This window comes from Rhizobium freirei PRF 81, from assembly GCF_000359745.1.
Taxonomy (GTDB): domain Bacteria; phylum Pseudomonadota; class Alphaproteobacteria; order Rhizobiales; family Rhizobiaceae; genus Rhizobium; species Rhizobium freirei.
Genome location: NZ_AQHN01000011.1, coordinates 1 through 112627, shown reverse-complemented (window position 1 = coordinate 112627; position 112627 = coordinate 1). Strand labels below are relative to the sequence as shown.

Sequence of the window (112627 nt, the reverse complement as noted above, 5' to 3'; positions counted from 1 at the left end):
CGCCGCAAGGCCATGCTGGAAGATATCGCCATCCTGACGGGCGGCACTGTCATCTCCGAAGACCTCGGCATCAAGCTCGAGTCGGTTACGCTCGACATGCTCGGCCGTTCCAAGAAGGTTTCGATCTCCAAGGAAAACACCACGATCGTCGACGGCGCTGGCGCCAAGTCCGACATCGAAGGCCGCGTTGCCCAGATCAAGGCTCAGATCGAAGAAACCACTTCCGACTACGACCGCGAAAAGCTGCAGGAACGTCTTGCCAAGCTCGCTGGCGGCGTTGCCGTTATCCGCGTTGGCGGCTCGACGGAAATCGAAGTGAAGGAAAAGAAGGACCGCATCGACGACGCTCTCAACGCGACGCGCGCTGCCGTTCAGGAAGGCATCGTACCGGGCGGCGGTACCGCTCTGCTGCGCTCCTCCACGAAGATCTCGGCCAAGGGTGAAAACGACGATCAGGAAGCCGGCATCAACATCGTTCGCCGCGCTCTGCAGGCTCCTTGCCGCCAGATCGCTGAAAACGCTGGTGACGAAGCCTCCATCGTTGTCGGCAAGATCCTCGACAAGAACGAAGACAACTTCGGCTACAACGCTCAGACGGGCGTCTACGGCGACATGATCGCCATGGGCATCGTCGACCCGGTCAAGGTCGTTCGCACGGCTCTGCAGGACGCAGCTTCGGTTGCTTCGCTGCTGATCACCACCGAAGCCATGATCGCCGAGCTGCCGAAGAAGGACGCTCCGGCTATGCCTGGCGGCATGGGCGGCATGGGCGGCATGGACATGATGTGATAGGCCAACGGCCTAATCACAGGAATGTTCATAAAGCTTCGCCCATGCACTTTTAGTGCTTCAGGCCGCCAAGCGGCCTGAAGTGGCGGCATGGACATGATGTGATAGGCCTACGGCCTAATCACAGGAATGTTCATAAAGCTTCACCCATGCACTTTTAGTGCTTCAGGCCGCCAAGCGGCCTGAAGTGGCGGCATGGACATGATGTGATAGGGTTTTAGCCTTATTACGACTGTTCAATCCGGCATCCGGAATTGACGAAGGGCGGCTCTCGGGCCGCCCTTTTTTGTTGTGCCAAAACGGCCCTTGCGCAAGTCTGGCAAGTTTCTCTGGCAGTGCAAATTTATGCAACCTCCCCATTGCCGTTTTAAGAAAAGCCCCTATAACTCGCAGCGCAGCGATTTTGGAGAGTTGGCTGCAATGCACGCAAATTTTATTGCTTTTGGATAGGATTAACCTACGGCTTGGCTCGGCCATGACCTTGACGGGTTGGAATCGTCCGGATTTATTACTTGAAATGACTTCGCAGGCCGGATCACCATCCGAAAACATTGTTGAGAAATGACAACAACAGAGAGGCGGCTCTGTTTTCTTCATGACGGTGCGGCGGGCAAACAGACCTTCCACCCGGTTCATCTGAAATTCAAACGGGACGCGCAAGGGCCGATGCGCCCAAGTGGTGGGGATCAGCTTGTTCAAGATTGCCAAAGCAAATTTTGCCGCACCGTTTGCGCCTGGTTCGCTGTCGTTCGATAGCCATGATCCCGACCTCCTCGCGCAATTCTGCGTTTCCGAAGGCTGGACCGGCGACCTGTCGAGCGGCCTTATCAAGCTCGGGCAGTGGAGCACCATGCTGCATGGGCTAAACTCTTCGGAGTGCGGCCTCCTGAGCCTGATGCATTGTTATGACGCGACGGATCGCGCGCGCATCCTCGATCTTTTTGAACGGGCGTCGACCGCCGCATCCAGCTTCTGCTATTCCACCACGACCCTTGGTGCCAACGGCCATCGCCAACCGATCTTCTGCGTCGGCGAATCCGTCGCGGCGGATAATCACCATGCCGGCAGCATGGTCGGCGTCTTCCTGTTTCCGCGCTTCAAGCTGGAGCCGGGGAGCCAGCTGGCGGCCCGGCAGTAGATGATTGTCAGGTGAGTTCGTCATCGTCGCACTTGTGCGCTTGTCCCCCTCACCCCAGCCCTCTCCCCGCTTGCGGCGAGAGGGAGTCCCCTCTTCCAAAATCGACACCTTCGTTGCTGAAGGCAAACCTGCCAAGAAAGCCAACCGGCCCCCTCGCCCCGTTTACGGGGAGAGGGCTGAGGTGAGGGGCCAGGCACATAGACGCCGATCGAGAAGGACCCGCCTGACCTGCCGAGCCCCGAAGAACCAATCAATCCCGCTTCGGAATGTTCAGGCCAACCTGGCTTGCGGGGCGCGCAAGGGCGCGTTCCAGCCAGGCCATGACTACCGGGAAGCTCTCGAGTTCAAGAATCTCGCGGCCGCCATAGAAGACGTCGACACCGCGAACCCAGGGAAATGTCGCGATGTCGGCGATTGTATAGTCGTCTCCCATGATCCACTGGCGCCCTTTCAGGCGCTCTTCCAGCACACCGAGGAGGCGCTTGGCCTCATCGCGATAGCGCTCGACCGGATAGGAATTGTTGGCGACCTTGTCGGCGGCAAATTTGAAGAAATGGCCGAACTGACCGAACATGGGGCCGACGCCTGCCATCTGGAAGAAGACCCATTCCAGCGTCCCGTAGCGCTTGGCGGCGTCCTGAGGCATGAGCTTGCCGGTCTTCTCGGCGAGATAGACGAGGATCGCACCGGATTCGAACAGGCCGATCGGTTTGCCGTCCGGGCCATTCGGGTCGATGATCGCTGGGATGCGGCCGTTCGGGTTCAGCGAAACGAATTCCGGCGACTTCTGATCATTGGTGCTGAATGAGACCAGATGCGGCTCATAGGGCAGACCGAGCTCCTCCAGCGCGATCGAGACCTTCACGCCATTCGGCGTCGGCAATGAATAGAGCTGGATGACGTCCGGATTGCTGGCAGGCCAGCGCTTGGTGATCGGAAATGACGAGAGATCGGCCATAGGATTCGCTCCTTAAGAGTATGATTTGGCGATGAATTGCCGCCACCATAACCGATATGCCGCCGATGGAAAGAGGGGTCGCAACCTCACCATTGTTCAATGATTGTGAACTAATTGTACGCAGTTGTTTATCTTTTCAACCTCCGAAAAATCACGAATATCTGTCTCCAGAAATTGTCGCCACTCAGTCCAAACCCAATTCACTGGAGACCGTCATGTCCAATAGCAACAACATCATCATTCTCGTGGCGCGCATCCTGCTCGCCTTCATGTTCATCTTCGCCGGCTTCGGCAAGCTGACCGATCCGGCAGGCACGGCCGGCATGATCGCCGGCGCCGGAATGCCGGCAGCGACGCTGCTCACCTATCTTGCCGGCGCGTTTGAATTCGTCACCGGCGTCTGCGTGCTGATCGGCTTCCAGATCCGCATCGTCGGCTGGCTGCTCGCCGCTTTCTGTGTCTTCACCGGTATCGTCTTCCATCTGGGAACGGTCAATGTTCCGGACTTCCCGGCTGCCGCCAACGGCTGGATCAACGGCCTGAACTTCGTCAACTTCCTGAAGAACATCACGCTCGCCGGCGCATACGTCATGCTCGCTACCAACGGCGCAGGCGTCTACTCGGTCGATGCACGCCGCGGTGCCTACGCAGCCGCCTGATTGCCGCATACTTCCCAAGACAAAAGGCCCGCCGGAATTCCGGCGGGCCTTTTTTTGCGTGAACAGGAAACTGGAAAGTCAGAGCGCGCCGCGCACCGCCGAAATGATGCGCTGAACCATCGGATCGCCTTCGTGGCCCTCCTTGCGCGCGCGCACCAGGCAAGCCTCCGAGCGCAGGATGATTCCGTCCGACAGGACCTTCAGATGGTTCGCCCGAAGGGTCGAGCCGGTCGAGGTGATGTCGACGATGATGTCGGCAGAGCCGGCAGCGGGTGCCCCCTCCGTCGCGCCGAGGCTTTCGACAATGCGGTAGAGCTGGATGCCGTGCTGGCTGGAGAAGAACTGCTGCGTCAGGCGCCAGTATTTCGTCGCAACCGTCAGCCTGTGGCCATGACGGGCGCGGAAATCAGCGGCGACGTCGCCGAGATCGGCCATCGTATCGACATCGAGCCAGATTTCCGGCACGGCGACGACGACATCGGCGTGACCGAAGCCAAGCCTTGCGCAGAATTCGACGCGGCGGTCGGCCTCGGCCATGCCTTCGCGCACGAGATCCTCGCCGGTAATGCCGAAATCGACGCTGCCATTGCCGATCTCACGGGAGATTTCCGAGGCCGACAGGAAGGCGATTTCAACGCCTTCTAAGCCTTCGACGCGGCCACGATAGGAGCGATCATTGCCGACGGCGACGATGGGCATGCCGGCACGCTCGAAAACAGCCGAACAATCGTCCTTCATCCGACCCTTGGAGGGAAGCGCAATGGTGATGGTCATCAGGCGGCCCTCGCATTTTCGATACGATCGAGCCAGAGCGCGAAGCCGACGGCCGGGATATGGTCCTTGGCGCCGAGCAGGGTCATCAGCCGGTCGAAACGGCCACCGCCGGCAAGCACCGCGCTCGATCCTTCCACCGTCACTTCGAAGACGAGGCCGGTATAATAATCAAGGGGACGGCCGAAGGCGGCGCGGTAGTCTATCTGCGAGGCATCGACACCGGCCTTGGCCAATGCGGCGACGCGGGCATCGAAGCTTTCCAATGCCTTGCCCAGCTTCAGGCCTGCCGCATCGGCAAAACCGGCCAGTGCTGCGGAGGCGTCCGCCAGGGGCACGCTCAAGGACAGGAATTCTTCCAATACGAGGAAAGCGGCATCATCAAGCCGCGTTTCCGACAGCACCAGCTTCTCGCGAAGGCGGCGGGCGATTTCCTGCGGCGAGCGGCTGGCATTGGCGGAATAGCCGGTTGCATGCATGGTGGCGTCGATATGCTTGACGAGCCCCTGCTCGTCGCCGCGATTGAGGAAATCGAGCACATGCGCGTCGAGCCCGGTAACAGGCTGCGGGCTTGCAAGTCGTGTCAGCAGGGTTTCGAGCTGCATCATGTTGCCGAAAGCGTGGATCAACCGCTTCTGCCAGCCGGACGGCAGCCCGAGCGCCTGGACCACAGCCTCGAACACGGCCTGATCGCCAAGCGTCACCGAAAGCGACTTGCCGGGCACGAGCCGGTTCAGGATACCGATGGCATCGCCGATGGCGCGCGCATCGGCGCTGGCCGTATCGCCGTCACCCAGATCCTCGATGCCGGCCTGATAGAACTCATGACCGCCTTCGCGGCGCTGGCGAAAGATCTCGCCGAGATAGGAATAACGCTTCGGCGTGCCGGTCGCGGTTTCGATATGGCGCAGGCAGACCGGAATGGTGAACTCCGGACGCAGGCAAAGGCTGGCGCCGGTTTCGCTTTCGGTCATGAAGATGCGGCGGCGAAGATCTTCGCCCGCCATGTCTAGAAAGGGTTCGGCCGGCTGGATGATGGGCGTATCCACCCTCTCCGTCCCGCGAACGGTGAATTCGTCCAGCAGATCGCCGGCAAAACCCGGAAGGTTGATCAGGGGCATGGGGTAAGAACTCCACTAAAACCCCTCATCCGGCCTGTCGGCCACCTTCTCCCCGTTTGGACGGGGAGAAGGAGATGGGCGCGCCTTCTATCTCCCCTCACTTCTGTGGGAGCCGATGGACCGCAACAAAAAAGGTCGTCCCCTCTCCCCGTCAACGGGGAGAGGGCTAGGGTGAGGGGCAAAGCCACACGCTCAGACATTGCCGAGCGCCCTCTTCCGGTCTTCCGCGTGCGCCGCCAATATTTCCTGCACCTTGGCGATAAGCTCGGCTTCCGGCACGGTTTCCTGTGCCACGCGGGCCTCGCGCCAGCTGGCATTGTCCTCGATCTCGCCGGAAAGGCGCTTGCCCTCGATCAGATCCTTGATCTGGACGACGCCCTGGGCGCGCTCGTCGCCGCCCTGAATGATGGCGATCGGGCAGCCGCGGCGATCGGCATATTTCAGCTGGTTGCCGAACTTCTTCCAGTTGCCCTGGAACATCTCGGCGCGGATACCGGCGGCGCGCAGCTGCTGCGTGAAGCGCTGGTAGCGCCCCATGGCATCGACATCGCCATCCATGACAGTGACAAGCACGGGCTCGATCACCTCTTCCGTGCCGAGCTTGCCGAGGTTCTTCAGCGCCGTCATCAGGCGCGACACGCCGATGGAGAAGCCGGTGGCCGGCACTGGCTGGCCCATGAAGCGCGAGACGAGCCCGTCATAACGGCCGCCGCCGCCAACCGAACCGAAGATGACCTTTTCACCTTTCTCGTTGGTGACGTCGAACAGCAGCTCGGCCTCGTAAACCGGACCGGTATAATATTCGAGGCCGCGCACGACGGACGGATCGATCTTGATGCGATCGTCCTGATAGCCGGCGCTGGTAACGAGGCTGCCGATGAAATTCAGCTCGTCGACGCCCTCCACGCCGTTGGACGTGCCGGCAACCAGTTCGGCAAGACGAACGGCGCTTTTGGCGTAATCCTTGATGCCGACGAAGAAGAGCACCTTCTCGATCTGATCGGCGTTAAGACCGGCGCCCTTGGTGAAGTCACCGGATTCGTCCTTGCGGCCGGCGCCGAGCAGCAGCGCCACACCTTCCGGGCCGAATTTGTCAAGCTTGTCGATGGCGCGCAGCACGTTCAACCGCTGAGCAGCCTTGTCATCGCCGCCAAGACCGATCGCTTCCAAGACACCGTCGAGAACCTTGCGGTTGTTGACGCGGATCACATAGTCGCCGCGCTTGATGCCCAAAGCTTCCAGCGTGTCGGCCATCATCATGCACATCTCGGCATCCGCCTGCACGCCCGGCGCGCCGACGGTATCTGCATCGAACTGCATGAACTGGCGGAAGCGGCCCGGGCCTGGCTTTTCGTTGCGGAAAACATAGCCGGCGCGATAGGTGCGGTAAGGAAGCTGTATCTCGTTGAAATTCTCGGCGACATGACGGGCCAACGGCGCCGTCAGGTCGTAACGCAGCGACATCCACTGCTCGTCGTCATCCTGAAGCGAGAACACGCCTTCGTTCGGCCGGTCGCTGTCGGGCAGGAATTTGCCGAGCGCATCGGTGTATTCGAACAGCGGCGTTTCGACAGGATCGAAACCATAATGCTCGTAAACCGCCCGGATCTTGGAGGTCATCTCGTTGACGGCGCGAATGTCGCTGGCCGAACGATCGACAAAGCCACGCGGCAGGCGGGCCTTGAGCTTCTGCGGTTTCTTCTGTTTGTCGCTCATATCTTGGGTAATCCGGTACGGGAACAGTCGCGGTTAACTAGCGGATTGGGCTGAGTGCGGCAAGGATTGTTCTATGCTAACGACGGACAAACGGACAAAAAGCCAGACGAGGCGAGATAGATACCATGCCACATGCGATCGTTCTGAAATGCGCCAACGACAGCGCCGCCCCGGTTTGGGATCTCTGGCGCGAGGCGAGCCGGTTCGAAACCGCGCCGTCGATGGAGGCGCTGAACTATTCGCCGCATCTCACCCTTGCCGTCTATGCTGATATCGCTCCCCCCTCGCTTTTCGCTGCTGTTCAAAAAGTCTTCAGCCAGATGTCATCCCTGTCGATCGAGTTCTCCGGCATCGACCATTTCGCAAATGAGATGCTGGTGCTTTGGGCGCGCCCCAAAGACGATCGAATCTTAAGGAAAATACACGCCGCCATTCACGACGAGATCGATCCCGCCCTTTGCCATGAGCATTCCCGTCCGGATCGCTGGCAGCCGCATTGCACCATTGCGATGAAGATCCCCGCAAGCATGGCGGAACAGGCGCTGAAATGGGCCGCGGGAACGCCCGCCCGATTTACGCTTACCTTCGATACGGTGGATTGCATAAGCTTTCCGCCGGTCGAGATTCTGAATGAGGTCAAGCTGCTGCCTTGATCGCCTCGCAGTGTCCCAAGTTGCAATTTGCGCTTGCCTTGCCGGCCGGCGCAGCTCGGTTCCGGTTCATGCGCCTGCTTACGATCCTGACGATGTTGATTGCCTGGCTGAAGAAGCTCGGCAAGTAATTCATCCGATCATGGGAGCCGGCACTTAAGCGTCGCCTCTCTTCCCGCTCAGTCCATGATGCCAGGCAGGCGCGCTGCCAGCAGGTCGATGATCGAGCGCATCTTCATCGGGAGCTGGGGTGTCTGTGGCCAGACGGCATAGACATTGACGGGCCGGCTGGAAACGTTTTTCAGCGCCTGCGCGAGCGTGCCGGCATAAACGTAGTCGCGCACTAGCCAGCAGGGAAGCCAAGCGATCCCCATCCCCGATACTACGGCGCCTGCAATGACTTCCAGATCGTCAAGGCGTAGCCGAGTTTGCGGAAAATAGTCGACGGCCGTGCCGTCATCCTGCAGGAAGGTCCATTTCTTCGCTTCGCCGGATCTGGCGTAGACGACCAGATCATGGTCTCCAAGATCGGCAATGGTCTGTGGCTCGCCTCTTGCGGCAAGATAATCCGGCGATGCGCACAGCGTCATGCGATGGAAGGCGATCTTGCGCGCGGCAAGGCCGGCTTCGTCCCGCAGGATACCGTTGCGAATGGCAAGATCGAACCCCTCGTCGAAGAGATCGACGACGCGATCGCTGAAGGAGAGATCCAGTTCGAGCTTGGGATGCATGCGGGCGAGTTCCAAAAGCAGCGGCGCTAAGCAACGGCGCCCGAAGAGTACGGGCATGGAGATGCGCAGGCGGCCCGTGACCTCACGCTTGCCCGATTCCAGCATGGCCTCGCCCGATTGGATCTCGTCCAGAGCCCGGCGGCAGCGCTCGTAAAAGGCCTGGCCTTCGTCGGTCAGGCTTTGCATGCGGGTGGTGCGATGAAACAGGCGCGTGTTCAGGCGCCTCTCCAGCTTCGCGATGGTCTTGCCGATCGCCGAGCGCGACAGGTTCATGCGCACCGCCGCCGCCGAAAAGCCGCCGGCCTCGACCGCCTCCACGAATTCCGGAATGCCGTTGAGCATGTCATTCATGATGATTGCTTCCTAGAGGGAACCAGTTAGCGGAAATAATATCGCCACTGGCGACACAAAGGCAACGATATAGTGCGTCCATTGCTTTCAATCCCTCTCAGGAGATCATGATGACGAAGACCATGAAGCGCTGGACCCTCGAGACGATCGCCGTCGGCGCCCCCTTGAACCTCACCGAAACGGCAGTTCCCGCGCCTGCGCGCGGCGAAGTGCTCGTGCGGATCAAAGCCGTCTCACTGAATTATCGCGACAAGCTCGTGCGCGAGACCGGCATGGGGCTGCCGATCCAATTTCCCTTCGTGCCGGCCTCGGATATGGCGGGCGTCATCGAAGCGGTGGGCGAGGACGTGACGAGATTCTCTGTCGGCGACCGGGTCATTTCCACCTTCCATCCCGGCTGGATCGACGGCAAGCCGCTCGGCGATGCCCGTACTCCTCCCTATAAGACGCTTGGCGGTTTCTATGCCGGCGTGCTTTCCGAATATATCGCCGTGCCGCAGGACTGGCTCGCATCGGCGCCAAAGAGCCTCGATTATGCCGAGGCAAGCACCTTGCCCTGCGCTGGACTGACGGCCTGGTTTGCCCTGGTGGAACGCGGCAAGATAAAGCCCGGTGACAGCGTGCTGGTGCAGGGAACGGGCGGCGTGGCGCTGTTCGGCCTGCAGATCGCCGCCGCACAGGGAGCCGAGGTGTTCGTGACCTCCTCGGGGCGGGAGAAGCTTGCCCGGGCAAAGGCGCTCGGAGCCCATCACGGCATCGATCGCAACACGAGCGATTGGGTGGAGGAAGTCTATCGCCTCACCAACGATCGCGGTATCGACCATATCATTGAAATCGCCGGCGGACCGAATTTCGCCCAATCGTTGAAGGCGGTGGCGCCGCATGGCCGGATTTCCGTCATCGGCGTTCTGGAAGGCTTCGACATCACCGGCCCGGCGGCACCGCTGCTGTTGAAGTCTCCGGTCGTACAGGGCATCGGCGTCGGCCATCGCCGCGCGCTCGAAGACTTCGTGCGCGCAGTCGACAGCATCGGCCTGAAGCCGGTCATCGACCATCGCTACGGCCTCGGTGAGGTTCCGGCAGCCTTCGATCATCTCGATCGCGGTGCCTTTGGCAAGATCGTTATCGAACTTTAATCGTCGCCGGGCCGCCACGAGAAATGGCGGCCCGGCTTGCCCACGATATCAGGCCTTCGGTTCGAAGGGCTGCGGCACGCGCTGAGCGCCTTGGCGGGCGAGCATCCAGCCGGGATATTCGGGCGCAAGCGCACTGACGTCATCGAGCTTGGCCATATCGTCGGCATCGAGCTTCAGCTTGACGGCGGCGAGATTCTGATCGAGCTGATCGAGACGCTTGGCGCCGATGATGATGCTGGTGACGAAAGGCTTCGCCAGGATCCAGGCAAGCGCCACGGTTGCAACGCTGGAGCCATGCTTTTCCGCAACTTCGCGCATGGCGGCGACGCAGGCCCAGGCGCGATCCTTGTCGACCGGCGGGAAATCGAAGCTTGCACGCCGCCCCTCGCCGTTGCCGGGAGCGCCCGGACCATACTTCCCGGACAGCAGGCCACCGGCAAGCGGCGACCAGACCATCAGTCCGAGCTTTTCTTCCGCCATCAGCGGCACGATCTCGCGTTCCAGATCGCGGCCGGCGATGGAGTAATAGGCCTGCACCGTCTCAAAACGGGCAAAGCCGCGGCGTTCGGAAAGGCCGAGCGCCTTGGCGATGCGCCAGGCCTGCCAGTTGGACACGCCGACATAGCGAACGAGGCCGCGCGAAACGAGATCGTCCAGCGCGCGCAGCGTCTCCTCAATGGGAGTGACCGAATCCGTGGCGTGGATCTGATAGAGGTCGATGTGATCGGTCTGCAGGCGGTCGAGGCTCGCCTGGACCGAATCCATGATATGACCGCGCGAGGCGCCACGGTCGTTCGGCTTGTCGCCCATGACGCCGTAGACCTTGGTGGCGATGACGACATCCTTGCGGGGAACGCCGAGATTCTTCAGGGCCTGGCCGAGCAGCTTCTCGGAGTTGCCGAAGGAGTAGACATCGGCCGTATCGATGAAATTGATGCCGGCTGCCAGCGAGCTTTCGACGATCTTGTCGGCCAGCGCCTGGTCGACATCGGCGATCGCACCCCAGAGGCTGTTGTTGGGGCTGGCTTCGCCGAAGGTCATCGTGCCCAGGCAAAGTTCGGAGACGAACATGCCGGTATTACCGAGCTGATTGTAACGCATAGGAGAGAATTCCCTTGTAGCCGGCTGGAAGAGGCTTCCGGCCGATGAGTTCTTATCTCTTGGCTATAATTTGGCCTCGGCACGGCGGCGGCTTGTCCGCGCCGCCTTGGAGAGGTCAGAAGACAGTCGTCGAAGCCCGGCTCTGCAGCCGGCACGATCGCGACAGCATCGACATAATGCACCGGAATCCGATTTCAACGCGAGACCTCCGATCGATCACGATGCGGTTACCAGCACTTACTCTTGCGTCCCAGGCGGCGGAGGATAGACTCCGGAGTTGATCCCTTAAGCGGAACGGAAACACGATGACGCAACGCCCGCTCACCACGATCGGCTTCGATGCCGACGACACGCTCTGGCAGAACGAACGGTTCTACCGGCTCACGGAACTGCAATTCACCGATCTGCTCATCGATCATGCCGACAGCGACCATATTTCGGCGCGGCTGCTCGAAGCCGAGAAGCGCAATCTGCGCCACTACGGATTCGGCATCAAGGGCTTCACGCTGTCGATGATCGAAACGGCCATCGAGATCACGGAGGGCGAGGTGCCGGCGACCGTCATCGCCCAGATCCTCGATATCGGCCGCGATCTGCTCGCTCACCCCGTCGAAACGCTGCCGCATGTGCGCCAGACGCTGGAGGCCCTGTCCGGCAACTATCTGCTGGTGCTGATCACAAAGGGCGACCTGTTCGACCAGGAGCGCAAGCTTGCCCAATCCGGCCTCGGCGATCTTTTCGATGCGATCGAGATCGTCTCGGACAAGAACGCCTCCACCTATCGTCGCATCTTTTCCAAGGTGGGAGACGGGCCTGAGCGAGCGATGATGATCGGCAACTCGCTGAAATCGGACATCGTGCCGGCGCTCGCAGCAGGCAGCTACGGCGTCTTCGTGCCGCACGAGCTTACATGGTCCTTCGAACATGTCGAAGAGCCGACCGAAGCGCCGCGCTTCCGCAAGATCGGTCATCTCGGCGAGTTGTACCGCGTGATCGAGGCCCTGTCGTAGACGTCATTGCCCCTGCTTGGAGCGCGACGGGAAAAGCGTCGGCCCCTGATCCTTCTGCTGATCGGCAGGCTGCTGCGTGGCCGGCGGGTTGGGATCGATGAGGATCTCGTAAGGAGCGCCGAGACCGCGACGGCGGGTGACGCGAGAATAATAAGGCTTGATCAGCCAGGTGGTATCTTCGTTGAGGGTGACGTCGGCCGTATCGCCATCCTCGTCCGTGCCGAAAAAGGACTCATCGTCGTTCGACGACAGATCGAAAATCGCCATGAAGGTGTATTTGCTTTTCGAGCTGAAGGTGATGCGTACGTGCTGGCCCTTCTTGAGCGGCAGCGTATAGACCTTGCCCTTGCCGAACTTCGTCCAGCCCGTCAATTTTTCGAGGACGGCCGGGAAACCGAGTTTCTCGATCTTCTCGCCGCGATCGAGCTGTGGCAGCCTTTGTTGGGCGGCATCCTCGGCGCTGGCGGCTGCGGGGCCGACCAGAGTGAGCATCGCTACCGAAAGGCCGAGCAACATACCTCTCATGGCCGCACCAATGCACAGCGCATCGCCTCCACCTCTTTCCGGCAATAGCAGCCTTCGATGTGATCGTTGACAAGGCCCATGGCCTGCATGAAGGCATAAACTGTGGTCGGGCCGACAAAGGTCCAGCCGCGCTTTTTCAGATCCTTCGAAATCCGCACGGAGGCCGGTGTCGTCGGGTTGGCACGAAGATGCGCGAAGTCGAAGACCTTCGGACGTTCGGCTGCACCGGGCTCATGGCTCCAGAAGTAACGGGAGAGCGATCCGAATTCGTCACGCAGCTCGATGGCGCGGCGGGCATTGTTGATGGTGGAGACGATCTTGCCGCGATGGCGAATGATGCCGGCGTCGGCGACGCAGCGCTCGATATCGGCCTCGTCGAACCTGGCGACCTTCTCGAAATCGAAGCCTGCAAAGGCGGCGCGAAAATTCTCGCGCTTGCGCAGGATCGTCAGCCAGGACAGGCCGGATTGAAAGCCCTCGAGGCAGATCTTCTCGAACAGCCTGATATCGTTGACGACGGGGCGCCCCCATTCCTCGTCATGATAGCGCTGATATTCCGGCAGGTTGCCATGCCAGAAGCAGCGATCCCTGCCATCCTCGCCGGTAATGATGCCCGTTTCAGCCATTTTAGCGATTCGTCTCCCATTTCAGCGCGCACCGCCGGAAACCGGCAAGCAACTATCGGATAAAAACAGATCAATCAAACGTTTAAAATCATAGGCTGATTTCAACGAGCGCGCATTCCGATTTCTGATTTACCATTTGCAAACCACATTTCCAAACCAGGCGGTAACCCTGATAAAGCTTTATCGGCTTCTCGGCATTTTGATGAACAGATGTTTACCATTCGCTCGCGCGCAGGTGGCACCATAGTTTCGACCGGGTGCTGCCGCGCCCATCCTCGGCCCATGTGTAGAGAGTTTGTCCGATGATGAAACATGCCGTTCTGTGCGCCGCCGGCGCCCTGAGCCTGCTTGCCTCCACCGCCTTTGCCAGCGATCGCTACCAGTCGCGTCCGCCCGTCATCGTCAGTCCCGATCTGACCGCCCCCTGGGTGACGCAGCTCGGTGGCGGCGTGCAGCCGGTCGTCTACCCCCGCCCGATGGCGCGCCGCGCCGCCGATCCCAGAATGGAGCAGCAGGCCAATCCGCAGGTGCGCCAGGTCGTGCAGCCGCGCGGGCTGTTCTCGCGCCCCGTCGTGCAGCAGGTTGCCATGACCCGTCCGCAATATCCGGCAGTCCGCGGTCAGGTCGATCCGCAATTCCTACCGCAGATCGTCGACTACCAGACGAAGGAAAGGCCCGGCAGCATCGTCATCGACACCAACAACCGCTTCCTCTATTTGGTGATGGAAGGCGGCAAGGCACGCCGCTACGGCGTCGGCGTCGGCAAGCCCGGCTTCGAATGGGCCGGCGCTCATACCATCACGCGCAAGCAGGAATGGCCGGACTGGACGCCGCCATCCGAGATGGTGGCACGAGAGGCAGTGAAGGGACATTATCTGCCGGCTCATATGGAAGGCGGCGAAGCCAATCCGCTCGGCGCGCGCGCCATGTATCTCGGCTCCACACTCTATCGCATCCATGGCACCAACGCGCCCTGGACGATCGGCAGCGCCGTTTCCTCCGGCTGCATTCGCCTGCGCAACGAAGACGTCACCGACCTCTACAACCGCGTGAAAATCGGAACGCGCGTCATCGTGATGTGATCGGCCTGCCGTCGGAGAACCGCGCGGTGAGCAGGGCCGATGGAGGCCTCGAAGCTCCCCGCGCCGATCTCACCTCTGCCTACACTATTGATGCAGCTATTCCTCAATCATTGATAGAAGAATGGCCTGTTTTTCCCGGCCAATCTTTGCAACCGACATTTTGATCTTGATCCCCTCGTAGGTTTCGGTAGTTTCTTGCCGAAATCAGCGAGGGAAATGCCATATGAGAACAGGTCTATCCGTTGTGGCGGCAGGTGCCGTCGCGACACTTCTTCTTGCGGCCTCGAACGCCGCAGCCTTTACCGCTTCCGCTCCTTCCGCAGCGCCAACCACACGCAGTGACGTGGTTCGGGTTGCGGTGGAACCGCAGGGCCAGGTCAAGCCGCAATTCCAGCGCCGGATGGTCAGGCTCTCGACCAATGAAGCGCCCGGCACAATCATCATCGATACCAACAACAAGTATCTCTATCTCATCGAAGGCGACAACCGCGCGAGACGATACGGCATCGGCGTCGGTCGCGAAGGTTTCGGATGGTCGGGCGTGGTCAAGGTCGGCCGCAAGGCGGAATGGCCGGGCTGGACGCCGCCGCCGGAAATGCGCGTGCGCGAAGCCAAGAAGGGCCACAAGCTGCCGGCCTTCCAGGAAGGCGGCGAAGACAATCCGCTCGGCGCGCGCGCCATGTATCTCTATCACAACGGCAGCGACACCGCCTTCCGCATTCACGGCACGAATCAGCCCTGGAGCATCGGCCTGAACATGTCGTCCGGCTGCATCCGCATGATGAACAAGGATGTCGTGGATCTCTACGACCGCGTTCCGATCGGCACCAAGGTGATCGTCGTCGGCCCCGGCAACAAGCAGGGTGAAGTCAGCTATCAGGATCGCGGCATCGACCTGCTGAGGACCTTGTTCGGCGGCTAATAAAGCCGGCCGATCCGCCAATTCCCGGCAGATCCGACCACTAAAGAGCGCCCCGAGCAATGACACGGCAGCGGCCGGCAGGCTCGGGGCGCTCGCGAGCTCGCACAAATACCGCGTGTCCTCCGCCACTACACGCACTGTTGCGCCATTGTTACAGCCGCGAACCTATCGCACTACCCTACCAATAAGGGTCATTTACATTCAGTTTCATGTCAGCTCTTCTACCTAAGCCGTCGCTGCTTGCCAGCGACTGCGAGGGACGCGTGACTGAAGCGTGCTTAGCTAGCGGCACTCTGCCATTCGGGGAATTTACATGCATCGCGCATTTCGTTTCAAACAGCCGGCCGTGTCCGCCCTTGCGATTTCGGCCTTCTTGTTCGCTGCCGGCTCTGCTTCGGCGGAAATGCAGTTCTCGGCCTATGGTGGCTTTCAAGGCGCGACCGGCGGCAATGTGAAAACCTCGGACGGCGCCGATTTCGATCCAGACTGGTCCGGCAAATCCTTCAAGATGCCGCCCTATTTCGGCTTCCGCGGCATCTGGTGGCTTGACGATTTCGGCAAGTCGAACTGGGGCGTATCGCTCGACTACAGCCATGCGAAGGTTTACGGCAATCTTGGCAACACGCCCGGCTGGTCGCATTTCGAGTTCACCGACGGCTTGAACATGCTAACGTTGAATGCGCTCTACCGCTTCCAGGATCCGAGCCGCAACTGGACGCCCTATCTCGGCCTCGGCGCCGGCATCAACGTGCCGCATGTCGAAGTCACCCGCGCTTCAGGCACGACCTTCGACTACCAGTTCGGCGGCGCGTCGCTACAGGCGCAGGCCGGTGTCAGCTACCAGTTCGCCCAGCACTGGTCGACCTTCGTCGAATACAAGGGCAACTACAATTTCGTGAACAACGTCTCGATCGATAGCGGCGCTACGCTCAAGACCAACGTCTTCACTCACGCCATCAACTTCGGCGTCTCGTACAACTTCTAAAAATCGCGCCTGTCGAGGGCATAATCGATCCCCCAAACCGGTTCAGGCCTGGGGGATTTTATGCTATTATTGGCCTATGAGCCTTTCCTATTATCGATGTGACTGGATCCATCCGGAAAACGAGGATCCCGTCGTCGTTTATTACGAGGTCGATGTCGCCGGTGACGTTCCGCGGCTTATCGACGTGTTTGCTGATGGCCACCGGCAATGCATGTCGGTCGTCGATCTTGCCTTGTTCGGGCGCGACGGACGACGCATCCCCAGCCTCATCGAAGGCTCGTTCTATGACGGTATCGCGGGTTTGGTGGATGGCTTTTTCTTCGAGGAGGGCCAGGAGCGCATCGCCATGACGCGCATCGCCGCCGATAAATTCGAGATGGAATGGCAGGCCTATCGCGTAACCAAATCCAAAAAGCTGCATTAGGGCGCTGCAGAGCCGTCGAAGGCTGCTGTGTCAGCCTCCCGGCCTCCCTCAGGCGGCAGTCGGCTCCAGCCCCTTAAGCTTAGCCGGCATGTCGCCGCCATAGGCCCAGTCCAGCAATTCGACGGTATGCAGAATGGGGATGCCCGTTGCCGTGGCGATCTGCGTGATGCAACCGATATTGCCTGTGGCGATGATATCGGCCTTCGTCGCTGCGAGGTTCCTGACCTTGCGGGCCTTCAGCTCGGCCGAGATTTCCGGCTGCATGATGTTGTAGGTCCCGGCCGAACCGCAGCAGAGATGCCCTTCCGCCGGGTCGCGCACGGTAAAGCCGGCGGCCTTGAGCAGGAGCTTCGGCGCCATTGTGATCTTCTGCCCATGCTGCATGGAACAGGCGGAATGATAGGCGACGGCGATGCCGCGCGGCATATGCGAGGGCAGCTCGAGGCCAGTCAGATATTCGGTGATATCCTTGGCGAGCGCGGAAACCCTTGCCGCCTTTTCGGCATAGGCCGGATCGAGGCGCAGCATGTGCCCGTAATCCTTGATCGTCGTGCCGCAGCCGGATGCGGTGATGATGATCGCGTCGAGCCCGCCAGCGTCGATCTCGCGCGTCCATACCTCGATATTGGCGCGGGCGGCGGCAAGCGCCCGCTCTTCGCGCCCCATGTGGTGGACCAGCGAGCCGCAGCAGACTTCTCCCTCCGGCGCCACGACCTCGATGCCGAGGCGCGTCAGCAAGCGGATGGTCGCTTCGTTGATGCCGGGATCGAGCACCGGCTGGGCGCAGCCGGTCAGGATCGCCACGCGGCCGCGCCGTTCTGCCTGCGGCTCATGCCGGCCGGGCCTGGCAAAGGGGGGCGGTGCCGGCACCCTGCGCGGCGCAAGATCGAGCATGGCGGCAAATGCCTTCAGCGCGGGAATACGCTTCAACAGACCCTTGAATGGTCTGCCGAGGCGCGCAAGCCGCAGAGCCAACCGGAAGCGGCCGGGATACGGCAGGACCGCGGCCAGCACGTTGCGCGTAAACCGGTCCATCAGCGGCCGCTTATACGTGTTCTCGATATGCGCGCGGGCGTGATCGATCAGGTGCATATAGTCGACGCCCGAGGGACAGGTCGTCGTGCAGGCAAGGCAGGAAAGGCAGCGGTCTATATGCGTCGTCACCTGGGCATCGGCGGGCCTGCCGTTTTCCAGCATGTCCTTGATGAGATAGATACGGCCGCGCGGGCTGTCGAGTTCGTTGCCGAGCGTCACATAGGTGGGACAGGTGGCGGTGCAGAAGCCGCAATGCACGCATTTGCGCAGGATCGCCTCGGACTCGGCCACATGCGGATCGGCAAGCTGTTCGGGAGTGAAATTGGTTTGCATCTATGCACGTCCCCGTTCGAGCAAGGTCCAGCCCCTCATCCGGCCTATCGGCCACCTTCTCCCCGCTTTAACGGGGAGAAGGAGATTGACGCACCCTCCGTCGTCCCTCAACCTTTCTCGACCCGAAAAAGCGTTGCAGACGAGGTTGTTCCCTCTCCTCGCCTGCGGGGAGAGGGTTAGGGTGAGGGGCTGCCACAGATAAGAAGTCATCCGCATCACGCCATCTTGCCCGGGTTGAAAATCCCGGCCGGATCGAACTTTTCCTTCACGCGCGCCGAAAGCAGCGCCACAGCCTCGGGCTGCAGCTGGAAGGCCGGTGTCGTCGCCCGGTGGGCCGGCGTGGCGCGCAGCAGGGTCGCGTGTCCGCCACCCAGGGCGTGAATGTAGCGGCGCAGCACATCGCCCTCCGGCTCGGATTCCATTCGCATCCAGACGAGGCCGCCCTGCCAATCATAATAGGCATCGACCCCCGCTTCGAGGCGAAGGGCGGCGACAAGCTGGTGGCCGGTGCCGGGTGCCACCGACACGCGCCAGATGGGGCGCATCGTGCCATCGCAATACGGTTTCACGTCGCGGATTTCCCGCCAAAGCCTGCGGCTGTCATCCTCCGCGAGATGCGTCACCGAGCCAAGGCGGCTCATGGCGGCGGCCAGCTTCTTGGCTCTCACCGAAACGGAGCCGGCAAGCCCCTCGATACGCAGGACCGTCGCCTCCCCTCTCGGCAGCTTGCCGTCGAGGAAGGACCAGCCGACGGTAAGCGGCAGATGGGCTGCCCCCGATACTTCCAGCGGCAATGCCATGGCGGCGGCCATCGCTCGCGCTGCCTCGGCATCATTAAGGCCGGTAACGACGATCGTCTCCTCGGTTTTCGGCCGAGGCGGCACGCGAAAGGTCACCTCGGTCAGAAGGCCGAGCGTTCCGTGCGAGCCGGCCATCAGCTTGGCGAGGTCGAGGCCGGTGACGTTCTTCATCACCCGCCCGCCGGCTTTGACGATTTCGCCCCTGCCATTGACGAAGCGAACGCCGAGCAGGCTGTCGCGCGCGGCACCGCTGACGAAACGGCGCGGACCGGAGACATTCGCCGCAAACACCCCGCCGATCGTCGGCTCGCCCTCGGTCGCCATCAGCGCGCGATGATCCATGGGCTCGAATGTCATCATCTGGCCGCCTTCGGCCAGCGCCGCTTCGATCTCGGCAACCGGCGTGCCGGCACGCGCGGTCATGACCATCTCACCTGGATTATAGGCAACGATGCCGGCAAGGCCGCGGGATGACAGCACCGCCTCGGCAGCAACCGCATTGCCGAAGCCGGATCGCGTGTTGCCGCCGACGACCGCAAGAGCCGCGCCGCGGGCCGCATGATCGCTGATGATGGAGGCGGCTTCCGCCTCGGCCGTGGGATGAAACTCACTCATGCGGCGTCGCGCCCATCCAGCGGAAACACCTTGGAAGGATTGAGGATCCAGCCGGGATCGAAGGCGGCCCGAACCGCCATCATCTGGTCGAGATCGACCTTGGCATATTGATGCCGCATCAGGTCGCGCTTCTCGATGCCGACGCCGTGCTCGCCGGTGAGGCAGCCGCCGGCATCGACGCAGAGCCGCAGGATGTCGTTGCCGGCCGCCTCGGCCTTGGCGGCATCCTCGGGATCGTTGGCATTGAACAGGATGAGCGGGTGCATATTGCCGTCGCCGGCATGAAAGACATTGGCGACGCGCAGGCCGTAGCCGTGGACGATTTCCGCCGTCTTCTTCAGCACATAGGACAGCTGGCTGAGCGGCACGGTGCCGTCCATGCAGATATAATCGGCGATGCGGCCGGTGGCGCCGAAGGCGGATTTCCGGCCCTTCCAGATCAAGGCCGCTTCCGTCGCCGATTGGCATTCCCGCACCGTCTTGACGCTATGGCTGCGGGCGATCTCGACGATGCTAGCAAGCATATCATCCATTTCCGCCTCCGAGCCTTCGACCTCGACGATCAGCAGCGCGCCGACATCGAGGGGATAGCCCGCCTTTGCAAAAGCCTCGCAGATCTCGATTGCCGGCTTGTCCATGAATTCGATGGCGACCGGGATGATGCCGGCCGCAATGACATCGGCAACGCAGGCGCCCGCTTCTTCCGAGGTATCGAAGCCGAACAGCACCGGCCGGGCGCCTTCCGGCTTGGCGATCAGCCGCACCGTCGCTTCGGTGACGATCCCGAGTTGGCCTTCGGAACCGCAAACGAGGCCGAGCAGATCGTATCCGGCTGAATCCAGCGCCTTGCCGCCGAGATCGATGATCGTGCCATCGGTCAGGACGAGCTTCACGCCGAGCAGATTGTTTGTCGTGACGCCGTATTTCAGACAGTGCGCGCCGCCGGAATTCATGCCGATATTGCCGCCGATGGTGCAGGCAAGCTGCGAGCTCGGGTCGGGCGCATAGAAGAAGCCATCGGCCGACACGCTTTCGGAAACGTTCAGGTTCGTGACACCTGCCTGCACCGTCGCCGTGCGATTGGCATAATCGATATCAAGGATGCGGTTCATCTTGGAAAGCCCGAGAACGACGGCGTCCTCCTGCGGGATGGCGCCGCCGGAAAGCGAGGTGCCGGCCCCGCGCGGCACGATGGGAATGCCGTAGCGATGGCAATATTTCATGACGGCAGCCACTTCGGCCGTCGTGCGCGGCAATGCGACCGCAAGCGGCACGCGGCGATAGGATACGAAGGCATCCGTTTCGAAAGGGACGAGCTCGCGCGCCTCGTGAATCAGGCATTCGGGCGCGAGGAGATCAGAGAGATCGGCAACGATCGTGCTGCGGCGGGCAAGTACATCCGCGCGCGGCTCCATGAATGAAATAGCCTCGGCCATGCCGTCCTCCTCCTGCCTCCGATTTGAGGCGTCGCCTCCTATTAACGCATGTCGCGCAAAAGTGTTGAGCGGTTTTGCGATAACGACATAAGTAAAATCAAAGACCTAAAGCGCAAGACGCGAATCTGAAAATTCGCGATGCGCTTTAGCACATTACAGGCTTAGCGCTTTCCCAAATTGGGCGCAAATGATAGGCATTTATTCCAAAACGGGAAATAATCGTGCATGACCAATCTTGGGGATCTCGAAATCTTCGCCAGCGTCGTTGCCACAGGCAGCATGTCGCTGGCCGGCCGCGCGCTCGGCTTTTCTCCGGCCGTCATTTCCAAGCGCATCAAGCGCCTGGAAGACAGGCTCGGCACGCGGCTCTTGCAACGCACGACACGGCAGATTTCGCTAACGGAGGCCGGCCAGGGCTTCTACGACCGGGTGCTTGCCATCCTGGCGGGACTGGAAGAGGCGGAAGCCTATATTGCCGGCCGCTCGGCGCAGATGCAGGGTACGCTGAAGATCTCCGCGCCCACCTCCTTCGGCCGGCTGCACATCGCCCCGCACCTGAAATCCTTCATGCAGGCACATCCGGACCTGGCGATCAATCTGGTGCTCAGCGACGAGTTCGTCGACATCGTCGGCGGTGGCTTCGATCTTGCCATCCGTATTGCCGAGCTTACCGATTCCAGCCTTGTCGCCCGACGGTTGGCGCCCGTGCGCCGGGTGCTCTGCGCCGCACCCTCCTATATTGAAACCCACGGCATGCCCGGAGACATCGAGGATCTGCGCCGGCATGTCTGCCTGCCGGCGCACAATCACGATCCCTGGCGGCTGGACGGCCCCAACGGAAGCCTCACCTTCCGCCCGGAGGGTAAGCTCATCACCAATTCCAGCGAAGTGATCCGCGAAGCGGTCATTGCCGGTTTCGGCATTGCGCTGCGCTCCACCTGGGACATCGGTCCGGAGCTGCGCGACGGCCGTCTCGTCCAGGTGCTGCCGGCCTATGAAGGATCGCATAACGTGACGCTTTCCGCCGTCTATCCGACCAGGCAGTTCCTGCCGGCGAAGGTTCGCGTGTTTATCGACTTCCTGACGGAACTTTATGGCCCTGTGCCCTATTGGGAGCGATAGGAGAGGTCTTCGAAAATCGAGGAGATCAGCATGTCCGCGCTTGAAACCATTCGCTCCGATCTCTCAGGTACGACCGGGACACGCTTCACCGTCGTTCTCGGCGACATTACCAGGCTTTCCGTCGATGCCATCGTCAATGCCGCCAACAGCAGCCTTCTCGGCGGAGGCGGCGTCGATGGCGCGATCCACCGAGCCGCGGGGCCGGACCTTGTCGCCGAATGCCGGATGCTGAAGGGGTGTAAGATCGGGCAAGCGAAGATCACCAAGGGATATCGCCTGCCGGCGAGGCATGTCATCCACACGGTCGGCCCCCTCTGGAACGGCGGCGCCAATGGCGAGGACGAGCTGCTGGCGGGCTGCTATAGCAACAGCTTAGGCCTTGCCCGCGAACATGGCCTCAGAACCATCGCCTTCCCTGCCATCTCCACGGGCATCTATCGCTTTCCAGCTACGCCAGCAGCAGGGATCGCCACGCGCATCGCCGTTGCCGAAAGCGCCGATGGCGCTTTCGGCGAGATCATTTTCTGCTGCTTCGGCGATGAGATGGCCGGGCTTTACGATCGATTACTGCCGGAGGCGCTGGCCGGGGCCTGACCGCTCTTTTTTGCTAGCGCGCCAGATCCAGATAGGCGGAGGCGACCACGGCGTCGATATCGGCGGGGACCGGGATGACGCAAGCCTCGCTGCCAAGCCCGCCCTTGGCGACTCGCTCGAGGCAGCGAGCCTGCAGGGTGAAGCCAAGGTCCATGGATTCGACCGTATTGCCGAGCGGGCGCGGGCCGGCGAGATTGGCCATATGGCCGCCGCCGAGAATGTGGAAGGCGCGGCCGTCGCGCATACGCACGGTCTCGATATGTTCAGCCTCGTAACGATCGATGCCGGCGACCTCGAGGCTGCTGCGGAATGCCTCGACGTCGATCTCATGCGGGAAGTGGCCGCCATTCATCAGGATCGCGCCATCTCTGATCAAAGGCAGATCAGCCACCGTGATGATATTCGGATAGCCGGTAACTGTTACGAGAATATCGGCGGAACGGATCGCCGCTTCGCGCAGCGGCGTCGTGAAGCCATCGAGATGCGCTTCGAGCGTCGTGACCGGATCGATATCGACGACGCTGACAGCGGAAAAGGCGTTGCGGAAGCACGCTGCCGTTCCCTTACCGCAGGCGCCATAACCGAAGACGGTGACGCGCTTGCCGTTGGTGGAGCGATTGGTGAAGCGCAGATAGCTCTCGAATAGGCTCTGTCCGACGGCATGCCGGTTTTCGGCGAATTGCTTGATCGGGCTGTCGTTGATGACGAGGATCGGCATGTTGAGCCTATCGCGCATCGGCAGCAGCCGGGTGCGGCCGGAGGTGGTTTCCTCCGTGCCGCCAAGCAGGCTGGGATAGGGCTTGTCGGCGGCACGGGCAAAGAGATCGCCGCCATTGTCGAGCAGTAGATCCGGCTTTTCCGCCAGGATCACATCGAGGCTTGCGCCATGCTCATCGGCATCGCGGGTCTGTGTGGCAAAGACCTTGATGCCCCGCGCCCGCAGATAATCCACCGTTTCCGGCTGGGTGCTGTTGAGATTGCCGGTGCAGACGAGGCTCGCACCGCCGGCGCGTAGCGTCATCAGCAACGCGACCGTCTTCGGCTCCAGATGAATGCCGGTGCCGATCGTCAAGCCGGCAAAGGGTTTCGTCCCGCGAAACTCCGCGGCAGTTGCAACCAGCAGCCGGCAGCTTTGGGCAACCCAATCGATACGGGACAGAGAAGAGGATTGATCCATGATGTGCTCCTGGCTGCTGCTTCGATGTGGCGATCTGGCACGACGGGCAGCAACCTGTCGATGAACATTGGAATGCGTCATATGGCAGAAAATCTGCCATTCCCATCAACCCTCTGACTCGGGACTGATGCATTGCCAGAAAAAGTTATCCAGCCCCTGCCCCGCTCAACCAATCCGCCAGCCGGACGAGCGCGGGATCCTTCGTGTCGCTGCTGCGAATGCTGAGGCTATACCCGGCTGGCCGCCGAATGAAACCATAAGGCGCGATCAGCGTGCCACGTCCGAGATCGTCGCCAACGGCCGTACGCGGGGCAATGGCAACGCCGAGGCCCGAGCGGGCGGCACCGATCGCGAGCAGCAGATCCTCGAATTCTCGTTTGGCCGCGAAGCGAACAGGTGCGTGGCCGCTTTCCGCGAACCAGTCATCCCAGAGGCTCGGTGCGGAACGGCTGCCCAGCGCCATCGCGCCGGCCAAGGCCGCAACGCCGGTGCCAAGGACGAGGCGTGCCGCGACATCCGGCGCGGCGACGGGACCGAACTCATCCTCCATGAAGCGTATGGCGGTGATATCGCGCGTTGGCCTGTATTCTCCACCCATGATCACTGCTTCGAGATCGGCGCGTCTGGCCAGAGGCTCGACGGTCGCCATCGGCACGATGTCTATATCGATGCCTTCAAGGGCGGCCTGCAGATCGGCAACACGCGGCATCAGCCACCAGACGGCAAAGGCAGAGGGAACGCCGAGACGGAGGACGCGCCGGCCTCCCTCAGATAGCTCCGCGGCAGCGCGCGCAAGAATGCCGAAAGCGATACCGACGGAATCGGCAAACGCCCCGCCCTTGGCCGTCAATACGAGCCGACCGTTCTCCCGCTCGAACAGAGGTACGCCGAAATAGGCTTCGAGCAGATTCAATTGCTGCCGGACAGCGCCGCGCACGACGCCGAGTTCATCCGCCGCCTTCAAAATGCTGCCGCGCCGCGCCACGGCGTCAAAGGACCGCAATGCATTCAGAGGTGGCAGGCGTCCAGGCATATTGCGTTCAGACATGGCAAGTTTTTATCTTTCTTTCCAGTGCAATAGCAGGCTCGGCCCAAGCAACTGCGCCATCTGCGGCATGAAAATGCTGTTGAATGTCGCTTTCAACACAATCACTGGCGAATATCAGTGAGCAAACCCATTTATTTTTATCTATTCACCACTCAATAAATTTGTGGGGAAATACCATATATTAGCATATAGAGCGCAAATTTTTTCCACACCATGTTACGATTGAATCGTAACAGCGTTTTGAATCCCTGAAGGTGACCCGACAATTGGCCTTTCTCAGCCGTGTAGCAAATGATGTGCAACTCATGTTTCGGCGCCCGCCGCGACAGCAATATGCTGCGCTCTGTTATCGACTGAAGAAGAAGACCGGCGATCTGGAAGTGTTGCTGCTGACCAGCCGCGACACCGGCCGCTGGGTGATCCCCAAGGGATGGCCGATGCCGGGCAAGCTCTCCCACGAGGTCGCGGCGCGCGAAGCCTATGAAGAAGCCGGCGTGCGCGGCGCTGTTGAGATGGAGCCGCTCGGCACATTCGGCTACGACAAGGTGCTGAAGGACGGCATTCAGGTGCCATGCCGCGTACAGGTCTACGCACTCGAAGTCGGCGAACTCGCCAAGACCTTCAAGGAGAAGGGCGAGCGCTCGATGGAATGGGTTTCCTGCGAGGAGGCCGCCGGGCGCGTGCGGGAACCTGAGCTGCGCGATCTCATTCTCGCCTTCGCACAGCGGATTGCGGCTGCTCCCGCCGCAATCCAGGCCAAGTAAGCCACATTACTCACAAAAAACTGTGCCAGGATATGTGGCTGACGTTGCGCGCCTCATCGGCCAGCGCAATACGAGAGATTTGATCCAGAGAATTGCATGCCCGACCGACCGGCTACACCAGTAAAGAGGACGCTCGATAAGGATCTCGACAAGTTCACCTATGTCGAGGATGCGACCCATCACGTTGCGAGGCGCCTGGTGGCGCCGGGCATCGGGCTTGTCTTTCTCGGCCTGGCCATGGTCTTTGCCGGCATCTATGTCTTCGACCAGCCGCGGGCCACGCTGATCTTCGCAGCCGTCGCGCTTGCCGGCTACATGGCCATGAACATCGGCGCCAAGGATGTCGCCAACAACGTCGGCGCCGCCGTCGGCGCGCGCGCGATCACCATGACCCAGGCGCTGGTCATGGCGGCCATTTTCGAGGTCCTCGGCGCGGCGATCGCCGGCGGCCCGGTCATCAGCACCATATCGAGCCAGATCGTCGATACCAACCGCATCGTGAGTATCGGCAAGCTTGCCTGGCTGATGATGGCCGCACTGCTGGCCGCAGCGCTCTGGATCAATTTCGCCACCTGGCTGAAAGCGCCGGTCTCGACGACGCATACGATTGTCGGGGCGGTCGTCGGCGCGGGTGCGGCCGCGGTCGGCCCGCAACTCGTGAACTGGCATGTGCTGGCGGCAATCTCGGCGGGATGGGTGATAACGCCCTTCCTTGGTGGCACCATCGCCGCCAGCATCCTTTATTTCATCGAGACCTTCATCGTCTATCGCGACGACAAGATCGCCGCCGCCAGATACTGGATCCCGATCCTGATCGGGCTTATGGCCGGCGCCTTCACGGGCTATCTCGTCGTTCAGCTGGAGCCCAAAGGCACGGTCCCCAATATCGTGAACCTCGCGATCGGTATCGGCGTCGGCGTCATCGCCTGGTTTGGCGCTCGTCCCTTTGTGGCGGCGCAATCCGTTGGGCTCGAAAACAAGAACAGCGCGCTGCGCAAGCTCTTCCGCCTGCCATTGATCTGTTCTGCGGCTTTGATGTCGTTCGCGCACGGCGCCAACGACGTCGCCAACGCCATCGGCCCACTCGCGGCAATCGTCCGCGATATCGGCCTCGGCGGCTCGCTCAACGTACTGACCGAAACAACGACGCATAAGGCTCCCTTCTGGGTGGTCATGATCGGCGGCTGCGGCATCTCAGTGGGCGTGCTGCTTTATGGACCGCGCCTGATCCGCCTCCTCGGCGAACAGATCACCAAGCTCAATCCGATGCGGGCTTATTGCGTCGCCGTATCTGCGGCGCTCACCGTTATTGTCGCCGCATGGTTCGGCTTTCCGGTGAGCTCGACCCATATTGCCGTCGGAGCGGTTTTCGGGGTCGGCTTCTTCCGCGAATGGTCGACCGTCCGTTCAAAACGGCGCTTCGCCTATATGCGCAAGAGAGCCGAAGCCGCCGGCATCCCCTGGACCGAGCCGGAAACTGCCGACGAGCGCAATCCCGACGAAATCCATCGCCGCCGCCTGGTGCGCCGCTCGCACTTCATGACCATCATCGCCGCCTGGGCGATCACCGTTCCGGTCGCAGCCCTGCTTGCCGCCGGCGTATATTGGGTTATGGTCGCGCTCTTCATTTAGAACGGTTCGGCTTCTCACCGCATATTCGAACTGCTTCATCTTTTTGTATTTACGCAATTCCGGACGGAAAACCGCTGCGCACTTTTCCTGGAACTGCTTTAGGGGGTAATTCATGCGCGCCAATTTCCGCATGCAGCGGCTGTTCGTGACGTCAGATATCAAGGCAAACCTGGCCATCGAGGCCGAGCAGGATCAGTTCAACTACCTCGCCAATGTGCTGCGCATGGAAGACGGCGCCGAGCTGCTGATCTTCAATGGCCGCGACGGCGAATGGAAGGCCGGCGTTTCCTTCCCCTCCCGCAAGCGCATCCTGCTGACGCCTGTCGAAGAAACGCGGCCGCAGCCAGCCCCCTCCGACCTGCACTATCTCTTCGCGCCGCTGAAGGTGGGGCGGCTCGACTATCTCGTGCAGAAGGCCGTCGAAATGGGTGCCGGCCTGCTGCAGCCGGTCATGACGCAGCATGTGCAGGGCAAGATCACCAATCTGGACAAGGTCAAAGCCAATGTCATCGAGGCGGCGGAACAATGCGGCATTCTCGGCATTCCCGATGTCGCCGAACCGGTGAAGCTGACCGACCTGCTCGCCGGCTGGCCGCACGAGCGGCGCATCATCTATTGCGACGAAGGCGATGCCGGCCAGAATCCGCTGCCGCTGTTGAAGCAGGTGAAGGAGAAGCATCTGGCGCTGCTGGTCGGCCCCGAAGGCGGTTTCTCCGAAGAGGAGCGCGCTTTGCTCCGCAGCCTCGATTTCGTCACCGCCATTCCGCTCGGACCGCGCATCCTGCGTGCCGACACGGCAGCCGTTGCCGCCATGGCGGTGATCCAGGCAGCGATCGGCGACTGGAACTGAGTCTTCACTCCAGGACTGCAACCATGGTTGCAGCGATCAGCAGGATCGCCAGCGAAATGTTGACGATCCGCGAAATCGTCGGATGCTGCAGGAAGCGTGAGAGCGACGCGCCGACAAGAAGCCAAATCAAGTGAATGGCGACAATCATTCCCGTCAGCAGTGCGATCTTGACCGTGGCGTCGAGTAGTCTCTGGTCCTGAAACAGGTTGACGTCGGCAAAGACGGCGGCAATCGCCAGATAGGCCTTGGGATTGGCCACCGCCAGCAGAAAGCCGCCTGAAAAGGCCGGTGCTGCCGCCTGATCATTGCGGCGCGACAGCGGCGGCGCGGTGGCGATCTTGAAGGCGAGATAGAGGATATAGATGGCCGAGACCACCGTCAGCAGGAAGGCGCCATGCGGCACCGACAAAAGGATCGCAACGATGCCGGCTGCGACAGCCAGCAAGACCGCCACCGTGCCTGCGATAAGGCCGGAAACGTAGCCGAGCGACCGCCGGAAGCCATAGGCCGCGCCCATCGCCGTGGCGCTGATCGTCGAGGGGCCAGGGCTTCCCATGATCACCAGCGAGGCCACAAGCAGCGTCAACATAGGATAGTAAAGGCCGTCTGGACCGTTCATCGATATGCTCCGCTTGCCGTCAGTCGAAGCGAATTATCGGTGCTAATAGCGAGACGTCTTGAACGCTTGTGCAAATATGCCGGTCGCTGTCACGACTGTGATGCACTTGCGAGACATAAAATCCTATTTTTTTGAACGACCCTTGAAAGAAATTCACTTGCACCGTACCTCAATCCGCGTCAATCACCCTCCAATTGACCTGCGACTGGCGCGGGTTATCCTCCGAGATCTAAGGTAATACCATGGCGCGCGACACTACCGACCAGACTCCGCTCTCCTCGGTCTCGGAAATGACGGCCTATCTGGCCGCCGGCAACAAGCCGAAGGAAAAATTCCGCATCGGCACGGAGCATGAGAAATTCGTATTCTTCCGCGCCGACAACAGCCCCGTGCCCTATTTCGGCGATGCCAGCATTTCCGCGCTCCTCAAGGGGCTGCAGGCAAAGAGCGGCTGGGAGCCGATCATGGATGGCGAGAACATTATCGGGCTCGGCGAACCCACCGGCATGGGTGCGATCTCGATCGAGCCCGGCGGCCAGTTCGAACTCTCCGGCGCGCCGCTCGAAACCATCCACGAGACATGCAAGGAATCGAACGCCCATCTGGCGACGGTGCGCGAGATCGCAGAGCCTATGGGCATTCGCTTCCTCGGCGTCGGCGGCAGCCCGAAATGGACCTTGGCCGAAACGCCGCGCATGCCGAAATCGCGATACGAGATCATGACCCACTACATGCCGAAGGTCGGCACCAAGGGTCTCGACATGATGTATCGCACCTGTACGATCCAGGTGAATCTCGATTTCTCCTCGGAAGCGGACATGCGCCGCAAGATGCGCGTCTCGATGAAGCTGCAGTCGCTGGCAACGGCGCTCTTCGCCTCCTCCCCCTTCACGGAAGGCAAGCCGAACGGGCTGTCCTCCTGGCGCGGCGACATCTGGCGCGATACCGACAACCGCCGCAGCGGCCTGCTCGACTTCACCTTCCGCGACGATTTCGGCTTTGAAGACTATGTGAAGTGGGCGCTTGATGTTCCCATGTATTTCGTCGTCCGCGACGGGCACTACCACGACTGTACCCATGTTACCTTCCGCCAGTTCATGGACGGTGCGCTGAAGGGCGAGATCGCCGACTGGGAGCCGACGATGGGCGACTGGACGAACCATCTTTCGACGCTGTTCCCGGACGTGCGTCTCAAGCGCTTCCTGGAAATGCGCGGCGCAGACGGCGGCCCCTGGCGTCGCATCTGTGCGCTGCCGGCCTTCTGGGTCGGTCTGCTCTATGACGACGAGGCGCTGACGGCAGCCGACGAGCTGACCAAGAACTGGAGCTTCGACGAGGTCAACGCGCTGCGCGACGTCGTGCCGGTAGAGGGCCTGAAAGCTTCGATCAACGGCCACAGCCTCATGGATGTGGCGCGCGAAGTCGTCGGCATTTCCCGCCTCGGCCTGAAGAACCGCGGCCGCGTGAATGGCGACGGGCAGGACGAAACGGTCTTCCTCGCACCGCTCGACGAAGTGCTTGCAAAGAAGGGCACGCTCGCCGACGATCTCTTGATGCTCTACAACGGCCGTTGGAACCAGTCGGTCGAGCCGATCTTCGAGGAATATCAATACTGATCGTTGGATCGTCTGCCTTCATAGCCTGGATAGCATGAGGGCAGAAACCGGTATGCGCCCTCTTTTTTCCCGCTATACTACCGGAATCAAGCGCCGCCTGATTCCGACGCGGCCTCATTGCGGGGAAAGGGACTTCGATGCTGCCACTCTTCGACATGATGATGCAGGCACAGAACGGCGCCGCCACGGAGGCCATGGCCAAGCAGTTCAATCTCGCGCAGGAACAGGCGACCAAGGCGATGGCCGCGCTGATGCCGGCCTTCTCGACCGGCTTCAAACGCAGTGCCACCGACCCCTACAACTTTATGGGCGTGATGCAGGACATCTCGTCGGGCAGCTACGCCAAGTATTTCGAGGACATGAGCAAGGCCTTCACGCCTGAAGGCGTCGCTGACGGCAACAGCGTCCTGGCGCGGCTGTTCGGCTCCAAGGATGTTTCCCGCGCGATCGCGGCACAAGCCGCACAGATGACCGGTATCGGTCAGGAAATCTACAAGCGCATGCTGCCTGCCATGGCCGATACGCTGATGGGCGGCCTCTTCAAGGAGACAAGCGGCCAGATCCCGCCAATGGTCAATCCCTTCCTCAACACGGCCATGGGCGAGATGATGCAGGGCTGGCTGCAGACCATCGGTTTTGCGCCGAAGCAGAAGCCCACGCCACAGGCGAGCATCTTCGACAATCCCTTCACGCAGGCGATGGAACTGATGTTCGGCGCCGATAGCGTCAAGCATGATAAGCCGGCGCAGACCAATCCGTTCCTCGACAATCCCTTTGCCAAGGCCTTCCAGGACATGATGAAGAACTTCCCGATGGCGGCCGAGCCGCCGAAGGAAGAGCCGAAGCCAAAACCTGCCGGCGTCGACATGGCCGCATATACCGAGATGTTCAACGCGATGTTCGACAGCGGTCTGGAAGTGCAGAAGAGCTATCAGAAGAACATGGAATCGATCTTCGACAGCTACATGCAAAACAGCAGCCCGGCCAAGACGCCCGAAAGCAAGTCTTAGCCGCGCTGTCCGTGTCAGGAATGGAGCAGCCAGCTGCGGATGCACAGGCGGCTCGCGTGCCCCTATCCTGCGAGCGTTGGATAATCGATGTAGCCTTCGGCTCCGGGGGTATAGAAGGTCGAACGATCCGGTTCATTTAGAGGCGCGTTGCGGCGGAAGCGCTCCACCAGGTCCGGATTGGCAAGAAACGCGCTGCCGAAAACCACAGCGTCGGCTTTGTCTTCCTTCAAGAGGTCATCAGCGCTTGTCCGCGTGAGCCCACCGCCGATGATATAAGCTCCGGCAAAACGCGGACGCAGCAGCTCATGATAATTCACCGTCGCTCCGAACAATGCGACATGGAGATAGGCCATGTCCGAAGCCGGAAGATGCTCAACCAGATAGGAATAGGTCTCCTTCGGATCGGCGTCCGATATATCATTGAAATTCATCTCCGGCGAAATCTTCAGACCGACCCGGCCGGCCCCGGCCTCTTCGATCATCGCTGCCAGGACTTCGAGCATGAAACGGGCGCGGTTAGCGACAGAGCCACCATATTCATCCGTGCGCTGGTTGCTGCCTGACGAAAGGAACTGCTCTGGAAGATAACCCGTTGCGCCATGGAGTTCGACGCCGTCAAAGCCGACGGCAAGTGCATTTTGTGTTGCGACGCGATAACCTCCGACAATCTCCCTGATCTCGGCGAGCGAGAGCTCGCGGGGCGTGACAAAATCCTTTTGACCCTCATTGGTCCAGGTCTGCCCGTTCGGACGGATGGCCGAAGGAGCGACCGGCAGTTCGCCGGCAGGCAGCAATAGGGGATGGGAGATTCTGCCCGTATGCATCAGCTGCAGGAAAATGTGCCCACCCGCAGCGTGAACGGCATCGACCACGGCTTTCCATGCCTTGAGTTGTGCCTCGGTTTGGATACCGGGCGTACGCACATAACCCTTGCCGCCAGATGTGGGGAAGACGCCCTCGGTGATAACCAGGCCCGCACTTGCGCGTTGCGCATAGTAGGTAGCGACCAAGTCTCCCGGCACGGCATCGTCATCATCGGCGCGAGAACGGGTCATCGGCGCCATGACAAGGCGATTGGCAATCTCGATGCGGCCGAGGCGAGTGGATGTGAAAATCTTGCTCATGGAACGTCCTTTCTGTCTGTTCGGACAAGACATGGGACTTTTCCGTGATGGCATAAACGGGCTATTGTGGAAATGATTATTCCAATGATGGCGCAATCTTTATGGAATACCTGAATGACATGGCTCTTTTCGTTGAGGTGGTGAAAGCCCGAAGCTTTCGCCGTGCAGCGGAGACGCTTGGCATGCCGAACTCCACGCTTTCCCGCAGGATCAGCTTTCTCGAGAAGTCGATCGGATTGCGTCTTCTGCATCGCACGACGCGTCGGATCGAACTTACCGAAGCAGGGCAGCTCTACTATGAGCGCAGCAAACGCATCGTCGAAGAGGCGAGGATAGCTCATGAACAGTTGGGGGAGATGGTTGCGCGACCAAGCGGCGTGCTCAGAGTTTCCTTGCCCGTGGACTTCGCGACGACATATCTGGCGCCGCTGCTGCCGGAGTTCGCCGCGCTTTACCCGGGTATGGACTTCGATTTCGACTTGACGCCCCGCAACGTCGATCTCGTTGCCGAACCTTTTGATCTGGCAATCCGCATGGCAGCCCCTCAAGCGTCAAACCTGATCGCACGGGTCATCGCCCGGCTTACGCCCCGGCTCTATGCTGCGCCCGGCTATCTTGAACAAAACGGCGAACCGCACCATCCGTCTGAGCTGAAGCAGCATCAATGTCTGACGATGCAGAATATCGGCAGCTGGGTCCTCCATCGCGAAGCGGAAAGCGTTGAGACCACGGTGGGCAGTCGCTTTCGCGGCAATAGCGTCGCCATGATCCGACGGCTCGCGGTGTTGGAGATGGGCATTAGCGCCCTTCCAGAGAGAGTCGTCATGGAAGAGCTGGCGAGCGGACAACTGCGGCGTATCTTGCCGGAATGGCAATTGGCTGCCACTTCGGTCTATGCAGTCACCGAAACACGCCTGCTCCCCGCCAAGACACAACGCTTTATCGAGTTCCTGCGGGAACGGCTTCGCGAAGTATGATCGCATGCTTCATCCCGCTGTTAGCGGGGTACGTGAGCAGGTCGCTCGGACAGGTTCAACCGGCTCGACATCACGATGACCTGTAGAAGTATCGCGTCATGGCTGAGGTGCATTGTTCGCCGTATCGCACAGCCCGTGCACATTGCGCTCAGTTATCTTACACTAAAATACAGCCTATTTGTGCTTTCATCTTGAAAGGAGACAGGCATGTCCAAAATCGATCAATCCGGCAGCTTTACCCTCGGTGACCTCAAGGTCAAACGGCTCGGCTATGGCGCCATGCAGCTCGCAGGCCCCGGCGTCTTCGGCCCGCCGAAAAACCATGAGACGGCGCTTGCGGTTCTGCGAGAAGCCATCGACTCGGGTGTCAACCACATGGACACCAGCGATTTCTACGGTCCGCATGTGACCAACCGACTGATTCGAGAAGCGCTCCATCCCTATCGCGACGATCTCGTCATCGTCACCAAGATCGGCGCACGGCGCGGTGCGGACGCCTCCTGGCTGCCGGCTTTCTCGCCCGACGAGCTGAAGCAGGCGGTGCACGACAATCTGCGCAATCTGGGACTGGACGTGCTCGATGTCGTCAACCTGCGCATCATGCTCGATGTGCATGGCCCCGCTGAAGGATCCATCGAAGCGCCGCTGACAATTCTGGCTGGTCTCCAGCAAGAGGGCCTCGTGCGTCACATCGGGCTCAGCAACGTCACCGCCAACCAGATTGCCGAGGGTCGCAGGATCACAGAGATCGTCTGCGTACAAAACCAATATAATCTCGCCCATCGTGCGGACGACGCGCTGATCGACTCGCTTGCCCGTGATGGCGTCGCCTATGTGCCCTTCTTCCCGCTCGGCGGGTTCACGCCGCTGCAATCCTCGGCGCTCTCCGACGTCGCCGCCCGGCTGAAGGCGACGCCGATGCAGGTGGCGCTCGCCTGGCTGCTGCATCGAGCGCCGAACATCCTGCTCATTCCGGGCACCTCGTCGCTTGCCCACCTTAGGCAGAATATCGCGGCCGCCGAGCTGGAGCTGCCGGAAGATGCGATCGCCGAACTCGATCGTATCGCCGGCCCAAGCCACGCCTGACACTATCGGTCAGAAGATGAAACGGCTCGTGCGGCCAGCTCGAGCCGTCTCTCTGTGCCGATATTGTCGAGAAACACTTCATCATGGCTGACGACCAGAAGCGCCCCGTCATAGGCGCGCAGCCCGGCTTCGACCGCCGCAATGGAATCGATATCCAGATGGTTGGTCGGCTCATCGAGGATGAGCAGAGACGGCGGCAACGAGCCACCGAGCACGCAGGCAAGCCCCGCGCGCAAAAGCTGCCCGCCGCTTAAGCTGGAAGCGATCTGCAGCGCGGCATCGGCTCTGAACATGAAACGCGCCAAGGCGGCCCGGCAGGCATTCTCGTCCGCGTCCGAATTGATCCTGCGGAAATTGTCGCGGATCGAAAGCGACGGGTCGAGAAAACTCACCCTCTGGTCCAATAGAGCGGATGAGACGACGCGCACCGTCCCTTTCCAGGGTTCCAGTGCGCCGGAAATCAGCGCCAGCAGCGTTGTCTTGCCTGAGCCGTTCGGCCCTGTGATTGCGACGCGCTCCGGCCCGGTCATGACGAAATCGAAGTCGTGGAAGATCGGCCGTTCCCGGTCATAGCCGGCGCTGACGCCCTCCATCTTCAGGACGATCCGGTTCGCAGGCAATCCCGATGCCGGAACCTTGACTGTCAGGGGCTGCAGGATCTCGATCCTTTCCCGAGCGGCGGCAGCATCTTGAAGGGCCTGGCCGCGACGCCGTTCGGCGAGCAGCTTGTTCTCGCCGCCCGTCATCTCGCTTTGCTCTTTCATCCCTCCGAGCACGATGCGCGGTATGCCGCCCTTGGCCGCTAGTTTACGGCCGATCTTATCACGCCTTGCCTGGCGCTCGACGGCTGCCTGCGCGTTTCTTTCGACTTCGGCGACGCGCTTCTCCGCCTCGGCGAAATCATGTTCGGCTGCTGAAAGCTCCAGCGCCTTGCGTTCTTGATACCGGCTCCAGTTGCCGCCATAGCGCGACGCGCCGAGCGACGTCAGCTCGACGATCGCATCCATCGTATCGAGCAGTTCCCGGTCATGGCTGATGGCGATAGCCCCTGCCCGCCAGCCCGAGAGGAGATCGATCACAGCCTTGCGACCGTCGCGATCCAGATTGTTGGTGGGTTCGTCGAGGATCAGGAAATCGGGGTCATCGACGATGAGGGCGGCGAGACCGCAGCGCGTGCGCTGTCCACCCGACAGGGTCACGAGACGCGTTTCCGGCGAAACGTCGAGCCCGACGCGGTCAAGCGCCAAAGCGATGCGCTGCTCGAGCGTCCAATCTGCCGAGGCGAGTTCCTCATTCGTCGCCTCGCCGGCCTCCGCCCGTTTCAGTATGGCAAGTGCGTCGCTCGCGCCGAAGAGATCGGCGACGGTTTCATCGGTCTGCACCTGAACGCTCTGGCGCAGGATACCGAGCCTGCCGTTGAAGGAGACGCTGCCGGATTGCGGCTGCAACTCTCCGGAGACAAGCTTGATCAGCGTCGTCTTGCCAACGCCATTGCGGCCGACAAGGCCGGTGCGCTCGGCGCCGAAACTCAGATCGAGATGGGAAAGGAGCGGCCGGCCGTCAGGCGTGGACCACGAAAGATTGGATAGAACGATGGATATGGGCATGAATACGGATTTCCTCGATGGCAAGGCTGAACGGCATTGCGGTCGAGGTGAAATCCATTGCTGCACACATCCTGTTGGTATCAACGATGCCTATAAACTAAGCGACAAGTTGCGCCGTTTCAAGTCGGGATCGCTTAAGTTCGGGTGTCGATTGCATCCAGGAAGCCGATAACGCGCTTCCAGGTGAGGTCGGCTGCCTTGGCATCGTAGTCGGGCAGGCTGGCATCGGTATAGAGATGGCCGCCGCCGGGATATCTGAAGATCTCCGCAGCGGTGCCGGATCGTGCAGTGGCTTGCCGCCACGTAGCGACGTCTTCCTCTGGCTCGAACGGGTCGGGATCGGCAAGATGAAGCTGCAGCGGCAGACCCTTGCGGGCATTGTCTGCGATGGCCGCAATGCCATGCAGGAACAGCACGCCGGCGGTCTTCTCCCGCTTCGGCCAGAGACTTGCCGCAACGGCGGCGCCCATCGAAAATCCGGCAAGCACGGTGGCGGCCGGCAACCCCGCCAGCGCCCATTCCGCGCGTTCGCAAATCGTCGGCCAGCCGATCTCGTCCTTGAATTCGAAGCCCTCTTCGATCGATCGGGCGATCAGCCCGTCGTAGAGATCCGGGGCGAAAGCCTTGTGCCCTGCCGCCTGCACGCGCTCGACTGCCTCATGCTCGAGCGAACGCAAACCGTAGACGGAGTGAAAGAAGATCACCGTGGCCATCGTGGCATCCTGCTGTTTCGATCGGCTTTAAGATAAGGCAGTTGTTGTCGGAAGCAACTTCTCCGCGCATGGTCTGCTGCGGAACGGCATCTCCAGAAAGAAAAAACCCGGTGCTGGCCCTTGGGCCGAACACCGGGAAAGAAGCAGGGCTTATTGGCTATCACCCTGCGGGGAAACGAGTGTCCGCGCTCAGCTGCGCATGCTGCCGAAGGCGGAGGGTCGCGCGCAGCGGCGCGCGGACTGGGTCAGATGAGCGGACGGATCCTCGAAGAAGGTCGACGTGGTCAGCGCGGCATTGAGGTCCTGGCGGGTCAGGCCGAGGTCCCGCAGCTGGCTGTCGTCCAGCTCATTCAGGTAATTGATCTCGCGTCGATTGCGGAGAGCGCGCCAGACGAATGCCACTTTGCGGAAAGCAAGCATCATACGCGCCGTCAAAGACAGCGATGGCGTTGCAAGGCCGAGGTCAAGGGTCTGATCTGTCGTGCGCATTTCCGTAGTCCTTTCCTTGAGGCACACGTCAGCCAAGCCCCTTCCCAGAGATCTGGGAAGGGGCACAGGCCGGGAGGAGTTCGACAGGAATATCTGTTCGATTGGTATGCTGAATTGCATTCAGAAGATGCCAAAGCCCTATTGATCAGTCCAACGAATGTTTCTAATGATAACTATCAAACTCCTTTATAGGTGAGCCCATGTCCGCGCCGCTTGATATCGATCAGTTGCAGACCTTCATCGCAATCGTGGATTCCGGCAGCTTTACCAAGGCGGCCGACCGGGTGTTCAAGACGCAATCTGCCGTTTCCATGCAGATGCGCCGGCTGGAAGAGCGTGTCGGCAAGCAGCTTTTCATCAAGGACGGCCGCGGTAACCGCCTGACGGCCGAGGGCGAAAAGCTCCTGAACTATGCTCGCCGCATCATTCGCCTCAACAATGAAGCCATCGCCGCCTTCGACGACAATCGGCTGGAAGGTACGCTGCGCATCGGCACGCCGGACGACTATGCCGATCGCTACATGCCTGAGATCATCGGCCGCTTCGCCAAGACGCATCCGAATGTCGAGCTCTATATCGTCTGCGAGCCTTCGGTGGATCTCGCCGAGCGTATGCATCGCGGCGAGCTCGATATCGCGCTCGTCACTCACAATCCGCGCGAACGGATGTCGGATGTGGTGCGGACGGAACCGCTCTGCTGGGTCGGCTCTGCCAACCATCCGCTGCGCGACGACGCGCCCATTCCGCTTGCCGTCGGGCGGCGAGACTGCCAGTGGCGCCAGCTTGCCTGCTCGGCGCTCGATGCGGGCGGCCGCGACTATCAGATCCTGTTCACCAGCTGGTCCTGCACCGTCGTCGCTGCGGCCGTCTTGGCTGGGATGGCGGTTTCGGTCATGCCGGAATCGGCGTTGCGCACCGGCATGAAGGTGCTGACGCAGGCCGACGGCTTCCCGCCTCTGCCGCCAGTGCAGATCGGTATCATGAAGAGGCCCGGACTTTCGGTGTCGCTGATGAACGCCATCACGGCCCATATCTCCGCCTGCCTGGACAATATCACGCCGGCAGCCGTGGATGACGATCTCGATGGCGATGTGAAGACCTACGCGCGCATCTATCCGCGGCAGCGCGCCGGCCAAATTCTGCCGGGTTGGTGAACCGACTGCCCACCAACCGATCTTCTTCGGCCGCCGTTACGATATCGGCTCCGCCAGCAGGGTGACGCGGATCACCTGTTTCCATTCGTTCAACGCGCGCAAGGCCATGTCATCGTCGCTCATGATGGCAAAGCGGATCGATGCACCGATCAGATGGCTGAAGAGTTGGGTGCGCGCCTCTAGGTCGATCCGGCTTTCAGCCGGCAGGAAGGGCCGAATGCTCTCCCGGAATATGCCGGCGACGCGATTGCTGTGCAATATGTTGAGCTGCAGGATGTCCCTGTCGATATCCGTGCCAAGCCATACGCCGAGATAGGCGGGATCGCCGCGAAATTCGCGATAGTACCAATCGATCATGCCGCAGACGAGTTCGATGGCGTGATCGCGCGACTTGACGCCGGCGAAAGCCTCCTCGACCTTCTGCTGAATGAGATCGGCATGGCGGTCGAGCAGCGCCCGGACAATCGCCGCCTTGTCGGGGAAATATTGATAGACGGAACCGATTGGGATTCCGGCCACCACAGCCAGTTCCGTCATCTTCATGCCGCTGACCCCCTTCTCGGCGATCAGCGCGGCCGCCGCCGACAGGATAGCATCGACACGTTGAATGCTCCGCTCCTGCTGTGGCTTCTTTCGAAACGTGATGCGGTCGGGGTTATTCGAATTCATTCTTTGCCCGTTTCATTATCATACTGAACGACGCCTAGGCGCGGCAGACGCTATGACATCCGACACGTTCAATGCGCGTAAACGGGAAAAGTCCAATTTTAATCATTAGTTAGGAACCGTGGCAAAGCCCCGGAACCGCGGCCGAAACATGGTTTCGACCCGGTAATCAACCTGTGGACGGCAGGCCGATATCGACGATTCGTCTCGTTCTAGGACAGGTATTTTTTCAAGAACTCAACCGTCCTGCCCCAGGCCAGATCAGCCGCCTTCTTGTCGTAGCGGGCAGCCGACGTGTCGTTGTTGAAGGCATGATTGACGCCGTCATAGACGAAGATCTCGAAGGTCTTGCCGCCCGCCTGCAGCTCCTTGCGATAGGCGTCGATGCCGGCATTGATGCGATCGTCCAGGCCGGCGTAGTGCAGCAGCAAGGCAGCCTTGATCTTCGGCACATCGCCTGCCGGCGGCTGCGCGCCGTAATAGGCGACCCCCGCCTTCAATTCTGGCGAGATCGTCGCAAAACGGTTAACGACGCCGCCACCCCAGCAAAAGCCGATCGCACCGACCTTGCCGTTGCTCCCGTCAAGCTTGGAAAGGTAAGTCAGGCTCGCCTCGGCATTGGCTGCCGTCAGCGCCGGATCGAGATTGGTGAACAGGTCGCGTGCCTTGTCCTCATCCTCGGGCGTGCCGCCGAGCGGGGAAAGGAAATCCGGTGCAAGCGCCACGAAGCCTTCCAGCGCCATGCGGCGCGCGACATCGCGGATATGCGGATTGAGGCCGCGATTTTCATGGATGACGATGATGCTGCCGAGCTTGCCGGCCGCGTCCTTGGGCCGAACGAGATAGCCCTTCATCTCGCCCCTGCTGCCGGCGAAGGTCACATCCTTCGCCTCCAGCCTGGTGTCGCCAGCGGCAATGACCTCAGCGCTCGCCTTATTGGCGGCGAGTAGCGGCGCGATGGCGGCCGCCGCGCCGGCAGACCCTGCAAGCTTGGTCAGCTTTTCCATGAAGCCGCGACGATCGAGCGTCAGATGCGTGTACTCGTCATAGGCGTTGATCATCGCCTGCGTCACGACGGGCTTTTCCGTGCTCATGATCCTATTCTCCCTATTCTTCCGCGCGGCAGGCGCAAACAGCCAGCCATCCGCTGACAAGATAGGTCAGCGGATGGCGACGTAGCGGTAAAGGAAAAACACAAAGACGTGACCGTCGGCTGCGCCCGCGGTCACGCATGCGACTCAGGAGAAGGCGAGCCAGATGCCGAGCCAGACCCACATGCCGACCAGCGCCACGAAGCCGAGAGCGAAGAGCGGGCTGCGGTAGCTAAGGTTATTGCTGGTCACATGCACGAAAGCATGGGCGTAGCGCGTGACGACGAATATCCAGGCGAGGATCACCGAAGGCAGATTATCCGCCTGCGTCGTATAAAGCAGGATGCAGCAGACGTGGAAGAGCAAAGGAAGCTCGAACTGATTGGCGAGGCTGTTTCGTACCACCAAGCTTCCGGCCGGTTCGTTTGCGGCGTGGTTCTCGCGAAAGCTTGCGGGCTGAATAAGGCCCGCTTTCACCAGAACGCGGCGACGCCACCCCAGGAGCGCATAGAGGATGAAGACCAGCACCGCATGCGCCACCATGGGCCAGAATATTTCATAGCCTGTCACGTCGCCAACTCCTTTGGAATGCCAGAATGCCGATAGGGTCGATCAGGACGGCCGCGAGCCGTCCGGCGAGAGGTAGCGAAAAATGGCAAACCGGGCCAGTAGAATAACGGTGACCACCAGCGTCAGGAACTTCAGCCTGACGACGATAGGCAACAGGCTCGCCAGCAGCGACACCGTGGCATCGGAGGGCGTTGCCGGCGGGTAAAGTATCAGGCCGGCGATATTCTCGGCATAGTCGACAATCGTATAGAAGATCGGCAGGCAAAAAATAACTGCAGTCGCGCCGGGCGGGATCGGCCGGCCGAAGAAAAAGCCGCCCGGACCGATCAGGCGCATCAGGCAAAACAGCAGCCCGCCCAACACAAGCGGGAAGATCAGCTCCGGCCCGAGATACATGGAATGCAGGATCGCGGCCGGATCGGGATGATCCTTGAGGTAGAGCAGCATGGCGACGACATCGTCGCGCTCATAGCCGCCAATGCGCGCATCGAGCATCTGCTGGCCGGCCGCGGCATCGCTGAACGCGCGGACGAAGCCGGCATAGATCCAGGCAAATAGTGCCAGCGAAAGCACTGCGAGGATCGCCGTCAGGCCCCCTAGGGACCTGACGTTGCCAGAAGCGCGATCCGCCATCGATCAGCCGCCTGCGCCCGGATAGTTCGGGCTTTCACGGGTGATCGTGACGTCATGGGCATGGCTTTCGCGCAAGCCGGCGCCGGAGATGCGGACGAAGGTCGCACGCTCCTGGAACTGCTTGAGATCGGCGCCGCCGACATAGCCCATGGCAGCCTTGAGGCCGCCTGCGAGCTGATGCAGCACACCGGCGACAGGGCCTTTGTAGGGAACCTGGCCTTCGATGCCTTCCGGAACGAGTTTCAGCGTGTCGCGGACCTCGGCCTGGAAATAGCGGTCGGCCGAGCCGCGCGCCATGGCGCCGACGGAGCCCATGCCGCGATAGGCCTTGAAGGAGCGGCCCTGATAGAGATAGACCTCGCCCGGGCTTTCGTCCGTGCCGGCCAGCAGCGAGCCGATCATGGCGGCGGATGCGCCGGCGGCGATCGCCTTTGCCAGGTCGCCGGAGAACTTGATGCCGCCATCGGCGATGATCGGGATGTTCTGGTCCTGCGCGGCCTGCACAGCCGACATGATGGCAGCAAGCTGCGGCACGCCGACGCCGGCGACGATACGCGTCGTGCAGATGGAGCCGGGGCCGATACCGACCTTGACTGCATCAGCGCCGGCATCGATCAGCGCCCGCGTACCGTCATAGGTGGCAACGTTGCCGGCCATGATACGCACCGAGTTGGAAAGCTTCTTGACGCGGGCGACGGCATCGAGAACGCGCTGCGAGTGACCGTGAGCGGTATCGACGACCAGAAGGTCGACGCCGGCCTCGATCAGGCGTTCGGCGCGTTCGAAGCCGTCATCGCCGACGCTGATGGCCGCAGCGGCGCGCAGACGACCTTGCGCGTCCTTCGAAGCATTCGGGTTGAGCTGCGACTTCTCGATATCCTTGACCGTGATCAAGCCGACGAGGCGGCCGTCGCCATCGACGACGAGCAGCTTTTCGATGCGATGCGTGTGCAGCAGGCGCTTGGCTTCATGCTGCTGCACGCCGTCCGTGACCGTCACGAGATTTTCGCGGGTCATCAGCTCATGGATCTTCTGCTGAGGATCGGAGGCGAAGCGGACGTCGCGGTTGGTGAGGATGCCGACGAGGCGATGCGACTTTTCGACGACCGGAATGCCGGAAATACCGTGCGCCCTCATCAGGGCGAGCGCTTCGGCAAGCGTCGCGTCCGGGCCGATGGTGACCGGATTGACCACCATGCCGCTTTCGAACTTCTTGACCTGGCGGACCTCTTCAGCCTGCTGCACCGGTGTCAGATTGCGGTGGATAACGCCCATGCCGCCGGCCTGGGCCATGGCGATCGCGAGGCGGCTTTCCGTCACCGTGTCCATGGCGGCGGAGAGGATCGGCAGATTGAGCTCGATGTCCTGGGCGATGCGGGTGGCGATATTCGTCTGGCCCGGCATGACCTCGGAGTGCCCCGGCTGCAGGAGCACGTCGTCGAATGTGAGAGCATCCAACCCGGTTGACGTTTCAATGATGCGTGCCATGGCCAATTCCTTCGTCTGTGAAAAACAGGAAAGCCCGGAACGAATCGTCTACCGGGCGATCTTGCAAGTGTTGCTTGGAAGTTGGCGAGGGCTGGTAACACGTCTATGACAGGAAGGGAATAGCAAAAAGCGCTGGGCAGATATGCTAACTTTAAGCCTTCAATTGCTGCGCCGAGATTGAAGCTGCGAACTTCGTCCCGTCGTACGCATTCCAGCGCCAAGGATAGTTTTCACGCGGAATGCTGCTTAGCACGATCGCCGGGACAGCCTGACTTCGCAATGGTGCAAAAATCAAAAGCCAAACTGTTGCTTTGATCGGGAATTTTGCGACAAAGGATTTTTGAAGCGGAGACGGTGTCAGTCAGAAAGCTTCTTTCAGAGAGAGATGACCGGATGCCACTCATCCCGCTTTCCTTTGTCGTCGCCATTCTGCTCCTCATCTTGTTCGTCACGATGTCGAACGACAATGACGGACCAGCATCGATTGGGAGAGCGCGTAACTCCCCTTTTCTCCTATTGATCCTGCTCAGCGCGTTCCAAGCGTTTTTTTCAGGGTTGCGGTGGGGGTACAGCATCGAGGCTGTGACGTATATCTCTCCGGTGGGCGCAGCTCTCGTGCCACCGCTGGCCTATTGCGGTGCGGCCAAACTGGTTCAGAAGCGTCGCATCTTCGCCGTTGCTCGTCTCAGCCTGCATGCGCTCCCCGCCGCACTTATCATTCTGCTGATAGTTGTGCGGCGAAACGCAATCGACGTCGTCCTTCCTGCAATCTTCACTGGGTACGCCGCAGCGATCCTGCATTTGATGCAGCCGGGCCCAGACGCTCTAAGGCGAACTCCATTCGAGAGTGCGCCATCAGTCTATCGCGCGCTGATTTTCGCTGCCGCGACGCTGTTTCTATCGGCAGCACTCGACCTCCTCGTAGCCCTGGACTTTTCCTGGACCCACGGCAAGCACGCGGCAGCCATGGTGGCGGTCGGCAACCTCCTCGCGCTGATCATATTATCGATCGCTAGCGCAATGGCCGTTCGCGGCCGGGCGACCGCCGAGACTGATGAAGTGATCCCCTCAATCGCCGAGCAGACGGACAAAGAAACGCTCGGCACAATTCGGTCGCTTATGGAGACAAAGCGGTTCTACCGTGACCCAGATCTCAATCTCGATCGCCTGGCGCGCAAAGCTGTCCTTCCAACCCGGCAGATTTCGACGGCAATCAATCGTGCCACCGGCAAGAATGTCTCCCAGTTCGTCAATGACTTCCGTATCGCCGATGCATGTCGGTTACTTACCGAAACAGACAAATCCGTAACCGAGGTCATGCTTGAAGTCGGTTTCCAGACCAAATCCAATTTCAATCGCGAATTCCGCCGTGTGACAGATATGACGCCGGTGCAATGGCGACAGATGCGACCAAGCCCAACCTTAAGCCGGCCTTCCTGACGTACGAAATCGCGATTCAGTACGATCAAAAACATGTTCGAGGTCGAGTTTAGGCCTGATCCGCCGATGCTAGCGGCATGAACGTGCTCATGGAACACGACCGCAGACTCATCGAGGCGAGCGCTTCGCTGGCGGAAGCTGCGCGGCAAACGAGCCTGCACGTTGCCCCATGTTGCTGGATAGGAGATTCCGATGAAAGTCCGAGCCATGTTTTGCGTCGCCGTAACCCCCATGCTGATGATGCAATACCCAGCCGGCGCTAACGAGAGCGTTGGCGTGCATCAAATCGTGGTGCCGTCAAAAGAGCGCGGCAATAATCTCGATGTCACGGTGTGGTATCCGGCAAAATCAGGTGGTACGGCAGCAGTACTAGGCGAGAGCATGTTCTTTGTAGGCACGCCAGCCATGCGCGACGCGCCAATCTCCGACGGAAAATTTCCGCTGATCCTGCTTTCGCACGGTGCTGGTCTGGCTGGAAACCCAGAAGCTATGAGTTGGATCGCAACACCCCTTGCTCAGCAGGGATTCGTAGTAGCAAGTCCAACGCATCCGGGAAATTCGGGAAAGAACAGGTCAGCAGCTGAAACGATGAAGGTCTGGTTGCGACCTGACGATCTCACTGAAACCTTGAATGCAATGGAGACGGAAGCTCTTTTCAAAACCAACCTCAGCCAGGGCAAAATCGGTGCTCTTGGTCTATCCATGGGTGGCAGTACGGCTTTGGCAATAGCGGGCGCCCGCATGGAGCCAAAGCTCCTGGCGAGCTATTGTGATACGGACAAGCTCAATCCTTCCCTTTGCGGGTGGATCAGGCAAAGCGGCGTTGATCTTCACGCCATGAATTTACAGCTCGCCGGACGGGACAACGAAGATAAGCGCATTCGTTTTGCCATGGCAATCGATCCCGCCCCGATCGACATATTCGACTTCAAGAGTTTTTCCGACATTTCGATTCCGGTCGATATTGTAAACCTTGGTCAGCCTGGAAAAATTCCGCTGACGGCAGACGCTTCCAAGGTAGCAAAAGCAATTCCGACGGCGCGCTATACGACGATCGAGGATGCGAGCCATTACAGCATGTTCGCTGACTGCAAACCCGGTGCGTCGGCGATCGTCTTATCTGAAAAGATCGGTGATCCAATCTGCACGGACGGCGGAGGCCGGCCGCGGAAAGAGATTCACGCGCAGCTGATTAGCATGACCATCGCTGCCTTCAGCCGCGCGCTAAAGACAGGTCCGTAAGTCTCGCATAGGGAAATCGGCAACGGCACAAAAATACGCTCCGCTTGGCATGCAGCTCTGAAGAGATTTATCGCTATCCCCCATACCTGCAGAGGCCACTACCCTCATCGCGCGAATCCCAAATCCCGCGAAAATTATCGGTGATTGGGGACAGGAGACAACTCCCTTCGCGTCACAGCTCAAACTGATAGGCTTTCGGAATGTAGCGGAAGCCTTCAGCCTGCTTCTCGACAAAGCCGACGGCGGGGAACGGCATGTGGAAGCCGAGGAAGGGGATGCGGTCGGCGGCGATCATGTCGAAGATGCGCCTGCGAGTCTTGGCGGCCTGGGCCTTATCTGTATCGAAGCGGACTTCCCAATCTGGGCGGCCGAGCGAGAGGATATAGTGATTGGCGGTATCGCCGGTCATGACGAGTTGCTTGCCATCCGATTCGAGATGGAAGACGAGATGGCCGGGCGTGTGGCCAGGCGCCAGCATGGCGGTCATGCCGCTGACGATCTGGCCACCGTCCTTCAAAAAAGTCATCTTCCCGGCGAAGGGCACGACATTGGCGAGAACGGTCCTGTGACCGCCTTCAGCCGGCGTTCCCTCGCGTGCCTTGTCCGTCCAGAATGCATACTCAATTTCGCCGGTGACGTAACGGGCGTTCGGAAAGGCAGGCGCACCCTCCTCCATCAAGCCGCCGATGTGATCGCCATGCAGATGCGTCAGCGCGACGACGGTCACCTGCTCCGGCGTGTAACCAGCAGCCTTCAATCCCTCGCGAAAACGGCCGAGGCCGCGAACCCTGCCGGCTGCGCCAAAACCGGTATCGACGACGATCACGTCGGAGCCGGTATCGATGATGGCCGGAGCATAGCTGTTCACCAGCTTTTCCGTCGGCAGGAAATTCTGCTCCAAAAGCTTGCGGACGGTATCGGGCGCCTGATTCGAGCCGAAGGTTTCCCAAGGGTTGTCCATGACGCTGGCACCGTCCCTGACGACGGTGATGGTGCAGGATCCCAGTTTGAACCGATGCATGTCCGGGGGCAGAACAGCAGTCATGGTCTCACTCCTTATGCTTGCCGCAGCGTGAGCCGCGCCTGTCATCGCCACCGTGAGAACGATCCGGAAGGTGATCTTGCCTGACCGGCGATTTGGCCATGACAACCCTTTGCGAATCCGCTAATAAGCCGACGACGTTTTATGCGCTTAGCATTTCCATGCTCTTAGCATATGTCAAATCTTGCTTTCGCGCCTTGCGGCAGCGGACATCACGAAGACGTGATCCTCAAGCCGTCATGACGCAAAATCCGGGATTGGCAGCAGCCTCGCATAGGACTACAGAGCGGCGACCGCGCTCAAGCGGCAGCCTTCCCGAAGACAGACCATCAAGGCAGATGCCTATGAATCGCATCGTTCCATTGATCCTCGCAGTCGCTCTCTTCATGGAACAGATGGATTCCACCGTTATCGCGACAGCGCTGCCGGCCATCGCCAACGACCTCCATGTCGGCCCGATCACGCTCAAGCTGGCGCTGACGTCCTACATGGTGTCGCTCGCGGTCTTCATCCCGATCAGCGGCTGGATGGCGGATCGCTTCGGGGCGAAGAACATCTTCCGTATCGCCATCTGCGTCTTCGTCATCGGCTCGATCATGTGCGCCTTTTCCGGCGGCCTGCCGGAATTCGTCTTCGCCCGCTTCCTGCAGGGCGTCGGCGGCTCGATGATGACGCCGGTCGGGCGGTTGGTGCTGGTGCGCACCACCCAGAAGAGCGACCTGGTTTCGGCGATGGCGCTGCTTTCCATTCCGGCGCTCGTCGGCCCGCTTGCCGGCCCGCCGCTCGGCGGCTTCATCACCACCTATGCCTCCTGGCACTGGATCTTCCTGATCAACGTTCCCGTCGGCGTTCTCGGCGTCATCCTGTCGACGATCTATCTGCCCGATGTGGAAGCGACCATGCCGCCGAAGCTCGATGTGACAGGCTTTCTGCTGACCTCATTCGCAGCCTCCGGCGTCGTCTTCGGCATGTCCGTGATCAGCCTGCCGGCCCTGCCGCCGGTCGTCGGCATCTCGGCCGTCGTCATCGGCCTCGCCTGCGGTTTCCTGTATATCGGCCATGCGCGCCATCATGCGGCTCCGATCCTCGATCTGTCGCTGCTGAGGAACGCGACCTTCCGCGCCTCGGTGACCGGCGGCACGCTCTTCCGCATCTGCATCGGCGCGATGCCATTCCTGACGCCGCTGATGCTGCAGCTCGGCTTCGGCCTCAATCCGTTCCAGTCGGGCCTCATCACCTTTGCCGGTGCGATCGGTGCGATCACCACCAAGTTCATCGCTCGCCGGGTCTTTACCGCCGTCGGCTTCAAGACGGCATTGCTTTCGGCGGCGGCCATCACGACAATCACCACGATCTGCACCGGCTTCTTCCAGCCCTGGACGCCGCATCTCATCATCGTCGGCATCCTGCTGATCGGCGGCTTCTCGCGCTCGTTCTTCTTCACCGGCATCAATGCGCTCGCCTTCGCCGATATCAGCGATAGGCAGGCCAGCCAGGCGACGTCGATGAGCTCGGTCATGCAGCAAATCAGCCTCGCGCTCGGCGTCGCGGTCGCCGCCATGATCCTGGAAACCTCGACCTTCTTCAGTGGCACGGAACTGCAAGTTCACGATTTCCACATCGCCTTCTTCTGCATCTCGGTGCTGACCGTGCTCGCCACCATCCCCTTCATCCGGATGGATCGCAGCGCCGGTGCCATGGTCTCTGGTCACAAGGCCGGCCTCAAGCGCGTCGCCGCCCTGGAGCCGCAGGTGGAGCAGCGGGTTGCAAAATGATGCCGTCTCGATTGCGCTCCGGCGCAATCGGGATCGCGAGCCTTTCCGCTTTTCTTCGAATCGCGAAAACGCTCAATCGTCTTGTTTCTTGCCGCATTCCGGACGGAAAACCGCTGCGCACTTTCCTGGAAATGCTCTATTCCGGCCTTTCGCAGACGGCGCTCAGCTTGTTGCCGTCAGGATCGCGGACATAGGCCGCGTAGAAATTGGCATGGAAGGAGCGCAGGCCCGGCTTGCCCTCATCCGTGCCGCCATGGGCGAGAGCCGCGGCGTAGAAGGTATCGACATCAGCACGGCTTTCCGCGTGCAAAGCGACCATGGAGCCGTTTCCGATGGTTGCCGCCTTTTGATTATAAGGCCTCACCACCCAGAACCTGCAACGGGTGTCGCCATCGGCGGCGTAGCCGATTTCCTCGTCCGATTCGCGCTGACGCCGATAGCCGAGCACGGGCAGAACCGCGTCGTAGAAGTCTTGCGAGCGAGGGATGTCGTTGGAACCGAGCGTTATGTAGAGAAGCATGATTGTGTCTTGATCGTCCGTGATGCCTTGGGAAGCGGCATCATCGAACGAAAAAGACTGTCAGATCAAGCCTCTGCTATTTCCTCATCTGCCTTGCGTCCCTTAAAGCCCTTCGCCAGCAGGAACATTTCGACCGATTCGGCTCTGGATGCCCCCGGCTTCACATGGATGACCTGGCGGAAATTCTGCTTGAGGAAGGTCAAGAGATCGCGCTCCGTGCCACCCTGGAATGTCTTGGCAAGGAAATGCCCGCCTTCCGCCAGCACCTCGACGGCGAAATGGGCTGCGACTTCGCAAAGATGCATGGTCCGCAGGTGATCGGTGCGGTGATGGCCGGTCGTCGGCGCCGCCATATCGGAAATGACAAGATCCGGCGTGCCGCCGACCGCATCGATCAGCCGCTGCGGCGCCTCCGGATCAAGGAAATCAAGCTGCAGGATCGTTACGCCGGGGATCGGCGCCATTTCCAGGAAGTCGATGGCCGCGACGCGGATATCCTCTTCGGTCGAATCGGTCACCTTGGCGGCAATCTGCGACCAGCTGCCCGGAGCTGCCCCCAGGTCGATGATGCGGCGCGCGCCCTTCAGGATCTGATGCTTCTCGTCGATCTCCAGCAACTTGAAGGCGGCACGGGCGCGGTAGCCTTCGAGCTGGGCGCGCTGCACATAGGGATCGTTGATGTGCCGCTGCAGCCATTGCCGCGACGAGGCCTTCAGCTTCTTTTTCTTGACGCGCTGGCCGAGCTTTCGGCCCGTCCGGTTGCCGGCGATGGTTGGCTTGGTCACGTCTGCGGCCCCTTCATATCCCTCGGTCGATGACCCCGGCGCGAGCGGCCTCGCCGCCACACACCGTCGTCCGCCATCATGTCAGTCAGCAACCCTTCGCGCAGGCCGCGATCGGCAACGCGCATGCGTGGGCTCGGCCAGCGGCGGCGGATCGCCTCCAGAATGGCGCAGCCCGCCAGAACCAGGTCGGCGCGATCCGGACCGATGCAGGGATTGGCGGCGCGGCCGGCGAAATCCCAGGACAGCAGCTTGGCCTGCATCGCGCTCACTTCGTCGTCCGACAGCCAGACACCGTCCACCCGGCGCCGATCGTAGCGCGGCAGATCGAGATGAACGCCGGCAAGCGTCGTCACCGTACCGGACGTACCGATCAGATGGAAGTCGGCGCTGTCGCGCGCCGCTCCCTGCACGGGCGGGCAATCGAAACGCTCGAGCATGCGCTGAACTTCGCACACCATCGTCTCGAACAGCTCCGGCGTCACATCGCGCCCGCCGTGCCGTTCCGAGAGCGTCACGACGCCAACGGGCAGCGAGGTCCAATGGGTGATGTGATTGGCAAGCCGGCTGGAGCGATTCTCGCCGATGCGGATAACGGCGATCTCGGAAGAGCCGCCGCCGATATCGAACAGCACGACGGAGCGCGCCTCCGGTCCCACCAGCGAGGAACAGCCGGAAACGGCAAGCCGAGCCTCGGTCTCGCGATCGATGATCTCAAGCTGCAGTCCAGTCTCGGTGGTGACGCGCTCAAGGAAGGCCTCGCCGTTGTCCGCCGCCCGGCAGGCCTCGGTCGCGATCAGCCGCATACGGCGGATTTCCCGTGTCTTCAGCTTGGCGGCGCAGATCCGCAAGGCCTCGACAGCCCGATCCATGGCGTCGCCCGAGAGGCGCCCGCTGGCGCCAAGTCCTTCGCCGAGACGCACGATGCGGGAAAAGGCATCGACAACCCGGAACTGCCCGGGGCGGGTCGGCTGCGCGATCAGCAGGCGGCAATTGTTGGTGCCGAGATCGAGGGCGGCATAGAGGTCGAGCGGGCGGGAATCGGCCTCGGCATAGTGATGCTGCCCCTGGCCTTCACGTCGCGGCTGCGATTGCCTGACCTGGCGGTGATCGTCGTGAGCCGGCGCTTGCGTGTTCGCTGACGTGCTTGTGGGAGCTACGAATTGCGCGGTTTTTTCATGCGCCAGCGGCCGGCCCTGCAGGCCGCGCTTGCTGCGATGCTTGCGCCTATTCTTGCCGCTCTTGTGCGATGACCGATGGCCATGATCCGCCGCTGCGCGATGCTCGGCCGTTGATGCAGGTTGCTGTGTCTGGGAGGAAGATTGCGCATCACCTTGTGCTCCACCGCGAGCACGGCGTCGGCGCTTACGCTTTTTGGCCGGAGAACCGGCCTCATCTTCCACTGGGCGCATCGCCGCCTGGCTGGACTTGCCTGCCTGGCTGGCCTCCGCAGAATGAGCGTTCGGGCGGCCATGGCCGCGCTTACGCTTCGCGCGCCGGGAGGATTTACCCTTCCTGCGCTCTGCTGCCGACGCCCCGTCTGCCTGCAGCGCTTGGCCGCTATCGGGGTCACTCACGTATCTTTTCCACCGCGCCGCGCAAGGCCCTGAGGCATGCTGCTGGCACTCGTTCGATTTTCGTTGGGCAAAGAATACCAGCAGGATGGGTTTTCGCCAAATTCTTTTTGAATCACGCCAGTTTGGGTGTATCCGGAGCAGCCGTCAGGCGACCAGGCGCGCCCTTACCTCATCCGCAAGTTGCTGAATCCGATCGATCGGAGCGTGGCCGATCAGCATGAAGGCGTGGGTGGCGCTCGACCAGTAGACGATATTCATGCCACGACGGCTTTCCATGTCCGGCGCAGTTGCACCCCTTGCCGATTGGACGATGCAAAGAGCCAGCGGGCCGCTTTCCGGATCGAGATAAGCGATCTGAGCCAGAGGCCTGCTGTCGTAATTCAGGATCTGGGCGCGCTTGAATTCAACGCCCGGCATGGCGATGGCTTCCGGCGCCAGCGCCAAGCCGAGCTTCGTCCCGACTTCGCCCAGTTGCGCAACCTGCTGGGCATGATCGCCGGACGGGCCGCTCAAGGTGTCGGCCGTATAGAGGGAAAGATATTCGGCAACCGCGGCACGCCATTCGCCGTCTTCATCCGGCTTCGAAAGCCCATGGCCGAGGCCGATCACGGCGCGGTCGATGGCAATGGCGGCGACGAAGCTTGCGGCAACAGCCGCTAGGAAGCCCCGGCGGCCGATGCCAGCGGCGCGAGCCTCTGGTTTCTCCATTGCAGCGATAGCAGCAAGCATGGCTTCCAGCTTCGCAGCAGGCGCCTCGGCAAGCATCGGATCGAATGCCTCCCTGAATGGCAGGGTGCCGCGCGCCAGGAAATCGAAACGCTCCGCCACGCGCGCGTCGCCGGCGATCAATCGTTCGATCCATTCCCGGTCGGCGGCATCCAACTCGCCATCGATGAAGGCGGTGAGCTGCTCGTCCGTGGGCATGTGTCCTTTGTTCAATTCACTCATTTCCATTCCCCAGTCGCCCACCTCCAGAAGGTGTTCCGTCGCTCGCCACCCCCATGCCATCGGCGAGTTTCGCCCGCGCCGCCGCCAGCCGGCTCATGACGGTGCCGATCGGCACACTCAGGACTTCCGCCACCTCGCGATAGGAAAGCCCCTCGACATAGGCCAGAAACACGGCCGTGCGCTGCGCCTCGGGCAGCGCCTGAACCCGCTGCAGCACCTGTCCCGCCAGGATGTGCGTTTCGGTCTCGCGGGCACCGTCGAAAACCAGCGTCTCATCGGCATCGACGAAGCCATGTCCCATGCGTACCCGGCGCGAACGAACTTCGTTCAGCCATATCGAATGGAGGATGGCGAAGAGCCAGCGATCCAGTCGCGTGCCCGATGTAAATTGCGCCGCCCGCTCCAGCGCCCTGACGCAGGTCGCCTGCACGAGATCGTCGGCCACGTCGCGCTGGCGCGACAGCACCACACCATAGCGCCACAGCCGCGTCAGATGCTGGGACAGGCCCGTCCTGATATCCTCTTCGCTCGCTATGGCATCCTCCACGGCATTCGCGCATCCGGGAGCCGCCGCACTTTTCGGCGGCTCCGTTGCAGCCCGACTATAAGCAGAAATCGCGCCACGAGCGACCGGCATCACTCCCATATCTCTCGCAAAGCTCCCTGCTGGTGATAGTCATGGCTGCGCCGATCCCAAACCTCAAAGGCTCGATGGATTGAGGATCGCAGCGTGAAGGTCGCGATATTCCTCGCAAGTCGTGTTGCCGCAGAGCGTCTTGATCGTGCTCAGCTGGTCATTGGCGAGATCCATCTGACCCTTGATGACATAGGCTTCACCGAGATATTCGCGAACAAGCGTATATTTCGGGTCCATGGCAACCGACTTCTGGTAGTAGGAAATGCCTTCATCCGTGCGGCCGAGCTTGCGGGTCGCATAGCCGCGATAGTTCAGCGCCTCCGCCGTGTTCGGGTTCGTCATCGTATCCAGAACCGCCAAGGCTTCCTGATAGCGATGATCCTTCTTGGCCAGAGAATAGGCGTAGTCGGCACGGTTTTCGTCCGTGATGTTGGCGCCTTGCTGCTTGACGCACTTCTTCGCCTTCTGATCGTAGATCTCGCCCTTCTTGCAGGTCGGCGTCGTGCTCGAATCGTTGCCGGCAGCCAAGACAGGAAGGGCGAAAGCGCCGAGGGTCAGGCTTGCGCCGAGCGCGATGGAAGCCAGGCGAAATACTTTGGTCGTCATGGAATGTCTCCTTGGCAAAATGAACGTTGCGAGGGGAGAACACACCGTCTGCAGCATTTATTCGGGTCGCTTCAGAATATTTTTCGCACGGCCGATCTGTGAATGTCGTCACTGTTTCGTGACCGCTCCAGCATCGAATAGACTGTCGCTATCGCGTGTTTTCGTCTCACGGCCCCTCAAGGGCAGCAGGAGAAACCCGTGACCGCAACAGTCAAACTTGTAAGCCTCGCCGTCGCCGTGCCCGATAACATCATCCTCCAAACGGACGCAGCAGAGACGGCAAGCCGCCTGTTCTCGGATCGATTTCAAGACTTCAAATATCTTGCCCGCGTGTTCGAAAGCACCGGCATTCGCAAACGCCATGTGGCGCGGCCGCTTTCCTGGTTCGAAGAGCCGCATGGCTGGGAGGACCGCATGACGGCTTATACCGAGGTCGCAACCGAGCTCTTTCAGCGAGCCGCGACAAAGGCGCTGCAACGCGCCGGCGTTGAGGCTCATCAGGTGGATTGCATCGTCACAGTTTCCTCGACCGGGTTAGCGACCCCAAGCCTCGAGGCACGGCTGGCGGGAAAGATGGGCTTCCGCCGCGATATCGAGCGCGTGCCGATCTTCGGGCTCGGCTGCGCGGCGGGCGTTTCCGGTCTCGCCATCGCGACGAAGTTGGCGAAAAGCCGGCCCGGCGCCATCGTGCTTTTCGTCGCGATCGAGCTTTGCTCGCTCGCCTTCCGCCTGGACGAACTGACGAGACCCAACATCATCGCCACGGCCCTGTTCGGCGATGGCGGGGCGGCCTGCGTCTTGCGAGCCGGTGAGAGTGGCATCGTCGAAATCGAATCGACCGGAGAACATCTCTTCCCTGACAGCCTCGGCATCATGGGCTGGAAGATCGACGATACGGGCTTCGGCATCATCCTGGAACAATCGCTGCCGGTCTTTGCCGAGGCGCATCTCAGGAGCGCAGTCGCCGGCATTCTCGACCGCGCCGGGCTTTCGCTTTCGGATATAGACCGCTTCATCTGCCATCCCGGCGGCGCCAAAGTGCTTGCGGCGCTGGAGAGTGCACTCCATCTCGACGAGGGCTCGCTCGATATCGAGCGGGAGGTGATCGGCGACTACGGCAACATGTCCTCCCCCACGGTGCTGTTCGTGCTGGAGCGGGCGATCGCAGCGGGACTGCCGCAACGTTCGGCCCTGCTTGCCTTGGGTCCCGGCTTCTCGGCAAGCTGCATCACGTTGAAGAGGGTCGCATGATGCTATGGCCCTCGATCGCCCTTCTGACATTTGTGACGCTGCAGCGTCTGGCCGAACTGATCTATGCCAGGCGCAACACCGCCGCCCTTCTCGCCCGCGGCGGCAGGGAACATGCGCCCGAACACTACCCCTTCATGGTGGCGATGCATGCCGCCTGGCTGGCAGGTCTTTGGCTGCTCGCCATTGGCAGGCCGGTCGTCCTCGCCTGGTTCCTGCTGTTCATGGTGCTGCAGGGATTGCGCCTCTGGGTCTTGGCGACGCTGAAGGAACGATGGACGACGCGGATCATTACGCTGCCCAATGCCCCTCTTGTGACGGGAGGTCCCTATCGTTTCCTGCGTCATCCGAATTATGCGATCGTCGTCGGCGAGATCGCCGTCCTGCCGCTTTCCTTCGGCATGCCGCTCTATGCGGCGATCTTCTCGCTGCTGAACGGCATCATTCTTACGGTCCGCATCCGCGCCGAGAACGCCTGTCTGAAACAGACTGCGACCTGACTGCATTTTTCATTTGCACCGCCGAAATTTGGCAGGCATTTTCGGTGCTTAGAGCGCAACTCACGCAGATGGTAACCATCTCCATGCGAATTCGCGCGAAATGCAATGAACACGCGGATAGCAGGATAAAATGACAAAGGACGCAATCGTTCTCGGCGCCGGCATCGTCGGCGTTTCGACGGCAATCCATCTGCAGCGACGCGGGCGCCAGGTCGTTCTCGTCGACAGGAGGGAGCCCGGCCGGGAAACGTCCTTCGGCAATGCCGGCCTCATCCAGCGCGAGGGCGTGGTGCCCTATGGCTTTCCGCAGCAATTCGGCCTGCTGCTGCGCTACGCCCTCAACAATCGCGTCGATGCGCATTATCACCTGCGCGCCCTGCCTTCGCAGATCGCCTTCCTTGCCCGCTACTGGTGGAACTCGAACACGAAGCGCCATCAGATGATCTCGCGCGCCTACGCGCCGCTGATCGAGCACTCCGTCAGCGAGCACAACGACCTGATCGAAGCCTCGCATGCCGAGGAACTCATTCGCAAGAACGGCTGGCTGGAGCTGTACCGCTCGAACGAGAAGCGCGACGCGGAATTTGCCGAGGCCGAGCGCCTCAACCGGGAATTCGGGATCGGCTACGAAGCGTTGAGCAGCGCGGAGATCGCGGCGGCGGAACCGCATCTGAGGGGCGGCTTTTCAGGCGCCCTGCGCTGGCTCGATCCCTGGTCGGTGCTCGACCCGCATGGGCTGATATCAGCCTATCGCCGCTATTTCGAGAGCATCGGCGGTCGCGTGACGACGGGCGACGCCGTATCGCTCGGCCTGTCCGGATCGGCCTGGAGAATGGTGACGGCGGAAGGATCCATCGAGGCGGAAGACGTCGTCGTGGCGCTCGGCCCCTGGGCCGATCTGGTGACGAAACGCTTCGGCTATGCCTTCCCGCTCGGCGTCAAGCGCGGCTATCACATGCACTATGCCGTCGAAGGCAATGCGGTCCTGAACAACTGGGCGGCGGACGCCGAACGCGGCTATCTGCTGGCGCCGATGAGCCGCGGCATTCGGCTGACGACTGGTGCGGAATTTGCGCGGCGCGATGCGCCGAAAACGCCGGTGCAGCTCGATCGCGCCGAGGCGCTTGCCCGCGCCGCCTTCCCGCTCGGCGAACGGTTGGATCCAGAGCCCTGGATGGGCGCCCGCCCCTGCACGCCGGATATGATGCCGATCATCGGCAAGGCGCCGCGGCACAACGGCCTGTGGTTTGCCTTCGGCCATGCGCATCACGGACTGACGCTCGGCCCGGTGACCGGCCGCGTGCTTGCCGAACTCATCACCGGCGAGAAGCCGTTCATCGATATTTCGGCCTATGGCCCGGGCCGGTTTGCGCCCTAAGCTATTGATCTAGAGGATAGCCTTGAGGCTCTTCACGGCGGCATCGACGATCGCCTCGATCGTATCGTCGATGTCGACCGTTACGACGCCGGGTTCGCCGGTCGGGACTTCCAGCGTCTGCAACTGGCTTTCCAAGAGCGACGCCGGCATGAAATGCCCCTTGCGCTCGCCCATGCGCTTCATCAGCAGCTCCTTCGAGCCGTGAAGATAAACGAAATAGAGATGGCCGCCGGCAGATGTCCGCAGGCGCTCGCGATAGGTCCGCTTCAGAGCTGAGCAGGAAACGGCGATGCCCTCGCCCTTGGCAAGGCTTGCCGTGATCTCCTGACCGATCTTTTCGAGCCAGGGCCAGCGATCCTCATCCGTCAGCGGAATGCCCTTGCTCATCTTCTCGACATTGGCGGCCGGATGCAGCGCGTCGCCTTCGATGAAGTGAATGCCAAACTCAGCCGCAATCCCTTCGCCAATCGAGGACTTGCCGCTGCCGCTTACACCCATGACGATGATGGCAAGGGGCGTCTTGGATAGTTCACTCATATTGTTTCTCGCCCCTGATCATGGCCGATAGTGACTGTCAGATGGTTTTGCCGTTGACGCATCCGATTGCCTGGCCCCTCACCCTAGCCCTCTCCCGGTGAACGGCGCGAGGGAACGACGGAGCAAGCCAATCGGCGGTAGTGACCTGGCCAGAGCCGGTTCTCGCAAGATCAGCCCGCTCTCCCCGCATGCGGGGAGAGAGTTGGCGTAAGGGACCAGGCAGAAAGGCTCGGAAAGCCGGCACTGCCCGATTCCCAACTTGGATCAATCCAGCGGAAAGAAACAGGAGAATTTATGCGTTCCCTCGCCCGCCAGTTCCGGCGCGACCTGCCGGCACTTGTCCTGGGCGCGCCAGCAGCGCGGATTGAAATGGCAGCCGGTCGGCGGGTTGAGCGGCGACGGCAGCTCGCCCTGCAGGCGGATGCGGTTCTTCTCGCGGTCCGGATCTGCAATCGGCGTCGCCGACAGAAGTGCCGCCGTATAGGGATGCCGCGGACGGTTGAAGACCTCTTCGGCCGTGCCGGTTTCGACCGGGCGTCCGAGATACATCACCATCACGTCGTCGGCGATATGACGAACGACGGAAAGGCCGTGCGAGATGAAGAGATAGGCAAGCCCCATCTCCTTCTGCAGGTCCATCAGCAGGTTGAGAACCTGCGCCTGGATCGACAGATCGAGTGCGGAAACCGGCTCGTCGAGCACCAGCACCTTCGGCCGCAGCATCAGGGCACGGGCAATGGCGATACGCTGGCGCTGGCCGCCGGAGAACATATGCGGATAACGATCGTAATGTTCCGGGCGCAGGCCGACACGCGCCATCATCTCCTCGGCCTTGCGGCGGCGGGTGGCGGCATCGTCATCGGTATTGATCTTCAGCGGCTCCTCAAGAATGGAGCCAACCTTCTGACGCGGGTTGAGCGAGCCATAAGGGTTCTGAAAGACGATCTGCACGGCGCTGCGCAGGCTGCGGTCGCCAAGCCGTGCCGGCTTGCCGTCGATCAGCAATTCGCCCGATGTCGGGTTTTCAATCATCGTCACCAGACGGGCAAGGGTCGACTTGCCGCAGCCGGATTCGCCGACGACGGCGAGCGTGCGGCCCGACTGCAGGCTGAAGCTGACGCCGTTCAGCGCCTTGACGGTCGCCTCCGGTTTGAAGCTGCCGCGCTTGATGGTGTAGAAACGGGCGAGATCGCGCCCTTCGAGAACAGCGCCGGTCATGCGGCACCTCCTGCTGCTTGCGTAGCGGCAATGCCGGGGTGACCGAGCGGCTTGCCATGTTCCAGCGGATAGTTGCAAAGGGTCAGGCCAAGTTCAGCGCCCTGGCGCTTGACGCCCTTGTCGCATTCCGGCGTGGCGAAGGAACAACGGGGCGCAAACAGACAGCCCGTCGGTCGGTCGTGCTGGCCGGGGACGACGCCGGCGATCGACGGCAGGCGCTCGCCGACTTCGGCGCGCTCGGGCAAAGCCGAGAGGAGTGCCGCCGTATAGGGATGATGCGGATCGCGGAACAGTTCCTTGACCGGCTGCTCCTCGACCTTCTGGCCGGCATATTGCACCTGCACGCGCTCCGCCGTTTCGGCAACGACGCCCATGTCGTGAGTGATGAGCACGAGCGCCATGCCCTGCTCCCGCTGCAGACGCACGAGCAGATCGAGGATCTGCGCCTGGATGGTCACGTCGAGCGCGGTGGTCGGCTCGTCGGCGATCAGGAGCTTCGGATTGCAGGCGAGCGCCATGGCGATCATGACGCGCTGGCTCATGCCGCCCGACATCTGGTGCGGGAAGTTCGACAGGCGATCTTCCGGCGCGGGAATGCCGACGAGATTGAGCAATTCGATGGAGCGCTCACGGCGCGCCTTGCGGTCGAGGCCCATATGGATGCGCAGGGTCTCGCCGAGCTGGAAGCCGACCGTGAAGCACGGATTGAGGCTCGACATCGGCTCCTGGAAGATCATCGCCATGTCCTTGCCGATGATCTTGCGGCGCTGACGGGCGGAGATGCCGCGCAGGTCCTTGCCGTCGAACATCATGCGGTCGGCGGTGATCTTGGCCGTCCACGGCAGAAGTCCCATCATGGCAAGCATGGAGACCGATTTGCCGGAACCGGATTCACCGACGATCGAGAGGATTTCTCCCTTGTCGCATGTCAGCGAGACGCCATCCACCGCCCGGAAAAGGCCGGACGAGGTCTGGAATTCAACGGATAGGTTTTCAATATCGAGGAGTGCCATTACGACCTCTTCAGCTTCGGGTCGAACGCATCGCGCAGGCCGTCGCCCATCAGATTGATGGCGAGAACCGTGATCAGGATGCAGAGACCAGGGAAAGTAACGAGCCAAGGGTTGCTCTGGAAGAATTCACGCGAGTCCGCGAGCATGGTGCCCCATTCCGGCGTCGGCGGCTGGGCGCCCTGGCCAAGGAAGCCGAGTGCCGCGGCATCGAGAATGGCGGCCGAGAAGGCAAGCGTGCCCTGCACGATCAGCGGCCCAAGGCAATTCGGCAGGATCGTCTTGAACATCAGCCGCAACGAACCGGCGCCCGCAACGCGCGAGGCAATGACATATTCCTTGTCGCGCTCGGTCATGACCGAAGCGCGTGTCAGGCGGACGAAATGCGGCTGGTTGACGATGGAGATCGCAATCATGGCGTTCGTCAGGCCAGGTCCGAGGATTGCCACCAGTACCAGGGCGAGCAGCAGCGACGGGACGGCAAGGATGATATCCATGATACGCATGATGATCGTATCGGTGCGGCCACGAACGTAACCGGCGACAAGGCCGATCAGGATGCCGGCAAGCGCCGAAAGCGAGGCGACCACGAGACCGATGAACAGCGAGAACCGCGTGCCGTAGATGAGGCGCGACAGCAGATCGCGGCCGTTGGCATCGGTGCCGAGCAGGAAGCTGTTGTTGCTGCCCTGGACCCATGCCGGCGGCAGGCGCTGCATGTCGCTGCCATAGGCGACATCGGGATTGTGAGGCGCCACGACGCTGGCGAAGATCGCCAGAAACAGAACGAAGAGGAAGATCACAAGGCCGATGACGGCGCCCTTGTTGCGAGAGAAGTAATACCAGAACTCCGCAAGAGCGGAAGGACGGCCGGATTTGACGCTAACCGTTTTGATGCTAACCGTGCTCATGGGCCGCTCCTAGTGACGAATACGTGGATTGACGAAGCCGTAGAGCAGGTCGACAGCGAGATTGACGAGCATGACGATGCCGGCGATCAGCAACAGGCCACCCTGTACCACCGGATAATCGCGCTTGAAGACGGCGTCGATCATCCATTTGCCGATGCCCGGCCAGGAGAAGATGCTTTCCGTCAGGATGGCGCCGCCGAGCAGCACGCCGACCTGCAAGCCGATCGTGGTGACCACCGGGATCATCGCATTGCGCAGTGCATGCACGGAAACGACGCGCAGCGGCGACAGGCCCTTGGAGCGGGCCGTGCGCACATAGTCCTCGCCGAGCACTTCCAGCATCGCCGAGCGTGTCTGGCGGGCGATGACGGCAAGCGGGATGGTGCCGAGAACGACGGTCGGCAGGATCAGTGAATTGAGAGCGGACCAGAAGGCGCCCTTTTGACCGGACAGCAGGCTGTCGATCAGCATGAAGCCGGTGATCGGCTTGAAGAAATAGATGAGACCGATGCGGCCTGAAACCGGCGTCCAGTGCAGGTAGCCGTTGAAGACGATGATCAGCAGCAGGCCCCACCAGAAGATCGGCATGGAATAGCCGACGAGGGCCACACCCATGACGCTCTGGTCGAACCAAGTCCCTCGCTTGACGGCGGCGAAAACGCCGGCCGGAATGCCGAGACAGACCGCGAGGATCATGGCACAGATCGACAGCTCGAGCGTTGCCGGGAAGAAAGTGAGGAAGTCGGTCAGCACGTCACGCTTGGTGGTGATCGAGGTGCCGAGGTCGCCGTGCAAGGCGTTCCAGACGTATTTGCCGTACTGAACGATCATCGGCTGGTCATAGCCGAGATCGTGCGAGATCTGCGCATGGCGTTCCGGCGACATGACACGTTCGCCCGACAGCAGCATGACAGGATCGCCGGGAAGCAGGCGGATGAAGGAGAAGGCGACGATCGATACGCCGAGAAATGTCGGGATCAGCACCGCAAGCCGGCTCAGAAGAAATCGCAACATGGCAGATGTCCAAATTTTTCCGGCGGTCAGACAGCTGTCTGACCGCCGGGTCGCCCGGTCCTAGCCGGGCATTCTCACAGATTTTTCGTTATTCGGCGATATCGACGCCGTCGAAGCGGTGAACGCCGAGCGGATCCTGGAAGTAGCCGGAGACATTCTTCGTCATCGGCATGAAGACTTCGGAGTGATCGATCGTCATCCATGGTGCTTCGCGCTTAAAGATGACCTGTGCCTGTTCATAGAGCTTGGTGCGCTCCTTGACGTCGGCCGTCTGCTTGGCCTTCTTCACCAGATCGTCGAATTCCTTGTTGCACCACTGCGCACGGTTGTTGCCACCGACGGCATCGCAGCCGAGCAGCGTGTCAAGGAAGTTGTCCGGATCGCCGTTGTCGCCGGTCCAGCCGAGGATGGCCGCACCGTCGCGGTCCTTGGCGGAGGAGAGCTTCAGGTACTGGGCCCAGTCATAGGTGATGATCTCGACCTTGACGCCGATCTTGGCCAGATCTGCCTGCATCAGCTCGGCAGCGCGGCGCGCGTTCAGCATGTACGGACGCGAAACCGGCATAGCCCAGATCTTCATGCTGAGACCCTTGACGCCAGCCTTTTCAAGCAGCTTCTTGGCTTCTTCCGGGTTGTAGGCGTCGTCCTTCACTTCCTTGTTGTAGGACCACATGGTCGGCGGGATCGGGTTGGTTGCAACCTTACCCGAACCCTGGAAGACGGCGTCGACGATGGCCTGCTTGTTGACGGCCATGTTGATCGCCTTGCGCACTTCGACCTTGTCGAACGGTGCGACCAGCGTGTTGTAAGCGAGGTAGGAAACGTTCAGACCGGCCTGCTCAAGAACCTTGAGGTTCTTGTCGGCCTTGAGGTCCTTGATGTCAGCAGCGTTCGGGTACGGCATGATGTTGCATTCGCCGGACTTCAGCTTCTGCGCGCGGACGGATGCGTCCGGCGTGATCGCAAAGACGAGATCGTCGATCTTTTCCTTGCCCTTGAAGTAGGTTTCGTTTGCCTTGTAGCGGATAACGGCATCCGGCTGGTAGGCAACGAAGGTGAACGGGCCGGTGCCCAGCGGCTGCTGGTTCATCTGCTCCATCTTCTTGTCGGCCTGCAGCTTGTCTGCATATTCCTTCGACAGGATCGAGCCGAAGTCCATGGCCAGATCGGCGAGGAAAGGCGCTTCCGGGCGGTTCAGCACGAACTTCACGGTCAGGTCATCGACCTTCTCGATCGACTTGATCAGCTTGGGGAAGCCCATGCCGTCGGCGTATTCATAAGAACCGCCGGCGACATACTTGGCCCAGGGGCTGTCTGCGCTGATCTGGCGCCCGATGGCGAAGATGACGTCATCGGCGTTCAGGTCGCGCGTCGGCGTAAAGAAATCGGTGGTCTGGAACTTCACGCCCTTGCGGAGCTTGAACGTATATTCCTTGCCATCGGGGGAAACGGTCCAGCTTTCGGCAAGGCCCGGCTCGATCTCGGTGCCACCGTGCTTGAATTCGACGAGACGGCTGTAGACCGCACGCGATGAAGCATCGAAGGTATTGCCTCCGGTGTAGATCCCCGGATCGAAGCCTTCAGGCGAGCTTTCCGAGCAATAGACAAGTGTCTTTGACCAGGCGGACGTTGCCATGACCGAAGCCAAGGCTGTCACTGCCAGCAGGGCAGAAATCTTTTTCATGATATCGTTTCCCAGATTTGTTATTCTTTTGAAGCCGTGGACACCCTGGAGGTTGCCATTCGGATCGCGCCGATGGAACTTTATTTTAAGTTTGAAAGCAACAAGCCTTGCCTAAATTTTTTCCGATTTGTCGAGTTTGGAAATTTTTGGACGAAAAAACCTCTGAATTAGTAATAATCTGCCGTAATTTGACGCGGTTTTGTCAGATTCTGGACGATTTAGCGCTTTCTTCTTGCGATCTGTTCACCCTCCGCGGCCCAAATACCGGGCACTAAAAACAAAAATCCGCGGCTGCCAGCAGCAACCGCGGATGGAAAACCGATGCAACTCGGGGCAGAAGATCAGGCCGCGGGAGCGGTGAGCGACGGCTTCTTGGCAATCGCCCGGTGATCCTGATCAGTCAGGCCGAGCAAGAAGTTGATCTGCGGGCGCGCCTTGACGAGATCGTCGATGGAATATTGCGTCAGGACGTCGAAGAAGGCGTTCAGCGCCTTACGCAGAGCCGAGTTGAGACCACAGCTGTCGACCAACGGACACTCTACCACGCCGTCTTCGAAGCATTCCGCCATGGCGAAGCTGTCTTCAGTCACACGAACAACGTCGAAGAGGCTGATATCGGTCGCGGGCTTGCCGAGGCGAACGCCACCATTGCGGCCGCGCACGGTTTCAACGAGGCCTGCCTTGGTCAGAGGCTGAAGGATCTTGAAGAGAAACAGTTCGGAGACGCTGTAGGCCCTGGCGATTTCCGGGATGCGGCTCAGATGGCCGTCATTGGCGGCGCAATACATCAACATGCGCACTGCGTAATTGGTCTGTTTGGTCAGGCGCATGCCGATCTCCTGGAATCGAGGCTGCTTAGGGGCTGGACCTGTATATAGTGGCTTTCTTAGTTTTGAACAATTCCAAAATATGAAATTCACATTCAGCTTATTCCGAAAGCCACAAGCTCCTCACCCGTTCGGCTGCTCCCCCCCTTCCCTTCAGCTCTCTGATGTAGTCGAGGATCGCCTGCTTGCGTTCGGGCGTGCCGGGATGGGTCGAGAGCATGCTGGTGTTGCCATGATCGTGCAGCTTCGTCTCCAGCAGGTCGAAGAAGCGCGACAATGCCGCCGGGTCCTTGCCGGCCGCCATCATCAGCTCCACCGAACGGCGATCGGCCTGCGCCTCGGCTTGCCGGGAGTAGGAAAGCGCGAGGAGACCGCCGCCTTGCGTCAGTATGTCCTGGATGCCGGAGCCGACATCGCCGGCAATCAAAAGCACAAGACCGGCAACACCCGCGGCGCTGTAGAGCTGGCGCAGACTGTGCTTGTATTCGACGTGGCCGATCTCGTGGCCGAGCACGGCGGTGATCATCTCCTTGTCGCCGCCGGCCAGTTCGACAAGCTGATCGGTAAGAACGAGATTGCCGTCCGGAAGCGCGAAGGCGTTGGGACCGATGAGGCCGCCATCGCGGAAATTCAGATGATAGCGGCTCGCGCCGCCCTTGGCATTAGCGGCTATCCTGGCGAAATCGGCGCGGATTTCGGTCTGCTCTGTCTCCGGCAGCTTGCTCGGGCCAAAGGTCACTCGATCCAGCGTCTTCAGCGTTCCGGCCGACATCATCTCCGGCACCACCGGCGGCGTCACGAGCACGGCAACTTCCACCAGGCCCGGCAAGGCATAGCGATAGATGATCGAAGCAAGGACGAATACCGCTAAGGCAAAGGCAATCAGCCGGGGGCGAACGATCTCCAACCCATGAACGAAGCCGCTGCGCCCTTCGCCGCGGCTGCTCAGATAGGCATCGACGGCATCGTTGTCGCGCGTCTCAAACACCGATTCATTTCCGAACACGATGCGACGCGGGATCGAACCGACGCGCGGGCTGATCTCGATATCGGAGCGGATGCCCGAGGTGAGCCGCCTGCTCTCGTCTCCCTCTTCGTCCGAGACCACAATGAGCGACCCGCCGATATCCTGCAGCCGGGCGGGAACCTCCCGGCTGGAATGCGGCGGATGCCAGATACCCGCCGCTATTGTCTGCCCATCAGAAGCCAAAGTCGAAACCGTCGACATCGAGATATTCCGCACTGATCGCATTGCCGGTCGAGCGGATCTGGTCGAAAACGACGCCGATCTCGCCGTCGACATGGACGGCGGTATGCTCGGTGAGAAAACGTTGCATGCGCACCGCCGCCCAAGGGCGCATCAATCCGAGAGTCACCAAGCTGACGATCACGTTCGAAACCGCAATCCAGGCAAAGCGTCGGCGACCGAGGTCGCTTCTGAGCTCATGGCGATGATCGACCGTTGCCGCCGACCAGATGATGTTGCGCACCGTCGCGCGATAGTAGAGGCCGGCGAATATGTAAATCGGGAAGATGAGCACGATAATCCAATGCCACGGGCTGATGCCACCCATTCCCCGACTCATCGAGTTGCCGCTGAAACCAATCGCGAAAGTGCCGATAACTCCCAAGATCACGATGGCTACGATCATGATCGCAATTACGGTTATGAACGCCTCGTAGAGCGCGCCCAATCGCGGCTCCGTGGAGAACGGCCGATCACCATAGCGCAGATTGTCGAAGACATATTTATAGAACCAGCGGCTTGCGATCGGAGACAGCAGCCCGACGGACACCACCGTTACAAGGGTGCCCAGGAAAATGGCCTTGAATGCGCCGCCATAAGTCCCGACGAAATCAAAGCGGACATTGCGGTAGCTCGTGACCCGCGCATTGAATCGAAGGCCGCGCATAAGGAACCATGGGAATACCACCAGCAGGACAGGCCAAATCGCCAGAACCGCCAGCGGCGCAACATGCGAAAGTATATTCAACACGAAGAAAAAGCCGAACACGATCAGCCGGCCGATCAATATCTGCTTGCCCTTGGCATGATATTCGAAACTGTGGTCCAAAAGGACCGTATTCCCGTAGAAATATCGGTTACGGCGTACCTTCGCCCAGGCCGAATAAATGCCCAAGGTAACGATCGTCAGCAGGATATTGACGATCCAGATACCGAAATATTCGGAGGCGTTGCCCGTGAAGGAAGCCCTCTGGAAATACCGGCTTCCACCGATCGGATAGCTTTGTTCGACAGCTGCCATATTTGTGTTCCCCCTACTCCACAAGAGGACGAGCTTTCCGCTGGAGGCATCCCGCACGCACCCGGGCCGCCGCGAGATGCGCTGCGCAACACATCGCTCGCCTTACCGTTGTATTTGAGAGCAGGAAAATAAAACCCGATCAATGAAAAAATGCCGGAATACCATTCTTGGTCGATAGCGGCACTGACGCTGCGCCATTGTGGCCCGATGTCATTTTCGACCTGGGCACTCAGGGTGTGGCAACCCATACCGCCATTTCGCAGCCGCCCGGTTCGCGGAAATGGAAGCGACGACCGCCGGGAAAATCGAAGGCGGGCCGTGTTATGACACCGCCGGCAAATTCGACGGCGCGCTGGGCAGCCTCGAGATCCGAGGTTCGCACGACGGGTAGAGGCGCTCCGGCAGCGTCGCCGGCATCGCCATCAATGCCGGCATCGATGCCGGCAGCTTCGATCACATGATAAGTCGGCCCATAGCTGACAAAACTCCAGTCGAAGGCCTCCTCAAAGAAGCGGCGGGTCTTCAGGCCGTCTTTCGACGGAAATTCGAGATAGTCGATCTGATAGGTCGCGGACATCTTGGTCCTCCCGTTGTTCTCTTTTTGTTCTAGTCGAAAACGACGGCTTAGACAAGATGACTCTATCGAAAACAAACGCAACAAAAAACCGCCGCCCGAGAAGTCCCGGACGGCGGTCGACAATGGCAAAGGCGCTACAGCATCGGCCCGAAAATCGGAACCGATTTTCGGGCCGATGCGTAGATTCAAAGAGTTAAAGCGCCGTGCTTCCGAAAGGAAGCACGGCGCTTTAAGGCTTACTTCATCGTCGGCATGACGAATTCGGCACCATCCTTGATGCCGGACGGCCAGCGGGCGGTGATCGTCTTCGTGCGCGTCCAGAACTTGATCGAGTCCGTGCCGTGCTGGTTGAGATCGCCGAAGCTGGAAGCCTTCCAGCCGCCGAAGGAATGGTAGGCGAGCGGAACCGGGATCGGAACGTTGACGCCGATCATACCGATGTTGATGCGCGAGGCGAAATCGCGGGCCGCATCGCCGTCGCGGGTGTAGATGGCAACGCCGTTGCCATATTCGTGCTTCATCGGCAATTCGAGCGCTTCTTCGTAGTTCTTGGCGCGAACGACGGAGAGAACAGGTCCGAAGATCTCGGTCTTGTAGATGTCCATGTCAGGCTTGACGTGGTCGAACAGCGTGCCGCCGACGAAATAGCCTTCTTCATAGCCCTGCAGCTTGAAGCCCCGGCCGTCGACGACCAGCTTAGCGCCTTCTTCGACACCGCGATCGATCAGGCCGTTGACGCGGTTATAGGCCTCCTTGGTGACGAGCGGGCCCATGTCGGCCTTGTCGTCGGTATAGGGGCCGATGCGCAGCGATTCGATCTTCGGCACCAGCTTTTCGACGAGACGGTTGGCCGTGTCTTCGCCGACCGGGACTGCGACCGATACGGCCATGCAGCGCTCGCCAGCCGAGCCGTAACCGGCGCCCATCAGGGCGTTGACGGCCTGGTCCATATCGGCGTCGGGCATGATGATCATGTGGTTCTTGGCGCCGCCGAAGCACTGGGCGCGCTTGCCGTTCATGGCGGCCGTGCCGTAGACGTAGCGGGCGATCGGCGTGGAGCCGACGAAGGAGACGGCAGCGATATCCGGATCCGTCAGGATGGCGTCGACGGCAGTCTTGTCACCGTTGACGACGTTGAGGATGCCTGCCGGCAGACCGGCTTCGATCATGAGCTCGGCAAGGCGGATCGGCAGGGACGGATCGCGCTCGGACGGCTTCAGGATGAAGGCGTTGCCGCAAGCGATCGCAGGCGCAAACATCCACATCGGGATCATGCCCGGGAAGTTGAACGGCGTGATGCCAGCGCCGACACCGACCGGCTGACGGATAGAGTACATGTCGATCGCCGGGCCGGCGCCTTCGGTGAACTCGCCCTTCTGCAGATGCGGAATGCCGCAGACGAATTCGCAGACTTCCAGGCCGCGGATGATATCGCCCTTGGAATCTTCGACCGTCTTGCCGTGCTCCGAGGAGAGCAGGGTCGCCAGCTCGTCCATATTCTGGTTCAGCAGTTCGACGAACCTGAAGAAAACGCGGGCGCGGCGCTGCGGATTGGTGGCCCCCCATTTCGGCTGCGCGGCCTTGGCGTTTGCGACGGCTGCTCGCAGCTCATCGACGCTGGCGAGCGCTACCGTTGCCTGCACTTCGCCGGTTGCCGGATTGTAGACGTTGCTGGTGCGTCCGCTCGTGCCGGCGACGCGCTTGCCGCCGATGAAATGACCGATCTCACGCATGAATGTGCCTCCTCGTTTTCTTTGATGATGACAGGATGGCACTTCAATTTGCACAAATCAATGAGCTGTTATAAGCAACCGTTGTGCAAAAATTAAAGCCCTGGATGTGCATATGGATTGGGACGATGTCCGCATGTTTCTGGCCGTGGCCCGCACGGGACAGATTCTCGCCGCCTCCAAACGGCTCGGCGTCAACCACGCCACCCTCTCCCGCCGCGTGACGACGCTCGAGGAGCGCCTGAAGACGCGGTTGCTCGTGCGCCGCACCAATGGCTGCGACCTGACAGCGGAAGGCGAGATCTTCCTGCATGCCGCAGAGCGCATGGAAACCGAAATGCTGCGCGCGCAGGCAAGCGTCGGCCATCTCGACAGCGCCATCACAGGCACGGTGCGTATCGGCGCGCCCGACGGGTTTGGCGTCTCCTTTCTTGCCCCAAGGCTGGGGCGGCTGATCGCCCGCTATCCCGAGCTGCGCATCCAGCTCGTGCCCGTTCCCCGCTCCTTCTCGCTGTCGCAGCGCGAGGCCGATATTGCGATTACGCTGGAGCGCCCAGAACAAGGGCGCTTGGTCTCATCGAAGCTGACGGATTACACGCTCGGGCTCTATGCCTCGAAAGCCTATCTGGAGCAGGCCGGCCTACCCGACAGCGTCGAGGCGCTGAAGCTGCATCCCCGCGTCGGCTATGTCGAAGATCTCATCTTCACGGCCTCGCTGAATTTTTCCGGCGAGATCATGCGCAGCTGGGACGCCTCGTTCGAGATCTCCACCTCCATCGGCCAGACGGAAGCCGTCCGCTCCGGCGCCGGCATCGGCATCCTGCACGACTATATTGCCAGGCAATTTCCGGAGCTGACCCGCATCCTGCCCGATGTCTCCATCAAGCGGGCCTACTGGACGACTTATCACGAGAGCGCCCGCGATCTCGTGCGCGTGCGCACTGTCGCCGACTTTCTGCAGGAGCTCGTCAGCGAAGAACGGCGGATGTTTTTATAGGCATTTTTGCCCATGCCATCCGTTTCGGCGGCTCGTCGTTTTCATCCAAGTTGGGAACGGTAAACTCATCCGGCAGCCCATCCGGCTGCGGTTCTTCGATCGGCGGTTACGGCATGCGGGCAAACCTGGCCGTCATTCGCCGCTTACGCGCCCAGCCATTCGCCCCCTAAGCTGGACAAAGGGCGAGCGACTCCCAATATTTCAAACAGAGATCAGGGAGCCAGGACGATGAGCGACAAGAAGCAGCAGAAGCTCAACGAAAAAGAGCGCAAGGAACAGGACGACTATCTGGAGGAAGCGCTGGAGGAGACCTTTCCAGCCAGCGATCCGATCTCGCCCGGTCACGTGTCGAAGAAGCCTCTAGACAAGAAATAGGGTTCGACGCCAAGGACGTCAGCGGCAGCAGGGCGATAACGTCCTGCTGCATATCCAAGCAGTGTTGGGCCTTGGCGCAAAGAATTAAAGCTCGCCATGCTTGTCAAAGACCGGCATGTAGCATAATGGTTGCACATCAAACAAGCGAGGGAGGTGCACAGATGTTCGAAACGTATGAATCAGCCGCACACTCCGGCAGCAGGCTAAGCCTCAAGCGCTAGGCCCTTCCGGACCAAGGCACATCGGAACCACATAGCAACTCCGTTTTTTAACGTGCGGCTAAAGTCTGCGCGATGGTTGCTGCATGTCTTCCGACCCAACCTTCCTCTCGAATATGGGGGCGCTGTTCGAGCGCCATTGGAAAAATGTATCCAAAACAGAACCCGCAGCTTCACGCTGCAGATCTTGCCGCCGTTACCCTTGAGCGCGTTACACGCGAAGACTACCAGCCGGTGCTCTCATTGCGTCCGCATGACCACCAGACATCCTATGTGGCCAGCAATGAGGAGTCGCTGGAGGAAGCGGAGGAGAACCCCGCTTGCGTTCCACTGATCATTCGAGTCGAGGGCGAACCGGTGGGATTCGCCATGTACGCGCTCGACGAGGATGACGGGAACTACTGGATCTATCGCCTCATGATCGACGGCCGTTTTCAGGGTCGCGGATATGGGCGGGCCGCGCTGATCCAGATCGTCTCGCTGCTAGCGGAAATCCCCGAATGCCTCCGTGTCGTGCTCGGTGTGCATCCCGAGAACGAAAAGGCTCGGCGGCTTTATGAGCATGTCGGGTTTCGCCTGACCGACGATGTTATCAATGGCGAGCTCGTCATGAGATACGACTTCCAAAAGTAAACTGAGATGGCCGGGGGCTCAACGGTGCGGTTCCCGGCCATTTTCACCCGTATTCCGTCAGGCGGCCTTGGGTTCGCCGCGATGCGTATTCTGGGCGGTATAGGTATCAATGGAGGGAAGTTTGCGGATCTGCCGAGCGTGAAGGCTGCTCACCGCCAAAAGCCGGACGCAACGATGCACGCGGCTTCTTTGCCTGAAGCAAAGTCAATAATCGGATTTCAGTGGGAATTGAATGGTACGGTTGGGGGGTCTCGAACCTCCGACCTCAGGTGCCACAAACCTGCGCTCTAACCAACTGAGCTACAACCGCACATGCTCGCGTCGCCGCGAACGGGGGTGACATACGAGGACTTTGAAATTATTTCAAGTCCTATCTCCCCGCAATATAAAAAAGCTTTGCAGATATCCAAATGAAGATGCGCCGGCGGATGCGGATCAAAGCACGCACATCCCACGCCCGGAACGAAAAGTCCCGCCCCCAGGCTCTAAGCTGGAGGCGGGACATTCGTATCTTGGGAGGCTTATGGAAAGCAATTAGGCCTTGAAGGAGGACATTGCCTTTTCAGCGGCGTCCTTGGCCGGCTTTGCCAGCTTTTCGGCAACCTTCTTGGTGGTTTCCTGAATGGACTTGGCCTGCTCTACGGTGACTTCGGCCTGCTTGCGGATGAAAGCGGTCTGAAGTTCAAAGAGTTCGGCAACCGACTTGACGCGAAGCAGAGCTTCCATGTGCGCCAGCGAGCTTTCGGCGTTGGTGCGCAGAACGTCGATGGCCTTGAGGCCGATTTCGACAGAGCCGGCCTGTGCGGTCTGCACGGTTGCTTCAACCGTCTTGCCGGCTTCCTCGGTCGCGGTCTTCAGCTTGGCGAAGGCTTCCTTGGACTGGGCCGCGCCCTTTTCCGCGAAGTCGCGGAAGGATTCGGAGAACTTGGACGGATCGAATGCAGCCGTTGAAAAAACGTCGTCTTTCTTTACAGTAGCCATGATTACGCTCCTATGCGGGCCCTCTCTGAGGCGCCCTTCGTGAACCTGTGTGAGGCTTATATAATATAAAGATTTGTGCAGTGCAACATATTTTTTGCATCGCACAACACGTTAACCTTTCCGGCCGAAAGATCGGGCCTTTGCTGGACCCGAAAGCGGGTCGCGGTTATTAATAAACCGTTAAAACACGAGAGGCGGTCACGCCCGCAAAACAGGTTGGAATATGCCCGCAATTCAATATCCGTTCATTGACATTGCCGTGCATCCGCGCGTTCGGGAGCGCTTTGCCCGCGGCGAGGCCATGGTCATGTTTTCGACCGGGATGGATCGCGTATTGTGGGCCAATGGCGCCGGCGCCAATCTCTTCGGTTACGACGTCATCTATGATTTCCTCGACCAGGGCCCGAAGCCCGGCGACGTTTCGTTCCGCCAGATCGAGGCGACGGCGCGCGGCCTTGGCACTGTTGGCGATCAGCGCACCTTCCTCATCCGCATGGCCTCCGGCTTTCAGCGTTCGGTGGTAAACGTAGCCGTCGAGCTCATCCGCATCCAGGCGGGCGAAGAAGCGATCCTGTTCTCCTCACCGGTCTCGTCCAAGCCGATGACCACCTCCGAATGCGCCAAGCGCATGATCGACGGTTTCGACGATCCCGACACCCATATGGCCGTCATCGGCCGCGATGGCGAAATTGTCGCAGCCTCCGATCGTTTCCGCACGCTCGATATCACGCCGCAGACGGCACGGATGCTGACGACCATGGCCGGTGCACAGTCGGACCGGCTGATCAAGCGGCCGATCCCCACCGGTCGCGGCTATCTGCCCGCCGCCATCGGCAAGCTGTCGGAAATACCGGCGCTGCATCTGCTGTTCGTCGTCGAAACGGTCCTTGGCCATCTCGATCCGACCGAAAACCTTGCCGATGAAGCAAGACCTGCCGCGATCGAACCGCAGACGGAAGAAACCCGTGCGGAACTCGAGGCGGCGACACCCGACGAAGCGCCACAGCCTGCACCATCCGCACCCTTCGGCGATGTCATCGATGCCGTCGCTCACATCGAGGAGCTGGATGAGACGACGGAATATAGCCCGGATGAAGAGCCGGATACGACGCCGATTACCCATGAAGCAAGCGAGCATGTGCCCGCGCCGACGGTGACTGATGCCCACAAAGAGGCCCCGGTTGAGGAAACTGCGCCCGCGGAAGAAGCGCAGGCAGAGACCGCAGTGGTTGCTGACGAGCACATAGCCGAAGCCCCTATGGAAGCTTCCGCGGAAGCAAGCCCGGAGCCGGCCCAGCCTGAAGTCGCTTCGGCCGATGGCGAGGATGCCGAGGGTTTTGTCTTCAAGCGCAACGGCCGGGCTACCCGCTTCGTATGGAAGATCGACTCGGCGGGCCAGTTCAGTGAGGTTTCGCGCGAATTCGCCGAGGCGGTCGGCCCGCATGCCGCGAAAATCGCGGGCCTTGCCTTCACCGATGTCGCCGCACGCTTCAATCTCGATCCGGACGGCAAGATCGCGGAGCTGCTGGCACGGCGCGACACCTGGTCGGGCAGGACGATCTACTGGCCGGTGGAGGGCACGGGCCTGATGGTGCCGGTCGACCTGGCCGCCTTGCCGACCTACACCCGCAGCCGCGAATTCGACGGCTTCAGAGGCTTCGGCGTCGTCCGACTGGCGGATGCAATCGAAGATCCGATGAAGCGCGGCATGGCGCTGGATGCGCCGGAAAGCCGCAATACCGAAGCCACAACCAGCGACCAGGCGGACGAAGCGGCCGCGGGCGAGCAGCATGCCTCCAAACCGGAGGATTCCGGCACGGCAGAAGGCAAAGAGCAGGCAACCGCCGAAGACGCTCCCATCGCAGGCGCGGAACCGCCCGCCCTGCGCATGGTCGAGACGCCGAACCGCCGGCAGACGGACAAGATCATCCGCCTGCACGAGCATCGGACTTTAGCGCAAGCGAGCCTTTCGCTCAGCGAGCAAGCGGCTTTCCGCGAAATCGCCCGGCAGCTCGAACCTTTTGGCAAGCGCGCGGAACCGCCTGTCGAGCAGCCCTCCGCAGAACCGGCCGAAAAACATCTCGACATCGCCCCGCCAGCGAACGCAGCCGACGAAATTCTTTCCGATACGAGCGAAACGGCAACCGACAACGACGCCGCGGAGAGCGGGCAGGAAAAAGCGGCATCGAATACCGAGGCCTTTCCATCGGAGCCTGTTGCCGAGCTTTCCCAAGCGCAGGAAGCCAGCGGCGAAGCAGTCGCCGATGCCGTTTCTCCTCCTGAGACGACAGTCACCTCGGCTGAGCCCGAGGAGGATTTCGATCCTATCGATGTGCTCAACACCGCCATTCCACCGCGCGTGAAGATGCGCATGGGGCTGTCGTCCGATATCGTCGATCAGCTGCCGCTTGCCATCCTCGTGCATGCCGGCGACAGGCTGATCCACGGCAATCCGGAATTCCTGCGGCTCACCGGCTATGAGAACCTGACGGATCTCGAGCAGGTCGGCGGGCTGGACGCTCTGCTGCAGCGCAACGATCTGGAAGGCAAGACCGAACAGCCGGGCACGATGATGGTGGTGCGCGCCGACGATGCGCTGGTGCCGGTCACCGCGCGGCTGCAATCGATCCGCTGGGAAGATGGCACCGCCCTGATGCTGGCGCTGATGCCCGTGGAAAAGAGCGAGCCGCCACCGCCGCAACCTGTTTCCGAGGAGGCCCGTCCCGAACGCATCCTCGAAAAGGTCGGCAAGCTGCAGGTGGAAATCGAGGAACTGCGCTCGACGCTGGAGACGGCGACCGACGGGGTGATCATCGTCGGCCAGGATGGCGAGATCCGCTCGATGAACCGCTCGGCAAGCGCGCTCTTCAACTATGACGACCAAGAGACCCGTGGCAAACCCTTCGTCATGCTGTTTGCGCATGAGAGCCAGAAGGCCGTGCTCGATTATCTCGGCGGACTCTCAGGCCACGGCGTTGCCAGCGTGCTGAATGACGGCCGAGAAGTGATCGGTCGCGAGGCGTCGGGCGGCTTCCTGCCGCTGTTCATGACCATGGGCCAGCTAAACTCCTCGAACGGCTACTGCGCCGTGATCCGCGACATTACGCAATGGAAGCGGACCGAAGAGGAGCTGCGCAACGCCAAGCGCGCCGCCGAAACCGCCAATGCCCACAAGACGGACTTTCTCGCCCGTGTCAGCCACGAGATCCGTACGCCGCTCAACGCCATCATCGGCTTTTCCGACATGATGGCGGGCGAGCGCTTCGGGCCGATCGGCCACTCACGCTATATCGAATATGCGACCGATATCGGCCGCTCCGGACGGCATGTGCTCGACATCGTCAACGACCTGCTCGATATCTCGAAGATCGAAGCCGGCGAGATGGATCTGGATTTCGCATCCGTCGGCCTCAACGAGGCGATTACGGAAGCGGTGTCGCTGGTGCAGCCGCAGGCCAACAGCCAGCGCGTCATCATCCGCACCGCGCTGTCGCAGGCTGTGCCGAATGTCGTCGCCGACCTGCGCTCGATCAAGCAGATCGCGCTCAACATCCTCTCGAACGCCATCCGCTTCACGCCGTCGGGCGGCCAGATCGTCGTATCGACAGCCTATGAAGGCAATGGCAGCGTCGTGATGCGCATCAGGGATACCGGTGTCGGCATGACACGCTCGGAGCTTGAGCAGGCGATGAAACCCTTCCGGCAAGTTTCGACGAATTCCCGCAAGCGCGGTGACGGCACCGGCCTCGGCCTGCCGCTGACCAAGGCAATGGTCGACGCGAACCGCGCAACCTTCTCGATCAACTCCGCGCCGAACGAGGGTACGCTGGTGGAAATCACCTTCCCGTCACCGCGGGTGCTGGCGAACTGAGGGAAGCCCCTAGCAGGGCGGCTGGGCGTGCGGCATTCGCGGCCGCCTCCTGACATTGACGGCCGAAGCCAAACCCTCGGAGCGATTCCGGGAAAACTGCGAAGCGGCTTTCCGTCCGGAATGCGTGAAAACAAAAGGATAGAGCGGAAAAGCGCTCCCACGAAACGCTGAACCGTTCCAGATCACATGCCGGGCGCTGACCGCCCGGCATATCCTTTCAAAGGCAAAGCCGGCTACTCCCCTCATGCCGCCTGGGCGCGCTTGGGCAAGACCAGATCGCCGACCGTATAGGTGTGGAATTCGCTCTTCGAGACGGTGTCCAGCTTCCGGAATTTTTCGACGAAATGCGGATCGGAGAAGAACTCGCCGACATTGCCGGCATCCTGGATCGCCTCGATGTTGACGACGGTCTGGCCGTCCGAGCTTTTTGCAAGGCTGCTCCAGAGAAAGCCTTCCTTTCGTTCCGCGACATAGTGCACGACATCCCGAATGATGGCGAAGGCCTCCTCCTGCTTTCCGGGATGAACGTGAATGACGTTGACGATAAAGGTCGTGGGAGCGGGGGAGCCCGCAAAGCTGGCGATGTGTTTGGTTTCCATGATTGTCTCCATCTGAAGCTCGGGCTGTTCAGCCGCGGCGACATCTGGATATCCGGCTGGGGATAGCGGATAAAGGGGCCTGTATTCCCAACATATCGGATAAAAATTCCAGAATGGAGCAGTATGGACAAGCTCGGAACGCTCGGCATCTTCATCCAGGTCGCCGAGGTCGGAAGTTTCGTTGCCGCAGGACATCGCCTCGGCATTTCGGGCTCCGCCGTCGGCAAGGCCATTGGCAGGCTCGAGGATGAGCTCGGCGTGCGACTGTTCAATCGCTCGACCCGCAGCATGGCGCTGACCGAAGAAGGCAGCTTCTTTCTGGAGACGTGCAGGCGCATCCAATCGGAATACGACGAGGCGCAATCCAGACTATCGAGATCGCAGGCCGTGCCCCGCGGACAGCTCCGCGTGAGCCTTCCTCTGGCGGGCATGCTGCTGATGCCGACATTATCGGCCTTCATGACCTTATATCCGGAAATCAATCTCGACCTCGACTTTACGGATCGCCTAGTCGATGTCATCGAAGAAGGGTTCGACGCCGTCATCCGCACCGGCGAGGTCAGGGACACGCGGTTGATGAGCCGCAAGCTCGGCACCTTCAAGCACAAGATCGTCGCCTCGCCGGACTATCTGCAGGCCCACGGCCACCCGAAGGTGCCGGAGGACCTGCTCCGGCATCGCTGCCTTCACCATCGCTTCGCAAATTCGGGGAAACTCGAGCCGTGGCCTTTGATCCGCGCCGAAGGCGAGATGAAGCTCGACTTGCCGGTGACGACGGTCGCCAGCACGCTGGAGCCGCTGATCTATCTTGCGGAGCGCTCGTTCGGAATTACCTGCCTCCCTCCGTTTGCCGTGGCGTCGGAGATCGCGGAAGGAAAACTGATTTCGCTGCTGACCGACTACTTGGTCGACACGGGAACTTTTCGCGTCCTCTGGCCCACCAATCGATATCTATCGCCAAAGGTCCGCGTCTTCGTGGACTATATGGCCACACACCTCTTTACCGAATAGCGGCAAACGAAAGAATGCGGGACCCTGATATCCGCTAGGATGTTAGGGTTGCTTTCGACCGCAGAAAATCCCGGTCCGCCGTCGAAAGCGTTTCAAGCGGAAGCGTGAAGAACTGGTTCCGCCCAACGAATATCATCCAATAAGCCGGACGTTCCCAAATCTCTATGATCGTCGACCACGGGATCGTCGCCGACCCCAGATCGGACACGACATCAAGCCCTTGGTCGCGAAAGGTCAACAGCGCGCGAGGAGTTCGCATCTGCCTGTATTTCCCGACCGTATTGCGGTGATGCGCAATCCACATCGCTGCGATCATGGCCGGAGGAAGAAGGACGACGATGAAGACGACAACGCTCACCCATCCGCGGTCACCATTCCAAAGCGGCCAGATTAACAGCGCGATCATCACGGCTTCCAACGCCCAAAGAAATTTCAGGCCGGAAATGCCCCGCCTCCAGACGAAGGTCCTGACCGCATCACGCACGATGTCATCGGTATAGGTGACTTCGACGGAGCTGTTCTGCACCGTCTATTCGCCGCTTGCGGGACGATCATGACCGGCGACAAGTCCGGTCGAAACCACGGTCTCGAAATACTCAACCTTCAAATCGAAGGAGCGCAAGAGCTTCTGCGTGCTCGGCTTCACCACTGCGTCGTCAAATTCGCCCTTGCCGAAATGACCGGCCGAGGCCATATCGGCCCAAAAGCTCATGACCACAAGCTCGTTGTTTTCACCGCGCACCTTGCGGGCGAGAGTCGCGCCAAGATGACCGGGCAGCTCAGCCATTTCGACGAAGGTGGTCGTCTCAAGGTGCTTGGCATAGGCTGCCAGCACTTCGTCGGAGCCGGCAACGGCCCGCCAGGAACGAACGATCATGTCAACTCCCCATCCCCGCGCGCATTTTTGGATTTCGTTGGTCAGCGCCCGATTGCGATCCTGATTTATGCATGACTTTCGCGGCCCTGCAATCGCAATCGCTTGCGCATTGGAGGCTCGAACGCCGAGCTGAGAGGTGACGTTGCTCCTCTGCAGAAGGGAAGCAGTCGCTTTCCGCCAATCTGGATGATGTCGTCGTAAGGCGTGCGCCGCGCCCGCTTGCGAGCGCGGCGTCGGGATCATTCGCCTCGTGACTTCGAGGCCTTGCGCGCGGCCCGCGAGTTCGGCTTGCCGCCCTTCGGAGGACCGTCATTCTTGGCAAAGTTCGGCTTGCCGGATTTCTTTGCCCAGGGCTTCTTGTCGGAGCGTTCGGAGACGTTGCCTTCGCCTGCATAAGCCCGTTCCGGCTTGCGGTCGGATTTCCACTTCGGCTTGCCGCCTTCTTGGCCACGGCCGCCCTTGTCAGCGAAGGGCTTCTTTTTCTCGAAAGCCCCTTCCCGTCGAGCCTGCGAAAAATCCGGGACGCCGGCGAGCGGCTTGACGCGGATGCCGCGCTCCAGCGTCTTGTCCGGGCCGATGGCCGCCAGGAAACGATCGATACCGTCCGGGGAAAGCTCGACGAAGGTTTCTTCCGGCTGCATCTTGATGGCGCCGATGTCGCGCTTGGTCAGGTTGCCGTTGCGGCAGAGCATGGGGATCAGCCAGCGCGGCTCGGCATTCTGCTTGCGGCCCACGGAGAGCGACACCCATACGCCATCGGTGAAATCGTTCCGTCCGCCGGATGGGCCGTCATCGCGGGGAGTGACCGGGAAATCGTCGCGGCGCGGCTTTCTGCGCTCGCCTTCGGCCGGCACGTCCTGCAACTCTTCCGGCGCGGAATGGCCGGTGCGGTACTGCCGCAGGAAAGCGGCCGCGACCTGTTCGGCGCCATGGCGCTCCAGCAATTGCTGGACGATGGATTTTTCATCTTCGGCAAGCGCGGCGGTAAAGACCGGATCGGCGAGAAGACGCTCGTCGTCACGCTGGCTGACTTCGTCGGCAGACGGCGGCTTTGCCCAGGTGGCGCGAATGCGGGCGGCTTCCAGCAGGCGCTCGGTGCGACGGCGAGCGCTGAGCGGCACGATGAGGGCGCTGACGCCCTTGTTGCCGGCGCGTCCGGTACGGCCGCTGCGATGTAGCAGCGTGTCCGGATTGGTCGGCAGGTCTGCATGGACGACCAGCTCCAGGCCCGGCAAATCGATACCGCGAGCGGCAACGTCGGTTGCGATGCAGACGCGGGCACGGCCGTCGCGCATGGCCTGAAGCGCATGCGTGCGCTCGTTCTGGCTGAGTTCGCCCGAAAGGGCGACGACGGCGAAACCGCGATTGTTGAACCGCGCCGTCAGATGATTGACGGCAGCGCGCGTCGAGCAGAAGACGATGGCGTTGCGCGCCTCGTAATAGCGCAGCACGTTGATGATCGCGTTTTCCTTATCGCTCGGCACCACCGTCAGCGCGCGATAGTCGATATCGACATGCTGCTTGGCTTCGGAAGCGGTGGCGATGCGAACGGCGTCGCGCTGGTAGTTTTCAGCGAGCTTGGCGATGGAACGCGGCACGGTCGCGGAGAACATCAGGGTGCGGCGCTCGGAGGGCGAGGCTTCCAGAATGAATTCCAGATCTTCGCGGAAACCGAGGTCGAGCATCTCGTCGGCCTCATCGAGCACGACGGCGCGCAGCTCGGATATGTCGAGCGAGTTGCGGCGGATGTGATCGCAGAGGCGGCCGGGCGTGCCAACGACGATGTGAGCGCCGCGCTCCAGCGTCCGCCGTTCCGTGCGCATATCCATGCCGCCGACACAGGAAGCGATTGTCGCGCCGGTCAGGCCATAAAGCCATTCCAGCTCGCGCTGCACCTGAAGCGCCAGTTCGCGGGTCGGCGCGATCGCCAAGGCCAGAGGTGCCCCGGCCGGGCCGAAGCGTTCCGAACCATCGAGCAGGCCGGGTGCCAGCGCCAGGCCGAAGGCAACCGTCTTGCCCGAGCCGGTCTGCGCCGAGACAAGTGCATCCTTGCCGGCGAGGCCGGGATCGAGCATGGCTTTCTGTACCGGCGTCAGCGTTTCATAACCGCGCTTCGCCAAAGCCTGGGCAATCGCAGGAACGATGCCTTCGAATTCAGTCATCATCTGTCTTTCGGAATTCTTCGCCAGCCAAAAGGCAGCGATCATCGTGGCCCGCACGTCGCAGGCCTCTTCTTCAAGCGTGCACATACTTGGTCGGCAGGCCAATGTACAGAGCGGCCACGTATTTGCGTGCAATCTAACGAAAAAAAGGCAGCGAACCGCGCTGCCTTTGAGAATGGTACTGTCAAAAGAAAGCTCGAGTCGGTGAACTTCATGTTTCGGGAGCCAGAACCGGCTCCAATCCGCTGCTGACGTATGCGAACGGTCTCAAGTTGGCCTTTACCTTTGACCAATCTTTCCTAACGCAAGGTTACCAAACGGAGGTCATCGTTTGCCCCTCAATTTTAGGGTGCACTTCAGCTTTTCAATTCTTCCAGCCCGGCGAACAGATCCAGCGCCTCCGGATTGGCGAGCGCCTCCTTGTTCTTGACCGGCCGCCCGTGCACGACATCGCGCACCGCAAGCTCGACGATCTTGCCGGATTTCGTGCGCGGAATATCGGCGACCGCGATGATCTTGGCCGGGACGTGGCGCGGCGAAGCGCCGGTGCGGATGCGGGTCTTCATTGTCTTCACCAGATCTTCGGTCAGCGAGGCACCAGGAGCCAGGCGGACGAACAGCACGACGCGGACATCGTCATCCCAGTCCTGGCCGATGCACAGTGCTTCCAGTACTTCCGGGATCTGCTCGACCTGATTGTAGATCTCCGCCGTGCCGATGCGCACGCCACCGGGATTGAGCGTCGCATCCGAGCGGCCGTGAATGACGAGGCCGCCATGGACGGTCCATTCGGCGAAATCACCGTGGCACCAGATATTGTCGAAGCGCTCGAAATAGGCGGCGCGGTACTTGGCGCGTTCGGGATCGTTCCAGAACATGATCGGCATCGAGGGGAAGGCCTTGGTGCAGACGAGCTCGCCCTTTTCGCCGCGCACCGGCTTGCCTTCATCGTTCCAGACATCGACGGCAAGGCCGAGGCCCGGCCCCTGGATCTCGCCGCGCCAGACGGGCTGCAGCGGATTGCCGAGCACGAAGCAGGAGACAATATCGGTCCCGCCGGAAATGGAAGCGAGCTGAATGTCGTCCTTGATGCCCTCGTAGACGAAGGAGAAGCCTTCCGGCGACAGCGGCGAGCCGGTGGAGGTCATCAGCCGCAGGCTCGAGAGATCATGCGAGGTCTTCGGCGTGAGGCCGCTCTTGTGCACGGCGTCGATATATTTGGCCGAGGTGCCGAACACCGCGAATTTCTCTTCCTGCGCATAATCGAACAGGATATTGCCGCTGGGAGCGAAGGGCGATCCGTCATAAAGGCAAAGCGTCGCGCCGGCGGCAAGGCCGGTCACGAGCCAGTTCCACATCATCCAGCCGCAGGTGGTGAAGTAAAAAACCTTTTCGCCGGGCACGACGCCACAATGCAGGCGATGCTCCTTGATGAGCTGCAGCAGTGCGCCGCCCGTCGAATGCACGATGCATTTGGGAACGCCTGTTGTGCCGGAGGAAAACAGGATGAACAGCGGATGGGAGAAAGGCACGGCGACGAATTCGACGGCTTTCGCCTCGAAAGGTGCGATGAAATCGCTCAAGCTCCGTGCACCGGGCGTTGCCGCCACCACTGCATCGGCGCTCCCAGCATAGGGAACGACCAGGGTCGGCACGTTCAGCCGTTGCGCGATGGCGCTAACCTTTGTCCCGACATCCTGCAGCTTGCCGCTATACCAATAGCCGCTGCAGGCGATGAACAGCTTCGGTTCGATCTGCCCGAAGCGATCCATGACGCCCTGCTCGCCGAAATCCGGAGAGCAGGACGACCAGATCGCACCGATCGATGCAGCGGCTAGCATGCAGGCGATGGTTTCGGGCATGTTCGGCATCATCGCCGCCACCCGGTCGCCCTTGCCGATACCCTCTGCGCGATAGGCTTGCTGCAGTCGCGATACCGTTGCAGCCAACCGATCCCACGACCAGCGGTCGCGGACCTTGTCCTCGCCCCAGAATACCAGCGCATCGCCCTCGCCCGTCCGCGACAGCAGATTTTCGGCGAAATTCAATTGAGCATCGGGAAAGAAGCGGGTCTCCAGCATGAGGTCGCCATTGATCAGCGCCCGCTCGCCGCGTTCGCCCTTGATATCGCAGAAATCCCAAACTGCCGTCCAGAAATTCTCGCGATCAGCAACCGACCAGGCATGAAGGCCGGCAAAATCAGATAGCGACAGATTAAAATCGTGGTTGCACTTCTGCATGAAGGCAAACATCGGACTTTGGCGGCGAGCTTCTTCCGATGGCGTCCAGAGCGGCTGCTGATCCTGCATATTTCTCTCCCCTGTTTTTCTCAGTATATAGCAATGCTGCAACGCATTATAAAGTCACGGCGTCGTGGGGCTTTTCAACCTGCGACGTTTGCATCTGGCAAACATTTCCTATATCCGGCAAGCATAGGCACATCGTCCCTATCAGTTTGAGAGTCTCCACGGGATATGAGAACGTCGAGAAACAATAAGTGGCGTTTGACGATGCGATCAGCCTCGCGATGGTTGCCAGCCGTCGTCCGGACAACCGGTATCGTTCTTCTGACCCTCCTGATCGTCTTTGCGGTTTTCAGGGCAACCGCTCCGTTCCTCATTTCCAGCGGCATCGTGCGCTCCGGCATCGAGAGGGCGCTTTCGGAATGGACGGGCTACAGGGCCCAGATCGAGGGCGATCCCACACTGGATTTCTGGCCGACGCCGCGCATAACGCTCAATCAGGTCACCATCCGCGAGCCGGCAAAGAACGGCAAGGTACTGGGCCATGTCGATAGTCTCTCTGCTGACTTCTCGCTGCTCCCCGCTATCCGCGGACATGCGCATTTCCACGAGTTCCACTTCCTTCGCCCCGTGCTTTACATCCGTCGCGACGAGAACGGGCTGATCGACTGGACCAATGAGGGCCGCCTGTCGAAAGCGATCGAGCAGGTGGAGAGTTCTTCCGGCCAGGCCAGGCCGATGCGAAAGGATCAGGACGCCGCCATCGGCATGCTGACCATCGAAGACGGCAGCGTCGAGATGACGGACGATCGCAGCGGCAACGTCTACAAGATGACCGGCGTCAATGCCGACATTTCCTGGCCGCGGCTCTCGCAGCGCATGACGGCCGTCATCCTTGCCCGCTTCAACGACCAGGACATCAAGCTCAACTTCGACTCGCCGCAACCGCTGCTGTTCTTTGCCGGCAAGAGCGTCGACGCCAAGACCAGCTTTTCCTCGCCGGTGATCAGCTGGGCCTATAACGGGGTTACCAGCATTTCTGACCTTTCAACGCTGTCGGGCAATCTCGAGCTCAGCGTGCCGAACGTTCCCGCCTTTCTGACATGGAGCGGTCAGCGCCTCCCCGCCGCCGATGCGCTCAAGAACGTCTCGCTCAGTGCCGATGTGACGGCGATCGACAAAGGCCTGCGCTTCAACGATCTCAGCTTCAAGGTCAACGACTCCGCGGCTTCCGGTGTCATGGACCTCAACTACACGACGGCTGGAAAGCCGAAGATCTCCGGCACGCTCGCTTTCGACCAGATGAACCTCAATCCATTCCTCGCTGCCTTCTCCATGCGGCTTGCTGCGGAAACCGCCTTCAATGCGCTCCTGAACGGCAACCCGCTGCAGCGCCTCGACCTCGACATGCGGCTCTCCTCCAGCAAGGCCGCGCTCGGTCCCTTCCAGTTCGACAATATCGGCGCCAGCCTGCTGGTCGCGGGCGGCAAGGCGAAATTCGACATTGCCGACAGCGGCTTCGAGGGCGGCTCGCTGACGGCGCATCTTGAGGTCGCCCCGGGCGATTTCGATGGCGGCGGCAAGCTGCAGATATCGATCCGCAATGCCGATTTCGGCGGGCTCTTTACCCGCCTCAAGCTGCCCGGGCCGCTGCCGATGACGGCGGCCGGGTCTTTGGATCTCGCGCTGAGCACTACCCGGCCGATCTGGGTCGCCAGGCTGGGCGACGTTGCCGGGAAGATGCATTTCGCGTCATCAGCCGGATCCTTCCGCGACTTCGATCTCTCGTCCTTCAGGTCCTTGGCCACCCAAAAAGCCTTTTTCCGGATGAGCGATATCGCCGATGCGTCCTTCAATTTCGACAGCATCAATGTCGACGCGACCTTCGCCAAGGGATCTGCCGAAGTACAGAACGCGACTATCGCCGGCCGCAACGAAACCATCACGCTGAACGGCGTCGTTCCGTTCCGCAGCAATGGTCTGGCGCTGTCGGGAGCAATCGAGGCGACATCGCCGTCCGATACGGACGACCTGCCGATGCTGCCCTTCTTCCTTGGCGGCAGCTGGCCGGATCCGGTCGTTTCACCCGTTACCACTTTGCTGCAGAAGCCCCAGCAGCAATAGCTCTTCTGTCAAGCCGGCCCAGCGCTGCCGCTCACGCGGCGGCGGCTGCTTGTTCGTCCCTTTGACGCTGCACCTCGCGGCGCTTGGTGGCGATCGAGGCACAGATGACGCCAACGGCGACGACGCCGATCAGGATCGTGCAGATGGCGTTGATCTCCGGCGTCACGCCGAGCTTCACCTGACTGTAAATCAGCATCGGCAGCGTCTTGGCGCCGGCGCCGGATGAGAAGGTCGCGATCACCAGATCATCAAGCGAAAGCGTCAGAGCCAGGACCCAGCCCGAGAATACGGCGGGCGCGATGATCGGCAGCGTCACCTCGAAGAAGGTGCGCACGGGCGGGGCGCCGAGATCCATCGCCGCTTCCTCGATCGAGCGATCGAAGGTCAAAAGGCGCGATTGCACGACGACGGCGACGAAGCACATGGTCAGCGTCGTATGCGCCATGACGATCGTCCAGAAGCCGCGATCGACGCCCGACGTCACGAAGAGCAGCAGGAGCGACAGGCCGGTGATGACATCGGGCATGACCAGCGGCGCATAGATCATGCCCGAAAACAGGATGCGGCCGCGGAAGCGCGTGTAGCGCACCAGCGTGATGGCCGCGAACGTGCCGAGCACCGTGGCGATCGTCGCGGACAGGAGGGCGATGCGCACCGTCAGCCAGGCGGCGCTCAGCATGGTGTCATTGCTGAAGAGGTGCACATACCATTGCGTCGAGAAGCCGCCCCAGACCGTCACCAGCCTGGAGCTGTTGAAGGAGTAGATGACCAGCAACAGGATCGGCAGATAGAGGAAAGCAAGGCCGAGCGTGACCGAGACGATGTTGAAACGAGACCAGCGGATCATCGATTACCTCCCCTTCTCGTCGGCCTTGGCTTGGAAATGCTGGAAGAAGACGATGGGCACCACCAGCACCAGAAGCAGGATGGTCGCCACCGCCGAGGCCAGCGGCCAGTCGGTATTGCTGTAGAATTCCGTCCAGAGCACCTTGCCGATCATCAGGGTCTCAGAGCCGCCGAGCAGGTCGGGAATGACGAATTCGCCGACAGCCGGAATGAAGACCAGCATGCAGCCGGCGATGACGCCAGGAAGGGAAAGCGGAAAAGTGACGCGCCAGAAGGCGCCGATCGGCGTGCAGCCGAGATCCTGCGCTGCCTCGATCAGCGTGCCGTCCATCTTCTCCAGCGCCGAATAGAGCGGCAGCACCATGAAGGGCAGATAGGAATAGACCATGCCGATATAGACGGCGGTATTGGTATTCAGGATAACGAGCGGCTGGTGGATGATGCCAAGGCCCATCAGCAACTGATTCAAGAGGCCTGTCGTGCTGAGGATCGACATCCAGGAATAGACGCGGATCAGGAAGCTCGTCCAGAAGGGCAGAATGACCAGCATCAGCAAGGTGGGACGGATCGTGCGCGGCGCTTGCGCCATGCCATAGGCTATTGGATAGGCGATGATCAGCGTCAGCAGCGTCGAGATGCCGGCGATCTGAAGGCTCTGAATGTAGGCGTTTATGTAAAGCGGATCACCGGTCAGCCACACGTAGTTGTCGAACGACATAGTCTGCAGCTTGTCCCACCAGTCGCCGAAGCTGTCCGTCCAGGCGAAGGACGGATCGTAAGGCGGGACGGACAGCGCCTTCGTCGCCAGCGAGATGCGGAAGACGATGAGGAAGGGTGCGAGAAAGAAGATCAACAGCCAAGCATAGGGAACAATGATGACGAGGCGCTGATAGATGGAAGAGCCGAGCGCTTTCATGATCAGTCCTTCAGCAGCACGCCGGCATTTTCGTCGAAGGACACCCAGACGTTCTGGTCGTAGGCGAAGGGTTCTTCCACGACGCGAACAGCATTCAGCGACGACGCCTTGAGCACCTGCCCGCTCTTCAGCTTGACGTGGAAGACGGTCATGTCGCCGAGATAGGCGATGTCCCAGATCTCTCCCTCGGTGGCATTGACGGAGGCGTTGGCAGGCGGGCGCGGCGTTACGCGCAGCTTCTCCGGCCGGATTGCGATGCTGGCGCGGCTTCCCCTGGCCGGCACCTCGTTGGAGGCGCTGCGCAGCGTGAGGGCGGAATCGACAGCGATTTCAACGATGCCGGAATGTGCAGAGATCACATTGCCGTCCAAAATGTTCACATCGCCGATGAAGTCGGCGACGAAGCGGCAATTGGGCGCCTCGTAGATTTCGGCCGGCGTCGCCACCTGCACCACCTTGCCGTGGCTCATGACGGCGATGCGGTCCGCCATGGTCATCGCCTCTTCCTGGTCATGGGTGACGACCACGAAGGTAAGCCCCAGGCTCTGCTGCAGATCCATGAGTTCGAACTGCGTTTCCTCGCGCAGTTTCTTGTCGAGTGCGCCGAGCGGCTCGTCGAGCAGCAGCACTTTCGGGCGCTTGGCGAGCGAGCGGGCCAATGCCACGCGCTGGCGCTGGCCGCCGGACAGCTGGTTGGGCTTGCGCCTGGCGAATTGCTCGAGCTTGACGAGCTTCAGCATCTGGGCGACGCGATCGTCGATCTCGGCTTTCGGCATGCCATCCTGCCTGAGGCCGAAGGCGATATTCTTTTCCACCGTCATGTGCGGAAACAGCGCGTAGGACTGGAACATCATGTTGACGGGGCGGCGATAGGGCGGCGTGCCGGCAAGATCCTGGCCATCGAGAACGATCTCGCCGGTCGTCGGCTGCTCGAAGCCCGCCAGCATGCGCAGCAGTGTGGACTTGCCGCAGCCCGATGCACCGAGAAGAGCGAAGAATTCACGATTGTAGATATCCAGGGACAGGTCGTCGACGGCGGTAAAATCACCGAACTTCTTCGTCACATTCTTGAAGGAAATGTACGGCTTGGCCGAAGGATCGGTCCAAGGAGCAAAGGAACGCCGGATATTACCGAGTGACTTCATCATCTATCCCCAAATGAACGCCCGGGCGGGCTTTCCCAGAGCATTCCGCTTTCCACCGCGCTACGGAAACGCTCATTCTTCTTATTTGTTTACGCATTGCGGACAGAAAGCCGCTGCGCATTTTCCCTGGAGATGCACTGGCGCTGGCTCTTCCCCTTCGCGGCGCACTCGTGATTCTCAGACCATCCTCTCAAGGAAAGGCCCGGACGTTGCCGTCCGGGCCGCTTCGAATTATTGGCCGGTGGTAACCTTTGTCCACAGGCGCGTTGCCAATCGCTGCGTTTTCGAGTCCCAAGGGGTGAGCGTGAACAGCTTCTCGCGGACCTCGTCGGTCGGATAGACAGCCGGATCGTTAAGCACGTCCTTGCTGACGAACTGCTGCGAGGCCTTGTTGCCGTTGGCATAGGCAACGAAGTCGCTGGCCTTGGCGATGACTTCAGGCTTCATGATGTAGTTGAGGAAGGCATGGGCTTCAGCGACATGCGGCGCATCGGCCGGGATCGCCATGACGTCGAACCACATCTGCGCGCCCTTCTTGGGGATCGAATAGCCGATATTCACGCCGTTCTTGGCTTCGGTGGCGCGGTTGCGCGCCTGCAGCACGTCGCCGGAATAGCCGAAGGCGATGCAGATATCGCCGTTGGCGAGCGCGTTGATATATTCGGAGGAATGGAACTTACGAACGAAGGGACGGATCGACGTCAACAGATCTTCGGCCTTCTTGAAGTCTTCCTGCTTGGTGGAATTCGGATCGAGACCCAGATAGCGCAAAGCCGCCGGAATGACGTCGGTCGGAGAGTCCAGCATGTAGATGCCGCAATCCTTGAACTTGGCGGCAAGTTTGGGATCGAAGATGACGTTGATGTCGGGCGCATCGTCGGAGCCGAGGATCTGCTTCACCTTGTCGACATTGTAACCGACGCCGCTCGTGCCCCACATATAATCGATCGCGTACTGGTTGCCGGGATCGTAGGTGGCGATGCGCTGCTGCACCGTATCCCACATATTGGTGATATTCGGCAGCTTGGACTTGTCGATCTTCTGGAAGACGCCGGCCTTGATCTGGCGTTGCAGAAAATATGCCGTCGGGACGACGATGTCATAGCCGGTTTTGCCAGCGAGAAGCTTGGTTTCCAGCGTCTCGTTCTGGTCGAACGTATCGTAGACGACCTTGATGCCGGTTTCCTTGGTGAAATCCGACAGAATCGAATTATCAATATAATCCGACCAGTTGTAGATATTGACGACCTTGTCTTCTGCGTGAGCGACCGTTGTCAGCGAAACGGCTGCAAAAGCCGTTGCTGCAAGCCTAGCGAACATGGACTTCATAATCTCTCCTGCTTCGTTCAAGGGTATCGCGGCGACACCCAACCCTCTGTTTTTCCCGTTAGACTAGAAAGGAAATCGGAGTGCGACAAGGGGGAAAGCATGGATTCGCCCTCTTTCACAGGTTTGACGAGATCGGCGCGGGGACCTTGAATGAGCAAGGACGGAGCGGTTTACCGGGCAGCTCATGCATATGTCGGCCGCTTGCCGGCAAACAATTCCGAATGGCTTTTTAGGAGCCGGGCCATGCGGTCGACGACGGTTCGGATCTCCGTGCGATGACGATCGGCATCGTTCATGACGATCCATTGCCGGTGGCGTAGAGACGCGATCTCCTCGCCGACCCGCTCCAGCCTCGGCTCCTGATCGCCGACAAAACAGGGCAGCACGGCGATGCCCGATCCGGCGAGCACCAGATCATGAAGCGAACGCGGCCGGCTGACGGTGAAAGCGATTTCCTCCCGCCTGTTCTGATGCGGCCATCGCAGATAGGCGGAGATGGCCTCCTCGTCGGCCACCGCGATCCAGCGCTGTGGCCCGGCAAAGCGCATGTTGCGGGCCTGATAGGCAGCATAGGCAACTTCGCCGGTCTTGATGGCGGCGAGATTGGTCTCCTCCGGCTCGAAAGCACGGATGCCGATATCGCTTTCGCGATGAGCAAGGCTGGCGCGACGTTCACCGAGATGCAGATCGATGCGAAAGCGGTCCCGCTCCGAGCAGATCGACGGCATGTTCTGGCTGAGCAGCCACCCGACCCAGGTGCCGGCGGCGATGCGCACGATCGCGGCTCCTTGCGCATCGCGTTGCCAGCTATCCACCTTGCGGGCGGCCGCCTCCATCTCCAAAAGCTGATCGAAGAGCGCCTGACCATCGCCGGTCAGCGAATACCCCGCCTGGCTGCGTTCGAAGAGCGGCCGGCCGATCTGTCCTTCCAGTTCCAGCATGCGTCGGCCGATCGTTGCCGGGCTCAAGCCGCTTGACGCAACGGCGCCCGTCAACCCGCCGCCGCGGGCGACATCGAGGAAAAGTTGATAGGAATCCCAGCCTATGTTTTTCATGAGTGAAAAACATAGGGCGAAAATGTCTATTTATAAAGCAAATTCGCATGTGTAGTTGAAGGGATGCCTCACAACATGGAGACGTCTCATGATGGACAGCATCGCTTTGGCCAAGGCCATCGAATTGCAGAATCAGGCACGAGAAGAGCAATGGCGGAAGAACGAGGATCTGTTCTACCGCGACTATGGCCTGGATCCTCCGCGCCCCGTTGTCTGGATCGGACGGGTGATCGCCGGCCTAAGCGCCCTTCGCACGGCAATAAAAAAGGCGGACCGGCCAGAAGTCGGCCGGTCCGCCTGTGATGATGGTGACAGCTGCCGTCAGGCCGCTTCGTGCCGCGCATAGCCTGCGTAACCGGCCTCGATCCTGAACTGCTGGATGAGGTGCAGCAATGCGTCGGCTTCACTGGCCAGCTCGCGGCTTGCCGCCGTCGTTTCCTCGACCATGCCGGCATTTTGCTGTGTCATCTGATCCATGTGGTTGACCGAAGCGTTGACCTCCTGCAGTGCGCTCGCCTGATCGTGGCTTGCGCGGGCAATGCCTTCCACATGCTGGCTGATGGTAACGATCTGGCTACTGATCTGCGCCAGGACGGCACCGGCTTCCTGCACGAATTGCGAGCCGGAACTGACTTCCTGGGTCGACTTGTTGATCAGCCCCTTGATCTCCTTCGCGGCGGCGGCGGAACGCTGTGCAAGTTCCCGCACTTCCATGGCGACGACCGCGAAGCCCTTGCCGGCCTCACCAGCGCGGGCAGCTTCGATGCCGGCATTGAGCGCCAGCAGGTTCGTCTGGAAAGCGATTTCGTCGATGACGCTGATGATCTGCTCGATCTTGCGGGACGCGTCTTCGATGCGCGCCATCGCGTCGATGGCGTTGCCGACGACGACGGAACTGTCATCGGCGCTGCGCTTGGCTTCGCGCACGATGGCGTCCGCATCCTTGGCACGCTCGGCGGAGGAGCGGACGGTGACGGTGATCTCGTCGACGGCGGCGGCGGTCTGTTCGAGGGAAGCTGCCTGCTGCTCGGTGCGTTTCGACAGATCCTCGGCGGAAGCAGCCATCTGGTTGCCGTTGCTCTGGATCATCTCGACATTGCTGCGAACCTGGCTCAGCGTTTGCTGCAGACGTGACAGCGAGCTGTTGAAATCCTGGCGGAGCTGCTCGAGGCGGCCGATGAAGGGCGTCTCGATCGTGGCGGAGATATCGCCCTGGGCGAGACGTTCGAGACCGGCGGCAAGCTCGCTGACCGCGAAATCGATCTGCCGATCGAGCTCGCGCTTTTCGGTGTCGTTACGCTGGCGCTCGTGCTCGGCCGCAGCACGTTCCTCATCGCTCTGCTCCTCGATGCGGATCTTCGAGATGGCGTTTTCCTTGAAGATGCCGAGGGCGCGGGCCATGTCGCCGATTTCATCATGCCGCTGTTCCCCGGAGATCGCCGTCTCCAGCATGCCATCGGCGATGCGGCGCATGGCGGCGGTGATCTGGCCGATCGGGCGCTGCAAGGTCAGGACCAGCGCGATGCCGCCGGCGACCGAGAGAATGATGCCGAGAGCTGTTGCAAGGATGGATATGGAGTTCGCCTGGTTGCGTTCGGTGCCGGCGCTCTGCTTCTGCGTCTCGGCAAATGCGGTGAGCTGGCCCCAGACCTGATCAAGCTGCTGGCGGGCGCTGGCATATTCGCCGATCCGCTGCGAGATGACATCGACAAGCTTGACGGCGGCACCGTCCATCGACTTGATCGCCGGGCGAATGGCCGCATCGATATCGCCGGCGAAACCCATGCTCTGGGCACTCTGGTTCAGCGTATCGATATCGCCGTTGAGCTTGGAGATTTCCTGCCGCAGCCGGACGAGGTTGTCCTTGTTCGTGTTGGCGTTGAACTCGGCAAGGACGAGCTGCAGCGAATAGATCGAATCCTGCAGGCGGCGCGTGTCTTGCAGGACCGAATTGGTCTGCGCGACGCGGGCATCGAGCGATACGAAGGTCGTGGTTGCCTGACGCATCATCTGCGTTGCCGTCAGCTGCGTGTAGGTCGACGTCTGGCGGAAACGCGAAAGGAGACGTCCGACATTGGCGACGCTGTCGTCGGTCGGCGCATCGGCGCTTTCGGTGGCAGCCGTCAGATCCTTGATGGTGCCGACCAGCGACTGGACGACGCTCTTCTGGTTTTGCGGCAATGCAAGATCGATGGAACGCTGGGCCTTGTTCAGGTCCGGCAGCCGATCCTTGAGAAGCTTCATCTTGTCGGCCGGCGTCGCGGCCTTGCTGAAATCTTCGGCCACGGAAACAAGCAGGTCGCCGCCCTTCAACAGGCGGTCGGCGGAGCGCAGCGTCGAGGTCGCGTCGGCCTGGTCCTGCCGCATCTGATCCTCAAGCTGCTGGCTGTTGAAATTGACGTTGAAGCGAGCACTGATCAGCGCTCTTTGCGCGTCGTCGATCGTCTTGCGGAACGACAGCTCCTGCTCGTGCAGCGACCACAATCTGCCAACGAGATTGGCCATGTCGGCGTTCTTGGCGATCGCTTCGTTCAGATTGTTGCGGCCATCGGCCTCCTGACCAAGCTGGCCGAGCGTCGCGTTGAGCACGCCCTGCTGCGACTTGATATCCTCATAAAGCTTGTCGCGCTGCTGCGTATTGGTGATGCGCAGGAAGTCGTCCATGGAGCCGTAGAGGTTCTTGAAGCCGGTCAGCGATTGCAGCACGCTGTTGGAGATTTCCATACGGCCCTGCAGAAGCCCGGAAGCATAGAGCCCGGTGAGGCCGACCGCTGAAATGCTGATGACGAATGGCAGGACGAATATGAGAACCTTCGTCTTGATCTTGAAACGCGACAGTATCTTATCAATGAACATTGTGGCCCTAACCTCTCACACCGCTCCCCATCGACGCCGCCACGGCGCTGACCGGATGTATAACCATCGTTCTTGAAATATGCGCAGGCGGGGGTTCCCGAGACGGGTCAGGAAGCAATCATTGCTTCGGCTCCAACTTGCAGTAGAGCTCCCCATGAAATCGTCGAGGATTGTGGGTCTGATTAATTAATTTTCAGATAAGGGCCTGCGCAGCCTGTCGCGCTCAAGAAAACGCTCATAAACAGCCTGCGCTACAAGTGTTTCGCGCGGAAGAAAACCGTCGTCAGGCGACGGTCGAAATAGGGCCGAAACGGCTGATCAGTAGCCGCGTATTGCCAGCAGTGCGATGCAAGCAGCAGTAAAGCCCGTCGCGAGCATCAGAAGTCTTGCGGCCACGAGCTTGGCATTATCCTGGGTCTGAGCGATTGCAATGGCGCGAGCACGACGCTTTGTTCTGTTCATGAGCATATTCCCATTTTCGCACTGACACGATAACCGGCAAAAGGTGCATTCGGCAACTGCCAATGTATTCACGAAAGATGTAAGAAAGGAAAACGCGAGTACCAGAGGCTGGCCAAAAGTGTCGCACCCGTCGGTCATCCCCCCGAGATCGGATGACCGGAGCGCGCCGGAGCTTTTCCGCTTTTCTTCGAATCGCGAGAATGCTCTATCTTTTTGTTTCCTTACGCATTCCGAACGGAAAACCGCTACGCGCCTTTCCCGAAAATGCTCTATTTCAGCAGCGCCGCGATGGCGGGATCGGTCGCCATTTCGGCGGCGGTCTTGCCGGTGGTGGACTTGATGGTCTTGTCGGCGCCATCCTTCAGCAACGCCTTGACGACCGCCGTGTCGTGCTGCTGGGTCGCCATGTGCAACGGCGTCCAGCCATCGTAATCGCCGCGCGCGTTGACGTCGGCGCCTTTGGAGACCAGAAGGTCGATCGTGGCCGCCGGGCCGTAATAGGCGGCGGTATGCAGCGGATACCAGCCTTCCGTCGTCTTCAGGTTCACCTGGGCACCGCAGGCCAGCATCTTCTTGACGACGTCGCCTTTCTTGTCGCGGATCGCAATGGCGAAATTCGTATCGCCGCCCACATCTCTGCCGTTCGGGTCCAGCTTCTTACATTGCGCGGAAGCAGCGGCTGCTTCCGACGCTGTGACGGCAAACATGCCAAGAGACATCGTCGCGACCGCAGCGATACCTGAAAGAACCGCCTGGCGGGATATCCAAGACTTAAACATCGTGATTGCATCCATCTAGCATTTTCGCGTTATGGATGTTCATTGCCCATTTTGCGGGCTGTGGCAAGGTTAATTCAGGCGGCCTCGCCGGCGACATGGCCGGAGGCCCAGGCCCATTGGAAATTATAACCGCCGAGCCAGCCCGTGACGTCGACGCACTCACCGATAAAGAAAAGCCCCGGCGCAGTCTTTGCCTGCATCGTGCGGGAATCGAGACAGGCCGTATCGATGCCGCCCAGCGTCACCTCCGCCGTGCGATAACCCTCAGAACCCGATGGTTTGACGGGCCAGGACTGAATGGCTGACGCGAGCCGCTGCAGGCGTTTGTCGGATTGATCCGCCATGTTGCCGGTCACGCCTTCACTCTCGACGAAGTGCTGCGCCAGCCGTTTCGGCAGAACCTCCGCAAGGGCTGTTTGTGCCGATTGCCGGCCATTGGCCTGCTTCGCATTCTTGAGAAGGGCGAAGACGTCGATATCGGGCTCGATCACAACGGTGATATCCTCGCCTTCCCGCCAATAGGAGGAAATCTGCAGGATCGCGGGACCGCTGAGGCCGCGATGGGTAAAGAGCAGCGCCTCTCGGAATGCCGTCTTGCCATGGCGGATCTCGGCAGGCGCGGCAATACCGGACAGCGGCGCAAGGCCCTGAAGCAGCAGCGGATCGAGCGTAAGGGGTACGAGGCCAGGCCGGGTTTCGACGACGGGCAATCCGAATTGCTCGGCGACGCGATAGGCAAAGCCGGTGGCGCCCATCTTGGGGATCGACTTGCCGCCGGTGGCGACGACCAGCGAAGCGGCCTCGAAAACGCCTTCGGAGGTGCTGACGCGATAGCCGCTGGCGGTCTGCTCGATACCGCCGATCTCCGTCCGCAATCGCAGCTGCGCTCCGGCCGCCCGCATCTCGTCGGTCAGCAGGCGGATGATGTCCTTGGCGCTGTTGTCGCAGAAGAGCTGGCCGAGCGTCTTCTCATGCCAGGCGACGCCGTGGCGCTCGACCATGGCGATGAAATCCTGCGGCGTGAAGCGGGCGAGCGCCGATTTAGCGAAATGCGGATTGGCCGACAGAAAATTCTTCGGGCCGGCATGGATGTTGGTGAAATTGCAGCGGCCGCCGCCCGAAATGCGGATCTTTTCGCCAGGTGCGCCGGCATGATCGAAAACGACGACCGACCGCCCACGCCGACCGGCACGAATGGCGCACATCATGCCTGCCGCGCCCGCACCGAGGACGATCACATCATATCTGCCAGTCACGCATATGCCCTTTATTCTTCGCCGTTCCCTGCCGTCATTTTCCATCATACGGCGAAAGTCCGAACGGTTTTCCCCCTCGCCAATTGGCAAACTGCGGTTATGATGCAATCGCCGATCAACCCAAATACGGTGTTTTATGCCCGCGAGAAAGACCCCGCTGAAAGCTTCCATACCCGTCTCGAAAGCCCCTACGGTACCTCCTGGTCTGAGATCGGCACGCGGCGTGGCAAACTGGAAGGAAGCGGCTCAATGGCTGCGGGCGCGCGGGATCGAGGACATAGAATGCATCACGCCCGACCTTGCCGGCGTACCGCGCGGCAAGATGATGCCGACGTCGAAATTCACCTCCAACACCTCGCTGGCGCTGCCTTCGGCAATCTATCGCCACACGATCTCGGGGGAATATCCGGAGGAGACCGAAAGCTTCCGCTACGAGCCGCGCGACAGCGACCTCAAGCTCGTGCCCGATCTTTCGACACTTTCGGTTGTACCCTGGGAAACCGATCCGACCGCCCAGGTGATCTGCGATATCGTCAATTCAGAGGGCCAGGAAGTCTCCTACACGCCGCGTAACGTATTGAAGCGCATCATGGGGCTCTATCGCGATCGCGGCTGGAAGCCGGTGGTGGCGCCGGAAATCGAATTCTATCTCGTCGCCAAGAACGACGATCCCGACTATCCGCTGCATCCGCCGAAAGGCCGCTCCGGCCGCTCCATCCTTGGCGGTCAGGGCTATTCGATCGCCGGCATCAACGAATTCGACGAACTGATCGACGACATCTATCATTTCTCGGAGAAGCAGGGTCTCGAGATCGATACGCTGATCCACGAGGAAGGACCGGCCCAGCTCGAAATCAACCTGCGCCACGGCGACCCGATCGAGCTTGCCGACCAGGTGTTCCTGTTCAAGCGCACGATCCGCGAGGCGGCCTTGAAGCATGGCATTTACGCCACCTTCATGGCCAAGCCGATACAGAGCCAGCCGGGCTCGGCGATGCACATCCATCAATCGGTTGTGAATATCGAGACCGGCAAGAACGTCTTCACCAATCCGGACGGCAGCCCTTCGCCCGAGTTCTTCTACTTCATCGGCGGCATGCAGCGCTTCGTGCCGAATGCGCTTGCCATGCTCGCGCCCTATGTGAACTCGTACCGGCGGCTGGCGCCGAACATGTCCTGCCCGGTCAACAATGCCTGGGGCTACGACAACCGCACCACTGCCTTCCGCGTTCCCGTTTCGGATCCGCAGGCGCGGCGGGTGGAAAACCGGCTGCCGAGCTCGGACGCCAATCCCTATCTGGCGCTCGCCGCTTCGCTTGCATCCGGCCTGCTCGGCATCATGAAGCAGGTGGAGCCGACGGCACCGACCGAGGATTCGGCCAACGAAGGCTCCATCGACCTGCCGCGTGGTCTCCTCGAAGCCATTGCCCTGATGGAGGACGAGCCGGCTTTCGAGGAGGTCTTCGGCAAGGATTTCATCGGCATTTATGCCGGCGTGAAACGCGGCGAATTCGAAACCTTCATGCAGGTGATCAGCCCGTGGGAGCGGGAATTCCTTCTGCTCAACGTATGAGGGAGATCACCCATGACATTGCAGGAAACATGGCAGAGCCCGATCGCGCCGGGCCTCTCATTCTATCAGGCGACCGTCGGCCCGCGCCCGAGCTATCCGAAGCTCGACGGCTCGCGCCGGGCTGACGTCGCGATCGTCGGCGGCGGCTATACCGGCCTCCAGGCTGCCTACAATCTCGCCAAGGGCGGTGCCGAGGTCGTGCTGATCGACAGCAACCGCTTCGGCGACGGCGCCTCCGGCCGCAACGGCGGGCAGCTCGGCACCGGGCAGCGCTGGTGGCCGGAGGAAATGGAAGAGAAGATCGGTTACGAGCGCTCGAAAGCCCTCTTCGATCTTGCCGAGGATGCCAAGCACCATCTGCTCGATTTCGCATCCGCTCACGGCATCGACATCGACTTCCTGCCCGGTCAGATGAACGTCACCCACAAGCGCGGCTACAAGCGCGACTACATGGACAATGCGGAGATCGCAGCGACCCGCTACGGCTACCCGCATGTGACGTTCATGGACCAGGCCGAAACCCAGGAGCGGCTGGGCTCGCAATTCTATCTCTACGGCGTCAGGGACATGGGCACGGGCCATATCCATCCGCTGAAACTGCTTATCGGCCTTGCCCGCGTCGCGGCCGATGCCGGTGCCACCCTTTTTGAAATGACGAAGGCGAAGGCCTTTCGCCAATCGGGCGGCAGGACGGTCATCGAAACGGATGGCGGCGAGATCACCGCCGAGCGGGTGCTGATCGCCTGCAACGGCTATATCGGCAATCTGGAGCCTGTGACCGCGAGCCACGTCATGCCGATCCGCTCCTTCATCGGCGCCTCGGAGCCGCTCGATCACTTTCCGAGCGTTCTTCCCGGCAGCGAGGCGGTCGCGGACTCGCGATTCGTGGTGCGCTATTTCCGCAAATCGAAGGACGGGCGGCTGCTGTTCGGAGGACGCGAGGCCTACACGGCCGACAATCCGCGCGACATAACGCAGCACATCCGCCGGCAGATTGCGGAAGTCTATCCGGCCCTCGCCGATATCAAGATCGACTATGCCTGGGGCGGCTCCGTTGGCATCACCATGCCGCGGCAACCCTTCGTGCGCGAGGTCATGCCGGGCGTCACCACCATCGGCGGCTATTCCGGCCATGGGGTGATGCTGTCAAATTATTGCGGTAAACTCTATGCGAAAACGGTTCTCGAGAACGCGGACGAGCTGCGCCTTTTCAAGGAGTTGAACGTCCCGCCCTTCCCCGGCGGTGCGCGCATGCGGGCGCCTCTGCTGTTCCTGGCGCTCTCGTGGTTTGCGTTGCGCGACAGGTTTTAGAAACCGGAAGATGATTTCTTCTATCGGCGATCCGTTCTAAAAAGCCGAGTCTGATTTTTGCGATGCACACTGGTCTTTTTAAATCGATTAGATTAAAAGGGGCCTTAACCAAGACCGATTGAGAGATAGCTCATGAGCAGCCAAATCATTCCCGTTGAACCATTTGATTATGTCGTTTTCGGCGGCAGCGGCGACCTTGCTGAACGCAAGCTCCTGCCCGCTCTCTACCATCGCCAAGTCGAGGGCCAATTTTCCGAGCCGACGCGCATCATCGGTGCTTCGCGCAGCGCGCTCTCCAATGAAGAATACCGCAAATTTGCCGACGCCGCGCTCAAGGAACACCTGAAGAAGGGTGAATATGACGACGCGGAAGTCAAGAAGTTCCTGGCCCGCCTGTTCTACGTGCCGGTCGATGCGCGCAGCGATGCCGGCTGGGATCAGCTCAAGAAGCTGCTGGACGAAGGCAAAGAGCGCGTGCGCGCCTTCTACCTCGCCGTCGCTCCCGGCATCTTCGGCGATATCTCGCAAAAGATCCACGAACACAAGCTGATCACCAAGCAGACCCGCATCGTCGTCGAAAAGCCGATCGGCCGCGATCTTGCGTCCGCGCTGCAGCTGAACGATACGATCGGCAAGGTCTTCAAGGAAGAGCAGATCTTCCGCATCGACCACTATCTCGGCAAGGAAACCGTGCAGAACCTGATGGCGCTGCGCTTTGCCAACGCTCTTTATGAGCCACTGTGGAATGCCAACCATATCGACCATGTGCAGATCACGGTTGCGGAATCGGTCGGCCTGGAAGGCCGTGCCGGCTACTACGACACCGCCGGCGCCTTGCGCGACATGGTGCAGAACCACATCCTGCAGCTGCTTTGCTTGACCGCGATGGAAATCCCCTCCTCCATGGATTCGGAAGCCGTTCGCGACGAGAAGCTGAAGGTCTTGCGTGCGCTGAAACCGATCGACGCGTCCAACGTCGAGCAGGCGACCGTTCGCGGCCAGTATCGCGCCGGCGCTTCGGCGGGCGGCCCGGTCAAGGGCTATCTCGACGAGCTGGAGGGCGGCGTCTCCAACACCGAAACCTTCGTCGCCATCAAGGCCGAGATCGGCAACTGGCGCTGGGCGGGCGTTCCTTTCTACATCCGCACCGGCAAGCGCCTTGCCGGTCGCATGTCGGAGATCGTCATCACCTTCAAGCACATCCCGCACACCATCTTCGATCAGGCCGCCGGCCGCATCGTCGCCAACCAGCTCATCATCCGCCTGCAGCCGGATGAAGGCGTCAAGCAGTCGCTGATGATCAAGGACCCGGGTCCGGGCGGCATGCGCCTGCGCAACGTATCGCTCGACATGAGCTTCGCCTCGGCCTTCAACGTCCGCAATCCGGACGCCTACGAGCGCCTGCTGATGGACGTGGTACGCTCCAACCAGACGCTGTTCATGCGCCGTGACGAAGTGGAAGCCGCATGGAAATGGGTGGACCCGATCCTCAAGGGTTGGGAAGACGCAGGACAGCAGGTGCAGGGCTATACGGCCGGCACCTGGGGTCCAAGCCAGGCTATCGCGCTCATCGAGCGTGACGGCCGCACCTGGCACGATGATATCTAGAACCTGGAACGACGACGATGACAGCGAACATGCATGCATTTGCCAATGGTGCCGAACTCGCCGGCAAGCTGGCGGACAAGGTGGCCGAGACCCTCTCGGCTGCTGTCGCCGCAAGCGGCTCCGCAAGCATCGCGGTCTCCGGCGGTTCCACGCCGAAGGCCTTCTTCCAGGCGCTGTCGTCGCGCTCGATCGACTGGGGCAAGGTGACGATTACCCTCGTCGACGAGCGGTTCGTGCCGGCGGACAATCCGCGCTCGAACCACCTGCTCGTCCAGGAAAACCTGCTGAAGGACAAGGCGGCTGCCGCCAAATTCCTTCCGCTCTATCAGGCTGCGGCGTCCGTCGAGGAGGCGGCGGCCATCGCCACGGAAAAGGCCAGGGTTGTCGGCCATCCCTTCGATGTCGCCATCCTCGGCATGGGCAATGACGGCCACACGGCCTCCTTCTTTCCGGGCGGCAGCAATCTCAAGACCGCACTCGATCCGAACACCCCGCGCGGCATCATCACGATGGAAGCGGAAGGTGCCGGCGAGCCGCGGCTGACATTCACCTTCTCCAGCCTTCAGGATGCCAGATTGCTGGTGCTCCATATCGAGGGAGAAGGCAAGAAGGAAGTCCTCGCCAAGGCCGAAGCGGCGGGCGAGGAAACCGAGATGCCGATCCGCGCCATGCTGCGTCGGGCCGCCTCTCCGGTCGAGATTTATTGGGCTCCCTGACGCAGCCGGCAGGCCTCGTCTTCGAACCCTGAATGACACAGCAACATGTGCTGCGCCATGCGCCCGCAAGGGCGTAGCGGCAAAGCATTGACTTTTGACCCTCGCGCAATGCCCTCGACCAGGACAGATCGAGACGATCTTACGGGCACTGCGCAAAACAGACGGAGGCAGATCGACCATGGCCGCTGACGCCCGCATTTCCAGGATCACCGCACGCATCGTCGAGCGTTCGAAGCCGACGCGCGAACGCTATCTGGACCGCCTGCGCAATGCCGCGACAAAGGGAGCCCAGCGCTCCGTGCTCGGCTGCGCCAATCTTGCGCATGGCTTCGCCATCTGTTCCCCCTCCGAGAAAGAGGCGCTGGCGGGGGATCATGTGCCCAATCTCGGGATCATCACCTCCTATAACGACATGCTCTCGGCGCATCAGCCCTTCGAGACCTATCCGGCCATCATCCGCCAGGCTGCAGCCGAGGCGGGCGGCATCGCCCAGGTTGCCGGCGGCGTGCCGGCCATGTGCGACGGTGTCACGCAAGGCCAGCCGGGCATGGAGCTCTCGCTGTTCTCGCGCGATCTGATCGCCATGTCCGCCGGTGTCGGCCTCTCGCACAATATGTTCGATGCGGCCGTTTTCCTCGGCGTCTGCGACAAGATCGTCCCCGGCCTCGTGATCGCCGCTCTCTCCTTCGGCCATCTCCCCGCCGTCTTCATCCCGGCCGGACCGATGACCTCGGGCCTGCCGAACGACGAAAAGTCGCGCGTGCGCCAGCTCTATGCGGAAGGCAAGGTCGGACGCGCCGAACTTCTGGAAGCGGAATCGAAGTCCTATCACGGCCCCGGCACCTGCACCTTCTACGGCACGGCCAATTCGAACCAGATGCTGATGGAAATCATGGGCTTCCATATGCCGGGCGCCTCCTTTGTCAATCCGGGTACGCCGCTGCGCGAGGCCCTGACGCGGGAAGCGACCAAGCGTGCGCTCGCCATCACCGCCATGGGCAACGAGTTCACGCCGGCCGGCGAGATGATCGACGAGCGCTCGATCGTCAACGGCGTCGTCGGCCTGCATGCGACCGGCGGCTCGACCAACCACACGATGCACATCGTCGCCATGGCGCGCGCGGCCGGCATCGTGCTCACCTGGCAGGATATTTCCGAGCTTTCCGACATCATCCCGCTGCTGGCCCGCGTCTATCCGAACGGGCTTGCCGACGTGAACCATTTCCATGCCGCCGGCGGCATGGGCTTCCTCATCAAGGAGCTCCTGAAAAAAGGCCTGCTGCACGAGGATGTCCGCACTGTCTACGGCCAGGGTCTCGGTAATTACTCCATCGACGTCAAGCTCGGCGCCGACGGCAATGTCGTGCGCGAACCGGCACCGGAAAAGAGCGCAGATCCCAAAGTGCTGGCAAGCATCGAGACACCCTTCCAGAGCACTGGCGGCCTGAAGATGCTGCGCGGCAATATCGGCAAGGCGGTCATCAAGGTTTCCGCCGTCAAGCCGGAGCGCCACATCGTCGAAGCGCCGGCCTTGATCTTCCACGATCAGCTGGAAATGCAGCAGGCCTTCAAGGACGGCAAGCTGAACCGCGATTTCGTCGCCGTCGTCCGCTTCCAGGGGCCGAAAGCCAATGGCATGCCGGAACTGCACAAGCTGACGCCGGCGCTCGGCGTGCTGCAGGATCGCGGCTTCCGCGTGGCGCTTTTGACCGACGGGCGCATGTCCGGCGCGTCGGGCAAGGTTCCCGCTGCGATCCATGTGACGCCGGAAGCCGTCGACGGCGGTCCGATCGCCCGCATCAAGGAAGGCGATATCATCCGTATCGACGCGGTTGCCGGCACGCTGGAAGTGCTGGTCGATGCCGCCGATATGGCCGAGCGCGAGCCCGTGGTCGCCGATCTCTCGGAAAACGAGTTCGGCATGGGCCGCGAACTCTTCGCCCCCTTCCGTCACGCCGCAGGGCCGGCGGATCAGGGTGCAAGCGTCCTGTTCCACCACTGAGGCTGTACCGCCGGATATCGGCAAGGCGGCATCGAAGGCTGATTATGGGGCCTTAGATGCCGCCTTTTCGACATTCGCCGGAGCCTTGTCCGTCCACGCCGGCGGAAGGCCGAGGCGCTCTCCCGCGAAGCCCGTCACGCCCGGCGACTTCCCGAATACCTTGCAGGCCTCATACTTGGGTGCGCGGCCGACGAGCGCCGCCAATTTCGCCCGGGAGGGGAAAGAAGGCGTCGCGCCGAACGGCGTCTTGCCCTTGACCAGCATCTTGCTGAAATCACCGCCGAATTTGGCGGCGAGGCTATAGGCATCCCCTTCCTTGGCAACGGTGCCCGAATCAAGAAATGCGTTTGCACCGCGCCCCCAAATCATGACAGCCCTCTGCACACCCTGGGAATTAAGAGCTTCCGCCTCAAGCGAGAGGCTGCCCATGCCGATCGGAATGCGGGGGATGGGCACAGGCACATTCGGCAGCAATATGCTCGTGCCCACGGATGCGACTTTCGAGACGCCGACAACAGTCGCATTCGTCGCCTTGACCTGTGTCACGACGGCGCGAACCGTCAAATCCGCGGGCTCAGACAGACCGACAACGACGAAGCGTTCGCTCAACCCGGAACAAAGTGCCCTGTCGACGGCATTGGTGACGAGGCTACGCTGCTCGGGCGTGAAAGCAGCACTTTCAGCCCGCATCGAAAAGGCGGTCGGAATGATCTTGACGGTCTTGGCCGCAAGAACATCATCCCTGCTCACCCGAAGAAGCGAATGCGCGACCAGCCCGTCCGATCGTGTCAGGCCGTCATAGGACGGCAGGGATCCTGCGCGATCCAGCGGCGCGGCGGCGCAGCCCGCCAGCAGGCTCAAGAGAAGGGCCATCGACCAGATATCAGGCCTCAAGGCACGCGGACCATAAGTTCCAGTTTCATCATGATTTGAGATTGCATTGGCTGGCATTGATGTTTGCGCTCCTGCACCGGGTTATGAACATTCGGCATTAACATTAAATATCGCACTTGGTGTAAAAATTAATGTTGGCTACTTTGCGGCAACCGACAGGCGAAGCCAACGAATTATTTCACCGGAAACCGAGGTCTCCGAGGAAGGCGCGGCAAGATGTGCTGATGATTTGAGTGGCGTTGCGACTCATGCCAAAATGGCCGGATGCACGATGCACCCCCAAAGCCGGAAGGCCTGCGCGAACAGAAGCGCCGCCTGACCTTTCAACGCATAGCGGAAGTCGGAATGAAATCCTTTCTGGCGAAAGGCTATCAGGAAACGACGATCGACGAGATCGCGGCCGCGGCCGGTATTTCCCGCCGGACTTTCTTTTATTACTTCAAAAGCAAGGATGATATTCTTCTGGCGCATCAAAGCGGATACATGGATGCGCTTCGGGCGAGCATCATGGAGAATGCATCAGCCGGGCGACCGATCGAGGTCGTTCATCAAGCGACCCTAAGACTTGTGATTCGCCTGCAGGCTGAGGCACCTCAACTTTTTGAAACGGCCACGCTGCTGCGTCAAAGCGAATCCCTACGTGCCCGTACGCGAGGAAACTACCTGCAACTTGAGCAAGTCGCCTATCAGGCCTTGTGCGAACTGTTTCCGACGAAGGATCGCGATGGGCTGCGGCTGGCTTCGATGATCGCGGTCAGCCCCCTGCGCCTGTCGGTCGACAAATGGCTGCAGGAAAATGGCAGACTGCCGCTAATCGAGTATCTGGAGGATGCGCTCGGAAAATGGCGGACGGAAATCTGATCCGTCAGCCGCTTGGACCGCTCCAACCTGTTTCCTGTTGCCGCTGATCAGGCGCGGATGTCGAGCACGCGGTTCTTATGAGCCGGATGCGAGCTGTAGACGAAGATCTTGTTCATTTCCTTCTCCGTGAGGAGGCGCAGGAACCGAACTTCCACCGTGTTGTTGGAAAAGACCTTCATGAGTATGCAGCCGATCTTGGTGATCCGGGCGTCCGGGATATCCAGATAAAACTGCTTCGGCAGATTATATTGGGTGAGGATCGCAAGGACAGCGCTGCTCTGCGAGATGCGGATGATATCGCAGCGGCGGGACGCAAGGTTCATCACGCCCTTTTCGGTGTATTCGAGCCGCGCCGCGTTCATCGTGTCTTCCATGCGGAACCGCACTTCGCGGTCATACATGAAGGACTCTTCCTTGTTTAGGAAATGCTGACCTGAGTTGTTCGCGCGGCTGAATGCGGCCATCTTGGTAAACCCCTAGGGTATATTATGAAAGCGAGACTATCAGCGGGTGTTTAACAGAAGGTTTGAGAGCGCCGGTTCAAGATGAATTTTATTCTTCATACTTGCGCGTGCCGGCGCCGCTCGTGAGCGGTATTATATTACTGCCTGCGGTAGGAGTGGCCTTCGGCATCGAAGAGATGCAGCTTCTGCCGATCGGCGGCAAAACGCATCTTCTGGCCGCGGTGAATATCGGCAATACCGGGGATCTTGACGATGATCGGTTCGCCGTCGACCAGACCTTCGATATAGAGCTGAGTCACCTCGCCGAGCGCCTCGACGATGGAAACTTCGCCTTCGAAGAGATAATCGTCACCTGTTGCGAGACGCAAATCTTCCGGACGCACGCCGAAGCTCGCCGTCTTGCCCTTCTCGGAGGCTGCGGTCGGCACATCCAGCGTCACCGCCTTGCCACCCATCAGCGTCACGGTCGTCGCAGCACCGGTTTCGGTCACCGTCGCGGGAATGATGTTCATTGCCGGCGAGCCGATGAATTTGGCGACGAAGAGGTTGGCCGGGTGCTCGTAAAGTTCAAGCGGCGCACCCACTTGCTCGACGCGGCCGGCCGACAGCACGACGATCCGGTCGGCGAGCGTCATGGCTTCCACCTGGTCGTGCGTGACGTAGATCATCGTCGTTTCCGGCATGGAGTCGCTGAGCTTGGCGATCTCGATGCGGGTCGCGACGCGCAGCGCCGCATCGAGGTTGGAAAGCGGCTCGTCGAACAGGAAGACCTTCGGGTTGCGGCAGATGGCGCGGCCGATGGCGACGCGCTGGCGCTGACCACCCGAGAGTGCCTTGGGCAGGCGCTCGAGATACTGGGTGAGCTGCAAGCTGGCAGCCGCAGCGCGCACGCGGCGGTCGATCTCCTGCTTGCTTTCGCCGGCGATGCGCATGCCGAAGGCCATGTTGTCATAGACGGTCATATGCGGATAGAGCGCGTAGGATTGGAACACCATGGCGATGCCGCGCCGAGAGGGAGGCACCTCGTTTACCTTCTGCCCGGCAATCATCATATCGCCCGAGGTGATGCTCTCCAGCCCGGCGATCATGCGCAGCAAGGTGGACTTGCCGCATCCGGATGGGCCGACGAAGACGATGAACTCGCCCTCGTTGATCTCCAGATCGATGCCGTGCAGCACATGCACGCTGCCGTAGGATTTCTTGATATCCTTCAGAACAAGTCCCGTCATTATGCTCCCTCCTCCCAAAGGTTCAGGCAAGACGCGCGAAGTAAGCGCCCCAGGCCGGAATATCGATCTTGTTGCCGTAGTTGTTGCTGGTGAAGCCATGCCCCGTCAATGCCTGCCAATTGCCTTCGGGCAGGGTCGCCAGCGCCTCGACCGGGCTCATGTTGAAAGCGCAGAGAACGATCTCGCCGTCATAGAGGCGGGTGTAGATAAGAACATCACCCTGCGGTTCCGAGAAGGCAATCTCGCCCTTGGCGAAAGCGGGGTGCTGCTTGCGGAAGGCGAGGAAGCGGCGATATTGCTCGAGCACCGAATTCTCGTCGCCCTGCTGGACGCTGACGGCGCGCAGAATATGCTCCACCGGCACCGGCAGCCACGGCTTCACGGTCGAGAAGCCGCCCTGCGCGACCTGGCTGTCCCAGACCATCGGCGTGCGGCAACCGTCGCGCCCCTTGAATTCCGGCCAGAACTGAATGCCGTAGGGATCCTGCAGATCCTGATAGGCAAGATCGGCCTCGGTGAGCGCCAGTTCCTCGCCCTGATAGATACAGACGGAGCCGCGCAGGGTCAAAAGCAGCGCGGCATAAAGCTTGGCGAAGGCATCGCGGTCGGCGACCAGATTGCCCCAGCGGCTGACATGGCGCACGACGTCATGATTGGAGAACGCCCAGCAGGCCCAGCCTTCCGGCGCTGCGGCATCGAAATCCCTCATCACCTCTTCGACGCGATCCGGCGACAATGCATCCGGCGCCAGGAATTCGAAGGCATAGCACATGTGCATCTTGTCGCCGCCGGAGGTGTATTCGCCGACGATTTCGAGGCCGCGCTGGCTGTCGCCGACTTCGCCGACGGCGGCAATGGCCGGATATTCGTCGAGCACGGCGCGGAAGCGCTTCAAAAATTCCAGATTCTCGGGACGGTTCTTGTCGTAGAGGTGTTCCTGGAAGTTATAGGGGTTGACCGCCGGCGCGGTGGAGGCGTTACGGCGCGAGGGGTCCAGCGCCGGATTGTCGCGCAGTTCCTTGTCGTGGAAGTAGAAGTTGATGGTGTCGAGCCGGAAACCGTCGACGCCGCGATCGAGCCAGAAACGCACGACATCAAGCAGCCGGTCCTGCACTTGCGGATTGTGCAGGTTCAGATCCGGCTGCGAGGTCAGGAAGTTATGCATGTAATATTGCATGCGGGTCGGATCCCACGCCCAGGCTGAGCCGCCGAAGATCGACAGCCAGTTGTTGGGCGGCGTGCCATCCGGCTTGGCGTCGGCCCAGACATACCAGTCGGCCTTGGGATTGTCCTTGCTCGACCGGCTTTCGACAAACCAGGGGTGGCGGTCGGAGCTGTGCGACATCACGAGGTCGATCATCACCTTGATGCCGAGGCGATGGGCTTCCGTCATCATCGCATCGAAATCGGCCAGCGTGCCGAAGATCGGATCGACATCCTCATAATTGGAAACGTCGTAGCCGAAATCGCGCATCGGCGAGGTGAAGAAGGGCGAAATCCAGATCGCATCGACGCCGAGCGCTGCGACGTGCGGCAGGCGGGCGGCGATGCCCTTGAGGTCGCCGATGCCGTCGCCGTTGGAGTCCTGATAGGAGCGCGGATAGATCTGATAGATCACGGCGCCGCGCCACCAGTCCTTGTCAACTGCCGAAACCGATTGAGGAGCAATGCTCATGCTGAATGGGTCCTGTGTAAGTGCGTGTTTTGAATCAGCCCCCCTTCACCGACCCGGCAAGCAGACCGCGCACGAGATAGCGCTGCAAACCGAAGAAGACGAGGAGCGGAATGATGATGGTGACGAAGGCCGATGCCGTCAGGATCTCCCAATTGCCGCCGCGCGAGCCGAGCAGCGCGTTGAGGGCGGCCGTCAGGACCAGATGATCCTTGTCCGTGCCGAGGAACACCATGGCGATCAGAAGGTCGTTCCACACCCAGAGGAACTGGAAGATCGCGAAGGAGGCCAGCGCCGGGAAAGAGAGCGGCAGGATAATCTTGACGAAGATATCGAAATCGCTGGCACCGTCGACACGGGCGGATTCGATTATTTCCTTGGGCAGGCCGGCAATGTAATTGCGCAAGAGATAGATGGCGAGCGGCAGGCCGAAGGCCGTATGCGCCATCCAGATGCCGGGATAGGTTTTCGACGGCACGCCGAAGATCTGGCCGATTTCGTTATAGATGCGCAGAAGCGGGATCAGCGACATCTGCAGCGGCACCACGATCAGGCCGACGACGAGTGCGATCAGCAGCGCCCGGCCGGGAAACTCCATCCAGGCCAGCGCATAGGCTGCAAAGGCGGCAATCAGGATCGGGATGACGGTAGCGGGGATCGTCACCGTCAGCGAATTGATGAAGGACTGGCCGATGCCCTCGCCGGCCAGCACCGTGCGGTAATTGTCCATCGTGAATTGCGGCGGCGTGGCGACGGTGAGGTAGACACGCTTGGCCCGCGCGTCGGCTCCGAACGGGCCGTTCTTCTGATAGCGGTAGCTGCCGTTTGCGTCTATGGTGAGCGTCTCGCCGTTCTCCAGTTCCGCCGGCGCCCCCACCTTATAGGCGGACGGCTCCTGAACGCGCTGACCGAAGGACTGGATGCTGCCGCCGCCGTCGACGGCGATATTGCCTGATATCACGAAATTCGCCCCATCCGGCTTTGCCTTGTCCGGGCCGTCGAGACGGGCGGCCGTCGTGCGCGAGGAGCCGGCAAAGGCCGTCCACCAGCCGGAGACGACGATCTGATCCTTGCCACGCAGCGCGGTGACGAAGATACCAAGCGTCGGCAGCAGCCAGAGCAGGACGATGAGCAGCACCGCGCCATGAACGAAGAGGCGGGCGGGACCGATGCGACCGAGATTTCCAAGCATATCAGCGCCCCTTCGTTTCAGCGTTTGCACGGCGGATGTTCCAGATCATGATCGGCGTCACCGCCGCCATGATGACGAGTGCGATAACGGCACTTCGGCCGCTGTCGCCGCCGCCGCGGAACAACCAGTTGAACATCAGGTTGGCCAGCACCATCGTGTTCCATTGGCCGTTGGTCATGGTGAGAACGATGTCGAAAACCTTGAGGACGAGGATGGTGATGGTGGTCCAGACGGTAGCGATCGTGCCCCAGACCTGCGGCACCATGATCTTCCAGAAGATCTGCCAGCCATTGGCGCCGTCGATGACGGCAGCTTCGATGGTTTCCTCCGGAATGCCGCGCAGGGCCGCCGACAGGATGACCATGGCAAAGCCGGTCTGGATCCAGATCAACATGACCATCAGGAAGAAATTGTTCCAGAAAGGAATGGTGATCCAGACTTCCGGCGTGCCGCCGAAAAGCTGGACGATCGCGTTCAGCAGGCCGATCTGCGCGTCGGTGCCGCCGCGATATTCGTAGATGAATTTCCAGATGACCGAGGCGCCGACGAAGGAGATCGCCATCGGCATGAAGATGACGGCCTTGGCGATATTGCCCCACCAGATGCGGTCGGTCATGACCGCGATGACGAGGCCGAAGAAGGTGCAGGCCGCCGGCACGACGGCAAGCCAGAGGATGTTGTTGAAGATCGACTGGCGGAATTCGGTGTCGTTGATGGCCCACATATAGTTGGCACCGCCGACGAACTTGTTACCGTCGGGTCCGTAGAACGACAGGATGAACGTCGCCACGACCGGGTAGACGAGATAGACGATGAGCAGGAACAGTGCCGGCCCCAGAAACAGCCAGGGGCGGATGAGACCGCGGCGGCGAAGATTGACGGCGGCCTTATGAACGTCGGCCCCCTCCTTTGCCGGGAAGATCAGGTCCAAGAACTTGTTGGAGAACCAGAAATATGCGGCGCAAAAGGCAACACCGAATATCATGGCGCCGACCGCCGACAGGATCTGCGAAAACATTCATTCCTCCCCGAATTTACCTGCTTAAGGCCGTCAGTTCGACATCGGCAGCGCGACGGCGCGCCGTTGAATGCTATTGGCGCCGCCGGCAATTTGCCGGCGGCGGTTGGGCGGTGATGTCTTACTTGATGGCGTCCCAGGACTTCTGGATTGCGTCGGCAACATCCTGTGCGGACTTGCCGCCGACGAAGTCCACCATGCCGGTCCAGAACGAACCTGCACCGATCTTGCCCGGCATCAGGTCGGAACCGTCAAAGCGGAAGGTGGTGGCGGTGGTGAGGATTTCGCCTTCCTTACGCAGCGCGTCGTTGGCATAGGCTGCCGTGTTGACGGACTTGTACGGTGTCAGGAAGCCGGACTGCGCCATCCAGAGTTCCTGGGCGATCGGAGTCTGCAGGAACTGGATGAAGGCGCGAGCGGCCTTCGAGTCCTTGGTGATGGCTGCCAGCGTGCCGGCTCCGAGAACCGGCTTGCCAAGTTCGGGATGCGAGGCGGAGGTCGGGAAGTAGAAGAAGTCGGCATCCTGGCCGAGCTTGGTACCTTCCGGGAAGAAGGACGGGATGAAGGATGCCTGCTTGTGCATGTAGCACTTCGGCGGAACCGTGAAGAGGCCCTTCGGGCTGTCGCGGAAGTCCGTCGAGGCAACGGCTGCCACGCCGCCGGCCACATATTTCGCGTTCTTGGAGAACTTGCCGAATTCCTCGATGGCGGCAACGACCTTCGGATCGTTGAACTTCAGCGAGTTATCGACCCAGTGATCGTAATCCTGCGGCGTGTTCAGACGCAGCATCATATCTTCGACCCAGTCGGTTGCCGGCCAGCCGGTCGCGCCGCCCGAACCGAGACCGATGCACCAGGGCGTGCCGCCGTCCTTGACGATCTGGTCCGAAAGCTTGATCAGGTCCTCCAAGGTAGTGGGAACCTTGTAGCCGGCTTCCTCGAAATTCTCCGGCACGTACCAGACCAGCGACTTCAGGTCGGCCTTGTAGGGGAAGGCGTAGAAGGCATCCTTGCCGTCCTTGCCCTTGTAGGTGCCGTAGCCGACCCAGCTGTCGCCGGCGCCGTAGTTCGTCTTGACCCAGCCGGCAAGATCGTCGCCAAGCGGCGTCAGGTAGCCCTTGCTGGCGAGATTGGCGAGCAGGCCCGGCTGCGGGAGGATGGCCACGTTCGGTGGCGAACCGGCCTGCGTGTCGATGACGATCTGCTGCTCGTAGTTTTCCGAGGACGAATATTTGGCGTTCACGCCGGTCGCTTCGGTGAAGTAGTTCAAGATGCTGGTGAAGAGCGCTTCGTCCTCGCCGCGCCAGGGACCGAAGATGGTCAGCGTCTCGCCCTTCAGATCGGCATGGGCGGCCTTGAATGCGTCATAGCTCTTCCAGTTGAACTTGGAATCCTGGCCGGGCTGGAATTTCAGATTGGCTGCCATGGCCGTACCGGCCATGAGGGCGGCAGCGGCAACGGTCATCAAAAACAATTTCTTCATGTGGTCGTCCTCCCAAATAATGAAATCTATGAGCCCAAACACGCTTCCGTGCTATGCGCCCCATTCCTCAAAGCGCTTTGGCTGCCTTCTGTCATCCATTGAGGACGCAACAAAGTCAAGCGATTTTCAGATTTTGGCTAATATACACCCCAAATCTCGCATTGCAGCATAAAATAAGCACCAATATCCCTGTTAATTATCTTGTCTCGAGCGCTCCGCCTGCTACATATTAAAAGCGCTTTGGGAGCCGTGGACGCCTCGGGAGGTTGCGTTGGCATCATAGCGGCGAGGAGTTGGAGGAGCCGAAATACGTGAATCTGAAACAGCTATCGCAAATGCTGGGGCTGTCGCAGACGACAGTCAGCCGAGCATTGAACGGATATCCGGAGGTCAATCGCGAAACCCGCGAGCGTGTCCTCAAGGCGGTTCGGGAAACAGGCTACCGGCCCAATAAGGCGGCACAGAGACTTGCGACCGGCAAGGCAGGGTCGATCGGGCTCGTCATGCCGACCTCTCCAGGCAATTCTTCTGACGTGCATTTCAGCGAGTTCTTGACCGGGCTTGGCGAGGAAGCGCTGCGCCATGATTTCCATTTCGTGCTCACGCCGGCGGATCCGAACGACGAAGTCGGCGCCTTGAAGCGGCTGGCCGCCAGCGGCAATGTCGATGCCCTGTTCGTCAACTATATGCGTGGCCACGATCCGCGCCTGGAGATGCTGAAGACGCTCTCCATGCCCTTCCTCGTGCATGGGCGCTCCATCGGCTCGGAGCCGGATTATCCCTTCCTCGACATAGACAACGAGGCCGCGTTCTACGAGGCGACGAAGCTGCTGCTGCAGCTCGGGCACAAGCGCTTTGCCCTGTTGAACGGCCCCATCTATCTCGATTTCGCCATTCGCCGGAAAAACGGCGTCGAGGCAGCTCTTGCCGAACGGGGCCTTGCCTTGGATGAAGCATGCGTCAGCCACACCGCGATGACCGACGAGCAGGGTCTGCTGGTGATGGAGCGAATTCTGCAGATGGAAAAGAAACAGCGGCCGACCGCCGTTCTTTGCTCCAGTACAGTGCTCGCGCTCGGCGCCGTTCGCGCCATCAATCAGGCAAAGCTCAAGCTCGGCGAGGACATTTCAATGATCGCGCACGACGACGTGCTGACCCTGCTCAAGCCCGAAAACTTCACCGTGCCGCTGACGACGACGCGTTCGTCGCTGCGAGTGGCGGGCGTGCGCATCGCCGAACGCCTGATCGGCGAGATCAAGCGTACCGAGACGTTTCCCGCACAGGAATTGTGGAAGGCAGAGCTGATCGTCCGCGCCTCGACCGGCGTTGCGCCGGCCGATTGATGTCGAAAGCGGTTCAGCTCTTCGCAGAGTTTTCGAACCGCTCCCTCTGTGCTTTTACACGATTGCGGCTGGAAAAGCGTCGTACGCTTTTCCCGGAGTAGCTCCTCCGATC

Annotated in this window: 106 protein-coding genes and 1 tRNA gene (1 of these 107 cut by a window edge); 41 read left to right on the top strand and 66 right to left on the bottom strand. The window is 60.8% G+C overall.

Annotation, left to right across the window (positions count from 1 at the left end):
- Positions 1-789, top strand: the 3' end of a protein-coding gene (gene groL, locus RHSP_RS04525; protein WP_004109730.1) for a chaperonin GroEL. It extends 849 nt beyond the left edge of the window; only the last 789 of its 1638 coding nucleotides appear in the window; the start codon falls outside the window, past its left edge; it ends in the stop codon at positions 787-789.
- 165 nt (positions 790-954) lie between these two features.
- Here the strand turns inward: groL and RHSP_RS34490 are convergent, their stop codons facing one another.
- On the bottom strand, positions 955-1488 hold the full coding sequence (locus RHSP_RS34490; protein ID WP_157385289.1) for a hypothetical protein: 534 nt from the start codon (positions 1486-1488) through the stop codon (positions 955-957).
- Between RHSP_RS34490 and RHSP_RS04520 the strand changes: the two genes are divergently transcribed.
- Positions 1481-1927 carry a hypothetical protein gene (locus RHSP_RS04520; RefSeq protein WP_037149601.1) on the top strand — a complete coding sequence of 149 codons (447 nt, stop codon included), beginning with the start codon at positions 1481-1483 and terminating at the stop codon, positions 1925-1927. The two genes, RHSP_RS34490 and RHSP_RS04520, sit on opposite strands and share 8 nt — an antisense overlap.
- Positions 1928-2177: 250 nt before the next feature.
- On the opposite strand, the gene RHSP_RS04515 is transcribed toward RHSP_RS04520, so the two are convergent.
- On the bottom strand, positions 2178-2885 hold the full coding sequence (locus RHSP_RS04515) for a glutathione S-transferase C-terminal domain-containing protein (protein ID WP_004109724.1): 708 nt from the start codon (positions 2883-2885) through the stop codon (positions 2178-2180).
- 215 nt (positions 2886-3100) lie between these two features.
- Between RHSP_RS04515 and RHSP_RS04510 the strand changes: the two genes are divergently transcribed.
- Entirely contained in the window at positions 3101-3544 is a 444-nt protein-coding gene (locus RHSP_RS04510; protein WP_004109721.1) for a DoxX family protein, read from the top strand.
- 78 nt (positions 3545-3622) lie between these two features.
- Here RHSP_RS04510 and hisG read toward each other — a convergent pair whose 3' ends face one another.
- The 3 genes from hisG to hisS form a co-directional block, all read right to left on the bottom strand.
- A complete protein-coding gene (gene hisG, locus RHSP_RS04505; protein WP_004109720.1) occupies positions 3623-4318 on the bottom strand; it encodes an ATP phosphoribosyltransferase in 696 nt (231 codons plus the stop codon).
- On the bottom strand, positions 4318-5436 hold the full coding sequence (locus RHSP_RS04500) for an ATP phosphoribosyltransferase regulatory subunit (RefSeq protein ID WP_004109718.1): 1119 nt from the start codon (positions 5434-5436) through the stop codon (positions 4318-4320). The genes hisG and RHSP_RS04500 overlap by 1 nt, the downstream gene beginning before the upstream one ends.
- A gap of 192 nt (positions 5437-5628) precedes the next feature.
- The gene (hisS, locus tag RHSP_RS04495; protein ID WP_037149596.1) at positions 5629-7152 is read right to left on the bottom strand and encodes a histidine--tRNA ligase; all 1524 of its coding nucleotides are present in this window, start codon (positions 7150-7152) and stop codon (positions 5629-5631) included.
- Positions 7153-7277: 125 nt separating this feature from the next.
- On the opposite strand from hisS, the gene RHSP_RS04490 reads away from it, so the two are divergent.
- Entirely contained in the window at positions 7278-7805 is a 528-nt protein-coding gene (locus RHSP_RS04490) for a 2'-5' RNA ligase family protein (RefSeq protein WP_004109712.1), read from the top strand.
- 176 nt (positions 7806-7981) lie between these two features.
- On the opposite strand, the gene RHSP_RS04485 is transcribed toward RHSP_RS04490, so the two are convergent.
- Entirely contained in the window at positions 7982-8884 is a 903-nt protein-coding gene (locus RHSP_RS04485) for a LysR family transcriptional regulator (protein WP_004109710.1), read from the bottom strand.
- Positions 8885-8994: 110 nt separating this feature from the next.
- Between RHSP_RS04485 and RHSP_RS04480 the strand changes: the two genes are divergently transcribed.
- Entirely contained in the window at positions 8995-10020 is a 1026-nt protein-coding gene (locus RHSP_RS04480; protein ID WP_004109708.1) for a zinc-dependent alcohol dehydrogenase family protein, read from the top strand.
- 48 nt (positions 10021-10068) lie between these two features.
- On the opposite strand, the gene RHSP_RS04475 is transcribed toward RHSP_RS04480, so the two are convergent.
- Entirely contained in the window at positions 10069-11121 is a 1053-nt protein-coding gene (locus RHSP_RS04475) for an aldo/keto reductase (protein WP_004109705.1), read from the bottom strand.
- Positions 11122-11426: 305 nt separating this feature from the next.
- Between RHSP_RS04475 and RHSP_RS04470 the strand changes: the two genes are divergently transcribed.
- Positions 11427-12131 (top strand): HAD family hydrolase, encoded by a 705-nt coding sequence (locus tag RHSP_RS04470; protein ID WP_004109702.1) that lies wholly within the window; start codon positions 11427-11429, stop codon positions 12129-12131.
- Positions 12132-12134: 3 nt separating this feature from the next.
- Here the strand turns inward: RHSP_RS04470 and RHSP_RS04465 are convergent, their stop codons facing one another.
- Together RHSP_RS04465 and RHSP_RS04460 are read right to left on the bottom strand one after the other, a co-directional pair.
- Entirely contained in the window at positions 12135-12656 is a 522-nt protein-coding gene (locus tag RHSP_RS04465) for a hypothetical protein (RefSeq protein WP_037149591.1), read from the bottom strand.
- Entirely contained in the window at positions 12653-13282 is a 630-nt protein-coding gene (locus RHSP_RS04460) for a DNA-3-methyladenine glycosylase I (RefSeq protein WP_004109685.1), read from the bottom strand. Before RHSP_RS04460 ends, RHSP_RS04465 begins: the two co-directional genes overlap by 4 nt.
- A 302-nt stretch (positions 13283-13584) precedes the next feature.
- Between RHSP_RS04460 and RHSP_RS04455 the strand changes: the two genes are divergently transcribed.
- From RHSP_RS04455 to RHSP_RS04440, 4 genes are all read left to right on the top strand, one after another.
- A complete protein-coding gene (locus RHSP_RS04455; protein WP_004109683.1) occupies positions 13585-14364 on the top strand; it encodes a L,D-transpeptidase in 780 nt (259 codons plus the stop codon).
- Between the two features lie 223 nt (positions 14365-14587).
- Entirely contained in the window at positions 14588-15286 is a 699-nt protein-coding gene (locus RHSP_RS04450) for a L,D-transpeptidase (protein WP_004109680.1), read from the top strand.
- Positions 15287-15599: 313 nt separating this feature from the next.
- Positions 15600-16271 (top strand): outer membrane protein, encoded by a 672-nt coding sequence (locus RHSP_RS04445; RefSeq protein WP_004109677.1) that lies wholly within the window; start codon positions 15600-15602, stop codon positions 16269-16271.
- A gap of 76 nt (positions 16272-16347) precedes the next feature.
- Entirely contained in the window at positions 16348-16695 is a 348-nt protein-coding gene (locus RHSP_RS04440; RefSeq protein WP_004109674.1) for a DUF6881 domain-containing protein, read from the top strand.
- 48 nt (positions 16696-16743) lie between these two features.
- Here the strand turns inward: RHSP_RS04440 and glcF are convergent, their stop codons facing one another.
- From glcF to RHSP_RS04425, 3 genes are all read right to left on the bottom strand, one after another.
- The gene (gene glcF / locus RHSP_RS04435) at positions 16744-18063 is read right to left on the bottom strand and encodes a glycolate oxidase subunit GlcF (RefSeq protein WP_037149588.1); all 1320 of its coding nucleotides are present in this window, start codon (positions 18061-18063) and stop codon (positions 16744-16746) included.
- Between the two features lie 215 nt (positions 18064-18278).
- Positions 18279-19478 carry an FAD-binding protein gene (locus RHSP_RS04430; protein ID WP_004109668.1) on the bottom strand — a complete coding sequence of 400 codons (1200 nt, stop codon included), beginning with the start codon at positions 19476-19478 and terminating at the stop codon, positions 18279-18281.
- Complete coding sequence (locus tag RHSP_RS04425; protein WP_004109665.1) at positions 19475-20914, bottom strand: FAD-linked oxidase C-terminal domain-containing protein; 1440 nt, start codon at positions 20912-20914, stop codon at positions 19475-19477. The genes RHSP_RS04430 and RHSP_RS04425 overlap by 4 nt, the downstream gene beginning before the upstream one ends.
- Before the next feature lie 225 nt (positions 20915-21139).
- Here RHSP_RS04425 and RHSP_RS04420 point away from each other — a divergent pair, with 225 nt between their 5' ends.
- Positions 21140-22036 (top strand): LysR family transcriptional regulator, encoded by an 897-nt coding sequence (locus tag RHSP_RS04420; RefSeq protein ID WP_004109663.1) that lies wholly within the window; start codon positions 21140-21142, stop codon positions 22034-22036.
- 30 nt (positions 22037-22066) lie between these two features.
- Positions 22067-22630: an O-acetyl-ADP-ribose deacetylase gene (locus RHSP_RS04415; protein WP_004109660.1), complete on the top strand. Its 564-nt coding sequence runs from the start codon at positions 22067-22069 to the stop codon at positions 22628-22630.
- Positions 22631-22643: 13 nt separating this feature from the next.
- Here the strand turns inward: RHSP_RS04415 and RHSP_RS04410 are convergent, their stop codons facing one another.
- Complete coding sequence (locus RHSP_RS04410) at positions 22644-23807, bottom strand: adenosylhomocysteinase (RefSeq protein WP_004109657.1); 1164 nt, start codon at positions 23805-23807, stop codon at positions 22644-22646.
- Between the two features lie 145 nt (positions 23808-23952).
- Positions 23953-24855, bottom strand: coding sequence for a LysR substrate-binding domain-containing protein (locus RHSP_RS04405; protein WP_004109655.1), 903 nt, complete (start codon positions 24853-24855; stop codon positions 23953-23955).
- Positions 24856-25121: 266 nt separating this feature from the next.
- Between RHSP_RS04405 and RHSP_RS04400 the strand changes: the two genes are divergently transcribed.
- The 3 genes from RHSP_RS04400 to RHSP_RS04390 all read left to right on the top strand — a co-directional run bounded on the left by RHSP_RS04400 (position 25122) and on the right by RHSP_RS04390 (position 28101).
- Positions 25122-25619 (top strand): NUDIX hydrolase, encoded by a 498-nt coding sequence (locus RHSP_RS04400; protein ID WP_004109652.1) that lies wholly within the window; start codon positions 25122-25124, stop codon positions 25617-25619.
- A 96-nt stretch (positions 25620-25715) separates the two neighbouring features.
- Positions 25716-27251: an inorganic phosphate transporter gene (locus RHSP_RS04395; RefSeq protein ID WP_004109649.1), complete on the top strand. Its 1536-nt coding sequence runs from the start codon at positions 25716-25718 to the stop codon at positions 27249-27251.
- A 112-nt stretch (positions 27252-27363) separates the two neighbouring features.
- The gene (locus RHSP_RS04390; protein ID WP_004109647.1) at positions 27364-28101 is read left to right on the top strand and encodes a 16S rRNA (uracil(1498)-N(3))-methyltransferase; all 738 of its coding nucleotides are present in this window, start codon (positions 27364-27366) and stop codon (positions 28099-28101) included.
- A gap of 4 nt (positions 28102-28105) precedes the next feature.
- Here RHSP_RS04390 and RHSP_RS04385 read toward each other — a convergent pair whose 3' ends face one another.
- A complete protein-coding gene (locus RHSP_RS04385; protein ID WP_004109644.1) occupies positions 28106-28720 on the bottom strand; it encodes a LysE family translocator in 615 nt (204 codons plus the stop codon).
- Between the two features lie 242 nt (positions 28721-28962).
- Between RHSP_RS04385 and RHSP_RS04380 the strand changes: the two genes are divergently transcribed.
- The gene (locus RHSP_RS04380) at positions 28963-30336 is read left to right on the top strand and encodes a glutamate--cysteine ligase (RefSeq protein ID WP_004109642.1); all 1374 of its coding nucleotides are present in this window, start codon (positions 28963-28965) and stop codon (positions 30334-30336) included.
- A 137-nt stretch (positions 30337-30473) separates the two neighbouring features.
- Positions 30474-31346 carry a DUF937 domain-containing protein gene (locus RHSP_RS04375; RefSeq protein ID WP_004109641.1) on the top strand — a complete coding sequence of 291 codons (873 nt, stop codon included), beginning with the start codon at positions 30474-30476 and terminating at the stop codon, positions 31344-31346.
- 62 nt (positions 31347-31408) lie between these two features.
- Here the strand turns inward: RHSP_RS04375 and RHSP_RS04370 are convergent, their stop codons facing one another.
- Positions 31409-32470 (bottom strand): alkene reductase, encoded by a 1062-nt coding sequence (locus RHSP_RS04370; protein ID WP_037149763.1) that lies wholly within the window; start codon positions 32468-32470, stop codon positions 31409-31411.
- Between the two features lie 101 nt (positions 32471-32571).
- On the opposite strand from RHSP_RS04370, the gene RHSP_RS04365 reads away from it, so the two are divergent.
- Both RHSP_RS04365 and RHSP_RS04360 read left to right on the top strand, forming a co-directional pair.
- Complete coding sequence (locus tag RHSP_RS04365) at positions 32572-33447, top strand: LysR family transcriptional regulator (RefSeq protein ID WP_004109636.1); 876 nt, start codon at positions 32572-32574, stop codon at positions 33445-33447.
- 207 nt (positions 33448-33654) lie between these two features.
- A complete protein-coding gene (locus RHSP_RS04360) occupies positions 33655-34533 on the top strand; it encodes an aldo/keto reductase family oxidoreductase (protein ID WP_004109633.1) in 879 nt (292 codons plus the stop codon).
- A gap of 2 nt (positions 34534-34535) precedes the next feature.
- Here RHSP_RS04360 and RHSP_RS04355 read toward each other — a convergent pair whose 3' ends face one another.
- From RHSP_RS04355 to RHSP_RS04345, 3 genes are all read right to left on the bottom strand, one after another.
- Entirely contained in the window at positions 34536-36140 is a 1605-nt protein-coding gene (locus tag RHSP_RS04355) for an ABC-F family ATP-binding cassette domain-containing protein (protein ID WP_037149580.1), read from the bottom strand.
- 134 nt (positions 36141-36274) lie between these two features.
- Positions 36275-36853 carry a dienelactone hydrolase family protein gene (locus RHSP_RS04350; RefSeq protein WP_004109628.1) on the bottom strand — a complete coding sequence of 193 codons (579 nt, stop codon included), beginning with the start codon at positions 36851-36853 and terminating at the stop codon, positions 36275-36277.
- Positions 36854-37042: 189 nt separating this feature from the next.
- Positions 37043-37342: a DUF1127 domain-containing protein gene (locus RHSP_RS04345; RefSeq protein ID WP_004109625.1), complete on the bottom strand. Its 300-nt coding sequence runs from the start codon at positions 37340-37342 to the stop codon at positions 37043-37045.
- Positions 37343-37542: 200 nt separating this feature from the next.
- Between RHSP_RS04345 and RHSP_RS04340 the strand changes: the two genes are divergently transcribed.
- Positions 37543-38496: a LysR substrate-binding domain-containing protein gene (locus tag RHSP_RS04340; protein WP_004109622.1), complete on the top strand. Its 954-nt coding sequence runs from the start codon at positions 37543-37545 to the stop codon at positions 38494-38496.
- 36 nt (positions 38497-38532) lie between these two features.
- Here the strand turns inward: RHSP_RS04340 and RHSP_RS04335 are convergent, their stop codons facing one another.
- From RHSP_RS04335 to guaB, 5 genes are all read right to left on the bottom strand, one after another.
- Positions 38533-39165: a TetR/AcrR family transcriptional regulator gene (locus tag RHSP_RS04335; protein ID WP_004109620.1), complete on the bottom strand. Its 633-nt coding sequence runs from the start codon at positions 39163-39165 to the stop codon at positions 38533-38535.
- A gap of 209 nt (positions 39166-39374) precedes the next feature.
- Positions 39375-40256, bottom strand: coding sequence for a dienelactone hydrolase family protein (locus RHSP_RS04330; protein ID WP_004109609.1), 882 nt, complete (start codon positions 40254-40256; stop codon positions 39375-39377).
- A 144-nt stretch (positions 40257-40400) separates the two neighbouring features.
- Positions 40401-40823, bottom strand: a complete 423-nt coding sequence (locus tag RHSP_RS04325) for an MAPEG family protein (protein ID WP_004109606.1) — start codon at positions 40821-40823, stop codon at positions 40401-40403.
- A gap of 42 nt (positions 40824-40865) precedes the next feature.
- Positions 40866-41456 carry a hypothetical protein gene (locus RHSP_RS04320; protein WP_004109603.1) on the bottom strand — a complete coding sequence of 197 codons (591 nt, stop codon included), beginning with the start codon at positions 41454-41456 and terminating at the stop codon, positions 40866-40868.
- A gap of 3 nt (positions 41457-41459) precedes the next feature.
- Positions 41460-42944, bottom strand: coding sequence for an IMP dehydrogenase (gene guaB, locus RHSP_RS04315; protein ID WP_004109600.1), 1485 nt, complete (start codon positions 42942-42944; stop codon positions 41460-41462).
- A gap of 393 nt (positions 42945-43337) precedes the next feature.
- Here guaB and RHSP_RS04310 point away from each other — a divergent pair, with 393 nt between their 5' ends.
- On the top strand, positions 43338-44384 hold the full coding sequence (locus tag RHSP_RS04310; RefSeq protein WP_004109598.1) for a helix-turn-helix domain-containing protein: 1047 nt from the start codon (positions 43338-43340) through the stop codon (positions 44382-44384).
- A gap of 192 nt (positions 44385-44576) precedes the next feature.
- The gene (locus RHSP_RS04305; RefSeq protein WP_004109594.1) at positions 44577-45626 is read left to right on the top strand and encodes an alpha/beta hydrolase family protein; all 1050 of its coding nucleotides are present in this window, start codon (positions 44577-44579) and stop codon (positions 45624-45626) included.
- 172 nt (positions 45627-45798) lie between these two features.
- Here RHSP_RS04305 and RHSP_RS04300 read toward each other — a convergent pair whose 3' ends face one another.
- The gene (locus RHSP_RS04300; RefSeq protein ID WP_004109591.1) at positions 45799-46671 is read right to left on the bottom strand and encodes an MBL fold metallo-hydrolase; all 873 of its coding nucleotides are present in this window, start codon (positions 46669-46671) and stop codon (positions 45799-45801) included.
- Between the two features lie 341 nt (positions 46672-47012).
- On the opposite strand from RHSP_RS04300, the gene RHSP_RS04295 reads away from it, so the two are divergent.
- Entirely contained in the window at positions 47013-48443 is a 1431-nt protein-coding gene (locus tag RHSP_RS04295) for an MFS transporter (protein ID WP_037149576.1), read from the top strand.
- Positions 48444-48579: 136 nt separating this feature from the next.
- On the opposite strand, the gene RHSP_RS04290 is transcribed toward RHSP_RS04295, so the two are convergent.
- The 6 genes from RHSP_RS04290 to RHSP_RS04265 form a co-directional block, all read right to left on the bottom strand.
- Positions 48580-48963 carry a VOC family protein gene (locus tag RHSP_RS04290; RefSeq protein WP_004109589.1) on the bottom strand — a complete coding sequence of 128 codons (384 nt, stop codon included), beginning with the start codon at positions 48961-48963 and terminating at the stop codon, positions 48580-48582.
- Between the two features lie 65 nt (positions 48964-49028).
- Positions 49029-49748, bottom strand: a complete 720-nt coding sequence (locus RHSP_RS04285) for an RlmE family RNA methyltransferase (protein WP_004109586.1) — start codon at positions 49746-49748, stop codon at positions 49029-49031.
- On the bottom strand, positions 49745-51322 hold the full coding sequence (locus RHSP_RS04280; protein ID WP_004109582.1) for a Ppx/GppA phosphatase family protein: 1578 nt from the start codon (positions 51320-51322) through the stop codon (positions 49745-49747). The genes RHSP_RS04285 and RHSP_RS04280 overlap by 4 nt, the downstream gene beginning before the upstream one ends.
- A gap of 144 nt (positions 51323-51466) precedes the next feature.
- Entirely contained in the window at positions 51467-52270 is an 804-nt protein-coding gene (locus RHSP_RS04275; RefSeq protein ID WP_240535359.1) for an anti-sigma factor family protein, read from the bottom strand.
- Entirely contained in the window at positions 52263-52907 is a 645-nt protein-coding gene (locus RHSP_RS04270) for an RNA polymerase sigma factor (RefSeq protein WP_037149758.1), read from the bottom strand. Before RHSP_RS04270 ends, RHSP_RS04275 begins: the two co-directional genes overlap by 8 nt.
- A 63-nt stretch (positions 52908-52970) precedes the next feature.
- Positions 52971-53513 carry a tetratricopeptide repeat protein gene (locus RHSP_RS04265; protein ID WP_004109577.1) on the bottom strand — a complete coding sequence of 181 codons (543 nt, stop codon included), beginning with the start codon at positions 53511-53513 and terminating at the stop codon, positions 52971-52973.
- A 198-nt stretch (positions 53514-53711) separates the two neighbouring features.
- Here RHSP_RS04265 and RHSP_RS04260 point away from each other — a divergent pair, with 198 nt between their 5' ends.
- The 3 genes from RHSP_RS04260 (at position 53712) to RHSP_RS04250 (ending at position 56639) form a co-directional block, all read left to right on the top strand.
- Positions 53712-54764 carry a type III polyketide synthase gene (locus RHSP_RS04260; protein WP_004109575.1) on the top strand — a complete coding sequence of 351 codons (1053 nt, stop codon included), beginning with the start codon at positions 53712-53714 and terminating at the stop codon, positions 54762-54764.
- Positions 54764-55261, top strand: a complete 498-nt coding sequence (locus tag RHSP_RS04255; protein WP_037149755.1) for an isoprenylcysteine carboxyl methyltransferase family protein — start codon at positions 54764-54766, stop codon at positions 55259-55261. Before RHSP_RS04260 ends, RHSP_RS04255 begins: the two co-directional genes overlap by 1 nt.
- Positions 55262-55391: 130 nt before the next feature.
- Complete coding sequence (locus RHSP_RS04250) at positions 55392-56639, top strand: NAD(P)/FAD-dependent oxidoreductase (RefSeq protein ID WP_004109571.1); 1248 nt, start codon at positions 55392-55394, stop codon at positions 56637-56639.
- A 9-nt stretch (positions 56640-56648) separates the two neighbouring features.
- Here RHSP_RS04250 and RHSP_RS04245 read toward each other — a convergent pair whose 3' ends face one another.
- The 11 genes from RHSP_RS04245 to RHSP_RS04195 all read right to left on the bottom strand — a co-directional run bounded on the left by RHSP_RS04245 (position 56649) and on the right by RHSP_RS04195 (position 68417).
- Positions 56649-57176, bottom strand: a complete 528-nt coding sequence (locus tag RHSP_RS04245) for a gluconokinase (RefSeq protein WP_004109569.1) — start codon at positions 57174-57176, stop codon at positions 56649-56651.
- A gap of 264 nt (positions 57177-57440) precedes the next feature.
- Positions 57441-58394, bottom strand: a complete 954-nt coding sequence (locus RHSP_RS04240; RefSeq protein WP_004109567.1) for a peptide ABC transporter ATP-binding protein — start codon at positions 58392-58394, stop codon at positions 57441-57443.
- A complete protein-coding gene (locus RHSP_RS04235; protein ID WP_004109565.1) occupies positions 58391-59407 on the bottom strand; it encodes an ABC transporter ATP-binding protein in 1017 nt (338 codons plus the stop codon). Before RHSP_RS04235 ends, RHSP_RS04240 begins: the two co-directional genes overlap by 4 nt.
- Complete coding sequence (locus tag RHSP_RS04230; RefSeq protein ID WP_240535358.1) at positions 59407-60315, bottom strand: ABC transporter permease subunit; 909 nt, start codon at positions 60313-60315, stop codon at positions 59407-59409. The genes RHSP_RS04235 and RHSP_RS04230 overlap by 1 nt, the downstream gene beginning before the upstream one ends.
- 9 nt (positions 60316-60324) lie before the next feature.
- Entirely contained in the window at positions 60325-61329 is a 1005-nt protein-coding gene (locus RHSP_RS04225; protein ID WP_037149568.1) for an ABC transporter permease subunit, read from the bottom strand.
- An 88-nt stretch (positions 61330-61417) separates the two neighbouring features.
- Positions 61418-63013 (bottom strand): ABC transporter substrate-binding protein, encoded by a 1596-nt coding sequence (locus RHSP_RS04220; RefSeq protein WP_037149565.1) that lies wholly within the window; start codon positions 63011-63013, stop codon positions 61418-61420.
- Positions 63014-63354: 341 nt separating this feature from the next.
- A complete protein-coding gene (gene rirA / locus RHSP_RS04215) occupies positions 63355-63843 on the bottom strand; it encodes an iron-responsive transcriptional regulator RirA (protein WP_004109556.1) in 489 nt (162 codons plus the stop codon).
- Between the two features lie 97 nt (positions 63844-63940).
- Complete coding sequence (locus RHSP_RS04210) at positions 63941-65068, bottom strand: M48 family metallopeptidase (protein WP_004109554.1); 1128 nt, start codon at positions 65066-65068, stop codon at positions 63941-63943.
- The gene (locus tag RHSP_RS04205) at positions 65040-66107 is read right to left on the bottom strand and encodes a YjgN family protein (protein WP_037149562.1); all 1068 of its coding nucleotides are present in this window, start codon (positions 66105-66107) and stop codon (positions 65040-65042) included. Before RHSP_RS04205 ends, RHSP_RS04210 begins: the two co-directional genes overlap by 29 nt.
- A gap of 229 nt (positions 66108-66336) precedes the next feature.
- On the bottom strand, positions 66337-66684 hold the full coding sequence (locus RHSP_RS04200) for a VOC family protein (protein ID WP_004109548.1): 348 nt from the start codon (positions 66682-66684) through the stop codon (positions 66337-66339).
- 236 nt (positions 66685-66920) lie between these two features.
- Positions 66921-68417 (bottom strand): CoA-acylating methylmalonate-semialdehyde dehydrogenase, encoded by a 1497-nt coding sequence (locus tag RHSP_RS04195; RefSeq protein WP_004109547.1) that lies wholly within the window; start codon positions 68415-68417, stop codon positions 66921-66923.
- 112 nt (positions 68418-68529) lie between these two features.
- Here RHSP_RS04195 and RHSP_RS04190 point away from each other — a divergent pair, with 112 nt between their 5' ends.
- From RHSP_RS04190 to RHSP_RS04185, 3 genes are all read left to right on the top strand, one after another.
- On the top strand, positions 68530-69411 hold the full coding sequence (locus RHSP_RS04190; protein WP_004109545.1) for a LysR family transcriptional regulator: 882 nt from the start codon (positions 68530-68532) through the stop codon (positions 69409-69411).
- A gap of 228 nt (positions 69412-69639) precedes the next feature.
- Positions 69640-69786 carry a hypothetical protein gene (locus RHSP_RS35070; RefSeq protein ID WP_167332642.1) on the top strand — a complete coding sequence of 49 codons (147 nt, stop codon included), beginning with the start codon at positions 69640-69642 and terminating at the stop codon, positions 69784-69786.
- A gap of 365 nt (positions 69787-70151) precedes the next feature.
- Complete coding sequence (locus tag RHSP_RS04185; RefSeq protein ID WP_004109542.1) at positions 70152-70637, top strand: GNAT family N-acetyltransferase; 486 nt, start codon at positions 70152-70154, stop codon at positions 70635-70637.
- A 233-nt stretch (positions 70638-70870) separates the two neighbouring features.
- Here the strand turns inward: RHSP_RS04185 and RHSP_RS04180 are convergent.
- Positions 70871-70947 (bottom strand) — tRNA-His (locus RHSP_RS04180).
- 224 nt (positions 70948-71171) lie between these two features.
- The gene (locus RHSP_RS04175) at positions 71172-71618 is read right to left on the bottom strand and encodes a phasin (protein ID WP_004109539.1); all 447 of its coding nucleotides are present in this window, start codon (positions 71616-71618) and stop codon (positions 71172-71174) included.
- Positions 71619-71841: 223 nt separating this feature from the next.
- Here RHSP_RS04175 and RHSP_RS04170 point away from each other — a divergent pair, with 223 nt between their 5' ends.
- On the top strand, positions 71842-75489 hold the full coding sequence (locus tag RHSP_RS04170) for an ATP-binding protein (RefSeq protein WP_004109536.1): 3648 nt from the start codon (positions 71842-71844) through the stop codon (positions 75487-75489).
- 242 nt (positions 75490-75731) lie between these two features.
- Here RHSP_RS04170 and RHSP_RS04165 read toward each other — a convergent pair whose 3' ends face one another.
- Complete coding sequence (locus tag RHSP_RS04165) at positions 75732-76088, bottom strand: antibiotic biosynthesis monooxygenase (protein WP_004109533.1); 357 nt, start codon at positions 76086-76088, stop codon at positions 75732-75734.
- Between the two features lie 123 nt (positions 76089-76211).
- On the opposite strand from RHSP_RS04165, the gene RHSP_RS04160 reads away from it, so the two are divergent.
- Positions 76212-77099 carry a LysR family transcriptional regulator gene (locus RHSP_RS04160; protein WP_004109531.1) on the top strand — a complete coding sequence of 296 codons (888 nt, stop codon included), beginning with the start codon at positions 76212-76214 and terminating at the stop codon, positions 77097-77099.
- A gap of 34 nt (positions 77100-77133) precedes the next feature.
- Here RHSP_RS04160 and RHSP_RS04155 read toward each other — a convergent pair whose 3' ends face one another.
- From RHSP_RS04155 to RHSP_RS04140, 4 genes are all read right to left on the bottom strand, one after another.
- Positions 77134-77625: a YcxB family protein gene (locus RHSP_RS04155; protein ID WP_004109523.1), complete on the bottom strand. Its 492-nt coding sequence runs from the start codon at positions 77623-77625 to the stop codon at positions 77134-77136.
- 3 nt (positions 77626-77628) lie between these two features.
- Entirely contained in the window at positions 77629-77976 is a 348-nt protein-coding gene (locus RHSP_RS04150; RefSeq protein WP_004109521.1) for a hypothetical protein, read from the bottom strand.
- Between the two features lie 239 nt (positions 77977-78215).
- Positions 78216-80138, bottom strand: a complete 1923-nt coding sequence (locus RHSP_RS04145; RefSeq protein ID WP_037149752.1) for a DEAD/DEAH box helicase — start codon at positions 80136-80138, stop codon at positions 78216-78218.
- A 356-nt stretch (positions 80139-80494) separates the two neighbouring features.
- Positions 80495-82447 (bottom strand): acetoacetate--CoA ligase, encoded by a 1953-nt coding sequence (locus RHSP_RS04140; RefSeq protein ID WP_004109517.1) that lies wholly within the window; start codon positions 82445-82447, stop codon positions 80495-80497.
- Positions 82448-82612: 165 nt separating this feature from the next.
- Between RHSP_RS04140 and RHSP_RS04135 the strand changes: the two genes are divergently transcribed.
- On the top strand, positions 82613-84505 hold the full coding sequence (locus RHSP_RS04135; protein ID WP_004109515.1) for an AsmA family protein: 1893 nt from the start codon (positions 82613-82615) through the stop codon (positions 84503-84505).
- A 31-nt stretch (positions 84506-84536) separates the two neighbouring features.
- Here the strand turns inward: RHSP_RS04135 and RHSP_RS04130 are convergent, their stop codons facing one another.
- The 5 genes from RHSP_RS04130 to RHSP_RS04110 form a co-directional block, all read right to left on the bottom strand.
- Entirely contained in the window at positions 84537-85352 is an 816-nt protein-coding gene (locus RHSP_RS04130; RefSeq protein WP_004109513.1) for an ABC transporter permease subunit, read from the bottom strand.
- A gap of 3 nt (positions 85353-85355) precedes the next feature.
- Positions 85356-86267, bottom strand: coding sequence for an ABC transporter permease subunit (locus tag RHSP_RS04125; RefSeq protein WP_037149557.1), 912 nt, complete (start codon positions 86265-86267; stop codon positions 85356-85358).
- 2 nt (positions 86268-86269) lie between these two features.
- A complete protein-coding gene (locus RHSP_RS04120) occupies positions 86270-87412 on the bottom strand; it encodes an ABC transporter ATP-binding protein (protein ID WP_004109508.1) in 1143 nt (380 codons plus the stop codon).
- Between the two features lie 231 nt (positions 87413-87643).
- On the bottom strand, positions 87644-88732 hold the full coding sequence (locus RHSP_RS04115) for a polyamine ABC transporter substrate-binding protein (RefSeq protein ID WP_240535362.1): 1089 nt from the start codon (positions 88730-88732) through the stop codon (positions 87644-87646).
- Positions 88733-88923: 191 nt separating this feature from the next.
- The gene (locus RHSP_RS04110; RefSeq protein ID WP_004109503.1) at positions 88924-89796 is read right to left on the bottom strand and encodes a LysR family transcriptional regulator; all 873 of its coding nucleotides are present in this window, start codon (positions 89794-89796) and stop codon (positions 88924-88926) included.
- Between the two features lie 88 nt (positions 89797-89884).
- Here RHSP_RS04110 and RHSP_RS04105 point away from each other — a divergent pair, with 88 nt between their 5' ends.
- The gene (locus tag RHSP_RS04105) at positions 89885-90142 is read left to right on the top strand and encodes a hypothetical protein (protein ID WP_004109500.1); all 258 of its coding nucleotides are present in this window, start codon (positions 89885-89887) and stop codon (positions 90140-90142) included.
- Here the strand turns inward: RHSP_RS04105 and RHSP_RS04100 are convergent.
- The 4 genes from RHSP_RS04100 to RHSP_RS04090 form a co-directional block, all read right to left on the bottom strand.
- Complete coding sequence (locus tag RHSP_RS04100) at positions 90118-92652, bottom strand: methyl-accepting chemotaxis protein (RefSeq protein ID WP_004109497.1); 2535 nt, start codon at positions 92650-92652, stop codon at positions 90118-90120. The genes RHSP_RS04105 and RHSP_RS04100 overlap by 25 nt on opposite strands.
- Before the next feature lie 318 nt (positions 92653-92970).
- Positions 92971-93114 carry a hypothetical protein gene (locus RHSP_RS35065; RefSeq protein WP_167332641.1) on the bottom strand — a complete coding sequence of 48 codons (144 nt, stop codon included), beginning with the start codon at positions 93112-93114 and terminating at the stop codon, positions 92971-92973.
- A gap of 269 nt (positions 93115-93383) precedes the next feature.
- Positions 93384-93893 carry an ankyrin repeat domain-containing protein gene (locus RHSP_RS04095; protein ID WP_240535357.1) on the bottom strand — a complete coding sequence of 170 codons (510 nt, stop codon included), beginning with the start codon at positions 93891-93893 and terminating at the stop codon, positions 93384-93386.
- A 74-nt stretch (positions 93894-93967) separates the two neighbouring features.
- On the bottom strand, positions 93968-95194 hold the full coding sequence (locus RHSP_RS04090; RefSeq protein ID WP_086005338.1) for a BaiN/RdsA family NAD(P)/FAD-dependent oxidoreductase: 1227 nt from the start codon (positions 95192-95194) through the stop codon (positions 93968-93970).
- Positions 95195-95285: 91 nt separating this feature from the next.
- Between RHSP_RS04090 and RHSP_RS04085 the strand changes: the two genes are divergently transcribed.
- The 5 genes from RHSP_RS04085 to edd all read left to right on the top strand — a co-directional run bounded on the left by RHSP_RS04085 (position 95286) and on the right by edd (position 102359).
- Entirely contained in the window at positions 95286-96722 is a 1437-nt protein-coding gene (locus RHSP_RS04085; protein ID WP_004109488.1) for a glutamine synthetase family protein, read from the top strand.
- 12 nt (positions 96723-96734) lie between these two features.
- Positions 96735-98033 (top strand): NAD(P)/FAD-dependent oxidoreductase, encoded by a 1299-nt coding sequence (locus tag RHSP_RS04080; protein WP_037149549.1) that lies wholly within the window; start codon positions 96735-96737, stop codon positions 98031-98033.
- Positions 98034-98165: 132 nt separating this feature from the next.
- Positions 98166-99641, top strand: a complete 1476-nt coding sequence (zwf, locus tag RHSP_RS04075) for a glucose-6-phosphate dehydrogenase (RefSeq protein WP_004109479.1) — start codon at positions 98166-98168, stop codon at positions 99639-99641.
- Between the two features lie 17 nt (positions 99642-99658).
- Positions 99659-100357 carry a 6-phosphogluconolactonase gene (pgl, locus tag RHSP_RS04070; RefSeq protein WP_004109475.1) on the top strand — a complete coding sequence of 233 codons (699 nt, stop codon included), beginning with the start codon at positions 99659-99661 and terminating at the stop codon, positions 100355-100357.
- 178 nt (positions 100358-100535) lie between these two features.
- A complete protein-coding gene (edd, locus tag RHSP_RS04065) occupies positions 100536-102359 on the top strand; it encodes a phosphogluconate dehydratase (protein ID WP_004109472.1) in 1824 nt (607 codons plus the stop codon).
- A gap of 42 nt (positions 102360-102401) precedes the next feature.
- Here the strand turns inward: edd and RHSP_RS04060 are convergent, their stop codons facing one another.
- Positions 102402-103310, bottom strand: a complete 909-nt coding sequence (locus tag RHSP_RS04060; protein ID WP_004109466.1) for a DUF3313 domain-containing protein — start codon at positions 103308-103310, stop codon at positions 102402-102404.
- Here RHSP_RS04060 and RHSP_RS35435 point away from each other — a divergent pair.
- The gene (locus RHSP_RS35435) at positions 103300-103572 is read left to right on the top strand and encodes a hypothetical protein (RefSeq protein WP_240535355.1); all 273 of its coding nucleotides are present in this window, start codon (positions 103300-103302) and stop codon (positions 103570-103572) included. The genes RHSP_RS04060 and RHSP_RS35435 overlap by 11 nt on opposite strands.
- Here the strand turns inward: RHSP_RS35435 and RHSP_RS35430 are convergent.
- Positions 103500-103724, bottom strand: coding sequence for a hypothetical protein (locus RHSP_RS35430; protein WP_240535367.1), 225 nt, complete (start codon positions 103722-103724; stop codon positions 103500-103502). The genes RHSP_RS35435 and RHSP_RS35430 overlap by 73 nt on opposite strands.
- Between RHSP_RS35430 and RHSP_RS04055 the strand changes: the two genes are divergently transcribed.
- Positions 103638-104114 carry a TetR/AcrR family transcriptional regulator gene (locus RHSP_RS04055; RefSeq protein WP_240535361.1) on the top strand — a complete coding sequence of 159 codons (477 nt, stop codon included), beginning with the start codon at positions 103638-103640 and terminating at the stop codon, positions 104112-104114. The genes RHSP_RS35430 and RHSP_RS04055 overlap by 87 nt on opposite strands.
- A 47-nt stretch (positions 104115-104161) precedes the next feature.
- On the opposite strand, the gene RHSP_RS04050 is transcribed toward RHSP_RS04055, so the two are convergent.
- From RHSP_RS04050 to RHSP_RS04025, 6 genes are all read right to left on the bottom strand, one after another.
- Complete coding sequence (locus tag RHSP_RS04050; protein ID WP_004109460.1) at positions 104162-104515, bottom strand: hypothetical protein; 354 nt, start codon at positions 104513-104515, stop codon at positions 104162-104164.
- A 200-nt stretch (positions 104516-104715) separates the two neighbouring features.
- Positions 104716-105807, bottom strand: a complete 1092-nt coding sequence (locus tag RHSP_RS04045; protein ID WP_004109458.1) for an ABC transporter ATP-binding protein — start codon at positions 105805-105807, stop codon at positions 104716-104718.
- 22 nt (positions 105808-105829) lie between these two features.
- Positions 105830-107482 carry a beta-galactosidase BglA gene (gene bglA / locus RHSP_RS04040; protein WP_004109456.1) on the bottom strand — a complete coding sequence of 551 codons (1653 nt, stop codon included), beginning with the start codon at positions 107480-107482 and terminating at the stop codon, positions 105830-105832.
- 34 nt (positions 107483-107516) lie between these two features.
- The gene (locus tag RHSP_RS04035; RefSeq protein ID WP_004109454.1) at positions 107517-108671 is read right to left on the bottom strand and encodes a carbohydrate ABC transporter permease; all 1155 of its coding nucleotides are present in this window, start codon (positions 108669-108671) and stop codon (positions 107517-107519) included.
- 1 nt (position 108672) lies between these two features.
- The gene (locus RHSP_RS04030) at positions 108673-109689 is read right to left on the bottom strand and encodes a carbohydrate ABC transporter permease (protein ID WP_037149546.1); all 1017 of its coding nucleotides are present in this window, start codon (positions 109687-109689) and stop codon (positions 108673-108675) included.
- 121 nt (positions 109690-109810) lie between these two features.
- On the bottom strand, positions 109811-111172 hold the full coding sequence (locus tag RHSP_RS04025) for an ABC transporter substrate-binding protein (protein ID WP_037149543.1): 1362 nt from the start codon (positions 111170-111172) through the stop codon (positions 109811-109813).
- A 311-nt stretch (positions 111173-111483) separates the two neighbouring features.
- On the opposite strand from RHSP_RS04025, the gene RHSP_RS04020 reads away from it, so the two are divergent.
- Positions 111484-112515, top strand: coding sequence for a substrate-binding domain-containing protein (locus tag RHSP_RS04020; protein ID WP_037149746.1), 1032 nt, complete (start codon positions 111484-111486; stop codon positions 112513-112515).
- Positions 112516-112627 lie beyond the last annotated feature (112 nt).

What these genes read in the sequence shown, in the direction of transcription:
- RHSP_RS04515 (WP_004109724.1), bottom strand. Translation starts at nt 2,885, where the DNA reads ATGGCCGATCTCTCGTCATTTCCGATCACCAAGCGCTGGCCTGCCAGC.
- RHSP_RS04510 (WP_004109721.1), top strand. Translation starts at nt 3,101, where the DNA reads ATGTCCAATAGCAACAACATCATCATTCTCGTGGCGCGCATCCTGCTC.
- hisG (WP_004109720.1), bottom strand. Translation starts at nt 4,318, where the DNA reads ATGACCATCACCATTGCGCTTCCCTCCAAGGGTCGGATGAAGGACGAT.
- RHSP_RS04500 (WP_004109718.1), bottom strand. Translation starts at nt 5,436, where the DNA reads ATGCCCCTGATCAACCTTCCGGGTTTTGCCGGCGATCTGCTGGACGAA.
- hisS (WP_037149596.1), bottom strand. Translation starts at nt 7,152, where the DNA reads ATGAGCGACAAACAGAAGAAACCGCAGAAGCTCAAGGCCCGCCTGCCG.
- RHSP_RS04490 (WP_004109712.1), top strand. Translation starts at nt 7,278, where the DNA reads ATGCCACATGCGATCGTTCTGAAATGCGCCAACGACAGCGCCGCCCCG.
- RHSP_RS04485 (WP_004109710.1), bottom strand. Translation starts at nt 8,884, where the DNA reads ATGAATGACATGCTCAACGGCATTCCGGAATTCGTGGAGGCGGTCGAG.
- RHSP_RS04480 (WP_004109708.1), top strand. Translation starts at nt 8,995, where the DNA reads ATGACGAAGACCATGAAGCGCTGGACCCTCGAGACGATCGCCGTCGGC.
- RHSP_RS04475 (WP_004109705.1), bottom strand. Translation starts at nt 11,121, where the DNA reads ATGCGTTACAATCAGCTCGGTAATACCGGCATGTTCGTCTCCGAACTT.
- RHSP_RS04470 (WP_004109702.1), top strand. Translation starts at nt 11,427, where the DNA reads ATGACGCAACGCCCGCTCACCACGATCGGCTTCGATGCCGACGACACG.
- RHSP_RS04465 (WP_037149591.1), bottom strand. Translation starts at nt 12,656, where the DNA reads ATGAGAGGTATGTTGCTCGGCCTTTCGGTAGCGATGCTCACTCTGGTC.
- RHSP_RS04460 (WP_004109685.1), bottom strand. Translation starts at nt 13,282, where the DNA reads ATGGCTGAAACGGGCATCATTACCGGCGAGGATGGCAGGGATCGCTGC.
- RHSP_RS04455 (WP_004109683.1), top strand. Translation starts at nt 13,585, where the DNA reads ATGATGAAACATGCCGTTCTGTGCGCCGCCGGCGCCCTGAGCCTGCTT.
- RHSP_RS04450 (WP_004109680.1), top strand. Translation starts at nt 14,588, where the DNA reads ATGAGAACAGGTCTATCCGTTGTGGCGGCAGGTGCCGTCGCGACACTT.
- RHSP_RS04445 (WP_004109677.1), top strand. Translation starts at nt 15,600, where the DNA reads ATGCATCGCGCATTTCGTTTCAAACAGCCGGCCGTGTCCGCCCTTGCG.
- RHSP_RS04440 (WP_004109674.1), top strand. Translation starts at nt 16,348, where the DNA reads ATGAGCCTTTCCTATTATCGATGTGACTGGATCCATCCGGAAAACGAG.
- glcF (WP_037149588.1), bottom strand. Translation starts at nt 18,063, where the DNA reads ATGCAAACCAATTTCACTCCCGAACAGCTTGCCGATCCGCATGTGGCC.
- RHSP_RS04430 (WP_004109668.1), bottom strand. Translation starts at nt 19,478, where the DNA reads ATGAGTGAGTTTCATCCCACGGCCGAGGCGGAAGCCGCCTCCATCATC.
- RHSP_RS04425 (WP_004109665.1), bottom strand. Translation starts at nt 20,914, where the DNA reads ATGGCCGAGGCTATTTCATTCATGGAGCCGCGCGCGGATGTACTTGCC.
- RHSP_RS04420 (WP_004109663.1), top strand. Translation starts at nt 21,140, where the DNA reads ATGACCAATCTTGGGGATCTCGAAATCTTCGCCAGCGTCGTTGCCACA.
- RHSP_RS04415 (WP_004109660.1), top strand. Translation starts at nt 22,067, where the DNA reads ATGTCCGCGCTTGAAACCATTCGCTCCGATCTCTCAGGTACGACCGGG.
- RHSP_RS04410 (WP_004109657.1), bottom strand. Translation starts at nt 23,807, where the DNA reads ATGGATCAATCCTCTTCTCTGTCCCGTATCGATTGGGTTGCCCAAAGC.
- RHSP_RS04405 (WP_004109655.1), bottom strand. Translation starts at nt 24,855, where the DNA reads ATGTCTGAACGCAATATGCCTGGACGCCTGCCACCTCTGAATGCATTG.
- RHSP_RS04395 (WP_004109649.1), top strand. Translation starts at nt 25,716, where the DNA reads ATGCCCGACCGACCGGCTACACCAGTAAAGAGGACGCTCGATAAGGAT.
- RHSP_RS04390 (WP_004109647.1), top strand. Translation starts at nt 27,364, where the DNA reads ATGCGCGCCAATTTCCGCATGCAGCGGCTGTTCGTGACGTCAGATATC.
- RHSP_RS04385 (WP_004109644.1), bottom strand. Translation starts at nt 28,720, where the DNA reads ATGAACGGTCCAGACGGCCTTTACTATCCTATGTTGACGCTGCTTGTG.
- RHSP_RS04380 (WP_004109642.1), top strand. Translation starts at nt 28,963, where the DNA reads ATGGCGCGCGACACTACCGACCAGACTCCGCTCTCCTCGGTCTCGGAA.
- RHSP_RS04375 (WP_004109641.1), top strand. Translation starts at nt 30,474, where the DNA reads ATGCTGCCACTCTTCGACATGATGATGCAGGCACAGAACGGCGCCGCC.
- RHSP_RS04370 (WP_037149763.1), bottom strand. Translation starts at nt 32,470, where the DNA reads ATGAGCAAGATTTTCACATCCACTCGCCTCGGCCGCATCGAGATTGCC.
- RHSP_RS04365 (WP_004109636.1), top strand. Translation starts at nt 32,572, where the DNA reads ATGGAATACCTGAATGACATGGCTCTTTTCGTTGAGGTGGTGAAAGCC.
- RHSP_RS04360 (WP_004109633.1), top strand. Translation starts at nt 33,655, where the DNA reads ATGTCCAAAATCGATCAATCCGGCAGCTTTACCCTCGGTGACCTCAAG.
- RHSP_RS04355 (WP_037149580.1), bottom strand. Translation starts at nt 36,140, where the DNA reads ATGCCCATATCCATCGTTCTATCCAATCTTTCGTGGTCCACGCCTGAC.
- RHSP_RS04350 (WP_004109628.1), bottom strand. Translation starts at nt 36,853, where the DNA reads ATGGCCACGGTGATCTTCTTTCACTCCGTCTACGGTTTGCGTTCGCTC.
- RHSP_RS04345 (WP_004109625.1), bottom strand. Translation starts at nt 37,342, where the DNA reads ATGCGCACGACAGATCAGACCCTTGACCTCGGCCTTGCAACGCCATCG.
- RHSP_RS04340 (WP_004109622.1), top strand. Translation starts at nt 37,543, where the DNA reads ATGTCCGCGCCGCTTGATATCGATCAGTTGCAGACCTTCATCGCAATC.
- RHSP_RS04335 (WP_004109620.1), bottom strand. Translation starts at nt 39,165, where the DNA reads ATGAATTCGAATAACCCCGACCGCATCACGTTTCGAAAGAAGCCACAG.
- RHSP_RS04330 (WP_004109609.1), bottom strand. Translation starts at nt 40,256, where the DNA reads ATGAGCACGGAAAAGCCCGTCGTGACGCAGGCGATGATCAACGCCTAT.
- RHSP_RS04320 (WP_004109603.1), bottom strand. Translation starts at nt 41,456, where the DNA reads ATGGCGGATCGCGCTTCTGGCAACGTCAGGTCCCTAGGGGGCCTGACG.
- guaB (WP_004109600.1), bottom strand. Translation starts at nt 42,944, where the DNA reads ATGGCACGCATCATTGAAACGTCAACCGGGTTGGATGCTCTCACATTC.
- RHSP_RS04310 (WP_004109598.1), top strand. Translation starts at nt 43,338, where the DNA reads ATGCCACTCATCCCGCTTTCCTTTGTCGTCGCCATTCTGCTCCTCATC.
- RHSP_RS04305 (WP_004109594.1), top strand. Translation starts at nt 44,577, where the DNA reads ATGAAAGTCCGAGCCATGTTTTGCGTCGCCGTAACCCCCATGCTGATG.
- RHSP_RS04300 (WP_004109591.1), bottom strand. Translation starts at nt 46,671, where the DNA reads ATGACTGCTGTTCTGCCCCCGGACATGCATCGGTTCAAACTGGGATCC.
- RHSP_RS04295 (WP_037149576.1), top strand. Translation starts at nt 47,013, where the DNA reads ATGAATCGCATCGTTCCATTGATCCTCGCAGTCGCTCTCTTCATGGAA.
- RHSP_RS04290 (WP_004109589.1), bottom strand. Translation starts at nt 48,963, where the DNA reads ATGCTTCTCTACATAACGCTCGGTTCCAACGACATCCCTCGCTCGCAA.
- RHSP_RS04275 (WP_240535359.1), bottom strand. Translation starts at nt 52,270, where the DNA reads ATGAGTGAATTGAACAAAGGACACATGCCCACGGACGAGCAGCTCACC.
- RHSP_RS04270 (WP_037149758.1), bottom strand. Translation starts at nt 52,907, where the DNA reads ATGCCGGTCGCTCGTGGCGCGATTTCTGCTTATAGTCGGGCTGCAACG.
- RHSP_RS04265 (WP_004109577.1), bottom strand. Translation starts at nt 53,513, where the DNA reads ATGACGACCAAAGTATTTCGCCTGGCTTCCATCGCGCTCGGCGCAAGC.
- RHSP_RS04255 (WP_037149755.1), top strand. Translation starts at nt 54,764, where the DNA reads ATGCTATGGCCCTCGATCGCCCTTCTGACATTTGTGACGCTGCAGCGT.
- RHSP_RS04250 (WP_004109571.1), top strand. Translation starts at nt 55,392, where the DNA reads ATGACAAAGGACGCAATCGTTCTCGGCGCCGGCATCGTCGGCGTTTCG.
- RHSP_RS04245 (WP_004109569.1), bottom strand. Translation starts at nt 57,176, where the DNA reads ATGAGTGAACTATCCAAGACGCCCCTTGCCATCATCGTCATGGGTGTA.
- RHSP_RS04240 (WP_004109567.1), bottom strand. Translation starts at nt 58,394, where the DNA reads ATGACCGGCGCTGTTCTCGAAGGGCGCGATCTCGCCCGTTTCTACACC.
- RHSP_RS04235 (WP_004109565.1), bottom strand. Translation starts at nt 59,407, where the DNA reads ATGGCACTCCTCGATATTGAAAACCTATCCGTTGAATTCCAGACCTCG.
- RHSP_RS04230 (WP_240535358.1), bottom strand. Translation starts at nt 60,315, where the DNA reads ATGAGCACGGTTAGCATCAAAACGGTTAGCGTCAAATCCGGCCGTCCT.
- RHSP_RS04225 (WP_037149568.1), bottom strand. Translation starts at nt 61,329, where the DNA reads ATGTTGCGATTTCTTCTGAGCCGGCTTGCGGTGCTGATCCCGACATTT.
- RHSP_RS04220 (WP_037149565.1), bottom strand. Translation starts at nt 63,013, where the DNA reads ATGAAAAAGATTTCTGCCCTGCTGGCAGTGACAGCCTTGGCTTCGGTC.
- rirA (WP_004109556.1), bottom strand. Translation starts at nt 63,843, where the DNA reads ATGCGCCTGACCAAACAGACCAATTACGCAGTGCGCATGTTGATGTAT.
- RHSP_RS04210 (WP_004109554.1), bottom strand. Translation starts at nt 65,068, where the DNA reads ATGTCGACGGTTTCGACTTTGGCTTCTGATGGGCAGACAATAGCGGCG.
- RHSP_RS04205 (WP_037149562.1), bottom strand. Translation starts at nt 66,107, where the DNA reads ATGGCAGCTGTCGAACAAAGCTATCCGATCGGTGGAAGCCGGTATTTC.
- RHSP_RS04200 (WP_004109548.1), bottom strand. Translation starts at nt 66,684, where the DNA reads ATGTCCGCGACCTATCAGATCGACTATCTCGAATTTCCGTCGAAAGAC.
- RHSP_RS04195 (WP_004109547.1), bottom strand. Translation starts at nt 68,417, where the DNA reads ATGCGTGAGATCGGTCATTTCATCGGCGGCAAGCGCGTCGCCGGCACG.
- RHSP_RS04190 (WP_004109545.1), top strand. Translation starts at nt 68,530, where the DNA reads ATGGATTGGGACGATGTCCGCATGTTTCTGGCCGTGGCCCGCACGGGA.
- RHSP_RS35070 (WP_167332642.1), top strand. Translation starts at nt 69,640, where the DNA reads ATGAGCGACAAGAAGCAGCAGAAGCTCAACGAAAAAGAGCGCAAGGAA.
- RHSP_RS04185 (WP_004109542.1), top strand. Translation starts at nt 70,152, where the DNA reads ATGTATCCAAAACAGAACCCGCAGCTTCACGCTGCAGATCTTGCCGCC.
- RHSP_RS04175 (WP_004109539.1), bottom strand. Translation starts at nt 71,618, where the DNA reads ATGGCTACTGTAAAGAAAGACGACGTTTTTTCAACGGCTGCATTCGAT.
- RHSP_RS04170 (WP_004109536.1), top strand. Translation starts at nt 71,842, where the DNA reads ATGCCCGCAATTCAATATCCGTTCATTGACATTGCCGTGCATCCGCGC.
- RHSP_RS04165 (WP_004109533.1), bottom strand. Translation starts at nt 76,088, where the DNA reads ATGGAAACCAAACACATCGCCAGCTTTGCGGGCTCCCCCGCTCCCACG.
- RHSP_RS04160 (WP_004109531.1), top strand. Translation starts at nt 76,212, where the DNA reads ATGGACAAGCTCGGAACGCTCGGCATCTTCATCCAGGTCGCCGAGGTC.
- RHSP_RS04150 (WP_004109521.1), bottom strand. Translation starts at nt 77,976, where the DNA reads ATGATCGTTCGTTCCTGGCGGGCCGTTGCCGGCTCCGACGAAGTGCTG.
- RHSP_RS04145 (WP_037149752.1), bottom strand. Translation starts at nt 80,138, where the DNA reads ATGACTGAATTCGAAGGCATCGTTCCTGCGATTGCCCAGGCTTTGGCG.
- RHSP_RS04140 (WP_004109517.1), bottom strand. Translation starts at nt 82,447, where the DNA reads ATGCAGGATCAGCAGCCGCTCTGGACGCCATCGGAAGAAGCTCGCCGC.
- RHSP_RS04135 (WP_004109515.1), top strand. Translation starts at nt 82,613, where the DNA reads ATGAGAACGTCGAGAAACAATAAGTGGCGTTTGACGATGCGATCAGCC.
- RHSP_RS04130 (WP_004109513.1), bottom strand. Translation starts at nt 85,352, where the DNA reads ATGATCCGCTGGTCTCGTTTCAACATCGTCTCGGTCACGCTCGGCCTT.
- RHSP_RS04125 (WP_037149557.1), bottom strand. Translation starts at nt 86,267, where the DNA reads ATGAAAGCGCTCGGCTCTTCCATCTATCAGCGCCTCGTCATCATTGTT.
- RHSP_RS04120 (WP_004109508.1), bottom strand. Translation starts at nt 87,412, where the DNA reads ATGAAGTCACTCGGTAATATCCGGCGTTCCTTTGCTCCTTGGACCGAT.
- RHSP_RS04115 (WP_240535362.1), bottom strand. Translation starts at nt 88,732, where the DNA reads ATGTTCGCTAGGCTTGCAGCAACGGCTTTTGCAGCCGTTTCGCTGACA.
- RHSP_RS04110 (WP_004109503.1), bottom strand. Translation starts at nt 89,796, where the DNA reads ATGAAAAACATAGGCTGGGATTCCTATCAACTTTTCCTCGATGTCGCC.
- RHSP_RS04105 (WP_004109500.1), top strand. Translation starts at nt 89,885, where the DNA reads ATGATGGACAGCATCGCTTTGGCCAAGGCCATCGAATTGCAGAATCAG.
- RHSP_RS04100 (WP_004109497.1), bottom strand. Translation starts at nt 92,652, where the DNA reads ATGTTCATTGATAAGATACTGTCGCGTTTCAAGATCAAGACGAAGGTT.
- RHSP_RS35065 (WP_167332641.1), bottom strand. Translation starts at nt 93,114, where the DNA reads ATGAACAGAACAAAGCGTCGTGCTCGCGCCATTGCAATCGCTCAGACC.
- RHSP_RS04095 (WP_240535357.1), bottom strand. Translation starts at nt 93,893, where the DNA reads ATGTTTAAGTCTTGGATATCCCGCCAGGCGGTTCTTTCAGGTATCGCT.
- RHSP_RS04090 (WP_086005338.1), bottom strand. Translation starts at nt 95,194, where the DNA reads ATGGAAAATGACGGCAGGGAACGGCGAAGAATAAAGGGCATATGCGTG.
- RHSP_RS04085 (WP_004109488.1), top strand. Translation starts at nt 95,286, where the DNA reads ATGCCCGCGAGAAAGACCCCGCTGAAAGCTTCCATACCCGTCTCGAAA.
- RHSP_RS04080 (WP_037149549.1), top strand. Translation starts at nt 96,735, where the DNA reads ATGACATTGCAGGAAACATGGCAGAGCCCGATCGCGCCGGGCCTCTCA.
- zwf (WP_004109479.1), top strand. Translation starts at nt 98,166, where the DNA reads ATGAGCAGCCAAATCATTCCCGTTGAACCATTTGATTATGTCGTTTTC.
- pgl (WP_004109475.1), top strand. Translation starts at nt 99,659, where the DNA reads ATGACAGCGAACATGCATGCATTTGCCAATGGTGCCGAACTCGCCGGC.
- edd (WP_004109472.1), top strand. Translation starts at nt 100,536, where the DNA reads ATGGCCGCTGACGCCCGCATTTCCAGGATCACCGCACGCATCGTCGAG.
- RHSP_RS04060 (WP_004109466.1), bottom strand. Translation starts at nt 103,310, where the DNA reads ATGCCAGCCAATGCAATCTCAAATCATGATGAAACTGGAACTTATGGT.
- RHSP_RS35430 (WP_240535367.1), bottom strand. Translation starts at nt 103,724, where the DNA reads ATGCGCCAGAAGAATATCATCCTTGCTTTTGAAGTAATAAAAGAAAGT.
- RHSP_RS04050 (WP_004109460.1), bottom strand. Translation starts at nt 104,515, where the DNA reads ATGTATGACCGCGAAGTGCGGTTCCGCATGGAAGACACGATGAACGCG.
- RHSP_RS04045 (WP_004109458.1), bottom strand. Translation starts at nt 105,807, where the DNA reads ATGACGGGACTTGTTCTGAAGGATATCAAGAAATCCTACGGCAGCGTG.
- bglA (WP_004109456.1), bottom strand. Translation starts at nt 107,482, where the DNA reads ATGAGCATTGCTCCTCAATCGGTTTCGGCAGTTGACAAGGACTGGTGG.
- RHSP_RS04035 (WP_004109454.1), bottom strand. Translation starts at nt 108,671, where the DNA reads ATGCTTGGAAATCTCGGTCGCATCGGTCCCGCCCGCCTCTTCGTTCAT.
- RHSP_RS04030 (WP_037149546.1), bottom strand. Translation starts at nt 109,689, where the DNA reads ATGTTTTCGCAGATCCTGTCGGCGGTCGGCGCCATGATATTCGGTGTT.
- RHSP_RS04025 (WP_037149543.1), bottom strand. Translation starts at nt 111,172, where the DNA reads ATGAAGAAATTGTTTTTGATGACCGTTGCCGCTGCCGCCCTCATGGCC.